The organism is Paenibacillus glucanolyticus (assembly GCF_037333485.1).
Taxonomy (GTDB): domain Bacteria; phylum Bacillota; class Bacilli; order Paenibacillales; family Paenibacillaceae; genus Paenibacillus_AQ; species Paenibacillus_AQ glucanolyticus.
In genome coordinates, this window is record NZ_CP147845.1 from 5,526,542 (window position 1) to 5,641,884 (window position 115,343).

71 protein-coding genes and 2 pseudogenes (1 of these 73 cut by a window edge) are annotated in these 115,343 nt (G+C 45.1%); 17 read left to right on the forward strand and 56 right to left on the reverse strand.

The features are described 5' to 3' along the window. Window positions 1–43: 43 nt before the first annotated feature. The 6 genes and pseudogenes from WDY75_RS25860 to WDY75_RS25885 all read right to left on the reverse strand — a co-directional run bounded on the left by WDY75_RS25860 (window position 44) and on the right by WDY75_RS25885 (window position 8,225). Complete coding sequence (locus WDY75_RS25860) at window positions 44–2,080, reverse strand: AIPR family protein (protein ID WP_063478642.1); 2,037 nt, start codon at window positions 2,078–2,080, stop codon at window positions 44–46. 5 nt (window positions 2,081–2,085) lie between these two features. Beyond that, window positions 2,086–3,045, reverse strand: coding sequence for a PD-(D/E)XK motif protein (locus WDY75_RS25865; RefSeq protein WP_197477092.1), 960 nt, complete (start codon window positions 3,043–3,045; stop codon window positions 2,086–2,088). Then, window positions 3,038–5,548 carry a Z1 domain-containing protein gene (locus tag WDY75_RS25870; protein WP_338841213.1) on the reverse strand — a complete coding sequence of 837 codons (2,511 nt, stop codon included), beginning with the start codon at window positions 5,546–5,548 and terminating at the stop codon, window positions 3,038–3,040. The genes WDY75_RS25865 and WDY75_RS25870 overlap by 8 nt, the downstream gene beginning before the upstream one ends. A 114-nt stretch (window positions 5,549–5,662) precedes the next feature. Then, entirely contained in the window at window positions 5,663–6,382 is a 720-nt protein-coding gene (locus tag WDY75_RS25875; protein WP_231888103.1) for an IS630 family transposase, read from the reverse strand. Continuing rightward, window positions 6,283–6,699: pseudogene (locus tag WDY75_RS25880) on the reverse strand (transposase); the annotation flags it as partial. The gene WDY75_RS25875 and the pseudogene WDY75_RS25880, both read right to left, overlap by 100 nt. A gap of 104 nt (window positions 6,700–6,803) precedes the next feature. Next, window positions 6,804–8,225, reverse strand: coding sequence for an ATP-binding protein (locus WDY75_RS25885; protein ID WP_063478639.1), 1,422 nt, complete (start codon window positions 8,223–8,225; stop codon window positions 6,804–6,806). A gap of 316 nt (window positions 8,226–8,541) precedes the next feature. Between WDY75_RS25885 and WDY75_RS25890 the strand changes: the two genes are divergently transcribed. Next, window positions 8,542–9,156, forward strand: coding sequence for a hypothetical protein (locus WDY75_RS25890; protein ID WP_197477091.1), 615 nt, complete (start codon window positions 8,542–8,544; stop codon window positions 9,154–9,156). A gap of 41 nt (window positions 9,157–9,197) precedes the next feature. Here the strand turns inward: WDY75_RS25890 and WDY75_RS25895 are convergent, their stop codons facing one another. The 5 genes from WDY75_RS25895 to WDY75_RS25915 all read right to left on the reverse strand — a co-directional run bounded on the left by WDY75_RS25895 (window position 9,198) and on the right by WDY75_RS25915 (window position 15,692). Then, window positions 9,198–10,907: a DNA cytosine methyltransferase gene (locus WDY75_RS25895; RefSeq protein WP_063478638.1), complete on the reverse strand. Its 1,710-nt coding sequence runs from the start codon at window positions 10,905–10,907 to the stop codon at window positions 9,198–9,200. A 167-nt stretch (window positions 10,908–11,074) separates the two neighbouring features. After that, window positions 11,075–11,812: a DUF6339 family protein gene (locus WDY75_RS25900; RefSeq protein WP_063478637.1), complete on the reverse strand. Its 738-nt coding sequence runs from the start codon at window positions 11,810–11,812 to the stop codon at window positions 11,075–11,077. Between the two features lie 11 nt (window positions 11,813–11,823). Then, window positions 11,824–12,687: a hypothetical protein gene (locus WDY75_RS25905; RefSeq protein ID WP_063478636.1), complete on the reverse strand. Its 864-nt coding sequence runs from the start codon at window positions 12,685–12,687 to the stop codon at window positions 11,824–11,826. After that, entirely contained in the window at window positions 12,677–14,629 is a 1,953-nt protein-coding gene (locus tag WDY75_RS25910) for a hypothetical protein (protein WP_063478635.1), read from the reverse strand. The genes WDY75_RS25905 and WDY75_RS25910 overlap by 11 nt, the downstream gene beginning before the upstream one ends. A gap of 10 nt (window positions 14,630–14,639) precedes the next feature. Beyond that, window positions 14,640–15,692: a DNA cytosine methyltransferase gene (locus tag WDY75_RS25915; protein WP_338841219.1), complete on the reverse strand. Its 1,053-nt coding sequence runs from the start codon at window positions 15,690–15,692 to the stop codon at window positions 14,640–14,642. Window positions 15,693–16,750: 1,058 nt separating this feature from the next. Here WDY75_RS25915 and WDY75_RS25920 point away from each other — a divergent pair. Further along, window positions 16,751–17,206 carry a helix-turn-helix domain-containing protein gene (locus tag WDY75_RS25920; protein ID WP_063478633.1) on the forward strand — a complete coding sequence of 152 codons (456 nt, stop codon included), beginning with the start codon at window positions 16,751–16,753 and terminating at the stop codon, window positions 17,204–17,206. 339 nt (window positions 17,207–17,545) lie between these two features. Here the strand turns inward: WDY75_RS25920 and WDY75_RS25925 are convergent, their stop codons facing one another. After that, entirely contained in the window at window positions 17,546–17,833 is a 288-nt protein-coding gene (locus WDY75_RS25925) for a hypothetical protein (RefSeq protein WP_063478632.1), read from the reverse strand. Continuing rightward, complete coding sequence (locus tag WDY75_RS25930; protein WP_063478631.1) at window positions 17,814–18,227, reverse strand: hypothetical protein; 414 nt, start codon at window positions 18,225–18,227, stop codon at window positions 17,814–17,816. Before WDY75_RS25930 ends, WDY75_RS25925 begins: the two co-directional genes overlap by 20 nt. 126 nt (window positions 18,228–18,353) lie before the next feature. Here WDY75_RS25930 and WDY75_RS25935 point away from each other — a divergent pair, with 126 nt between their 5' ends. Next, window positions 18,354–18,722 (forward strand): helix-turn-helix domain-containing protein, encoded by a 369-nt coding sequence (locus WDY75_RS25935; RefSeq protein WP_063478630.1) that lies wholly within the window; start codon window positions 18,354–18,356, stop codon window positions 18,720–18,722. A gap of 72 nt (window positions 18,723–18,794) precedes the next feature. Here WDY75_RS25935 and WDY75_RS25940 read toward each other — a convergent pair whose 3' ends face one another. Together WDY75_RS25940 and WDY75_RS25945 are read right to left on the reverse strand one after the other, a co-directional pair. Then, window positions 18,795–19,067, reverse strand: a complete 273-nt coding sequence (locus WDY75_RS25940; protein WP_063478629.1) for a hypothetical protein — start codon at window positions 19,065–19,067, stop codon at window positions 18,795–18,797. Between the two features lie 119 nt (window positions 19,068–19,186). After that, a complete protein-coding gene (locus WDY75_RS25945; protein ID WP_082834295.1) occupies window positions 19,187–20,050 on the reverse strand; it encodes a hypothetical protein in 864 nt (287 codons plus the stop codon). A gap of 356 nt (window positions 20,051–20,406) precedes the next feature. Here WDY75_RS25945 and WDY75_RS25950 point away from each other — a divergent pair, with 356 nt between their 5' ends. Both WDY75_RS25950 and WDY75_RS25955 read left to right on the forward strand, forming a co-directional pair. Further along, entirely contained in the window at window positions 20,407–20,667 is a 261-nt protein-coding gene (locus WDY75_RS25950; RefSeq protein WP_063478628.1) for a helix-turn-helix domain-containing protein, read from the forward strand. Window positions 20,668–20,686: 19 nt separating this feature from the next. Further along, the gene (locus WDY75_RS25955; RefSeq protein ID WP_063478627.1) at window positions 20,687–21,868 is read left to right on the forward strand and encodes a tyrosine-type recombinase/integrase; all 1,182 of its coding nucleotides are present in this window, start codon (window positions 20,687–20,689) and stop codon (window positions 21,866–21,868) included. 43 nt (window positions 21,869–21,911) lie between these two features. Here the strand turns inward: WDY75_RS25955 and WDY75_RS25960 are convergent. Continuing rightward, window positions 21,912–22,316, reverse strand: a pseudogene (locus WDY75_RS25960) (phosphorothioated DNA-binding restriction endonuclease); the annotation flags it as partial. 96 nt (window positions 22,317–22,412) lie between these two features. On the opposite strand from WDY75_RS25960, the gene WDY75_RS25965 reads away from it, so the two are divergent. Beyond that, a protein-coding gene (locus WDY75_RS25965; RefSeq protein ID WP_156515043.1) for an IS3 family transposase occupies window positions 22,413–23,557 on the forward strand; the annotation gives its coding sequence in 2 pieces (ribosomal slippage) (window positions 22,413–22,707 and window positions 22,707–23,557; 1,146 coding nt in all). An 812-nt stretch (window positions 23,558–24,369) separates the two neighbouring features. Here WDY75_RS25965 and WDY75_RS25970 read toward each other — a convergent pair. The 5 genes from WDY75_RS25970 to WDY75_RS25990 all read right to left on the reverse strand — a co-directional run bounded on the left by WDY75_RS25970 (window position 24,370) and on the right by WDY75_RS25990 (window position 32,666). Beyond that, the gene (locus WDY75_RS25970) at window positions 24,370–28,020 is read right to left on the reverse strand and encodes an ATP-dependent RecD-like DNA helicase (protein WP_063478624.1); all 3,651 of its coding nucleotides are present in this window, start codon (window positions 28,018–28,020) and stop codon (window positions 24,370–24,372) included. Between the two features lie 582 nt (window positions 28,021–28,602). Further along, window positions 28,603–30,186, reverse strand: coding sequence for a 23S rRNA (uracil(1939)-C(5))-methyltransferase RlmD (rlmD, locus tag WDY75_RS25975; RefSeq protein WP_063478623.1), 1,584 nt, complete (start codon window positions 30,184–30,186; stop codon window positions 28,603–28,605). Window positions 30,187–30,706: 520 nt separating this feature from the next. Continuing rightward, window positions 30,707–31,588 (reverse strand): diacylglycerol kinase, encoded by an 882-nt coding sequence (locus tag WDY75_RS25980; RefSeq protein ID WP_006208333.1) that lies wholly within the window; start codon window positions 31,586–31,588, stop codon window positions 30,707–30,709. 18 nt (window positions 31,589–31,606) lie between these two features. Then, on the reverse strand, window positions 31,607–32,371 hold the full coding sequence (locus tag WDY75_RS25985; protein WP_036640829.1) for a sirohydrochlorin chelatase: 765 nt from the start codon (window positions 32,369–32,371) through the stop codon (window positions 31,607–31,609). A 4-nt stretch (window positions 32,372–32,375) separates the two neighbouring features. Continuing rightward, on the reverse strand, window positions 32,376–32,666 hold the full coding sequence (locus WDY75_RS25990) for a YerC/YecD family TrpR-related protein (RefSeq protein WP_006208331.1): 291 nt from the start codon (window positions 32,664–32,666) through the stop codon (window positions 32,376–32,378). 290 nt (window positions 32,667–32,956) lie between these two features. Between WDY75_RS25990 and WDY75_RS25995 the strand changes: the two genes are divergently transcribed. Beyond that, window positions 32,957–33,577 carry a hypothetical protein gene (locus WDY75_RS25995; RefSeq protein WP_063478622.1) on the forward strand — a complete coding sequence of 207 codons (621 nt, stop codon included), beginning with the start codon at window positions 32,957–32,959 and terminating at the stop codon, window positions 33,575–33,577. Between the two features lie 214 nt (window positions 33,578–33,791). On the opposite strand, the gene WDY75_RS26000 is transcribed toward WDY75_RS25995, so the two are convergent. From WDY75_RS26000 to WDY75_RS26040, 9 genes are all read right to left on the reverse strand, one after another. Next, on the reverse strand, window positions 33,792–34,157 hold the full coding sequence (locus WDY75_RS26000; RefSeq protein ID WP_063478621.1) for a YrhK family protein: 366 nt from the start codon (window positions 34,155–34,157) through the stop codon (window positions 33,792–33,794). Window positions 34,158–34,355: 198 nt separating this feature from the next. Continuing rightward, window positions 34,356–35,312, reverse strand: a complete 957-nt coding sequence (gene corA / locus WDY75_RS26005) for a magnesium/cobalt transporter CorA (RefSeq protein ID WP_063478620.1) — start codon at window positions 35,310–35,312, stop codon at window positions 34,356–34,358. Between the two features lie 114 nt (window positions 35,313–35,426). Continuing rightward, the gene (locus WDY75_RS26010) at window positions 35,427–36,416 is read right to left on the reverse strand and encodes an inorganic phosphate transporter (protein WP_006208327.1); all 990 of its coding nucleotides are present in this window, start codon (window positions 36,414–36,416) and stop codon (window positions 35,427–35,429) included. Between the two features lie 14 nt (window positions 36,417–36,430). Then, a complete protein-coding gene (locus tag WDY75_RS26015; protein ID WP_006208326.1) occupies window positions 36,431–37,045 on the reverse strand; it encodes a DUF47 domain-containing protein in 615 nt (204 codons plus the stop codon). A 230-nt stretch (window positions 37,046–37,275) separates the two neighbouring features. Beyond that, complete coding sequence (locus WDY75_RS26020; RefSeq protein ID WP_063478619.1) at window positions 37,276–38,406, reverse strand: DUF3048 domain-containing protein; 1,131 nt, start codon at window positions 38,404–38,406, stop codon at window positions 37,276–37,278. A gap of 660 nt (window positions 38,407–39,066) precedes the next feature. Continuing rightward, entirely contained in the window at window positions 39,067–40,062 is a 996-nt protein-coding gene (locus WDY75_RS26025; protein ID WP_063478618.1) for an agmatinase family protein, read from the reverse strand. A gap of 77 nt (window positions 40,063–40,139) precedes the next feature. Beyond that, window positions 40,140–50,534, reverse strand: a complete 10,395-nt coding sequence (locus tag WDY75_RS26030) for a non-ribosomal peptide synthetase (protein ID WP_063478617.1) — start codon at window positions 50,532–50,534, stop codon at window positions 40,140–40,142. Between the two features lie 160 nt (window positions 50,535–50,694). Further along, window positions 50,695–58,272, reverse strand: coding sequence for a non-ribosomal peptide synthetase (locus tag WDY75_RS26035; RefSeq protein ID WP_082834293.1), 7,578 nt, complete (start codon window positions 58,270–58,272; stop codon window positions 50,695–50,697). 20 nt (window positions 58,273–58,292) lie between these two features. Further along, window positions 58,293–67,649, reverse strand: coding sequence for a non-ribosomal peptide synthetase (locus tag WDY75_RS26040; RefSeq protein WP_063478616.1), 9,357 nt, complete (start codon window positions 67,647–67,649; stop codon window positions 58,293–58,295). Window positions 67,650–68,047: 398 nt separating this feature from the next. On the opposite strand from WDY75_RS26040, the gene WDY75_RS26045 reads away from it, so the two are divergent. From WDY75_RS26045 to WDY75_RS26065, 5 genes are all read left to right on the forward strand, one after another. Then, window positions 68,048–68,872: a TlyA family RNA methyltransferase gene (locus WDY75_RS26045; protein ID WP_063478615.1), complete on the forward strand. Its 825-nt coding sequence runs from the start codon at window positions 68,048–68,050 to the stop codon at window positions 68,870–68,872. Window positions 68,873–68,924: 52 nt separating this feature from the next. Beyond that, window positions 68,925–70,190, forward strand: a complete 1,266-nt coding sequence (locus WDY75_RS26050) for an MFS transporter (protein WP_063478614.1) — start codon at window positions 68,925–68,927, stop codon at window positions 70,188–70,190. 1,347 nt (window positions 70,191–71,537) lie between these two features. Further along, the gene (locus WDY75_RS26055) at window positions 71,538–72,074 is read left to right on the forward strand and encodes a DoxX family protein (protein WP_063478613.1); all 537 of its coding nucleotides are present in this window, start codon (window positions 71,538–71,540) and stop codon (window positions 72,072–72,074) included. 260 nt (window positions 72,075–72,334) lie between these two features. Then, window positions 72,335–72,859: a DoxX family protein gene (locus WDY75_RS26060; protein WP_063479743.1), complete on the forward strand. Its 525-nt coding sequence runs from the start codon at window positions 72,335–72,337 to the stop codon at window positions 72,857–72,859. A gap of 1,314 nt (window positions 72,860–74,173) precedes the next feature. Then, window positions 74,174–74,713: a DoxX family protein gene (locus WDY75_RS26065; RefSeq protein ID WP_006208320.1), complete on the forward strand. Its 540-nt coding sequence runs from the start codon at window positions 74,174–74,176 to the stop codon at window positions 74,711–74,713. A gap of 948 nt (window positions 74,714–75,661) precedes the next feature. Here WDY75_RS26065 and WDY75_RS26070 read toward each other — a convergent pair. The 3 genes from WDY75_RS26070 to WDY75_RS26080 all read right to left on the reverse strand — a co-directional run bounded on the left by WDY75_RS26070 (window position 75,662) and on the right by WDY75_RS26080 (window position 77,823). Beyond that, window positions 75,662–76,438: a class III extradiol ring-cleavage dioxygenase gene (locus WDY75_RS26070; protein ID WP_063478612.1), complete on the reverse strand. Its 777-nt coding sequence runs from the start codon at window positions 76,436–76,438 to the stop codon at window positions 75,662–75,664. A gap of 77 nt (window positions 76,439–76,515) precedes the next feature. Next, on the reverse strand, window positions 76,516–77,343 hold the full coding sequence (locus tag WDY75_RS26075; RefSeq protein WP_063478611.1) for an alpha/beta hydrolase: 828 nt from the start codon (window positions 77,341–77,343) through the stop codon (window positions 76,516–76,518). Between the two features lie 228 nt (window positions 77,344–77,571). Then, on the reverse strand, window positions 77,572–77,823 hold the full coding sequence (locus WDY75_RS26080; protein ID WP_063478610.1) for a hypothetical protein: 252 nt from the start codon (window positions 77,821–77,823) through the stop codon (window positions 77,572–77,574). Between the two features lie 303 nt (window positions 77,824–78,126). Here WDY75_RS26080 and WDY75_RS26085 point away from each other — a divergent pair, with 303 nt between their 5' ends. The 3 genes from WDY75_RS26085 (at window position 78,127) to WDY75_RS26095 (ending at window position 80,195) form a co-directional block, all read left to right on the forward strand. Further along, a complete protein-coding gene (locus WDY75_RS26085) occupies window positions 78,127–78,462 on the forward strand; it encodes a PadR family transcriptional regulator (RefSeq protein ID WP_063478609.1) in 336 nt (111 codons plus the stop codon). Beyond that, entirely contained in the window at window positions 78,462–79,127 is a 666-nt protein-coding gene (locus WDY75_RS26090) for a DUF1129 family protein (protein WP_231888001.1), read from the forward strand. The genes WDY75_RS26085 and WDY75_RS26090 overlap by 1 nt, the downstream gene beginning before the upstream one ends. A 126-nt stretch (window positions 79,128–79,253) precedes the next feature. After that, window positions 79,254–80,195 (forward strand): hypothetical protein, encoded by a 942-nt coding sequence (locus WDY75_RS26095; protein ID WP_063478608.1) that lies wholly within the window; start codon window positions 79,254–79,256, stop codon window positions 80,193–80,195. A 153-nt stretch (window positions 80,196–80,348) separates the two neighbouring features. On the opposite strand, the gene ilvA is transcribed toward WDY75_RS26095, so the two are convergent. Next, complete coding sequence (gene ilvA, locus WDY75_RS26100) at window positions 80,349–81,617, reverse strand: threonine ammonia-lyase IlvA (RefSeq protein ID WP_006208312.1); 1,269 nt, start codon at window positions 81,615–81,617, stop codon at window positions 80,349–80,351. Between the two features lie 287 nt (window positions 81,618–81,904). Between ilvA and WDY75_RS26105 the strand changes: the two genes are divergently transcribed. Beyond that, window positions 81,905–82,612 (forward strand): hypothetical protein, encoded by a 708-nt coding sequence (locus tag WDY75_RS26105; RefSeq protein WP_006208311.1) that lies wholly within the window; start codon window positions 81,905–81,907, stop codon window positions 82,610–82,612. A gap of 147 nt (window positions 82,613–82,759) precedes the next feature. Here WDY75_RS26105 and WDY75_RS26110 read toward each other — a convergent pair whose 3' ends face one another. From WDY75_RS26110 to WDY75_RS26165, 12 genes are all read right to left on the reverse strand, one after another. Continuing rightward, window positions 82,760–84,682 carry a DUF2264 domain-containing protein gene (locus tag WDY75_RS26110; RefSeq protein ID WP_063478607.1) on the reverse strand — a complete coding sequence of 641 codons (1,923 nt, stop codon included), beginning with the start codon at window positions 84,680–84,682 and terminating at the stop codon, window positions 82,760–82,762. Between the two features lie 309 nt (window positions 84,683–84,991). Continuing rightward, window positions 84,992–86,128: a glycoside hydrolase family 88 protein gene (locus tag WDY75_RS26115; RefSeq protein ID WP_063478606.1), complete on the reverse strand. Its 1,137-nt coding sequence runs from the start codon at window positions 86,126–86,128 to the stop codon at window positions 84,992–84,994. A gap of 18 nt (window positions 86,129–86,146) precedes the next feature. Next, window positions 86,147–88,117, reverse strand: a complete 1,971-nt coding sequence (locus WDY75_RS26120) for a heparinase II/III family protein (protein ID WP_063478605.1) — start codon at window positions 88,115–88,117, stop codon at window positions 86,147–86,149. A gap of 78 nt (window positions 88,118–88,195) precedes the next feature. Then, on the reverse strand, window positions 88,196–89,818 hold the full coding sequence (locus WDY75_RS26125) for an AraC family transcriptional regulator (RefSeq protein WP_063478604.1): 1,623 nt from the start codon (window positions 89,816–89,818) through the stop codon (window positions 88,196–88,198). After that, complete coding sequence (locus WDY75_RS26130; RefSeq protein WP_006208306.1) at window positions 89,811–91,622, reverse strand: sensor histidine kinase; 1,812 nt, start codon at window positions 91,620–91,622, stop codon at window positions 89,811–89,813. Before WDY75_RS26130 ends, WDY75_RS26125 begins: the two co-directional genes overlap by 8 nt. Before the next feature lie 102 nt (window positions 91,623–91,724). Further along, window positions 91,725–93,104, reverse strand: a complete 1,380-nt coding sequence (locus tag WDY75_RS26135; protein WP_063478603.1) for an ABC transporter substrate-binding protein — start codon at window positions 93,102–93,104, stop codon at window positions 91,725–91,727. A 66-nt stretch (window positions 93,105–93,170) separates the two neighbouring features. Continuing rightward, window positions 93,171–94,010: a carbohydrate ABC transporter permease gene (locus tag WDY75_RS26140; RefSeq protein WP_006208304.1), complete on the reverse strand. Its 840-nt coding sequence runs from the start codon at window positions 94,008–94,010 to the stop codon at window positions 93,171–93,173. Window positions 94,011–94,024: 14 nt separating this feature from the next. After that, complete coding sequence (locus WDY75_RS26145) at window positions 94,025–94,972, reverse strand: carbohydrate ABC transporter permease (protein ID WP_006208303.1); 948 nt, start codon at window positions 94,970–94,972, stop codon at window positions 94,025–94,027. Window positions 94,973–95,118: 146 nt separating this feature from the next. Further along, entirely contained in the window at window positions 95,119–95,733 is a 615-nt protein-coding gene (locus WDY75_RS26150) for an alpha/beta hydrolase (RefSeq protein ID WP_036640861.1), read from the reverse strand. Window positions 95,734–96,118: 385 nt separating this feature from the next. Beyond that, window positions 96,119–96,826 carry a PIG-L deacetylase family protein gene (locus WDY75_RS26155; RefSeq protein WP_063478602.1) on the reverse strand — a complete coding sequence of 236 codons (708 nt, stop codon included), beginning with the start codon at window positions 96,824–96,826 and terminating at the stop codon, window positions 96,119–96,121. A gap of 39 nt (window positions 96,827–96,865) precedes the next feature. Then, window positions 96,866–97,822 carry a GNAT family N-acetyltransferase gene (locus tag WDY75_RS26160; protein WP_063478601.1) on the reverse strand — a complete coding sequence of 319 codons (957 nt, stop codon included), beginning with the start codon at window positions 97,820–97,822 and terminating at the stop codon, window positions 96,866–96,868. Between the two features lie 173 nt (window positions 97,823–97,995). Beyond that, entirely contained in the window at window positions 97,996–99,132 is a 1,137-nt protein-coding gene (locus WDY75_RS26165) for a serine hydrolase domain-containing protein (protein WP_006208299.1), read from the reverse strand. A 479-nt stretch (window positions 99,133–99,611) separates the two neighbouring features. Between WDY75_RS26165 and WDY75_RS26170 the strand changes: the two genes are divergently transcribed. Then, window positions 99,612–101,753, forward strand: a complete 2,142-nt coding sequence (locus WDY75_RS26170; RefSeq protein WP_063478600.1) for an alpha-amylase family glycosyl hydrolase — start codon at window positions 99,612–99,614, stop codon at window positions 101,751–101,753. A 417-nt stretch (window positions 101,754–102,170) separates the two neighbouring features. On the opposite strand, the gene WDY75_RS26175 is transcribed toward WDY75_RS26170, so the two are convergent. The 10 genes from WDY75_RS26175 to purL form a co-directional block, all read right to left on the reverse strand. Beyond that, a complete protein-coding gene (locus WDY75_RS26175; RefSeq protein WP_063478599.1) occupies window positions 102,171–104,207 on the reverse strand; it encodes a methyl-accepting chemotaxis protein in 2,037 nt (678 codons plus the stop codon). A gap of 117 nt (window positions 104,208–104,324) precedes the next feature. Continuing rightward, window positions 104,325–105,167 (reverse strand): sugar ABC transporter permease, encoded by an 843-nt coding sequence (locus WDY75_RS26180; RefSeq protein ID WP_006208296.1) that lies wholly within the window; start codon window positions 105,165–105,167, stop codon window positions 104,325–104,327. After that, entirely contained in the window at window positions 105,167–106,480 is a 1,314-nt protein-coding gene (locus tag WDY75_RS26185) for a sugar ABC transporter permease (protein WP_006208295.1), read from the reverse strand. Before WDY75_RS26185 ends, WDY75_RS26180 begins: the two co-directional genes overlap by 1 nt. A 97-nt stretch (window positions 106,481–106,577) precedes the next feature. Next, window positions 106,578–107,888 carry a maltose ABC transporter substrate-binding protein gene (locus tag WDY75_RS26190; RefSeq protein ID WP_006208294.1) on the reverse strand — a complete coding sequence of 437 codons (1,311 nt, stop codon included), beginning with the start codon at window positions 107,886–107,888 and terminating at the stop codon, window positions 106,578–106,580. 644 nt (window positions 107,889–108,532) lie between these two features. After that, on the reverse strand, window positions 108,533–109,801 hold the full coding sequence (gene purD, locus WDY75_RS26195) for a phosphoribosylamine--glycine ligase (protein ID WP_063478598.1): 1,269 nt from the start codon (window positions 109,799–109,801) through the stop codon (window positions 108,533–108,535). A gap of 340 nt (window positions 109,802–110,141) precedes the next feature. Further along, complete coding sequence (gene purH, locus WDY75_RS26200; RefSeq protein WP_036640874.1) at window positions 110,142–111,689, reverse strand: bifunctional phosphoribosylaminoimidazolecarboxamide formyltransferase/IMP cyclohydrolase; 1,548 nt, start codon at window positions 111,687–111,689, stop codon at window positions 110,142–110,144. 148 nt (window positions 111,690–111,837) lie between these two features. Beyond that, window positions 111,838–112,449, reverse strand: coding sequence for a phosphoribosylglycinamide formyltransferase (gene purN / locus WDY75_RS26205; protein ID WP_063478597.1), 612 nt, complete (start codon window positions 112,447–112,449; stop codon window positions 111,838–111,840). Beyond that, window positions 112,449–113,489: a phosphoribosylformylglycinamidine cyclo-ligase gene (gene purM / locus WDY75_RS26210; RefSeq protein WP_006208289.1), complete on the reverse strand. Its 1,041-nt coding sequence runs from the start codon at window positions 113,487–113,489 to the stop codon at window positions 112,449–112,451. The genes purN and purM overlap by 1 nt, the downstream gene beginning before the upstream one ends. Before the next feature lie 115 nt (window positions 113,490–113,604). Next, window positions 113,605–115,083, reverse strand: coding sequence for an amidophosphoribosyltransferase (gene purF / locus WDY75_RS26215; RefSeq protein WP_006208288.1), 1,479 nt, complete (start codon window positions 115,081–115,083; stop codon window positions 113,605–113,607). Next, window positions 115,068–115,343 carry the 3' portion of a phosphoribosylformylglycinamidine synthase subunit PurL gene (gene purL, locus WDY75_RS26220; RefSeq protein WP_006208287.1) on the reverse strand. The gene runs 1,968 nt beyond the window's last position, so only the last 276 of its 2,244 coding nucleotides appear in the window; the start codon falls outside the window, past its right edge; the stop codon is at window positions 115,068–115,070. The genes purF and purL overlap by 16 nt, the downstream gene beginning before the upstream one ends.

Here is a 115,343-nt window from a genome sequence, read left to right on the forward strand (position 1 = left end):
GAAAATAGACGCCTGTCAAAACAACTGACAGGCGTCTGTTTCATTAAGCTATCGCCCCCTCATCCGAGGCTTTTTGAAATAATTGATACAATATTTTGCTTTGTTTTTCTGATGGTGGTGTTAAATAGCCTTTGGCCATCTTTTCTAAGATATCTAACTGAGTAAAAGATATGCTTGATGTTGATTCATATTTTTTATAATAAAGGAAAAGGTTATGCCACACCTCTCTATCTATATTGACAACAATTATTTGTAGTTCTATACCACTGTCTAACTTTTTATCCTTTTTATCTTCTTTATTAATATACTTTTTCTCGTCTTTATCCATAAGTAATTTACTATCAATTACTACGCCCAACTCTAATTGTTTTATTGTTTCCCAACAGCTTGTCTTTTTACACCATTGTGCGACGTTAGCTGATCCTTCTGGCGGGTCAGTAATTTCGTCGTATATTGCCTTTGAAATAATATTTATTGGATCGATTAAATTAGTCGGTAACTTCTGTTCTTCCCAGATAAGGTTGAAATTTAAGAATTGACCTGTTTTTTCTATGAGAGAGGATAGATACGATACAGTGTATGCCACAGTTTGAGCTCTAAATCCATTATCATACCAGTTGGCTTGAGACACCAGTTTTTCTACAGACCTAAATAAAATAACACGAGCTACAGCATCTTTGAAATAGCTTTCAGTGATCGCAAGATTATCTTTTTCTAACCAATTTGTTATATAGTCGGCAAATGCAGAAAAACTATATTGAGCTCCTCTTGAAACAATTTCAGGTTTTTGCAACCATGCATTTTCACTCTTAGATAAGAAAGTTTTATCCAATAGTTGTTGTTTAGGATGTTCTAATTGAAACTTTGTTTTCTCAGCTTTTGAAAGATATGCTTGCTCGTTTAAATATTCCCCCCTTACCCTCTCATAAAACCAATGCGTACGGCGTTGAGAACCACCTACTGTTGATACCCAATTTCTCTTGGAATAGTTCTTCATCTCTTTATGAAATGGACTATTTGAGAAGAAATCCGATTTATTAACTTTATTTTGTGTATTTGCATACTCAGATATTTTTGATACAAAGTCATTTTGTTTATCTTTATCCTTAACAACAGATAATTTCATCTGCACTGAAACATTAAACACATCCAGCTTGGAATTTTTTTTAGCCGCGTAGATAGCTGATGTTGTTTGGCCACCGTTAACAATTTGGAAGTTAGTTATTTTCGTTATATGACCAGCGCCGTCCAATTCCACGTCGCTTGCAGTTGCTGTAATGCCGTTATTATATGCAAAAAACATCTCTGGTTTATATTCAATCGTATTTCTAATCCCCTTATTTACACCGCCCTTGAATTGCAAGAACGTTCTTACATTTTGCTCAAACAATTTTTGGCCGTACTGTTCATATATATCAACTAATTGATTGCCTGATACAACAGTTAAATACGATTGATATTCATCGGATGTAGTTTTAATTTCTAAACAAGGTAAATCGATTTCGACCTCAAGTTGGTTATTATTTTGCTCTGACAAATAAATTTTATATATATACTCTATGTCGATAACCCTAAATTCAGTGTGAACTTCTTCGAGCACTTCTGTTGGTATCTCTATTAAGTTTCTTGTGGCCTTTCCATCTGTTAAAATTACCAAGCGGAATTTATTTATTTCATTGTTAATCTTATATCTATAAATATTATAGGCCATAGAATATGCATCGGAGGTTTCTTCCATGTCTCTATACAGCCCTTGCGTACATTTTCTCAAAAATGATTTTAGTCGATTTATTTTTGTGTTAATCTGAGTTTTCGTAAGAGTTGTTATGTCATCTTCTTGGAAAAATTGATGCACTAATACGGACAAAATTTTACGCTCTTCATCAAAATCATATCCGTGCACTTCGATACCGGTCTTAATATATTCAGCTGCAGTATAATTATTAGTTAGGTCTCCCGTTCTGACTAATTCTTCACAAATATTTTCAAAGAATGCCTGTGGCTTCATTAATCCTCTGCTATCGGCATCAGACAAAACTGATTGTAAAAAATCTTGATGAAATTCCTGTAAAGTGATCATACTTCTTAATTGCCTCCTTCCTGCAAAAATGTCTCAACTTCAATTTCAAATTCAGAACATAACGATAGATCAATAGAATATTGAACATGTACAATTTGATTTTTAACATCCATGGGAACAATTTTAGGAAATGAATCTGAGATTTTAAACAATTTTGTTTTATCTAAAATAAATTGCTGTAGCGGTTCTTTAATTATTTCCGGAATATATCCATATTGCATTAATTTATTTTCAAATAAATCTAGAATCTCATTAGATCCTGCCATAAGCAGTGTTCTAATACTATGCGAAATATCTTCCACATTTAGGCCATTTTCCGAGACTGTTAAAGCATATGACATTAAATACAATGGTTCTTTTTCAGAATGTAGTTGTTGAAGTGAAGAAATATGAGCAATCTCTCCTTTAGATGTTCGATGAGACTTCACTTCTACCACAGCTCCATCCAATAAAAAATCTTGCTTATCAAATTCAGGACCGACCCATGAGACTATAGCTTGATTGAGACCAACTTTATGAGCTGCAACTTCCTTTAAGCATAACAATTCTGAAAATAATCCCATTTGTTTTTCAATGGTAAATACTTGATTAAGATCTTGCTTCAACAATTGCTGCCAGCGTTTTAGACGATTTTCTACGGCCGTTAACATTTTCTCACTGGTATCATACCGTTTTGTGACTGCTACTAAATCCTCACATAGTGATAAGAATATTTCCCACTCTTCCTTTTTATTTAATATTAAAAACAGTTCAATGGTATTTTTTTTAGCTTTTCTTTTTATAATTGAGATTCCTTTGAGTTTGATTTTATTATCAGTAAAAATTATCGTATCAGCTACTTGTATACAAAAACCGTAATTACCCTGTAAATCAGTTATCCAGAAGAGGTTATGTGATGAGTCAGAGTCTACACGCCTTTGAGAAGATTCATCCATATTTGCCCAAGGGCTTCCACTGTTAGTCATCGAACTCCTCCTCATTTAATAACTCCTGGATGTAAACAGTATTTATCTTTAGTTTTACCGTTTTGTTTTCGCTTCTGACACCACCAGGAAAGCTAATTCCAAATGCCGCTAACTCATTATCCTGATCAGTGTCTAATATATGCAGCATTAAAAGTGGTCTCTCCATTTTTTCTCTAATACTTTTACGATTACTTCCGAACTGTTCACGGTCCTCGTTAGAGAGGGCTATAGCCTCAGCGCTACCAGATGATACTTGTCTATTTAAAATTTCGGAATACATGCCCTTATTTGAAATTTGTCTTTTTTCCTTTTTTATGGAAATATCAGCTGTTTCATAAGAATCTTTACTTTCTCCACCATATAAGGCAACATCCCACTTCGTATCCACATCAACAAGATATTTTTTCACAAATTCAATTGGCATTCTGGATTTTAATCCAAACGGATCAGCCGAAAACACTTGGAATTTGTCTAAAAAATCGCCCACTATGTTTTTGTCGATTTTTTTCCATAGATAACTACCACCCACTTTTAGATGGCCGTTTTTATAAGAATTCAAAATTATTAAGAGTTCGGAAATAGCTTGTAGATTTGTGTTTCTTATATCTATATCATTGTGCAGCCAACTCGTTTCTTTTAAATGACCATCCAATTTCATCTCAAAGTAAATGTCCTGACTGCTTTTTTGCTTATTTCTAGCGGTCACTTGTAATCCACTATCTGGATGATGTTTTACAGATAATCCAAAATCGTTAGGCGTCATTTTAGCTTCAGACATTCTATTAAAATTATCAATTAAATCTTCAGTGGCCTCAATGATTAGAGCAAAATTATCAATCATTGTTGATGACATATAAATCCGACATAAATCTTCATAACCCGGACGATACCCAAACCACCTGCCCATTTGCATTAATGTATCATAAAACACTGTATTCCTTAAAAAATAGCTGACACTCAAGCCCTCTAAAGTAAATCCACGAGATAGACTTGTTCCTCCAATGACAATTGCATTTGTCACTCGGTCCTTGCGGTACTCCAATGCGATTTTAGTGTCCGTATGCACCTCTCTAATAATAATTGTGTCAATTAGATCAGAAATACTTTCTAACACCGCCTGCCATTCAAACTCCAAATCATGATGATTTACAAAGGTTTCTTTCATACTTCTGATAAGTGCACTATGATTTTCAGCAGCAGTTAACCTACCGAAAGCGTTAATTTCCTTCCTTATATCTATTAAATAATTGTCTATATGCGTACTTAATCTCTGATGCATCAAAGTAAAGCGGGTAACGTGAATCAACATACTATTGTGCTTATTCCCTTGCCCTCTTAAATTCCTTATACCTACATTTATAATAAATAACCGAACTGCATCATACAGAGTACCCGGAATAGAGGGTAAATCAAAGTCCTTCTTGTGATTGGTTGGTATATCATCTAAATAATCATCAATAGTAATCAAATGTCTCTTATTAGTATCTAAAAATATTTTTCTCGCACCGAAGTAATTCGTAGGAGCTTTTAGTGCATATATAAAATCTTTAGGAAACAGATCTTTACCTACATCTTCATTTCCTGCTTCATGATCAATGAAGATATTCGCATATGGTGTGGCAGTATATGCAACATATGCACTCTTACGGAATAAACTAAGCAATTTTCTCAGCCTTTTATTGATAATTGTTGGGTCGTCCTCATTTTTGGTATTAATCGACGCATAATCAGATTCATCGTCAATTAATAACATTGCATGTTTAGCTATTTGATGTTTATATTGTGCTTCAAGCCATGTAATTACGTTGCTTAGAGTGCTAGAGTTTTTCTTAATGACTAATATAATAGGACTACTAATATTGTCAAAATTCAATCCTTGCGCATTTTTATTAGCATCCTGCCTGTTAAAATCTTGTTCCGTTGTAGTCAAACTTATTGGCAATAATTCCTTTCTCATATCTCCAAGTTTCCCCACACCTACCGGGATCCCCTTATCCATACCAACAAAGGATTCATTTAATCTCTCTTGAGTTTGATTTCTTAAATTGTTGATCCCGCCTGCAATAACAACAATAAACTTATATCCTGAATCAGCAGCTTTACATACTAACGCGGAATAGTTTGCTGTTTTCCCCGATTGAACATGGCCTACCACCATTCCATACCTCGAAAAACTTTCAACTGTTGGATCTTCAATGTTATCCATGACTATATCAGTATCTTCATTAATTGCCTTAACTACATCTGGTGAAAGTGATTTTTTGATATATTCTCTGTATCTATTCCAATAATAATTTTCATTTTTCTGCTTTTCTTTACTTGTCCACCATGAATTATCCCTCTGCTGCTGCTCCTCACCTTGAACTAAAATGCCATTTTCCATTTCAACATTGAAATGAGTCTCAAGCTCTCTCTGCATTCTATTCCAGTCATTATCAGATATAGGAGATACCCCTTTAACTGATAGAATTTGAGCGAATATGTCCAGTCCAACCTTAGACATCAAATCTTGTGTATTTTTTATTTCTTCATCAATTTTATTTTGTGGTAAAACTCCCTCTATATCTTGTAGTTTTTTGAAGATAAAATCTTTTATTATATAGACTGAATTTTTGATTTACATGCGGACACACAGCCGATTGATGACCTCCATGGACTTGGCATTTACACGTTTCATGAAGGCGGCTACGTTGATGCGAATGTGATAAAACTTCTTGTAAAATACGTTATGAATTACATCGCTTTTCAGCCACTTCCATAAGCCTTCAATCAAGTTCAGATCCGGGGAGTATTTCGGCAGAAAAACGAACTGCAACCGTTTATGTTTTCGCAAGTAGGCTTGTACTTGAGCGGAACGATGAATTCGGCCATTATCCAGAACCATCACGATTTTGCCTTCAGGATATGCCTCCAGCACAGCATTAAGAAACTGGATAAAAGCAGGAGCATCATACCGCTCGCCGTCACGGTAAAGCACGTGTCCGGTCTCATAGTTCAATACGCCAAACAGCTTCGCACCTTCATGGCGGCCATAAGTCGGAACCTTTCGCTGCTGCCCCACAGGGAACCAGTTATATTGCAGCGACTGATACGCACGAATCATACATTCGTCTTCAAACAGCAAATGGTCGATCTCTTGGTTCATCAGCTTTTTTTTAGTGCGGGAAAGGTCACCGACTTGAACGCTTCCTGCTCCGCAGGATCGGCTAACTCCATCGTATAGGTCGCTTTGGTATGGCTGAATCCGAGCCGGTGCAGCAGGACGGACATTCCTTTTTCCGTGTAGCTTTCGCCGAACTCTCGTTCGACATAGAGCATGGCCAGTTTTAGAGTCCAGGTATACTTGGCCTCGATCCCTACGTCGACCGGGCGTTTGTTAGCAACTGTGTCTGCCAGAATCCCCTCTTGCTCGTCAGTAAGACGGCGAGGTTTGCCAGGTGAATGGCCCATCGCCAGACCTTTGATTCCATCACGCTCAAAACGATGAATGTATCCGGCGGTAGTTTTCTCTGTACGTTTGATCATCTTCGAAATGTCTTTAATTGTGTGGCCCTCAAGGCGGTGGAGAACTGCCAAATAACGTTCATACATCCGTTTGTCGGAAGTTTCACGCAACGCCAGTTCAACTCGATGCTTTTCATCAGTGATTGTCATAAGATCACGTCCTAAAATGGTTATTTTCCTTTTATTACCCCACTTAGGAACGCATGATTTGTCAAAATGCAGTTCATTAATTCAGTCTATATAGCTGATAATTATTATTCTCCATCCATTAACAACTCCTTACGATTTTTAAATATTTCTGTTTTAAGCAAACTTTCAATGTAGCTTTTATCTAAACCCGATGATTTTAGCCTCTTGGCAACAATCTCGATTTCTTCCTCAGTTAATGTGGCTTCCTGATCAATTTTATGTGGGCTCTGCTGTAATTGTGCTTGAATCGCTTCCAAAGGCAAATAAGCCTGTAATCCCTTCAAATATATATTCAACATTTCATAATTCTCATCTGATATTTCTGTAATAAGTCTTTCTAATACTGGGTGTTTAGGGTTTAATGCAAACCTAACTCCATCGTTCGAGGCCACCAATTCCCAAAACCTTGTTGTCGATTTATCTTCGATCTTCCTCCCTCTTCCAGTGAATGGCCTTGATCCTATCTCTGTAATCTGCTTGATAACTTTTTTCAAATCGACTTTTATTTCTGCAACAGGGTTTGCTGTAGATTTTTTTATATCAATTCCCCAATATTTATCTTGGTTGTTAGGAATATCGATCTTTACCCGGACTAGTTTATGGGCAACAATCGCTCTATGAAGCCCCCACCATGTGCCATGAATTAATAGCCTATTAGCACGGTACAGATAAAATCCTTGTGATTTTGTATAACCTTCCTCGGTAGCATATTGTTCGTATTCTTGTTGTGACACCTTCGAGTGATGCGGCAGAATAAACGGTTGAATGTTTATTGTTAAATCATTTATTTTTATTTTTTCACCTGAAATCTGTTGTGTTGCAGGGTGGTTAATGTTAAATGGGTTAAACGCTTTTAATTTGTTATTATTAATGGTAATTGTTAGCGATCTACCCACGATAGCCCCTTCGAGAAATCGATGAAAAACTAGGGATAGATGTTTTCTAAGTCTATCAATTTCACTAGAAAATGTCCCTTTATTAAATCCATCAACTTTTTCCCATATAACTAAAGTACCATGCTCTTGATTCTTGAGTTCATCTATCAATGGTAAAGTATCAACCCAAGTAACTTCAGGTGTAATCAGCAGCCATTTATCTGACTTCGCTATGAAATCCAAATCCCATTGTCTTGCTGAGATTAGACCATCCTTTTTAGATACAACTGTTAGTTTTTTGCATTGGGAGAATGATGCCGTCTTAAGTCCTAATCCAAATCTCCCTAAATCATATTTCTCTCTTTCAGATTCTGGATGTTTAGTTGCTAAACGCATAGCTTCGACAAGCTCTTTATTTGACATTCCAGTTCCATCATCCAACATAAAAAATATTGGTTCAGGCTCAGAAATCGTATATATACTTATATTAGATGCACTTGCAGCAATACTATTGTCTAAGATGTCCGCAACAGCAATTTCTAACGTATATCCTATATCTCTTAAAGATTTAACAAAATTTCTTACATTGGGATTAACAATTTCCGTATCCATTTGGAGTCCTCGCCTTTTTCTTCAACGATTTTTTTCAACATGGTTTAAACAACCTAAGTCAACTATCGTATTATGGTAGTGGATGACTTATTTTTTAAAAAAAGCAGCATTCTAAAATTATGTATTTTGCATTATTCGACATAATGCAAGCATATCCTGCGACCAAATACATTAAATTCAATCAATACCAGTAATTACTTAATACCAATACTTCAAATTTGAAGGTCTTTCTTCTACAATAAAAAAGTCAAACAAGATTTGATACTACAGTAAATAGGGTTGTGACCTGATAATCAAAAAAACAGTGTTTTTTTGGGTGCAATTAAAAAAATGGTTTGAAGATAGTAAAAGACATTATCCCTGGCGTATTACGAATGACCCCTATCATGTATTAATTGCCGCGTTTCTTCTACAGCAAACACATGTTAGAAAAGTTGAATCTGTCTATTATTCATTGCTGAGCACGTTCCCAACAATCGAAAAACTTTCTAATGCATCCGAAACTGAAGTTATCGATATTATTAGTCCTATTGGTTTAAATTACCATGCGGGACGTTTGAAGGCAGCTGCACAAATAATACAAAATAACTATATCGGAAAAGTTCCAGATAATTATGATGATTTGATACAGTTACCTGGGGTCGGAGAGTATATCGCAAACGCAGTGCTGTGCTATGCATATCGCCAAAACACAGTACCCATAGATACAAATGTCATTAGATTATTTTGTAGATATTTCGGTCTTATCTCAGATAAACCACGTCCTAGAACCGATAAGCTGCTAGCTTCTCGCATAAGAAACCTGTACTTAAATGACTTAAATTATAAAACTGCCAACCTCGCCGTTCTTGATTTCGCTGGATTAATTTGCACTGCAAATAATCCTAGCTGTACAGAATGTCCGTTAAATGCACATTGCTTTTTTTTATAATAAAGAGCCTCATACTCTTAACGAGTAGAGGCTCATATTATTTAAGAATTTGTAACTGTCGCAAGCGGCTTGATAATACTAGCTAATGGTTCCTCGATAGGTTTTTTTAAATATTTCAATACTTGCTCAGCTACTGCCCTACCTAACAGCGGAGGGACAGCATTTCCGATCTGCTGATACTGCGAATCTTTTGAGCCTTCAAAAATAAAATTATCAGGGAAAGTTTGTAACCGTGCAGCTTCTCTAATGCTGATAGCCCGTGTTTTTTGGGGGTGTATCCACATAGACTTTCTAACGTTCAGAACCGTTCCTGAAGGAGTATCATAATTAAGACGTAAATAAACGGTGTTTTGAGTTCTTCCTGGATCTGAATAAGTTTGTTTTAAAGACTCATCTAAATGATGAAAATTTTGCCCCGGTTCTAGCATCTTAAATCTATCTAAAGCTGTCTGCGTTGTATCAGTCATCACATGGTTGCTAACCGTTTTAACATCACCATGAAGATATTTTAATAGCGGATTAATGTCATTAGAAAAAGGCCTTTCTAACCGTAAACCTTTATCCATAATCGTAGAAGGATCTAGGTTCTCAAGATCTTCAATGGCATGTTTAACGGTGTAAAACTGATTTGAGTCATCTATGATCGGCTTAGGTAGCTCTACAGTTGCATCCTCCACAAGCTTACTCTTTACTCCAATCAAAAATAACCTCTCTCGCAGCTGGGGCGCGCCAAAATTAGCAGCATTTAAAAAAAGTGGATCCTCGTTGATTTTGTACCCCAGTTTGCTAAATTTAGCAGTTAAATAATCGAGAACGCCGTAAGTTTGTACCTCGATACAAATGTTCTTATTTTCTGAGACTATATCAATTATTTCGATATTGTTCAAAGCTATTTCATGCATCTTCATCAGAATCTTTTGAACTTGTATTATATCATTTAATAAGCTGTAAAGTTTATCATTGGACGACTCTGTAAAATTTTGTTTCTGAAGCCAATCTCCAAGAAGTATCCATTTTTCCTTATAGCCACTAGACCAATACTTATTGTGAAGATCAATCCAATTAGGAAATAATTTTTTTAATGCACTTTGGGTTTTAACTAGGTAAGTAGCGGATTCCTTCTCTTTTCTACCAAGATGACTAATCCTTGAGAAAAGGTCTTTATCTGTTAAAGTATATTCAGATAGGTCCAATTTTTCTCTAATCACCTTTTTTAAGAATGCCGTCAACTCGTCAGTAAATCCACATTCTTTTCCCAAAGCAATTATTTCATTTGTTGGATGTAATCCTAGTTCCTCTACGATTTCGACATTGTCCTTTGAAGAATAAAAGAACTTGTGCTTTGAAGATTTCATAGCTTTAACATTTTCCATTACAAACGCATCTGGCTTTAGCATCTCAATTGCTTTTACATATTCCTTGACCAGCTGGTTATTGGTTGAAATCAATTCTGACTTTTGTCGATTAGCATTTGAAAACCCCTGACACGGTGGTCCACCAAATACAATGTTAACACCATTTGCACCTAAATTTGTACATTCATCAATTATTTCATCATAGTTAAGTCCTTTAATATCATCGTAAAACTTCATACCCTCATGTTCATGATTTCTTCGATAGGTCTTTTGAGCCGACTTATTATTTTCTACCGCGGCTACAATTTGAACCTGCCCTGTCTGTAAAAACCCTAAACTCAGCCCGCCGGCTCCCGAAAACAAATCAACTGCTAAAAGCTTCTCATCATTTTTCATAAATCCGCCCCCCAAAACCGAACAGCCGTTCCTTATATAAGCAGCTTACCATCTCTTTAAATTATTTGCAAGTTTACGACTCATAAATTAATAGAGTACTACATAACAATAAAACATTCCATAGAAAAATAATAATCCCGCCCGTCTTTTTTCGGGCAGGATTATTACTAAGCAAGCATTTCTATTTTTTCTCGTACAAGTTCCTCTAAATCACTTCGATCCAAGGTATCTAAGATTGTAACCCCTCCAAGCTGATTAATGTACATCATTAAGCTTCTAAAATTTTCCCTATCGATAAATGAAGACTCCAGCTCTTTTTGCTTTAATACTGAGAGAACAGCTTTCGTTATATCAGGGTTTCTTGAAAAACTTCGTTCAAGAAGACTCTGGGCTATATCTAATTTAGAAAGAAGCACCTTGGTAAGTTCAAAAGGGTCTTCCCTATTCTCATCATAGGAAACATAGCCGTACCACCATAAACGAGCTATACCATTTCGTATTAAAGCTCTATCTCTATTTGCCATAAAAAAATAGCGCTCTCTAACTGCGTCCGCAGGTTTATCTTTATCCAAATACGATTCGACCGGCCATCGTTTTCTCATATAATTCCAAAAAATCGTATGAGTCAAGTACGCCCACAGCCTCTCGTCTGTTGCTTGGATAACTGAAATCCCTTTAAAGGCAGTATAAATCTTTTTCGTATTCTCGAAATCAAAGTGGAGCGTACTGCTCTGAGGCATATGTAAATCTACTTTATCAATTCTAACGGTAGATGGAAAACTCCATACAGCTCCTTCAAAGAATTGATTAACCCAAACCTCGTCCGATTTATATTTTTCAACATTACTGATGATATTTACTTTTAAGTCTTCAAGTGAACTATCGCTAATATAATTCAAATCCACAACTTAACACCTCAATCTTCATCTTCAAAATTCACCAGGGCTAAAAGTGACATATTTAACGGGTCGCCGATAAGTTTTTGAGCAACTGCTAAAGTCGAGTCGGAAAATGTATTTTTATTTCCAATATCAATTTCTAGCTCCTTTAGTCTGCTGTTAATTACTTGATACCATCTGCATTCTTCAAGGTCAAACTCCTGCTCATCCCCATTTTTCACCATTTCCAATATAGATACCAACGCCGGCATTATTATTAAAGAAGAAAGCAAAGGTTGTAAATTTTGGTTCAGTGAAACAGCTTTGTAATGTTCAAAATTATCTTCCGAAAGCTTGATAATGATTTTATGACCTGATGAATCCATATCAAGCGGCAAAGCATTTTCGCTTCGGTTAGGCTGAATAGAAAAAATAGAAGGTATTCTTTTTAAGGGATCAATCTCTTTTTCTGCAAAAAAGGTCCTCTCCGCATCTATCGCAAGTACATCACCCTTTTTTATATAAAAGGAGTGACCTTCATAATCGGAATGAAACTCAGGTACGGAGTAATCCTGAATATCTTCAGCAGCCAGAATAAAAGAACATATCTGAACCTTTCCTTCTAAATAATCAGTAGCCAGCTGAAAAGTGAAATTCGTTTCGAATGAAGCAAATACTTTTCGAAAACGAGTCGTTGGGCATTCTAAGTGGAAAGCAAAGCGGGCTTTTTTGTCGTCTATAAGCTGATTAATTCCCTCGCAGCTTGTCACACATGCAGCCTCGAAGATATAGGTATTCTGTGTTTTGCTGCTTTTAAGAGAGGCCTGAAAGTCACTATCTATGACATCATCAGAAAAATAAGAAAGTACCGGGTGTGGATACTGACGATAGTTAATTTGCATAAACTGAAACCTCCAAAGCACACCGAAGCGAATCTTTTAACGTCACTACTAAGTCGCATTTTTTATCTTTATAAAAAGAGATGGGGCCTATTTTTCCATTATTTTTAAGATCTACACTTTCTCCGGTTTGCTGGATTACAACAGATTTGACAGAAGCTGCTTCACCGCCAACTTCACCTACAACTTTGATACCAATATATCCTGCACCATCTTCATTTGTCTGCATCGATACTTTGTAAGTGCCAGAAGCGGGATTCATACAAAATATACGAGAATGTATTAAACGCAAGTTTTTATTTACTGCAGAGGAGATAGGATTAACTTTTCCATCAAGAGAGCCTCCTCTTTGGGAACTTCCTTGATCACTCTTATCATCTTCACCTGATGTTCTGCTGTTTCCTTCGCCCTCTCCCTGTTCAGAACCTTTAGTGTCACCAATGGAGCTCCTATTTTCACCGTTTTGTGAAAACTTCCCGTCTTCCGTTCCTGCGGCGGTTTCATCATTGCCAGCATAGCCTTCGTTTATACCATTAAACGTAGTTGGCTTCATTCTTCGATGGTTAAGTTCTATTTCTATATCTTTAGGTGTTGTCTTTTCTCCCTCAGAACCATGTTGAGAGTGTGGCTGGGCTTCAACTTCAGCATCGTAATTGTCGGGTAGATACTGACTTAATCCTTCAACGTCCAAATCCTCTAAGCTATTAGTGATTGAAATAGAACGAACCCGTTCATTAATCCAGGCATAAAGCTTTCTAATCATACCTTTGGCGTATTCAGGGTCCTCATGACGATCGGGTTCCCAAGCGTTGTGTGTGGGTGGCTCAATTTTTCTCAAGAATTCGTTTATCTTCTCACCCTTTGCAATCATTACCCCAGCAAACTTAAAAGGCGTGCGAAAACTACCCTTATCATATATTTTCATTCCGGTCCCTCTTACCATAGCCACACGTTTTGGAAGGTCTTTTCCAGGAAGCACAAATAGATCAATTTCACCAAGTCCAAAGAAATCATTTTCTGGAAAGTGGTGTCTGCTGGAAAGTGTATAAGCTTCATAGTATTGATACGAAAGGCAATCAGGATCATTTTTCGTATATTTATCTAAAAGGCCTGATAGTGAATTAGCATTAATAGTGGTTTCCCCAACTCTGACAATCAGCCTTTCGTTCAATATAGCAATAAAGAAATTTTCAAGAACCGATTTTATCACTTTCTCTTCCCAGCCGCTGTGTTCATTAAAACCAGCAATAAATATATCCGTACCAACATCCGATCTTGTAAAAAACTCATACATATCCTCGGCTGCCACAATCGGTTTGTTCTTTTCAACTTCCCCGAAATACCCCGTACCCTGCGTCGGATTCCCAGCTTCATTAAGATGAGTTACGAGCTTAGCAACCCCCTGAAAGGCCGCAGCACCGCTTTCAACTTCTTTTGTTCCGTAGAATACAGTCCTTAGATCGGAGCAAGCAAAAGGGGCGTGCTTCCCTATTCCAAAAGACCCTCCAGATTGAGAATCCTTATCTGATGAACCAACCGATTTTATAAGATTATGCCATCCACCTCTATACTCATCGTCTGCACCGGTTAATCCAGTTGTATTATAGTCACTGATTTTAAGAAAGGGTATCTTATCTAATTCCATAATCGAAAGTGCATTTTCAAAAAAGCGGGTGGTCTTAGTATTATCCTTCCAGTATTCTAAACAGGATTTAAGTATTTTTATAAATTCATCTTTTTGCGGGAAATACTCTAAAGGAATGTGAGATAAATTAAAGTGCACCTCAACAGGTCCAGGATTATTCTTATCTTTAGCATCACAGGAATTTTGATTAATTTCTCTTGCCAATGAATCCCAAGGATTACCGCGAAACGTCTCAATTCCCGCATCGTTTAAGCCTGTTATTTGACCATAGTTATTTGATGGAAAGTTCCAATTAATCATACCCTGCTCCTTACTTCTGCATACTGTTTAATTTATGTAGACATTCCGCCGCTAACTTTTGAACTAGATCAACAGTCACAGCATTGCCAATTTGTTTATATTGTTTGGCTTTTGCCATTCCTTTCGGAAATGAAAATTGATGATCTCTAAATCCCTGCAGACGTACGCATTCAGTGGGTGTCAGTTTTCTAATGCCCCAATCATCATGTATAACAGGAACATTGTGACCACCTTCTCCCATATTTGCCGTAAGCGTAAAAGTACAATCATTTTTGTTCTCTCTGACATATGCCCTCCGTAATAAATATACGGAATCTCTATTTCCTTCTGCCATTTTTTCAGCAAACATCCTACCATATTTTGAATTTTCATCGAAATAAAACTCGGGGTCGGCCTTGAAATCAAGATCTAGGAACTCCCTTACATCTTTTAAATTTGATTCAGTGCTGGGAAACTTAAAATTGTTGAACTTAAAGATATCCTGTGAAAAGGCAACCATATATAGCCGTTCTCGATTTTGAGGTATATCTGTATGTTCCTTTGTATTAAGTACCACTGCGTTGCTCTTGTCTGTTAATAAGTTCCCCTTGCTGTCCAAGGGAACACGGAACCAATAACCCGCCCTCTTAATTTCCTCTTCGATGATACTAATCGTCATCTTGTTATTGTGGTAAACTAAGTTCTTAACATTTTCAAGAACGAGTATTTTGGGTCTATCTCTACCGAACTCTTTTAACAATCTAATAATTTCAAAAAATAGTTTACCTCTTGGATCTTTAAATCCCAGCTTATTTCCCGCAAGTGAGAAAGATTGGCAGGGGAACCCAGCTGTAAGGACATCTACCGGTTCCAACCCATCAGTAATAACCGATAAATCTTCAATAGATTTCTCATAAAGTTTAGTACCCGGATGATTATTTCTATAAGTCTCACATGCATGAGGATCTAATTCATTTGCCCATTTCACATCAAATCCTTCGTTTTTAAAGGCTCTACAAAAACCACCAATACCAGCAAATAAACTTCCAACTTTATATGTGTGCTGCTTAATATCCTGTTCCAATTCATCCAACTCCGTAAGCATAAAATTTCAATTTATATTAAGTTTTTTTGTATATAATTCGACGAAATCTGACTGACTCCTTCATATTTCACTTCTAAGTAAGGAACAACATGGGGATGTAACATCAACATCATGGAAGTCGAATTTTTTGAGGTAATGGAATGTATAATTAGAGGTGAGCTTTATAATAGAGTGATAGAGTGACCTTTGGGTGACCTTTGGGTGACCTTTGCTGTTGTAAGTATTTAACTAAAAACTTATAAGGAGGCTATGATGAATGGTGTAATAATTTCTTTATGACGTTATCGTTCATTTCTATGCAAACATTATCCCATACTAAGCAATCACAAAAATAGCAACAAAGAGCATTGGTTTTCTCTTGATTCTGGTACATATATACTCACCTTTCCGAACTGTACTTCTGTCGCCTTAGCTTTAGGAGCCCAAAAACCTTACTGCTCAAGGCTTTTCGGGTAATAAATTTTAGTGAGTAGGAAGGTGAGTAGAGCAGTGAGTCACTCACTCCTCAACTCACCTTCCTACTCACTGCTCTACTCACCATACCAACCTACCACTTTGCATATATCATACTTCCAATCATATCAATTTTGTTAGGTTACTCTGAAGGTGTCCCAATTGCTCGATGCAAATGACATTAATGATTAGATATTTTTAATCAATTGTAGGAACGTCCGCTTCGTCATGTTATCAAATGATTTATAGTTGGTGGGTGGTTTTAGAGAAGAAGGTTTTCTACCTTACTGTGATTCCTAAACTCAAAGATAATTGACACCTCAAATTATAATAATCTATAATTAAAGTATACCTTGTATTTCATCCTCAAATCTTAGTCCTAGCCACACGGTAAGGGCCATTCTATCTTTTCAATCACCAGTCTCTGGTTTAATATTGCCAAAATTAGCTTATCGGACTAATATAATCATCTCATACGAGAGCTAAGAGTAGAAACTCCAACCTGGAGAACTTCTGCTCTTTTTTGTTTTTGGTTTATCCTGTTCCCATTAAAACAGGTTACATCTTGTTAAGGAGAAGATACTATGCAAAAAACTTTCAGCGTAGCGGAGTTAGCAAGAAATTTGGGCTTAGAAGTATCTACAGCTCATCGACGGATTCAATTGGCCGTCTCTCTGGGATTTATTGAAGTTGAAAAAAAGGGGGTTAGAGTAAAATATTCACAAAAGGACTTACTCGTATTAAAGATTCTGGACGAAGCTTATCGTGTTGTTTCTTCTGATGCTAGGTTGATTGACCTTCTGTCGCCCAAAAAGCCAGCCGATATCCCAGAAGACGGGGTAGGAAATTTGGTCGCTACCGTCGTCAATGTTACCAACGAAATGCTGCAGCAGTATGCAGCGGTTTCTTATGCTTTAGAAAAACTTGATGAAACCAATGGCGTGCTCTCCCGAAAATTATCTAATGTACAAGATAAACTTGATGCCCTTTGGCGGAAAATCGATCGATTAGAAAATCTCCCTGAGCGCAATTTTCAATAAATATTGTAAAAGCAAAATCCGGATGTACCACGAAATGGTCATCCGGATTATTATATACAACGAAGTTCCAACTCGCCTATTAATATGAAATCTATTCCTACAAGTATTTAAGTTACTTAAATGCCAGAAAAGTGTCAATTTGAGCGAGGGGCCTAACAATCATATCGAGTAAACCCACAGTATTGTCTTCTTTTAACTCAAATACCAAACCAAGTTTTAAGTAAAGATTGACTACATCAAGTATATTTCTGGGGTATTCATACCCATTTACCTCTAATCTACGTTTAACCTCAACTTCCCTCTCATACAGAAGTTCGTATTCCTCTTTATCTATTTCCGTTAAATCCAGAGTTTTTTTTTTGAAAAATCAATAAACGTAATTGACTTTGTCTTTTGCTCCAGAAATTTAATAGTATCATCTTTATTTAAGCCACAGGCAATACAGTGGCTTAAATATGGCAATGAGGTAATATTCGGCATTGGAAGCCACTTCCCCCAACCCATTTCATAAAACTGATTTGGAATAACACATTGTCCAGCAGGTATTAGACCTAACCGCACTAGTGTTTTGACCGTTACCTTTCCACCTGTTATATAGTTGATCGTGTCATTCTGAAAAGAAGACATGCTCGGCTCCTGTCTGTACAATGTACGGTAATATATCCAAAGGTCTCTCTATGCTTGCAATTTTAAATTCAACAAGCATACCGCCTTCATTTCCCTGTTTGTTAAAGGATATTCCTGTTACCATGAACTCACCAATTGACTCGTGGTCTCTTTCGGGCTGGTCAAAGTCGAGGAGACGAAGATCTCTCAATTGTTGAAATTCTTCATTACTGATTTCGATAAGTTTTAGGTGCTTAGCGTCATATCTTGTTTTTAGAATTTTATAACCCTCTTGCTGAAGAAGTAAAAGATACTGTGTGTCTTTATGAAAAATAACCTTCTTGAATTTATAAATTTCCTGCCCCGCGTTATCTGCCAAGATCAATAAGTCTACATTACTTACTTTAGGTATCAATATAATCACCCCTGGTAATAATAACTAAATAATATCACTTTAAAGTTATTTTATCAACATATATTAACTTATAGTGTTATTTAATTTTTGGAGTTAATCCTCTACTCTTAATAGGGGAGTGATCGAATGGGTGACTTAAAAAGAATTATCGGTGATAAAATACGTAATGTACGTAATGCCAGAGGAATGACCCTCCAACAGCTTAGTGAAACAACTGGACTGCAGACTTCTTATCTTGGGGATGTTGAAAGAGGCAAGAGAAATACATCTCTTGATTCATTAGAGAAGATTATGAACGCACTTGAAATAAGGCCCGGGGACTTATTTGACTTCCGTGAGGTTGATATTAATTCAAGCGAATTTGAGATAAGCTCTGTTCTTGAGGTGCATTATCAGTTTTTAAAAGCTAAGAAAACTGAGGACGTAAAAATGATTCATCGTATAACTAAGGATATTTTTAATTCAATCGAAGGATCTCGTCAGGAAAAGGAATAAGAATTTATTGTAATATAAAAGAGGAAGAGCAATTCCTGCATCTTCCCCTTGTTCATATACTCAATCCCTGCATTATTCACTTCTAATTTTACGCGTTGCTATGTACCTTTTCATTGTTTCATCCACCTGCTCATCCCTGAAAGGATTCACGTAGATTCCCCCTGTTTGCATTTCTACAATGTCATCAAGATCTAGTCCGGTAAGATTAGGATCTTCTATTTGCAACTGTAAAATATCAATCGCATAATTCAACGCGTCATGAATTTTCGCTGAATCTTGATTCAAAACGGTAGCGATTTCCGAGACCCGCTTCTCCGACCTCAAAAAATCAAGAATTGAAGCCACTGATATTTGAGTCCCCTATACATGGTCTTCCTCCTAAGCTTTTGCAAATTTCCAAAGTCGGATATTGTTCAAGCCTCTTTTTAAAATAATCAGAAACGTCCATTGATTATACCCCCTTGTTAATTTCCTAGATTAGCTCTCCGTAGCCACTGTGGAAGCTCGTCTATCCGACAGTGTATTTGTCCATGGCTTATCTCGGCAACAGTCATATATTCATTCCTAGAATTATCAATTAGAACCGATACATCGGCGAGTGATACAGCGGTTTCCAAATTACTTAGTGAAGAGTAATATCTCCTCCCAATGTCTTCCGACGAGATAAAATGGCCACCTTCAATGACACGGGTGTGTACACGATCAGTATGCAGTTGGACATCTGCTAATCCTATAAAGTATAGGTATATTTTGTATCCCAGCCTTTTAGCAATGTTCATCTGTTTAATTATGTGTTTTCCAGACAAGGTAGTTTCAACTGCAAACGTCTTGCATCCTTCCAGCGTTGTCCTTAGCTCTAATAATGCCTCTTTACCAGCAGATAAATCGACACTACGCGGATTCTCTGGATTCATTCTTTTGGCAATAAAATCCGCATTGATGATACTATGAAATTTATATTTAAAGTGATCAATTAAAGTCGTTTTTCCAGCCCCATTGCATCCGGCAAACACAAACATCTCTGGCTGGCTGCCGCCTGGTAGGGCTTCCACTTCTTTTACATTTCCAAAAGAATTCCCTATATAATCACTTATTTGAACATGCTCCTCACAATACCTTTTTCCATCTAAAATGTAGTACAGGGGCGCACCTGCAGCAGCAGCTCTTATTCTCACCGTCATTTTAGCATGGTTATAAATTTGTTTCAGATCACAATCCCTTATTATTGGCACGTTAGCCCCCCTCTTCCGCCTTTGTGTATTTTTATCCTTAATCTTGACATGTCTTATCGGAATCTCTATTATTAAATTATACCATTTAGTCTTCACCCTTTTACTTCTATTCCCTCCATACGGTTTGGGAATCATTCTAAGGTTAATTCTGTGCTTAACTCTAAATCGACGACTGTTTTCGTCATAAATAATAATGCCCTTTTCAGGTAGTAGGCCCTACTTCTAACTGAAAAGGGCTTTTTTGTGCTTTTTAGTTAGTCTAACTGAAATATTTCGCCGCGTTCCCCCCATCATTCGATCGGCCGGCTTATAAAAAAGGGAACACAATCATTTTTAACAGGAGGTCGGTAAAAAAGAAACAACAACAATATTTGGTCCACTAAAATTCCGGGTATTCGAAATTTGCTGATGTAAATTAGAAGCCTTAATCTCTTATTAAGGAGGTATTTCATATGTATGAATCTACTAGACAGCAATCCGTTGAATATATTCCAGCCGCTAAGCGCAATACCTTAACCGTTAATGAGGCCTGGGAAGAGGTTTTTGAATGCCAGATTTCAAAAGACAAGCTTTACGCAGAGGTAAGAGCAAAAAGGATACCGCACACCCGTGTTGGTTCAAAGATCCTCTTTCGAAGAGATACTTTGCTTAAGTGGTTCCATGAGCAAGAGGTTAAAAACTATTGTACAGCGGACATTGAATCACATTCGTAATGAGAGGTGTTAGATACTTATGGCAAGCTTGCAAAAACGCGGTAATGATTCGTGGCTTCTTGTTGTTGAAGCTGGGGTTAAGGCTGATGGAAAAAGGATTAGGCATACAAAGACGGTAAAGGCAAAAGGAATTCGTGAGGCAAGAAAGCTGCTTGCAGAATTTGAGACCGAGGTTGAATCAGGTCACTACATTGCCCCTGAAAAAATGACCTTTACAGCTTTTGTAGAAGAGTGGAAGGGAAAATACGCCAAGTATGAGTTGGGGATCAAGACCTTCGATATCTATTCGCGATTTATAAAAAATCGGATTCTTCCGATCTTTGGCCATATGCGGTTAGATAAGATTCAGCCATTTCATGTAGTCAACTTTATCTCTGACCTCAGTAAGGAGGGTAGCCGGCAAGACGGCAAAAATGGCCAGCTCTCCTCAGGCACCATACAGTATGCTCACAGAATTCTAAAAAATATATTTTCTCGTGCGGTGGAATGGAAACTAATCAAGAGCAATCCGGCCGCGGATATCAAAAAGCCCAAGGTTATTCGGAAAGAGATAGAAGTGTATGATGAAGAAGAAGTTGCTTTGCTATTTGAACACCTTGAAGAAGAACCCATAAAATGGCGCATGATTATCATGCTCGCAATAACTACTGCACTTCGCCGAGGGGAACTGGTTGGGTTGGAATGGAAGCATATCGACCTGAATCAAGGTATTCTTGAGGTCAAGCAAAGCATATCTCACTCCGTTAACGGTGAAAGAATCATATCCGAACCCAAAACGATTAAGTCTAAACGGAAGGTAAGCTTATCGGATACTGTAGTTGAGCATCTCAAGGAATACTATTTGGAATCTAGGAAAAAGCGCCTTGCTTTAGGTGATGCATGGAAAGGTGGAGATCATTTCTTCGTATTCAGTAATGATGAAGGAAATGCATATTACCCTGAGACACCTTATCTGTGGTTCCGTAATTTTCTAAAGAAAAATGGCTTAAAATATATCAGATTCCACGATCTCAGACATACAAGCGCCACTTTACTGATCAACAAAGGCGTTCACGCCAAACTCATTTCTGAACGCCTTGGTCATTCTAATATCTCTACTACGATGAACGTCTACGGTCATGCTCTACAGTCAGCTGATAAGGACGCGGCTAATAAACTCGATTCGTTAGTCCTGCCCAAGAAAGAAAGGAAAAATGGTTAGATATGACCGTACTGGATATTCCAGTGCGGCCTATTTTTTTCAATCACAAAATTCGGTATCTGGCGGGGCCTCTAAATACCTCCCTTATATGCCAGTTTATAAAGTTCTCTTTCGGCGTATATACCGGATGTATGGGAGAACGTACCTTTTTACCGTGAAAACACATCAGCCACTCCTCAAAACCATTGCTGCCGTGAGCCTGCTCAGCCACAAGCAGCTCCCGCTCCCCCGTTATCGTAAATACTCCTCGATCAAACAACTTATGATGCAAAGAGCAAAGTGCAATCCCATTTTCCTCCGTGTCGGGTCCGCCGGCTTGATGCCATTGAATGTGAGCGGCGTCAATGGCCACTAAATTATGTCCCAACCTGACATTAAAGCCGCAAACTGCACAGCTAAATTCATATGCTTTTAAAATTCTATCTCTAAAATTGGGGTCACGCTTCCGCGGGACTGACCCCATAGCGTGAGACAAATTAAAACACCTTCAAGAGAATGCAACCATGTCGTAAGATATGGAGACAACCTTGGAGGTGTTTTTGCGTTGGCAACAAGAGTTAGCTATCCGGTAGAAGTGAAGAAGAAAGCCATTGAAATGAGACGGGATGGCATTCCAGTGAAAGAAGTCATGGACCAACTGAACATACGAAATAAGACACAAGTAGAGACCTGGATGAGATGGTATCGCAGCGGCCAATGGAACCGGTTGGAGCAGCCTGTCGGTAAACAATACAGCTACGGTAAAGGGCCTGAATATACGTCAGAGCTGGAGAAGGTGCAGGCGGAAAATCGGTTTCTAAAGCAACAATTAGATCTGCTAAAAAAGTTCGCGGAAATGCAAAGGAGGTGTCGCCAAAGACTGTAGTAGAGTGGGTTGAGTCCGTTCGAGGGGAAGTCAGTGTGGCTCAAGCGTGTGCATGGATCGGGCTTTCTCGCTCCACTTACTATCGTTGGAAGGCCGCCTACGGGAGCCCATATAAAGATCACATGGTAGAGAAGATTCGTGAACTCTGTAGTCAGCATAAATTTCGTTACGAATATCGGAAGATCACGGCACTGCTTCGGATGGAGCACAAGATTAACCATAAACGCGTGCAGCGGATTATGCAGCGAGAGGGGCTCCAATGTCGTGTCAAAGTGAAGAAACGCAAACCTACAGGGCAGCCAACTTACATCGCAGAACACTTGTTAAAGCGTCAGTTTGAGGCCGATGCTCCCATGCAAAAACTCGTGACAGACATTACGTATTTGCCGTTTGGCGGAAAAACGTTATACCTGTCGAGCATCTTGGACTTGTTTAACGGAGAGATTGTGGCATACAGTATATCTGACAAGCAAGACACTGGGTTTGTCCTGGACACGCTGGATCAGCTGCCCACTCTGTCGGGCGCCATGCTCCATAGCAATCAGGGCAGCGTCTACACCTCTCAGGCCTATCAAGAAGCTGTAAAGGGAAAAGGCATTACCATGAGCATGTCCCGCAAGGGTACGCCCGCTGATAATGCCCCCATCGAATCGTTTCATTCCACGCTAAAGTCTGAAACGTTCTATCTCGAAGGTTTAACCTGTACGACGACGGCCATCGTCGAGCAGACCGTTCGAGACTACATAACATACTATAACTCAATTCGCATTCAAACAAAACTAAACAACCAGTCGCCGGTTCATTTCCGCCAACTGGCTGCTTAAACTTGCAAGGTGTTTTGATCCCTGTCTCACAAACGGGGGTCAGTCCCGACCGGTTGGACGACCTCTTTTTGCTTGCATCAAACACATTTCCCGTCCGATTGCGTTATCTCCAGCTTCTCCCCCGGCGCACGACAAACTGTTAGCTGCAACTTGGCTGCATGATCTCGACAAAAAATTTGTCTTATTGCCCGGCAAGTCCGTTTCAGAACATCGACGCTTCCTTTCACGCGCCGAATTCAGGTCGTTTTTAAGCTACAATTCGCCGTTTTAACTGTTGGCCTCAGAAAAGTTCTATAGAAGAAAATAAGCACGAGCGTCGGTCAGAGAAGCCCGTCCTCGTATCATCCATCCTCGCCTTCCAGTTGCGTTCAATGGGCCGCCTTCGATCATCAGCTCTTCCCATGCGTCATTGTATAGAAATTGAATCGTCTATATCATGTTAGACAGAAAAAACGAGGGGCATTCAGAAAAGAGCTGAAGGAGCGGTCCCCTATCCCTCATTCCTCTCCCCTGAGCCAAGAAAAGCCGAGGAAAGTTGTACCTTAGTTTCTCTCGGCTCATAGCACAACTATTTAGGCTTTGACACGACTTTTATTACTACATCATTTCCTACAAACGCTACGCACTCCACATGGCCCAAGAGGACAGTATTAATGTCTGAGGAACTGTCCGTTCTCGGAAACATATCCATGGCGTTTCATGCACTATCGGTATAAGGGAACATATAATAGTTTAATATCTTTAGAGTACGGGTTCTGAAACAATTTAGTTAGTATTGTGTTTAACCTGCATTAGTTGATGTGCACAAAGAACTATTTTTTTATCCATGTTTGAATTTTACTCTCTATTAACGTTGCATCCAAACTTCCGTCTAATCCATCCTTGGTAATTATCAAATTTCCAAGAGTCTCTGAAATTCCCACACTTTCATAATTTGCCTTTTTCTCGTCCCAACGCTCTTTGTATGATCTATCTCTTAGCATTCCAAGATGCTCTAAATAAGCAATTTTGCCTTGGTAGCGTAGAGTAAAATCAGGAATATAGGTTTTACCACTAACATTTAAAGGTTCTTCATAGAAATACTCAATTTTCATCTTATCGAGAATATTAGCCACAATTACTTCGGACTTTGATCTAACCATTTCACCACGTATCGTTTTATGGATCAATTTTTCTTCAAAGTACCGTTTTTGTTTACTAGACTCTATCTCAATGATGTTTGGAACTTCAAATAAGTCTGTATATCTTTGTTTGGTATCCGAATACCAGTCATTCGCATACTGAACTAATTCTTGAATTGACAAATCACTTAATACAATTAGTTTTTCTCTTTGACGAGAAAACGCTGTATACAAAAGTTCTTTTGTAACAAATGAACTTTTACCATTTATGACTACTATGGTTTTGCCAAAGCTAGAACCCTGTGATTTGTGAACTGTAAGAGCATAAGCAAGTTCTAACTTAGAGTCGCTATTATCACCACCAAAATCAGCTTTAGTATATGAAAAGACTTTTCCCTCAAATGAGCCAAAACGGAATCTATACCAACTAGTATTCTTATCATTCTTGCCATAGTGGCTTGGGTAATCCGTCATAATACCAATTTCACCATTTGCAATGTAGGCTTTCCCCGATGAACCATCCCAGTAATCCTTCTCACCATTTACATTAGATATGACTTTATCCCCGTAAACAATGTTTTGAACAGATTGAGGACTGTTTTTTGACCATGAATATGTACTCCATTGCTCGACAATGTCCTGACGATATTTTTGGTGAAGTTGATTATTCAAATAATAGCTTCCTGCACCAATAAATTTAGTTGGAGATAGAATTTGCCAGTCTTCTATATGTTCACTAGTTGGATAATTTGTATATTTGCCTACAGTAGCTCCCAAACTTTTATTGAAACCATCAATATCATTTTCATTTGTCATATTTGCAATTTCCACCAATTCTTCAAAGAACACTTTTTCTAACTCGTCTAAATCGGTGTATTGAATGTATTTAAGACGATTATCTGTTTGATTGTTTTGAATACGGTAAATTACATCTTTATCGACTGAATCCGAATTTGAGAATATTTGAGCAAATGATAAATCATCACCACCTGAGCCTTGTCTCATCTCAGTTTTCAATGTTGCGACCTTTTCAGGATAAGCACGCACTAAATAACTAATCAAATCGACAAATGGGCGTCCTGCTCCTATTGGAGGTAATTGATTTGGATCCCCTATAAAGATAATTCTTTCAGCATGAGAATCAACAAGCTTTAATATGCCAGCAAACATATCTTCAGTGAGCATTGAACTTTCATCGATAATAACTGTTTTGGCAATACTCGAACTAGGTTGGCTTGGCATCTTATAAGCCATTGTGTTCCAACTGAATCCTTTTGAACGAATTAAAAATTGTGCCACGGTCATAATCTCAGCTACAACACTATTCTTCTTAAATGAATTCTCAAGTTGAACTCTTGCTTTCCCAGTAGGGGTCAATGCTAATACTCCACCAGCTTTAATTTCTTTAGAAGAAGCAAAAATCCCCAATGCTGATGTTTTACCCGTCCCAGCTCTCCCTAATAAGACAGATATTCTAGACGATTCAAGTATTTTTAACGCTGTCGACTTTTCATCACGAGCCAATTGATCGTTTTCTTCATTATTTTCTTGAAGTTTTCCAAATTGGTTATCAATAATTTTTTTCCAGTTTTGTTCACTAGATAAACTAGTTTCTAAACGGCTATTTACTATATCGACTACCAATTGTTTATAATCTTGATATTCTTTCAGTTTGATGTAAGAATTTTCGACATCAACGTATAATTCACCTTCCTGCAAAAACTCTAAAACACCTTCAATTTTTTCAGTTTGAAAATCCGTTTTTTGATCTAATGGTAATTTATTAATTTCTTCAACAATTTGATCATAGCTGAGTAAAGTATGGCCTTGATTTGCGGCTTGAACTAAAACAAATATTACCATAGCTCTAAATCGGCGCTTATCACTTTCAGTTCTCATTTTAGTTGGTTTATTTAGAGGATATTTATTATCCACCAATGGATTCACAAACATTGCATTATCGATTTGGGAAATAGTAACTTGATGTTCGTCCTTTTCTTTTCGTGTAAGTTCGAATAATAGGTATGGGTTTTCAACAATTTCAGCTGCATAAATTTTCAGCTCACCCCAAGCATAAATTGCTTGTTCAACAGAAAGATTCAATCGAGACAAAAGTTCGAAATATCGAGTTTTGTTTTCATCTCTTAGTAAACCAGAAAACTCATCCTCTTTGTCAGCCAATCCGTCATCCAGTTTCTCATTGCCAGTTTCTTTCTCACCTGAAAAATATAACTTCAACTCAGAAATCAAGTCGTTTTCAGAAGTATCAATATGATGAGCAACATCGAAACCATATCGAACACCGAAAGCTGATAAAATTGAACCTACTCCTGGGAAAATACCACGTTGATTCCAAACGCTTTTTAATTGATTATCAACATACTCAAGTTGAACATTAACCCATTCATGATTGGCTTCTTTTAGCTTGAGGTTAGCTATATTTTTCAATGCACTTTTCGCTTGATTTAGAACATCAATAGCCGCATCGTAGCTGACCCATTCAGCTGCATATGAAAATTCCGATCTAAAACCTGCCGCTTCAAACAATGTGACACTCGACACATCAAAATCAGGATGCTTTTTTACATACTCTGAAATTTCATGATATGGCATTAAAAAGCCATCTTTACCATCAACTCTTATTGAATGAGCTGCATTTGTCTCCCAAATGTAGTTCTTTTCGTCACTGCTTCCATTAGACTCATACTCATGAATTTCTACATTTGATACTATATTTCCTATTCCAGCAATTACACGCCGATTATCTTCGATAAATGGAACTTGTTTGTAATATGGAAAGATCAATGAATTGTGCGGACTACTTCCGGAAAAGAAGTAATCGAAAATCCCTTTTTGAGATTCTCCATGCGATACCCACGCACTTGACCAGTTCAGCATTTGTTCTGTTTTTTCTAAGTCAAAATAAAAATTGTAATACTTTTGTTTCTCATTAGCATTATCCTTTAAAGTCCATGAAAAAGGGCGCAATAAGAATGAATAAGGGTCCATCCCAAAAGTTGTTTCTTCAAAATGCTTGAATTTAGCATTTCCTTTTTTATATGGATGGTTCATTTTAAGGTAAAGCTTGGTATCACTCATGAACGCAGCGTTCTCTGTAATCCAGTTTTGCATCCTTACTGGTCCTACTTGTTCGTAACTTTTACCTCTATTTGCTTCCTCAAACTCTAAGTCCCGTGATGATGCAATGTTAGGGATTACTTGAGCAGCTACATTATACCTAGGATTATTGTCAATTCGCCCAGTATAATCGTTATCCTTCCATGGAATTCTTGTTGAAAAGTGTTGTACATAGTTTGTTTGTGGTTTAACTTTCTTACACATAGCCCTCTCCTCCTAAACCCCTATTACGTAATACCTTCTACTATAATAAACTGGTCTCCAAGAAAACTCGTAATTACCTTATAACGTAATTAAGTCTTTGTTTTTCAGAGGCCCTGTTGTTTTGAAACCATTAGATTTTCCAATGCTGAAGCAAAGTTTATTAGCTTTGATAGAAGCATCAAGTAGGTTACTTCATATGTTTTATTTCTATTTTTCTTTTAGGTATGTCATTTTCTCTAATTAGTTCTATTATCCCAGATAATTCTCCTGCATGAAAAAAATTCTCCGTGATGCTGTTGAACCTTAGCTCGAATCGCTTATTTCATGATTTTGACCTTGCATTCTACACATCTCCTTCTAAGCGGAAGTGTCCTCATGATATTTGAAGTATACATGAAAAAGGTACACCCCTCATTTTTCCGAGGGATGTACCTTTTCTTTGGCAAAAGGACTTAACGTTCGATGTATTCAACTAACCTACCGAATTCGTCAACAATCAGTCAACTCTACTATTTTCAAGCCTCTGTTTCACTCTTTCATTTCATCTGCACTACTCCCGAAACCCTCTCCACCATTGCATTCTCAGCGATCTGTACCATCCCTCACCAACAAAGCCACCGATTCTACGTGAACGGTATGCGGGAACATATCCACCGGTGTTACCTCCACCATGCGATACCCGCCATCTTCGAGTATCCTTAAATCCCTTGCTAGCGTACTTGGATTACAACTCACATAGACCACCCGCTCCGGCTTCATCTCAAGAATCGTCTCTAGCAAGCGTGGGTCGCACCCTTTACGCGGAGGATCGACCACGATGACATCCGCCTCGATGCCCTGCTCTTTCCAGCGCGGAATCACATCCTCAGAAGCGCCGACTTCAAACTCCACATGATTCATACCGTTCAGTTCTGCATTGGCACGCGCATCCTCGATCGCTTCCTTCACGATCTCGACTCCATACACCTTCTTGGCATGTTGGGCCAAGAACAGGGATATCGTCCCGATGCCGCAATAGGCATCAATCACGGTCTCTTCCCCGGTTAATCCCGCATACTCCACCGTCTTGCCGTAAAGCACTTCTGTCTGGGCCGGGTTCACCTGATAGAAGGAACGCGCGGAAATGGCGAACTTCACATCGCCTATATAGTCATGGATGACCTCACGTCCCCACAGGACACGGGTTACATCTCCGAAAATCACGTTCGTTTTGCGTGTGTTCACGTTCTGGCAGATGCTCACTACAGCCGGGAGCTCTTCACGGATAGCAGAGATCCACTCGTTCACGCGCGGAATCCGCTCGCCGTTCGTGACGAGCACAATCATCATTTCCCGGGTAGCAAAACCGATCTTCACCACGACATGGCGAAGCAGACCCTGACCTGTCTCTTCATTATAGGCGGTGATGCCTAGCTTCCGCCCGATAGCTTTGACGCGGCTGACGACCTCGTCGTTCTGCTCATGCTGGATGAGGCATGTCTCCATGTCCACGATCCGGTGGCTGCCCCGGGCGTAGAAGCCGCCGACCAGGCCTCCTTCCGTTACGCCAATAGGCACCTGGGACTTGTTGCGGTAGCGCCAAGGCTCGCTCATACCGAGTGTCGGACGCACGAGGATCCCCTCTTGATCTGAATCAACGCCGGACACGGCAGGATTCGCGCCATTGGTTTTAGTATTTTCAATGTCCCCTCCACCATCTGAGCCACTCCGCTCATCGTCCACACGCGTCTCTCCAGCACCTGCCGCCTCACGCACCACCCGCAGCTTCCCGATCCGCTCCAGGTTGTCCACCACCAACTGGCGCTTCCACTCCAGCTGTCCGGCGTAACTCATATGCTGCAGCTGGCAGCCGCCGCATTGGTCGTAGATCGGGCACGGTGCCGCGATGCGGTTCGGGCTCTGCTCGACCAGTTCCAGCAGCTTGGCGTAGCCATACTGCTTCTTGGTCTTGAGCACCTTCACCCGGGCCTTCTCGCCCGGCAGGGCGCCCTGAACGAACAGGGTGTAGCCGTCGGCACGGCCGACCCCTTCCCCGTCATGGTTCATTCCTATAATATCGATCACGACCTCGTCGTTCTTGGCCACCGGCAGGTCGAGGAGGGCGGCCGAAGACACCGCCGGCTTGCCGCTGCGGCGCGTGTCGCTTCCCTTGCGGTTCTTCTTCATGATGTGCTGTTCACTTCTTTCCGTTCAACTTGTCTCTTGCTACTCTATATTCCCCATCGGATCATCATCCATTATAAAAGCGGATGCTCTCCGTTACTGTTCCTTCACTTAAACAACAAAAAGCTCCCCCAAGGGAGCTTATCGCACAAGCTCTCGTCCATCATTATACGGGAGCTTCCTATGTTATTCAATCCAAGAACCTGCAAATCCAATCATTTACTTACAACAGCCTGGAGTCTTAACGGCGACTCGCAGCCTGTTCCATCTCTTCCAATGGCCCATTGCCTCAATCGCCTGCCTATCCCTGATATCCTGGCTATTACACTGACTCAGACAAAACAACCATGGGTCATATACGCACTCGGCGCTATCTCTAGCCTTGGGTTATTGCTTAGTTAGCATTTCGGATCTGACTCCCAACTATCGGCCAGACCACCGTGTCTTATGCACTCGATGCTATCGCCCAACAGTCAGCTATCGCTCCCTACGCACACCAACGCCATTTCTCACAACCGCCATCTCACCCAAAAATCCTTAAATGCTGCGGCAGGACACGGAACGTGCCCGGCAGGACGCCACCGAACTCGCCGTCCAGGTTCAGCTGAACCGGTCCGGGAGAGACGACCTCCATATAGTCGGTGCGGAAATGCACGACCTTCTTGTCGTTGATATGCTCGCCGCGCAGGGCGAGGGTAGCGACGCGTACGAACTCCGCCAGATTGCACTTGCGCAGCGCAATGACGTCGAACAGACCGTCGTCAATGCTCGCGCCCGGCGCGATTTTGTCGAAGCCGCCGACCGAGTTGCTGTTGGCAATGAGGAATACCATGAATTCGTCATGGATCGCCTCATGACCGCTGGCGTTGATGATGAGCTCCTGCGGCGTAAGGCTGACCATTTTCTCGATCCCCTTCAAATAATACGCCAGCTGCCCGATCATCGTCTTCAGCTTGCTCGGCACCTCGTAAGTGAGCTCGGTCAGCGTACCGCCGCCCGCTATATTAATGAAGTAGCGATCATTGGCTTTGCCCACGTCAATCGGACGTGTCTCGCCTCGAATCACCAGATCGCAGTACTCTTCCCAGTTCTTCGAGATGCCGAGTGCTCTTGCAAAATCATTCGTGGTCCCCATAGGGAATATGCCGAGCGGCGGAAGGTTATCCCTGCCAGCCATCCCGTTGATGACTTCATTGATCGTTCCGTCTCCTCCGGCGGCAATCACAAGATCGTACCCCCGCTCTACAGCATCTGCAGCTTCACGGGTAGCATCTCCCTCCCCCTTGGTAGCATGACTGGAGGTTTCAATGCCAGCACTGTCCAGACGGTCCAAAATATCAGCAAGCCGACGCTTCATCTCCTCCCGGCCGGAGGTTGGATTATAGATTAACCTTGCACTTCTCATTAACGATACGCCACCTACTTATGATTTCAAGGATTGAAGAAGAAGTTTGGCCTGCGACTCCATCCACTGCGGAAGCAGCGGGTGTGGAAGCAAAGTCCTGCCGGTATACCGGCATTCAAGCCCCTCGAGCCGATTGGGTATAACCTTCTCCGTAAAATACCCCTCACTCAAAAAAAGCGGAGCTACGATCACATCGCAGCCGCGCTCCATCCATGCTGTCACTTTGTCCCGCACATCGCCGGGACTGAGTAAGGCATAATCCGCGCTTGTACCGCTTACTTCGCTAACTCGCCGTGCCAATGAGTTAATACCCTTTTCCCAGCGGCGGCGAAACAGATCATGCCTGCTGCCGTGTCCGACAAGAAGAATGACCTCCTTCGCCGGATTCACGGACAGCTCTCTTACTTTATCCCATACCATTGCGGCAATCTCGGGGTCGTCATCCATTGGCGCACCGAAGTGAATCCGGGATCGTACCCTGAACGGCGCAAGGTCGGTTTCCATGTCCGGAACAGCCTTCGCTCCTATAGCATAAGCTATTTCGTCAACATGTGTGCTGCCGGACGAGACAAATAACGGAATGACCACGATGTCAGTGACACCCTGATCCTCCAAGGCCGTAATGCCGTCCTGAATCAGACGGCCTTCTACCAATTCCAGATAGGAAGAAACGACCGGTATATCCATGCGGGACGCCAATTCGTGGACGGCTTCGTCCACCAGCGACACCCAGTTCTGTTCACGCGAACCATGACTAATGACCAGCACACCCGGCTTCGTCATGGTGTTAACGCCCTAAACGCTCCAGCGTCATTTTATAACCGTCATTGCCGTAATTCAGGCAACGCTTCACACGCGAGATGGTTGCGGTGCTTGCTCCCGTTTCTGCTTCAATCTGGTTGTATGTGCAACCCTTGCCAAGCATACGCGCTACTTCGAGCCGTTGTGACAAGGACTGGATTTCGTTCACGGTGCAGAGATCATCGAAGAATACATAGCATTCTTCCACACTGCTCAGGGTTAATACAGCTTCGAATAATTGATCGATGCTTTTATCATTTAACTTCTTTAATTGCACTGGATGATCATCCCCTATTGTTACTGTGTATAACACTCGCACTCCCATTGTACCCGAGCGGATATAGTCTTTTCAAGCATTAACGATTTCACGCACTGCAGGACAACCATTACGAGAGGTCATTCACCCTGATGTACTCTCTTATTTTAACCTAACGAAGGACACGCCAAAACCTTCCTAGGCCATCGCCCGATTCCGCTCCTATCCCGAAAATAGGGGTATTCGCCTAAACCCATCGCCCGCCCGTATCATACAGTATAGTATCTTAACTCACAAAGGAAAGTGATATCATGACTGGTCATTCTCACTATTATCATCGCCGACCTTCCTCTTCTAAGCGCTCGCTAAGCGAATATGATTCACTGCCGCAGGAGCCAACGTCATACCCCGGTATTTCTCCATACAGCGATTTTTCAGAAGTCGGCGAATCCAATCTGTATCCATACGCTGACGCTCTTTCAAACGATACGCTGCCTGTACCGGGCATGGAGGCTTCGGCTTCGGCTCTAACACCATCCAGCAACTCTGGCGGCGGGGGTCTGGCAAGTCTCCTCGGCGGAGGCGGCAGCGGGAGTGGAGGCGGAATAAGCAAACTCCTTGGCGGACTCGGGGTCAACAATCTGAGTGACGTCAAGGGCCTCATCGATCGGATGGGGGGCATCGACGGGCTGGTTAACAACATCGGCAAGGTACAGAAGGTCATGCAGGGCTTCCAGCAGCTTGCGCCCATGGTTTCCCTGCTTGCAGGCGCGTTCACGAAGAAGAAGGGCGGCCGCGGATCATCCACGGCATACACGGACCAGAACGACGACTACGAATACAGACCGCGGAAACGCCGGTCCTCGGGGGGCAGACGACATTCCGGCTCGCGCAAAAGCTCAGGATCACGCAAAGGCAGACGTCGTCGTTAATCTGAAGTGAAATCTCGGCATCAGCACCAGCACCGCGCATTTCAGCAAGACCACAGCCTCTGAACAGCTGAGACGATCTGCTCTGACCAACAGCGCAGCTGCGCCTTAGCGAACAACAGGCGGGATAAATAGCAAGCTCATACATGACGAAGTAGGCTCCGGTCTGTCAATTCCAGACTGGAGCCCTATCTTTTTTCCTAAAATATGATCCTATTCAGCGCGTCCAGTCCCCTTCGGGACCGGCTTCTTGCTGCTCGTCGCTCTCGAGTGACTTCAGGCGGAACCAATAAGAGCCGCGCAGACCGGAACGCAGCAGCATCGTAATGCTGCCCAGCAGATACAGCACCGTCGCAATCCGCTTCATCTGCGGATAGAACATCAGAATGCTGCCCGCGATGAATAGTATCCCTGTCATAATTTCGCTGATGACCATGCCAACCTCGTAACGGTTCGTAACGGCCAGCTTACGCTTTCGTTTCCAGGCCAAGCGGAACATCCGGCGCAGGAGCCGGTTACGAACAGGCTCATCTTGATGACGCGATGTACGCTTCTTGGGATGTGGTTTGAGCCCAGGCTTCATATGCAGTCCCCCCTCAGCAAGCTTATACCCCTTACGGAAGAACAAGAACCACAGCGATTCAGCATTCGCCTTTTTTATGTAGGACAACCCTTCCCGATGATCCGATCAACATTTACCTAACACTTGGAACGGCAGAGACACTGGAAGGAAGTCCGTCTGATTCAGAAGAGCTTAACGACTTCACATCCACGAACCCTCTTATTTAAACCAGCCTCGCCGAATAAACCACGTCACCATGCCTCCGCCGAGCACAAACATCAGCAGAAGCACAAGGAAATATCCATAATGCCACCCAAGCTCCGGCATATTCTCAAAATTCATCCCGTAAATCCCGGCGATCAGGGTGAGCGGCATGAATATGGTCGTGATGACCGTGAGTGTTTTCATAATCGTGTTCATCCGGTTCGAATTCACCGATATGTAACTGTCCCGAAGATCCGCCGTCATCTCGCGGTCCGCCTCAATCATGTCCGCCAGCTTCAGCAGGTGATCATAGATATCGGAAAAATAGGCATGGTGCGCGTGATGCTCCATATGCTGCGAGTTCACGATCCGGTACAGCAGATCCCGCATCGGCACGACCGTCCGCCGCAGGCGCAGCAGTCTGGAACGAAGCGCAAACACCTGATTCATCAGGTCCTCAACGGAATCCTTCTCCCCTTGGCTTTCGAGCTCGGCCAGCTCGTCCTCGATGGCGAACAGGCTCGGGAAATACTGATCCACCAGCTTATCCATAATAGTATATGCCGTAAAGCTTGGACCATCCTGACCGAGCGGTCCCTTGCCGGCGACCGAGGTCACCCGTTCCCAGGCATCATCCATTTCGGATAGCTCCTGCTGGTGGAAGGAGACCACAAACGCAGGGCCCAGAAACAGATCCACCTCCACCGCCTGCAGCGTATCCGGCTGAAGTGCATGCAGGACAAAAAACTTCGTTTGTTCGTAATAATCCAGCTTGGGCCGCTGCAGAATGTGCAGACAGTCCTCCACCGCCAGCGGATGAAAATGAAAATAACTCTCCAGCATCCGCGCTTCCTCCGGCGTAGGATTGCTGAAATCCGCCCAGATCCAGGCGTAGTCCTCCATCCGGATATCTTCGAGTGAAAGCCCGGTGACCGTTTCATAGCTTGGCGTAATGGCTAATGTGCGAATCATGATAGCATTCTCCCCTTCCCTGCACCTGCTGTTTCTTTAAACAAAAAAAGCCAATCGATTCCTGATTGGCCCCACAACTATCCATAATCTATGTGTAATGTAGCGTTAATTGGTTTAGAAAAGAATTTTAAATATGATGCCTGCCAGCACGGCCGTAATCGGAATGGTAATAAACCAGGTTACAATAATACGTCCTGCCAGCGACCATTTTACAGCGGAGAAGCGTTTTGCTGAACCTACCCCGAGTATGGCCGATGTGATCGCATGCGTCGTACTGATTGGCAAGTGAAGCAGCGTAGCTGAAAAGATAACGGAAGCTCCCGTGAAATCAGCAGCGAATCCGTTGATCGGCTCGATTTTGAAAATCTTCGTGCCCATGGTTTTGATGATCTTCCAGCCACCTACCGAGGTCCCAAGGGCCATCGCCGTAGCTGCAGAGAGTTTAACCCAGAATGGAACTTCCATCTCGGACAGCTGACCTGACGTAACCAGGGCAAAGGTGATAATCCCCATCGCCTTCTGTGCATCGTTGGTACCGTGCGTGAAGGATTGCAGTGCCGCGGTAAAAATCTGCATAGTACGGAAGCCTTTGTTCACCGTATGCGGACTGCGCTTCGCAAAGATGACTTTTAGCAGCTGCATCACCAGATAACCGATAACAAACGCGATAATGGGTGACAGGATGAGCGCAAGCACAATATCGGTAAATCCGCCATAATTCAGCTTATCACTACCCGCTCCAACGAATACCGCCCCTGCCAAAGCTCCGATCAGAGCATGGGAAGAAGATGACGGCAAACCAAACCACCAGGTGACCAGGTTCCAGATAATCGCTGACAGCAGGGTTGCAATCACAACCTGCAGACCGTTATCCAGTGCTGCGGGATCCGCCACGCTGCCCCCTATCGTCTTGGCAACGCCGGTAAACATCATCGCACCGACAAAGTTCATGCCGGCTGCAAGTAAAATTGCCGCACGCGGCTTCAAGGCCCGGGTTGATACCGATGTTGCTATGGCGTTCGCCGTATCGTGGAACCCGTTAATGAAGTCAAATGCAAGCGCCAAAAAAACAACAATTACTAGTACTACCATCGTTGTATCCATAGTTCAGGACTCCCTTACGAGTTGCGCATAATGATGGATTCCAGCATATTAGCCACGTCTTCGCAGGTGTCCGTGGTTGTCTCAAGTCGTTCGTAAATCTCTTTTTTCTTGATCAGCAGAATCGGGTCAGATACCGTAGCGAACAGATCCTTGATGCTGATACGCAGCAGTTCGTCGCCTTGGTTCTCCAGATCGTTCAGGCGAATCGTGTACTCACGAATAGCCAGAAGTTTTTTCTGGGAGAGCAAATGAATGGCTTTCTGGATTTCATAAGCCGATTGACGCAGAATTTCCGCAAACTGCACCATGTATTCATCAGGTTTACCCAACTGATACATATAGAATCGGGATGCCGTAGCCTCCAGTCCGTCCATCACATCGTCCAAGCTGGTTGTCAGGTCCATAATATCGTCGCGTTCGATTGGCGTGATAAACGTTTTGTTGAGCTCGGTGATAATTGTATGTGTATAGGTATCACACTGCGACTCATATCTCTTCATTTCGTTGGCGAATTCAAGCACATCCTGAAGATTGGAAACGTGCTGCGAAAAATAATCTGCGGCTTGTACCACCGTATCGGCCATATTCTCCAGCGTTTGGAAGAATATATCCTTCTTCTTCAATTTCATACTCTTAACCCCTTTTTTCGATAAATTGCCGCGAACGTCCTTAAAGATAAGACAACCTTGAATATCTTATCACATCCATGGCAGGGTGTGTATAGAAAAGTAACACTCAAAAATGTGAGAAAACAACAGCTGAGTTAATGTATGGATATCATTCCATTTCCCTTGCCTATTAACATCTCCGTAAGCGTGCAAATTATCCCAGAACCGTGTCGATTATCCGAACTTAGAACCTAAGGATTCGAGATCGTGACATGGCTTTCAAAAGAAGGCGCATTCGGCACAATGTTGAAATAAGTCGTTCCCGGAACCAGCGGCACTTCCTTGCCGTCCTTCACAAAACGGATCGCATCACCCGCAGCTCTTGCCCACTGGCCCGTAATGACCTCTCCACGCTGGAACAGCATCGCTTCCCCGCCAGCTTCCACGTTCACGGCAAGTCTGCCCACATCATCCAGCACCTTATGATCTGCCCCGAGGACAATTACATTCGCAGCCTCAAGCTGAACGTTATCGTTGAGATCCACGTGCGGAGATCCATTGACCGACCGTTTGTACGTATTCGAGGAGCCGTCATACTGATAATCCACCACATAGCTGTCCAGTAAAAATTTGATTTCGACCTTCTCTGCGGGTTCGCCGGAAACCCCCTCCACGGGTTCAGTGCCCTCTGCCCCGTCGCCGCTTGCAGCGATTGTCTCCGGATAGAACGTATACTGCGGCACCTGCACATCGTTGCCGTAATTGAGCTTGGCCGCTCCTTCGCGGAGCTTCTCGTCGCTGGAATACAAATTATGCGGAGCTTTGCGGTCGTTGGCCCTCCAGAAATAGGCCCCTGCATTTCCGATCTCATCCATGTCCTGCTTGCGCTGCTGTTGAATGATCGTATAAGCTTCAGGGCTGCCTCCTGCATGCACAAGAACGCCGCCATAGCTCTCGCCCAGATTAATCAGATAAGGGCGGATACTGCGAATCGGTCCGATCTCCTCGATCCCAGACTGGCTTTGAAAGATGCCGATCAGTCTCGTGATTCCTCCCTCCGCCAGAACTTCATATACCATGTCCGCTTGTCCCAGACCCGACTGCGGCCTTGCGGCTGGTGCGTTATTGATCATAACGGCCAGCGGCCTCTGCGTCAGTGACGCATCTAACGGCAATCCCGTCAGAGGTGCGTGATAAGGAGAAGACGTATTCTCCTGCGTTTCTTCTACCGGCTGCTCCATTGGAGCCTCCACCTCCGGTGTCGGAGCAGGCTCCGCCTTCTTATCCCCATTGCATGCTGACAGCAGCAGTACAGCCGCAATCGACAACAAGCTTGTCCTCCATGCGAACCTCTTGAAAGACAAAGACCCTTTGCTAAACATATTGTTTCCCCCTATGAACGCTCCCGTTACTTATTACCCTAATATTCCAACCCTTTTACCCGAAATTTCCAACCGGCGTTTCAACTTTAATTTACATTTAATCACAAAATCCGTGCTTTGTCTGTATAAAGAAGGGATACCATCGGCTAAAAAATACCCTTGATGCCATTGACTGATATTCAGAAGGAATATCGAACCTATTATCTTTGAAAAACTAATAAGTATCTTCAACTAGTAGCAATTTTACGTGCTCTCAACTCCTATTGATTGGATTCTCACATTGCCACCAGAGTAAATATATCTTCTATCCCAAAGGTATTTGGCAATTGCTCAAAAGCTTTACTTCCTCTTTCGGATACAATATTATCCAGTGGGTATGGTGAAGAAGAGCAAAAAGATACTAATAACTCAGTATTTGCAGACTTAATCTTTGATTCGGTTTCTGTATGCCAAAACAAAAATCCAATTGCAGTAAATACTAGCAATTGGATTTGCATTGAGAGTTAAATAGGAGGGAGTGCTTTTAAACTCAAAAAAGCTAAGATTATTACATTTCTTTACATAGATCATATAAGTGCAGTAACAAAGTTACGTTGCAATTTGATACTAAACCATTTTAAGAATACAAAATGATCAAAGAGTTGCATTAATTTGTAACTATTATCTCGTATAAGTAAACATATCGGTAGGATAATTTTTTTGATCATTTGCATCTTTTTCTCTATTACAAATCAAACCAGCAAAAGCATATAAAAGTACACTGGTTACTAAATGTGACGAATAATTGGTATTGTCTTGATTAGGATAGACTTCTACAAAATCCATCCCAACTACACCAAGCTTACATATCTCATAAACTACGGTAAGTAACTCATGTGGTGTTAAACCATTACAATCAACTGGACCTCCTGGATTAAATGCATGGTCCAAAATATCACTACAAATAGATAAATAAACATAATCGTTTTGACTTTTAGCTATGTCATAAACTTCTTTGACTAGTTTAGGCAATTCATTAACCCTCAAACGTATATCATTTATAGTTACAGTAGTAGCTCCTACTTTGTGGGCTAACCTTCCATTCTCTGCTTTATTTCTTGGTCCGTGTATTCCAAAGTGAACTATGCTTTTATTGTCTACTCCATCAAGTTCATAAATACGAGCAAATGGGGAACTTCTTCCATACAAATCTCCATTGTAATCCTGATTGTTATCATAATGCGCATCTATATGAATTACTCCTACACTACCCTTTATATTTTCTGTTAAAGCTTTTAGAATTGGGTAGGTAATACTGTGATCGCCACCAAGCGCAACAGGGAATTTATTCAATCCCCATACTTTATTAGCAAATGAAGATATTCTATCCATCGTTTGTTTCACATTTGATGGCACTACGTCTACATCGCCCATATCGCCCAACTTAATATAATCCAATACATTTAAGTGATTTAATTCAGGCAGATACCCACTATACCTTGCCGAGCTTAAGCGGATCATTTTAGGGCCTAACTCACAACTTGTTAGATCCCCCCAGGTAACTGCGCCTTCCCACGGTATACCGTAAACAATAACATCTATATCGTCAACATCCGGATTAGTAACCATGTTCTTTGCTCCTAAGTAACAGGGTGTATTACCATAAATATAGTTCATATGTTCATCTCCTACCTAATGTATACTTTTGTTAGTAGCCTTTTAATCGAATCAAGATTAAAAGGCTACAGCATTCTTCAATGCCTAATGCCTACAATTTCAGCTTTTAAATACTGAATTTGTATCCAGTTTATAATATCCATAATTACATACTCAGGAACGTTTCCGGGGACTGCATATTCCTCCAAAGTAGGATTTCCATATCCCTCCACAAAACAATGATTTAGTTTTTCGTAAAGTTTATAGTTTACATTAGCTCTTTCTTGCAGAGCCATTCCCCATTTATCCAAATCACTTACAGGAATATTTAAATCTCTACCTGCTTGCATAATCAATAAAGGTTGGTCCTGATCCGATACGAGTTTAGCAGGAATATAATCTTTTAAACTATGCCACCATTTCGCGCTAGGAACTAAATTAAAATCTTTAAGCGGGGTGCTTGGATCAAACCTAGTATTCAATAAGATGTTAAGTTGTTCTCGATGTTCAAGCATTTCCTCTTCACTAAGCAAATACATTCTTTCAGTCTCAAAATATGATTGTATTTCAGTTCTAAGTGGATTTGGTGCAGATAACAGGATAGCTCCTCTAACTTTTGTAGAACGCTTATCTTGTAATATTTTCGGTATCATCCAGCCACCACGACAATGCCCTAACAAAAAGATATTATTAGAATCAATATCTCTTCTCTTTTCGAGTACTTCAATGGATGCCAAAACGTCCACAACGAACTCTTCATCGATTGTATAATCCTTATTGGTATAAAAATCTCCTTGTACACTTTTCTCATAACGCAGAACTGCAGTATTGTTACTTGATAAACCAGCGGCTAAATCTTTAAATGGTTTTAAAGAAAAAATTGACATGTCTCTATCTAATTCCCCATCACCTGGAACCAAAATAACTGCTGCAAATGGACCAGGTCCTTTAGGAATCGATAAAGTTCCCCTTGTTGCATAGTCACCTTGTCCTATTTCCAGATCATGCTCAATATAGAGTTCGGGTTTATCATATTCAGATCTAGTATAAAGATACTCAATATCTACTCCGTAATTTCCGGTGTTTTTTCCATTCAATCGGCATTCAGAATAATTCTTATTCAATCTGCTTAATTTTTCAGCCATTGTTTTAATCGTTGACCATTTAAGCACATCGGCTACATTAATATCCACACCTAACTCTCTTCTAATTCTCGCTGCTAGACCTACTGCTTTTAAAGAGTGTCCACCAATATCAAAGAAATCATCATAGATTGACAATCTTTCAAGCCCAAGTACTTCCATCCAAATTTGTTTCAATGCACTTTCAAGTGGATGTTCTTGTCGATCATCTTCTACATTCATTTCGATGTTAATTGTTGGTTCAGGTAAGGACTTTCTATCAATTTTTCCGTTGGTATTGACAGGTATGTTGTTTATAGGGACAAAGTAAGAAGGAACCATGAATTCCGGCAATTTATCCAACAGATATTGACGTAAGTCTTTAGTTGATATGTTGGTTGATGAGACAAAGTACGCACACAGATATACTTCATCATCATGATCTTTTCGAGATATAACAATTGCTTCATTTATTAGAGGGTGTGCTGACAGCAATACTTGAATTTCTCCAATCTCAATCCTGTTCCCTCTTATTTTGACTTGATCGTCAAGTCGTCCTAGATATTCGATATTACCATCTTGTAACCACCTAGCAACATCTCCAGTTTTGTAGAGCCGTTCTCCTGTATAGCTATTTTGAATAAATTTATCTTTGTTCAGTTGTTCCTTATTAAGATATCCCCGAGTTAAACAAATGCCACCAATATGCAACTCTCCTGGGATTCCGATCGGTTGCACTTTTCCATGACGATTGAAAATGTATAGTCGCACATTATCGATCGGTTTTCCAATCGGTACAAGTTTAACTTGTTGATTAACGATACATTTATAATGTGATACTTCTACCGTTCCTTCAGTAGGTCCATACAAATTATGCAAGTCGACGTTTTTATTTTGACTGAAAACTGAATTAAAGCGATGTACCTGTTTAGGAAGTAAAGCTTCTCCACTAGTAAAAACTTTACGTACGCTAGATATCCTTTCAAAACAGGTATTACTACCGAGCTCATTTAAAAATACATTTAACATTGAGGGAACAAAGTGAATTAATGTCACTTTAGCTTTGTATATACTGTCAATGATAACCTCAGGGTGTTTCTCGCCCTCTGGGGATAATAAGACCAGATGAGCGCCTACCAAAAACCAAGAAAATAACTCCCAAACTGAAACATCAAAAACAAAAGGCGTTTTTTGCAAAATAACATCTGATGAGCTTATTTTCATTTCATCAATCATCCAATTCAATCTATTATGAACTGAACGATGCTCTATCATTACTCCTTTTGGTGCACCTGTAGACCCTGAAGTATACATTAAATACACTAAGTCGCTGGAAGAGTTTATACTTGGCAAATTAGTAATTGATTCGTCGTTCATGTTCAATTGTTCGATGTTAATAGTTTCTATCGATTCAAACCCATTTCCACTAACGCTGTTACTATTGAGTATAATTTTCACATTACTATCCTTTAGCATATATTTAATACGCTCTTCTGGATAGCTAGGTAAAATAGGGAGATACGCCCCTCCTGCTTTTAGAATGGCTAAAATTCCGATCATCATATCAATGGAACGCTCCATCATAATGCCAACAATCTGTTCTCGAGTAACTCCTTTTTTCTTTAGAAACCATGCTAATCGATTCGCCCGAGTATTAACCTCTTCATACGTTAACTTTTGATCTTGGAATATGATAGCGATATGATTTGGTGTTCGCTCTACTTGCTCTTCAAACAGCTGATGAATTGTTTTGTCTTCATCATAATCCTTTGCAGTATGGTTAAAGTCATTCAGAAGTTGTTGTGTTTCAGATGCGGTGGCTAATTCCATATCCAAAATTCGTATTTCGGAATTAAACAACACTTGTGACACAATATGCTTGAAGTGCCCCGCCATTCGTTCAATACTTAACCGTTTAAATAAGTGTGTACTGTATTCTATTGATATGTGCAAACTATTGTCTTCTGTCAAAAACCAACTCAAGTCAAATTTAGAACTTTTCAAAGACTCGTCTTTAGGTGTTATTACAGTGTTAGGAATTGAAAACTCATTGATGTTAATATTTTGCAAGGTAAACAGAGTGTCCACAAGTGGGTGACGACTCATATCTCGGCGAAGCTGCAACTGTTCTATCAACTCTTCGAACGGATACTCCGCATGCTCATATGAGGCATACACTTGGTCTTTTACTTGCGTTAAAAACGTCCGGAAGGAGAGCGCTGCTTGTGGCGCATTCCGGAAAGTTATGGTATTGATGAACACCCCAACGATTTTCTCCAATTCCATCTGTGGTCGTCCCACAATGGCTGTCCCAACAATAATATCCTCTTGGCCTGTATATTTTGCGAGCAGAATGTTATAACAAGCGAGTAAGACAGCGTACAAGGTGCTTCCTTCTTGAACTGCCAAAGCTTTTAGTCCGTGTAACATCTGGGCATCCAGTTCAAATTCGTATGTTTCCCCCTCAAAACGTTGCACCGGCGGACGCGGATAGTCTGTCGGCAGTTCCAATACAGGGAGTTCCCCTTCATATTGGTCCAACCAATACTGTTTATGCCTTACCAAACGCTCTTTCTGTTCTCGACTTTGTTGCCATACAGCATAATCTTTGTATTGAATTCGTAACGGTTCTAATGTTTGCCCTTCATAGAGTGCACCTAGCTCCCGCAACAAGATATCCCAAGACATGCCATCGGAGATAATATGGTGCATATCCATTAGTAGCAGATATTCTTCCGCACCCAACCGGAGGAGCTGGATCCGAAATAATGGCGCTTGACTGAGATCAAAGAGTCGCACAAACTGTTGGATATGTTGCTCCGCCTCTTCAGCTCCCACATCCAAGATGTCCATGTTTATCCTGACGCGCGGATGGATAATTTGCATTAATGCATCATCTATCAGTTCAAAGGATGTCCGCAATGCCTCATGTCTTTCAATCAGTGCATGCACAGCTTGCTTCCAGCGTTCTTCATCCAGTGGACCCTGAACATGATACACAGCCGGCATGTTATAACTCGTATCTGCTCCTTCCAACTGCTGCACCACATACATTCGGCGTTGCGCAGATGATGTGATGTAGTAAGGTTGCTCCTCAGCCACCGCAATGTCTTCGTACACACGCTCGTTCCCGTGTTGTTTAATGTATTCAGTTAATTCTCTGATGTTCTTACGGGCAAATACTTCTCTCAAAGGGATCTCCACATCCAGCCCTTTATGCATGCGGGATACAAGCATCATTGCTTTAAGCGAGTGACCGCCCAGTTCAAAGAAATTGTCCAGCACCCCAATCCGTTCGCTACCCAGCACCTCTTGCCAAATCTGTACCAGAATCTCTTCCGTTGGCGTTGCAGGCGCTTCATACGGTGCACTCGTCTGAAGCTGTCCCTCGGGTTTGGGCAGCCCTTTCTTATCCACCTTCCCGTTGGGCGTGAGTGGCAGTTGCTCCATCTCCACAAAGTAGGACGGAATCATGTACTCCGGCAACGTACTGCCCACATGCTGGCGCAACTCTCCGACGCTCCAGCTTGCTGAAGTAACAAGGTAGGCACACAGATAGGCACTGTCCTGTTCCTCTTGGCGCGTAATCACCACCGTTTCCTTCACCTTTGGATGCTCTAGCAAGGCCGCTTCGATTTCACCTAGTTCTACGCGGTTCCCTCGGATTTTCACCTGCTCATCGATGCGTCCCACATATTCGATGCTTCCGTCAGGTAACCACCGGACCAGATCGCCGGTGCGGTACAACCGCTCGCCGGGTTCAAAGGGGTTGTCGATGAATTTCTCCGCCGTCAACTCCGGCCGTTGCCAATATCCTCGGGCAATTCCTACGCCTCCGACACAGAGTTCGCCTGGAACCCCTATAGGCATGACCTGTAAGGCTGGGTTTAATATGTATACCTTTTTGTTCGATATCGGTGTACCAATCGGTGCCTTAGCCATTCCGCTTACGCATTGAGCAAGGGTTGCGCAAACGGTAGTTTCTGTTGGTCCATATGCGTTAATAAATATTCGTTCGTGGCTCCATACTTCCACAAGATCCACCGGTAACACTTCACCTGCCGTCACAATCGTTTTCAGATCAGGCAATTGAACTGAAGGCAACGTCCTTAGCAATGACGGGGAGATGAACGGGATACACGTGATTCGGTGATTATCTAACCATTGGGCAAATTGCTCTCCTGAATGCTGTATCATTTTTGGAACAATGTACAATGTTGCTCCATGGAAAAGACCAAGGAAGATTTCCCACACCGAAGCATCAAAGCTCATTGAAGCTACTTGAAGTACCCGACTATGTGGATCAATCTGTAGTTTGGAAGCAATTTCCGAGAGATTACAAACTCCATCATGATCGACCATGACTCCTTTGGGATTCCCGGTTGATCCAGATGTATAAATTAAGTAGGCTAAATCGTGCGAACCATTGACCACATCCAGGTTGGAGACATCCTCTCCGTCAAACGACATGCGGTCGATTTCCAAAATTTCTCCCGCATAATTTTCTGGGATCGTCAGGTCACTATGGGTCAGTAACAATCGGGTCCCACTGTCCGCCAACATGTACGACAGACGTTGCGCTGGATAATCCGGATCCAGCGGCACATAAGCACCACCCGCTTTGAGCACAGCCAGCATACCAATGATGAACTCTGAAGAACGTTTCATCATTACGCCAACAAACTTATCTGTAACTACACCTTTACTTCTAATTACTCGGGCTAGTTGGTTAGCTCGGGCATTAATTTCTTTATACGTCAGTTGCTGTTCTTCATAAACGACAGCAATGTGATCTGGCGTGTTGGCTACCTGCTTCTCAAACATTTCATGAATAGTTTGAGAAGTATAAGGGGTTGAGGTGTCATTAAATTCTGTGATTATCTTTCTTTTTTCTTCAGTTGTCACTAGCTCAATATCCTTAATTTGAATGTCATTGTTAGAAATAATTTGTTGTAGAATACTTGAAAAGTGTTTAATCATCCTTTCAATGGTTATTTTACTGTATAATTGCAAATTAAATTCTATAGTGACAAAAAGTGAATCAGCTATAAATTCCAAATCCCAACTAACATCGAACTTAGTATTTACAGTCTTAGAATCTAATGAAGAAACCTTGAATTCGGGAAAAAACTCATTATTAGGCTGAACGTAGTTGAGAGTAAACAAAGTTTCAACTAAAGGGCTTCTGTTATGTTCACGGGCTATGTTTAACCTCTCTATCAGTTGGTCAAAAGGATAGTCTGCATTTTCGTATCCGTCGAGTACACTTTCCTTAACATTTGATAGAAATTCCGTGAATCTCTCTAAGTTGTTTATTTTGTTTCGAAATGCCAATGTATTAATAAGCGGTCCAGATACTTTATCTAAATCACCATGAGAACGTCCCGTGATAGCTGAGCCTATAATAATATCATCTTGTCCAGTATATTTAGATAGTAGAATATAATAACAAGAAAGCAGGGTCATATAAATTGTTGTACCATATCTATACGAGATCTTCCTTAAATCTACAATTAAATCATCATCGAGTGAGAATGTAATATGACCCCCATGAGAATTTGTCACTTTTTTTCGATCAGTGTCGGTTGACAAATTTAGGGTAGGTGTATTATGAGAAAGATGTTTTAACCAATACCTTTCTTGATCACTAATCATATCCATGTACTCTTGACTTTCTTGCCAAACAGAATAATCTTTAAATTGAATCCCTACAGGCTGTAAAGAGGCTCCCTGATAAAGTAGACTAAGTTCATTTAAAAATACTTCTGTAGTTATGTTATCCGAAATAATATGGTGCATGTCTATCATTAAAATATATTTCTTGTCATTCACTCGCAATACTTCAATCCGGAATAATGGAGCATGGTCCAAATTAAAGGGGCGAATAAAATTCTGTATATAAACTTCTTGTTCATTCTCATGTAAGTCATGAGTTTCAAAATCCAACACTACGTCTGTTAGCACTTTCTGTACCAATTCATCTTCTTTTAATAAAAAGGTTGTACGTAATATTTCATGCCTTTCTAAAAGCTTAAGAAAGGCTACTTTTAATGTGTTTATATTAAGAGCACCATCAATTTCAAAAATCACTGGCATATTGTATGCAATGCTATCCTTGTTCATCTTTTGCAGAAAATAAAATCTTTTTTGAGTGGAGGTTGTAGGGTAAAATTCTCTTTGTCCTGATATCTTAATCGAATTAAAAATCTTACTTTTATTGGTGTTTGAAACCAATTTAGCCAAATCGTGAATAGTTGGATTTGAAAATAATTCCTTTAAGGAAAGCTCTATATTAAATAATTTATGGATTCGAGATAAAAGCATCATCGCTTTTAGTGAATGTCCACCGATTTCAAAGAAACTCTGATCCATTCCAACCTTATTCGTGCCTAAAACATCTGACCATATATCTAATAGCAATTGTTCAACTTGATTGTTAGGCACCGTATTGCTATTAACTGAAACAATATCAGATGGCCGAGGTAATGCTTTTTTGTCTATTTTTCCATTATGCGTTAGAGGCAACTTAGTAAGCTCAACAAAAAATGTTGGAACCATGTAATCTGGTAAATACTTTTTTAAATATTCACGATATTCTTTGGCAGAACTATTAGACGTGACTACTAAATATGCGCATAAATAAGCACTTTCATCTTGTTCTGCTATAGCAATTACAACCACTTCGTCTATATTAGGATGCATTAATAGAACATTCTCAATTTCACCTGGTTCGATCCTATAGCCCCGAATTTTAACTTGATCATCGATTCTTCCTATATACTCAATTTCACCATTTGGCAACCATCTAGCTAGATCACCAGTTTTGTACATGGAATTACCTTTTCTAAAAGGATCATCGATAAATCTCTCTTCGGTTAACTCAGATCGATTTATATAACCTCGAGCCACCCCTGCTCCACCTATATAAAGTTCACCAATTACACCAACTGGAACTACTTGAGCACTTTGATTCAAGATATATGTGCTTAGTGTTGAAATGGGATTCCCTATATTACTGATTCCCTCACTAATCTCTACATCTGTTATTTCTTTATATGTTGCGTGTACAGTTATTTCAGTTATTCCATACATATTTACCAACTGAGTTTCAGGATACTTTCTTACCCATGTCGCAAGTTTCCTAGGTGATAAAGCTTCTCCACCGAAAATAACCTTTCTAATACAATTTAGTTCTCCTTTTTTATCCCTCGATTCAACTTCATGAATTAGCTGATAGAATGAAGAAGGGGTTTGATTTAGTATGGTGACTCGTTGTTGTTTTAAAACCCCTATAAATTCCTTCATATCTTTACTTATTTGTGAGGGTATGATTACAGCTGTACCACCTATTAAAATTGCCCCGTATAATTCCCAGACTGAAAAATCAAAACAGAACGAATGAAATACTGTCCACACATCATTTTCATTAAAATCGAACTGATTATTTGAATGAAAGAGTAGACTAGCCACATTCTTGTGCTCAATTAATACCCCTTTTGGTTTTCCGGTTGAGCCAGATGTGTAAATAATGTAAGCAAGATTGCTTGAGGGAATCACTAAATTCAAATTCGCTTTGGCTTCCTCCCAAGAAACTTCTTCTAATATAATCATATTGTTTTTCAAAGTTTCTGGAACATACATCTCTTTTCTCTGTACTATTATGCTCTTTGTGCAACTATCCGTAAGCATAAAATTAATACGATCCTCAGTATATTCCGAATCGACTGGTAAATATGCAGCTCCAGCTTTTAGTACTCCTAACATGGATATTACCATTTGTATTGATCGATCAGCTAGGATTGCTACGATGTCTTCGTCCCCAATTCCTTTTTCTTTAAGCATCCATGCTATGTGATTTGCCTTGTTATTTAGATCCTTATAATTTATCGTTTCTTCATCACAAACAATTGCCACTTTATATGGTGTATTAACAGCTTGTTCTTCAAATATCTGATGTATACTTTGTTCAAAAGGGTAAACTACTTCAAGGTTTAGTGCCCTTTGTAATATAATGTTTTTTTCCTCTTCGCTAACAATATCTATTTCTGAAATTGAGATGTACGGATTAGTAACTACTGAATGTAAAATTTGATTAAAATGATCAAAGAGACTTGTTATTAACGAAGTTGAATATAATTCAGGATTGTAATTTACATTTATAATTAGTTCAGTGTCTTCTACAATTTGCATTGAGAAATTGTAATGATTTTCTTCAAGTGCTTCCATATCAACAATTTTGAAACCTAACTCAGTATCATCTTCACCAACAATACTCTCTAGATCTACTGGAAAGTTCTCATAGGCAATGATATGTTCAAACAAATCAGTTGTCACATTAGAAGCAGCCTTGATATCAGCCAAAGACAAATAATTAAAATTCTGAGAATCCAACTCTTGTTCTTGAATTCTTTTCAAAAGACTTACAAACGATTCCTCATTGTTGCTCTTTATTCGTACAGGCACTGTATTTATAAACAGTCCGACTATCTGTTCAACATTATTCAAATGTGGGGGACGTCCCGAAACTACTGAACCAAATACAACATCATTTGTATTATTGTATTTCTGTAATAGTATTCCCCAGATCGTTTGAAACATATTATTCATAGTTACATGATGATTATTACATATATTCTTTAATTTGTTTGTTAAATCAACAGGTATCATGTGAGTATAATGCTTTTTTGATTTACCTGTATTTCTTTTTGATGCTTCAAGATTAACAGGAATTTGAGATAAGGAATCATACTCAACTAAATAATCAGACCAATATTTAATTCCTGATTCCAAATCTTGATCAAGTAACCAGTCGATATATGTTCTATAATTTCCGTATTTTGGATATGAGATAGAATCTCCCTTAAGCACGGTTTTGTATAGGTCCAACAAATCATTTAAAATAATTCCCATGCACCAGCCATCGATTAATATGTGGTGACTACTAATGATTATTTGATATTCATCACTACTTATTTTTAATAACGACACACGAATCATAATATCACTGGTAAGATCGAAGCCTTTTTTTCGATCTTCACTCATAAACTGTTGTAAAGCGGCCTTTATATCAATAGCTTTTGTTAAGTCCACATAATTTATCTTGGACTCTACTTCTTTAAGTACAATCTGCATTGGTTTCTTTACTTTGTCATAAAGCATTATAGTCCTCAACGCAGGATGCTTTTTTAATAACGCATTGAAACTCTTCTCTAAAACACTTACATCAATATCACCTTGTACAGTAAGAATCATTTGATCAAAATATGCTTCGCTACTTGTGTCCTTTAGATAGTGAAATAGTAGTCCTTCTTGCATTGGAGAAAGTGAATAAATCTCCTCTACTTGATCTCGTTTAAAACTCATTACACTCATATGTCCACTCCTTTTCTTTTGAATTAAGTAGATAAAAACCGGAGGAGGAGTTCCTATAAAAAGAACAGATTAGAGTACTTTATGACCAATACTCTATAGTCTTTATTGAACTTCCCAACACTTCCCCCTCCAGTAATCACCTCTATGGTTAGAATAAATCCTAACTTCTGTTTTCTAAGAAGGTGAAGGCTTCTTCCAAATCCTCAATAGAAAGTTCCTTCATTCCGAAATCACTTGGTGTTCGCTGAGTCTCTTTCTTTTCCTTACAATGAGCTATAATAGCCTTCAGATACGCTTTATAATTATCCACTAGGGATTGCATTGTACTAGAACGGAATACATAGCTATTGTATGTGAAAGACAGCTTTAGCTTTCCTTCCTCTACCAGTCCATTAATATCTAAAATGTGCTGACTGTGATTTTCAGGAGCGATCTCCATACCACCTAGGTTCTCATTGGAAGGTTCATCAAACTGACCTAAATAGTTAAAGCTTATCTCTGGTTCGGTTTCCCATAGATGATCATCCGAAAGGTATTTGATAATGCCATATCCGATCCCTTTGGCGGGAACTCTTCTCAAGGTTTCCTTTACCGTTTGAATGACGGTTTCAATATCACTTTTCTGAACCTCAAACAACACCGGGTAAACGGTTGTAAACCATCCTACTGTTCTATTCACGTCAACTCCAGCAATCACTTCTTCCCGGCCGTGTCCCTCCATGCTCACTAACACTTTGCTCCCTTGCGTCCATGTCTTAATGGCCAGAACAAGGGCCGTCAATAACAAATCATTGATCTCCGTTTGATACGCACGATGGACCACAGTAAGTAGTTCCCGGGTTTGTTCCTGCTCCAAGGTTAACGTTTTCGTCTCCCCATCTTCCATTGGGTACACATTCGGTCCATTGTTATCCTTAGGAAGTTCATGTCCTCTGTTTGTTTCAATGTGTTGCCAATACGCGATTTCTTGTTTTAGCTTCTTGCTCTGTGCATAGTTTTGAAGTTCATTTGCCCAAGCCTGATATGAGCTTGTTTTTATCGGCAATTGAGCACAACCATTCTCATACAGCGTGTGGAAATCTTCCAGTAGAATCCGCCACGACACTCCATCAATCACCAGATGGTGGATGATGATACACAGATAGTCTTCTTTGGTTGTGTGTATCACTCCAAGTCGAATCAGCTTTCCTTCTTCCAAACTTAAACTCCCTTGCATGCGATCCCACTGTTTTTTCATTCGCCAATCTGTATCGGATTCTTGGCAAAAATCATGTTCTTCGACTGCGAATAGTTCTCCCTCAATACCTCGATTCATTTGTACAATGCCTTGCTCCTGCTGACTATAGATCATCCGCAGCGCATCATGATGGTTCACCAAAATCTGAAATGCTTTAACTACGCGGTCGATATCCCAATGTTGGTGTGGCAAGATAACCGATTGATTCCAATGATCAGGTTTTACAAATTGTTCTTTGAAAAACCACTGTTGAATCGGTGTAAGTGGTACTTGACCTGTGACTGTACCTTGATCAAATGAGCACAACTCGTTTTTTACTTTATCTGCTACTCCTGAGATAGAGGGGTGACGGAATAAATCTTTCATCTCCAGTTTGAGATGATATTTACTTAAGCGAGCTGCAATTTGAATCGCTTTTATCGAATCCCCGCCCAGTTCAAAGAAATTGTCCAGCACCCCAATCCGTTCGCTACCCAGCACCTCTTGCCAAATCTGTACCAGAATCTCTTCCGTTGGCGTTGCGGGCCCTTCATACGGTGCACTCGTCTGAAGTTGTCCCTCGGGTTTGGGCAGCCCTTTCTTATCCACCTTCCCGTTGGGCGTGAGTGGCAGTTGCTCCATCTCCACAAAGTAGGACGGAATCATGTACTCCGGCAACGTACTGCCCACATGCTGGCGCAACTCTCCGACGCTCCAGCTTGCTGAAGTAACAAGGTAGGCACACAGATAGGCACTGTCCTGTTCCTCTTGGCGCGCAATCACCACCGCTTCCTTCACCTTTGGATGCTCTAGCAAGGCCGCTTCGATTTCACCTAGTTCTACGCGGTTCCCTCGGATTTTCACCTGCTCATCGATGCGTCCCACATATTCGATGCTTCCGTCAGGTAACCACCGGACCAGATCGCCGGTGCGGTACAACCGCTCGCCGGGTTCAAAGGGGTTGTCGATGAATTTCTCCGCCGTCAACTCTGGCCGCTGCCAATATCCTCGGGCAATTCCTACGCCTCCGACACAGAGTTCGCCTGGAACCCCTATAGGCATGACCTGTAAGGCTGGGTTTAATATGTATACCTTTTTGTTCGATATCGGTGTACCAATCGGTGCCTTAGCCATATCTGGCGTACATAGGGCAATCGTTGTATCTACCGTGGCCTCGGTTGGACCATAGGCGTTTAAAAATCTTCGACCTTCTCCCCACTTTCGCACCAGTTCGATGGGTAACGACTCCCCTCCCGTGCTTATACTGGTTAGATTTTCCAGTCTCCTATATGGTAAGCCTGTAAGGAAAGAAGGAGGTATGAAAGGGATAGTTGATATTTGATTATCATCCAACCAATCAATAAATTGGTCACTTGACAGAATTAACTCTTTAGGTGGGATATAAATAGTTGCTCCATGTAACAAACTATGGAATACATCACCCACAGCAGCGTCAAAACTAAAAGAACCAAATTGCAATACATGACTTCCTTCGTGAATATTGTATGTTTCTGCCATTAAAGAAAGATTGCATACACCTTGGTGTTCCACCATAACCCCTTTAGGATTTCCGGTTGAACCAGATGTATAGATTAAGTAGGCCAAATCATGCGGACCATTAACTATGTCTAGATTGGAGACATCCTCCCCGTTAAGTGGTATACGGTCTACTTCCAAGGTTTCTCCTGTATAACTCTCTGGGATCGACAAGCTATGGTGTGTCAGCAACAGCTGCGTTCCACTGTCTGCCAACATGTACGATAGACGCTGCACCGGATAATCCGGGTCCAGTGGCACATACGCCCCTCCCGCTTTGAGCACACCCAAAATGGCTACCACCATATCCATGGAGCGTTCCATCATCACGCCAACATATTCGTCTCTTGCCACACCTTTATTCCTTAGTACTCGGGCCAAATGGTTTGCCCGTGCATTAACTTCCCTATACGTTAATTGCTCATCTTCAAAAACGACTGCGATGTAATTCGGTGTTCTCTTCACCTGGGCTTCAAACAGTTCCTGAATGGTTTTGTCATGCGCGTAGTCTTTAGTTGTTTGGTTAAAGTCGTATAGGATCTGCCACTGCTCTGCTACAGTGGTCACTTCGACCTCCGAAATTCGCATTTTAGGGTTAGCAACTACCTGCGCCACAATATGTTTAAAATGCTCGGCCATTCGCTCAATACTTGCGCGTTGGAACAAGTGCGTGCTATATTCCACTAGGATTTGTAAGTTCTCTCCGTTATTAAAGGCATCCCAGCTGAGATCGAACTGTGTATTGTTCCACTCCGTAGCTCGCGGGGTAATCTCCAGATTCTTCAGGTTCATCCGTGCGTTGGCCTGACTATTTTGCAAGGTAAACAGAGTGTCCACAAGTGGGTGACGACTCATATCTCGGCGAAGCTGCAACTGTTCTATCAACTCTTCGAACGGATACTCCGCATGCTCATATGAGGCATACACTTGGTCTTTTACTTGCGTTAAAAACGTCCGGAAGGAGAGCGCTGCTTGTGGCGCATTCCGGAAAGTTATGGTATTGATGAACACCCCAACGATTTTCTCCAATTCCATCTGTGGTCGTCCCACAATGGCTGTCCCAACAATAATATCCTCTTGGCCTGTATATTTTGCGAGCAGAATGTTATAACAAGCGAGTAAGACAGCGTACAAGGTGCTTCCTTCTTGAACTGCCAAAGCTTTTAGTCCGTGTAACATCTGGGCATCCAGTTCAAATTCGTACGTTTCCCCCTCAAAACGTTGCACCGGCGGACGCGGATAGTCTGTCGGCAGTTCCAATACAGGGAGTTCCCCTTCATATTGGTCCAACCAATACTGTTTATGCCTTACCAAACGCTCTTTCTGTTCTCGACTTTGTTGCCATACAGCATAATCTTTGTATTGAATTCGTAACGGTTCTAATGTTTGCCCTTCATAGAGTGCACCTAGCTCCCGCAACAAGATATCCCAAGACATGCCATCGGAGATAATATGGTGCATATCCATTAGTAGCAGATATTCTTCCGCACCCAACCGGAGGAGCTGGATCCGAAATAATGGCGCTTGACTGAGATCAAAGAGTCGCACAAACTGTTGGATATGTTGCTCCGCCTCTTCAGCTCCCACATCCAAGATGTCCATGTTTATCCTGACGCGCGGATGGATAATTTGCATTAATGCATCATCTATCAGTTCAAAGGATGTCCGCAATGCCTCATGTCTTTCAATCAGTGCATGCACAGCCTGCTTCCAGCGTTCTTCATCCAGTGGACCCTGAACATGATACACAACCGGCATGTTATAACTCGTATCTGCTCCTTCCAACTGCTGCACCACATACATTCGGCGTTGCGCAGATGATGTGATGTAATAAGGTTGCTCCTCAGCCACCGCAATGTCTTCGTACACACGCTCGTTCCCGTGTTGTTTAATGTATTCAGTTAATTCTCTGATGTTCTTACGGGCAAATACTTCTCTCAAAGGGATCTCCACATCCAGCCCTTTATGCATGCGGGATACAAGCATCATTGCTTTAAGCGAGTGACCGCCCAGTTCAAAGAAATTGTCCAGCACCCCAATCCGTTCGCTACCCAGCACCTCTTGCCAAATCTGTACCAGAATCTCTTCCGTTGGCGTTGCAGGCGCTTCATACGGTGCACTCATCTGAAGCTGTCCCTCGGGTTTGGGCAGCCCTTTCTTATCCACCTTCCCGTTGGGCGTGAGTGGCAGTTGCTCCATCTCCACAAAGTAGGACGGAATCATGTACTCCGGCAACGTACTGCCCACATGCTGGCGCAACTCTCCGACGCTCCAGCTTGCTGAAGTAACAAGGTAGGCACACAGATAGGCACTGTCCTGTTCCTCTTGGCGCGTAATCACCACCGTTTCCTTCACCTTTGGATGCTCTAGCAAGGCCGCTTCGATTTCACCTAGTTCTACGCGGTTCCCTCGGATTTTCACCTGCTCATCGATGCGTCCCACATATTCGATGCTTCCGTCAGGTAACCACCGGACCAGATCGCCGGTGCGGTACAACCGCTCGCCGGGTTCAAAGGGGTTGTCGATGAATTTCTCCGCCGTCAACTCTGGCCGCTGCCAATATCCTCGGGCAATTCCTACGCCTCCGACACAGAGTTCGCCTGGAACCCCTATAGGCATGACCTGTAAGGCTGGGTTTAATATGTATACCTTTTTGTTCGATATCGGTGTACCAATCGGTGCCTTAGCCATTCCGCTTACGCATTGAGCAAGGGTTGCGCAAACGGTAGTTTCTGTTGGTCCATATGCGTTAATAAATATTCGTTCGTGGCTCCATACTTCCACAAGATCCACCGGTAACACTTCACCTGCCGTCACAATCGTTTTCAGATCAGGCAATTGAACTGAAGGCAACGTCCTTAGCAATGACGGGGAGATGAACGGGATACACGTGATTCGGTGATTATCTAACCATTGGGCAAATTGCTCTCCTGAATGCTGTATCATTTTTGGAACAATGTACAATGTTGCTCCATGGAAAAGACCAAGGAAGATTTCCCACACCGAAGCATCAAAGCTCATTGAAGCTACTTGAAGTACCCGACTATGTGGATCAATCTGTAGTTTGGAAGCAATTTCCGAGAGATTACAAACTCCATCATGATCGACCATGACTCCTTTGGGATTCCCGGTTGATCCAGATGTATAAATTAAGTAGGCTAAATCGTGCGAACCATTGACCACATCCAGGTTGGAGACATCCTCTCCGTCAAACGACATGCGGTCGATTTCCAAAATTTCTCCCGCATAATTTTCTGGGATCGTCAGGTCACTATGGGTCAGTAACAATCGGGTCCCACTGTCCGCCAACATGTACGACAGACGTTGCGCTGGATAATCCGGATCCAGCGGCACATAAGCACCACCCGCTTTGAGCACAGCCAGCATACCAATGATGAACTCTGAAGAACGTTTCATCATTACGCCAACAAACTTATCTGTAACTACACCTTTACTTCTAATTACTCGGGCTAGTTGGTTAGCTCGGGCATTAATTTCTTTATACGTCAGTTGCTGTTCTTCATAAACGACAGCAATGTGATCTGGCGTGTTGGCTACCTGCTTCTCAAACATTTCATGAATAGTTTGAGAAGTATAAGGGGTTGAGGTGTCATTAAATTCTGTGATTATCTTTCTTTTTTCTTCAGTTGTAATAAAGTCAAAGTTAGAGAAAGAGTCATAAGGGCTATCAATAAGCTTGCACGCAAGATGTTCAAAATTATTTAGCAAGTTCACAATCCATTCTGTCGAGTATAATTCTGGATCATAATGTAAATCTATAAGGAGTTCTTCTTTCTCGATAACCTCAAGAACAAAGGGATAGTCACTCTGCTCAAAACCATCTATTAAGTTAATTTCAAATAGTCCTTCCCTTTCAGCTACCGATCGCTCTATATCTATCGGATAATTCTCAAACACAATAATATGATCGATTATAGGGATGTTTTTATTTTCATTTCTCAGAGTTGATTGTATATCAGCTAAGGAAAGGTATTGATAGTTTAAGGACTCCAAGAATTTGGATTGACTACTTGAGAGTAAGTCAGAAAAACTCTCAGCATTTTTACTGTTAATCCTTGTAGGTATTGTATTCACAAATAATCCTACGATATCCTCGACCCCTTCAATTTCAGAAGGTCGTCCTGATACTACAGAACCATAAACGACGTCATCTGTATTATTGTATTTCTGTAAAAGGACTCCCCAGATACTCTGAAATAAAACACTCAGCGTTACATTGTGGCTGATTGCCATTTTTTTCATGTTTTCTGTGAGTGGTTTACTAAGTGAATATGAAGTAGTGAAACGTTCTCTAGATGATCTGTCTTTTGAGATGAAATTTGTGATTTGTGGTGCAAAACTATAACCTCCTAAGTAATGTTTCCAGTAAGCCAATCCTTCATCGGCATCCTGCTGTTGTATCCAATCAATATATAACCGATACGGTGGAACTTTCTCTTTTATCAAAGGTTTCCTATAAACGATGTTGTGATAATTGTTTAACAGCTCGTCCATAACTACTCCCATGCACCATCCATCCATTAAGATATGATGGCTGGTCAATATTAAAAGGTACTCCTCCTCACCAATTTTCAGGAGTGAAAGGCGAATCATAATGTCTTTGTTCAGATTGAATCTTTTTTGGCGGTCTTTTTCAACAAATTGATTAATGGAGTCCTCTACTTCGTCTCTTTTTTGAATATGAGAGATATCTAGAAAATTCAATTCTACATTTTTTTCTTTTAAAATTACTTGGACAGGTTTCCTTACCTTTTCATATACAAAGACAGTTCTTAGGACGTCATACTTTTCAACTAGAAAATTAAAGCTATTATGCAAAATATTCTGGTCTACGGCCCCTATTACTTTAAAAATTGACTGTCCTAAATAAATGTTCGAATCACTTTCATCAATATAATGATAGAGCATCCCCATTTGCATGGGTGACAGTCCATAAATATCCTTTACTTCATTTGGTTTAAACAACTATTCACACCTCCAAAAGGTTATTTACTTAGTGCAGAAAAAATATCATTTAAATCCTCGATAGAAAGTTCCTTCATTCCGAAATCACTTGGTGTTCGCTGAGTCTCTTTCTTTTCCTTACAATGAGCTATAATAGCCTTCAGATACGCTTTATAATTATCCACTAGGGATTGCATTGTACTAGAACGGAATACATAGCTATTGTATGTGAAAGACAGCTTTAGCTTTCCTTCCTCTACCAGTCCATTAATATCTAAAATGTGCTGACTGTGATTTTCAGGAGCGATCTCCATACCACCTAGGTTCTCATTGGAAGGTTCATCAAACTGACCTAAATAGTTAAAGCTTATCTCTGGTTCGGTTTCCCATAGATGATCATCCGAAAGGTATTTGATAATGCCATATCCGATCCCTTTGGCGGGAACTCTTCTCAAGGTTTCCTTTACCGTTTGAATGACGGTTTCAATATCACTTTTCTGAACCTCAAACAACACCGGGTAAACGGTTGTAAACCATCCTACTGTTCTATTCACGTCAACTCCAGCAATCACTTCTTCCCGGCCGTGTCCCTCCATGCTCACTAACACTTTGCTCCCTTGCGTCCATGTCTTAATGGCCAGAACAAGGGCCGCCAATAACAAATCATTGATCTCCGTTTGATACGCACGATGGACCACAGTAAGTAGTTCCCGGGTTTGTTCCTGCTCCAAGGTTAACGTTTTCGTCTCCCCATCTTCCATTGGGTACACATTCGGTCCATTGTTATCCTTAGGAAGTTCATGTCCTCTGTTTGTTTCAATGTGTTGCCAATACGCGATTTCTTGTTTTAGCTTCTTGCTCTGTGCATAGTTTTGAAGTTCATTTGCCCAAGCCTGATATGAGCTTGTTTTTATCGGCAATTGAGCACAACCATTCTCATACAGCGTGTGGAAATCTTCCAGTAGAATCCGCCACGACACTCCATCAATCACCAGATGGTGGATGATGATACACAGATAGTCTTCTTTGGTTGTGTGTATCACTCCAAGTCGAATCAGCTTTCCTTCTTCCAAACTTAAACTCCCTTGCATGCGATCCCACTGTTTTTTCATTCGCCAATCTGTATCGGATTCTTGGCAAAAATCATGTTCTTCGACTGCGAATAGTTCTCCCTCAATACCTCGATTCATTTGTACAATGCCTTGCTCCTGCTGACTATAGATCATCCGCAGCGCATCATGATGGTTCACCAAAATCTGAAATGCTTTAACTACGCGGTCGATATCCCAATGTTGGTGTGGCAAGATAACCGATTGATTCCAATGATCAGGTTTTACAAATTGTTCTTTGAAAAACCACTGTTGAATCGGTGTAAGTGGTACTTGACCTGTGACTGTACCTTGATCAAATGAGCACAACTCGTTTTTTACTTTATCTGCTACTCCTGAGATAGAGGGGTGACGGAATAAATCTTTCATCTCCAGTTTGAGATGATATTTACTTAAGCGAGCTGCAATTTGAATCGCTTTTATCGAATCCCCGCCCAGTTCAAAGAAATTGTCCAGCACCCCAATCCGTTCGCTACCCAGCACCTCTTGCCAAATCTGTACCAGAATCTCTTCCGTTGGCGTTGCGGGCCCTTCATACGGTGCACTCGTCTGAAGTTGTCCCTCGGGTTTGGGCAGCCCTTTCTTATCCACCTTCCCGTTGGGCGTGAGTGGCAGTTGCTCCATCTCCACAAAGTAGGACGGAATCATGTACTCCGGCAACGTACTGCCCACATGCTGGCGCAACTCTCCGACGCTCCAGCTTGCTGAAGTAACAAGGTAGGCACACAGATAGGCACTGTCCTGTTCCTCTTGGCGCGTAATCACCACCGCTTCCTTCACCTTTGAATGCTCTAGCAAGGCCGCTTCGATTTCACCTAGTTCTACGCGGTTCCCTCGGATTTTCACCTGCTCATCGATGCGTCCCACATATTCGATGCTTCCGTCAGGTAACCACCGGACCAGATCGCCGGTGCGGTACAACCGCTCGCCGGGTTCAAAGGGGTTGTCGATGAATTTCTCCGCCGTCAACTCTGGCCGCTGCCAATATCCTCGGGCAATTCCTACGCCTCCGACACAGAGTTCGCCTGGAACCCCTATAGGCATGACCTGTAAGGCTGGGTTTAATATGTATACCTTTTTGTTCGATATCGGTGTACCAATCGGTGCCTTAGCCATATCTGGCGTACATAGGGCAATCGTTGTATCTACCGTGGCCTCGGTTGGACCATAGGCGTTTAAAAATTTTCGACCTTCTCCCCACTTTCGCACCAGTTCGATGGGTAACGACTCCCCTCCCGTGCATATCGTCTTTAATTCAGGTAAATTTACAAGTGGAAGATTTTGCAACAGTACCGGAGAGAACCCAGGAATGCATTCAACTTTCTCTTCTCGTAGCCAAGTGAGTAATTCGGATCCTGAAAGTAAGCGTTCTCTACTCGCTATAAATAAGGCCCCTCCATTCAACAACGTGTAGAAAATTTCACCTACGGATACATCAAAACTAAATGAAGAACACTGTAAAACATGAGTACCAGGCTGTACTTGGAAATTTTGGCCCACCACTTGTAAATTGCATACACCTTGGTGTTCCACCATAACCCCTTTAGGATTTCCGGTTGAACCAGATGTATAGATTAAGTAGGCCAAATCATGCGGACCATTAACTATGTCTAGATTGGAGACATCCTCCCCGTTAAGTGGTATACGGTCTACTTCCAAGGTTTCTCCTGTATAACTCTCTGGGATCGACAAGCTATGGTGTGTCAGCAACAGCTGCGTTCCACTGTCTGCCAACATGTACGATAGACGCTGCACCGGATAATCCGGGTCCAGTGGCACATACGCCCCTCCCGCTTTGAGCACACCCAAAATGGCTACCACCATATCCATGGAGCGTTCCATCATCACGCCAACATATTCGTCTCTTGCCACACCTTTATTCCTTAGTACTCGGGCCAAATGGTTTGCCCGTGCATTAACTTCCCTATACGTTAATTGCTCATCTTCAAAAACGACTGCGATGTAATTCGGTGTTCTCTTCACCTGGGCTTCAAACAGTTCCTGAATGGTTTTGTCATGCGCGTAGTCTTTAATTGTTTGGTTAAAGTCGTATAGGATCTGCCACTGCTCTGCTACAGTGGTCACTTCGACCTCCGAAATTCGCATTTTAGGGTTAGCAACTACCTGCGCCACAATATGTTTAAAATGCTCGGCCATTCGCTCAATACTTGCGCGTTGGAACAAGTGCGTGCTATATTCCACTAGGATTTGTAAGTTCTCTCCGTTATTAAAGGCATCCCAGCTGAGATCGAACTGTGTATTGTTCCACTCCGTAGCTCGCGGGGTAATCTCCAGATTCTTCAGGTTCATCCATGCGTTGGCCTGACTATTTTGCAAGGTAAACAGAGTGTCCACAAGTGGGTGACGACTCATATCTCGGCGAAGCTGCAACTGTTCTATCAACTCTTCGAACGGATACTCCGCATACTCATATGAGGCATACACTTGGTCTTTTACTTGCGTTAAAAACGTCCGGAAGGAGAGCGCTGCTTGTGGCGCATTCCGGAAAGTTATGGTATTGATGAACACCCCAACGATTTTCTCCAATTCCATCTGTGGTCGTCCCACAATGGCTGTCCCAACAATAATATCCTCTTGGCCTGTATATTTTGCGAGCAGAATGTTATAACAAGCGAGTAAGACAGCGTACAAGGTGCTTCCTTCTTGAACTGCCAAAGCTTTTAGTCCGTGTAACATCTGGGCATCCAGTTCAAATTCGTATGTTTCCCCCTCAAAACGTTGCACCGGCGGACGCGGATAGTCTGTCGGCAGTTCCAATACAGGGAGTTCCCCTTCATATTGGTCCAACCAATACTGTTTATGCCTTACCAAACGCTCTTTCTGTTCTCGACTTTGTTGCCATACAGCATAATCTTTGTATTGAATTCGTAACGGTTCTAATGTTTGCCCTTCATAGAGTGCACCTAGCTCCCGCAACAAGATATCCCAAGACATGCCATCGGAGATAATATGGTGCATATCCATTAGTAGCAGATATTCTTCCGCACCCAACCGGAGGAGCTGGATCCGAAATAATGGCGCTTGACTGAGATCAAAGAGTCGCACAAACTGTTGGATATGTTGCTCCGCCTCTTCAGCTCCCACATCCAAGATGTCCATGTTTATCCTGACGCGCGGATGGATAATTTGCATTAATGCATCATCTATCAGTTCAAAGGATGTCCGCAATGCCTCATGTCTTTCAATCAGTGCATGCACAGCCTGCTTCCAGCGTTCTTCATCCAGTGGACCCTGAACATGATACACAGCCGGCATGTTATAACTCGTATCTGCTCCTTCCAACTGCTGCACCACATACATTCGGCGTTGCGCAGATGATGTGATGTAATAAGGTTGCTCCTCAGCCACCGCAATGTCTTCGTACACACGCTCGTTCCCGTGTTGTTTAATGTATTCAGTTAATTCTCTGATGTTCTTACGGGCAAATACTTCTCTCAAAGGGATCTCCACATCCAGCCCTTTATGCATGCGGGATACAAGCATCATTGCTTTAAGCGAGTGACCGCCCAGTTCAAAGAAATTGTCCAGCACCCCAATCCGTTCGCTACCCAGCACCTCTTGCCAAATCTGTACCAGAATCTCTTCCGTTGGCGTTGCAGGCGCTTCATACGGTGCACTCGTCTGAAGCTGTCCCTCGGGTTTGGGCAGCCCTTTCTTATCCACCTTCCCGTTGGGCGTGAGTGGCAGTTGCTCCATCTCCACAAAGTAGGACGGAATCATGTACTCCGGCAACGTACTGCCCACATGCTGGCGCAACTCTCCGACGCTCCAGCTTGCTGAAGTAACAAGGTAGGCACACAGATAGGCACTGTCCTGTTCCTCTTGGCGCGTAATCACCACCGCTTCCTTCACCTTTGAATGCTCTAGCAAGGCCGCTTCGATTTCACCTAGTTCTACGCGGTTCCCTCGGATTTTCACCTGCTCATCGATGCGTCCCACATATTCGATGCTTCCGTCAGGTAACCACCGGACCAGATCGCCGGTGCGGTACAACCGCTCGCCGGGTTCAAAGGGGTTGTCGATGAATTTCTCCGCCGTCAACTCCGGCCGTTGCCAATATCCTCGGGCAATTCCTACGCCTCCGACACAGAGTTCGCCTGGAACCCCTATAGGCATGACCTGTAAGGCTGGGTTTAATATGTATACCTTTTTGTTCGATATCGGTGTACCAATCGGTGCCTTAGCCATATCTGGCGTACATAGGGCAATCGTTGTATCTACCGTGGCCTCGGTTGGACCATAGGCGTTTAAAAATCTTCGACCTTCTCCCCACTTTCGCACCAGTTCGATGGGTAACGACTCCCCTCCCGTGCATATCGTCTTTAATTCAGGTAAATTTACAAGTGGAAGATTTTGCAACAGTACCGGAGAGAACCCAGGAATGCATTCAACTTTCTCTTCTCGTAGCCAAGTGAGTAATTCGGATCCTGAAAGTAAGCGTTCTCTACTCGCTATAAATAAGGCCCCTCCATTCAACAACGTGTAGAAAATTTCACCTACGGATACATCAAAACTAAATGAAGAACACTGTAAAACATGAGTACCAGGCTGTACTTGGAAATTTTGGCCCACCACTTGTAAATTGCATACACCTTGGTGTTCCACCATAACCCCTTTAGGATTTCCGGTTGAACCAGATGTATAGATTAAGTAGGCCAAATCATGCGGACCATTAACTATGTCTAGATTGGAGACATCCTCCCCGTTAAGTGGTATACGGTCTACTTCCAAGGTTTCTCCTGTATAACTCTCTGGGATCGACAAGCTATGGTGTGTCAGCAACAGCTGCGTTCCACTGTCTGCCAACATGTACGATAGACGCTGCACCGGATAATCCGGGTCCAGTGGCACATACGCCCCTCCCGCTTTGAGCACACCCAAAATGGCTACCACCATATCCATGGAGCGTTCCATCATCACGCCAACATATTCGTCTCTTGCCACACCTTTATTCCTTAGTACTCGGGCCAAATGGTTTGCCCGTGCATTAACTTCCCTATACGTTAATTGCTCATCTTCAAAAACGACTGCGATGTAATTCGGTGTTCTCTTCACCTGGGCTTCAAACAGTTCCTGAATGGTTTTGTCATGCGCGTAGTCTTTAATTGTTTGGTTAAAGTCGTATAGGATCTGCCACTGCTCTGCTACAGTGGTCACTTCGACCTCCGAAATTCGCATTTTAGGGTTAGCAACTACCTGCGCCACAATATGTTTAAAATGCTCGGCCATTCGCTCAATACTTGCGCGTTGGAACAAGTGCGTGCTATATTCCACTAGGATTTGTAAGTTCTCTCCGTTATTAAAGGCATCCCAGCTGAGATCGAACTGTGTATTGTTCCACTCCGTAGCTCGCGGGGTAATCTCCAGATTCTTCAGGTTCATCCATGCGTTGGCCTGACTATTTTGCAAGGTAAACAGAGTGTCCACAAGTGGGTGACGACTCATATCTCGGCGAAGCTGCAACTGTTCTATCAACTCTTCGAACGGATACTCCGCATACTCATATGAGGCATACACTTGGTCTTTTACTTGCGTTAAAAACGTCCGGAAGGAGAGCGCTGCTTGTGGCGCATTCCGGAAAGTTATGGTATTGATGAACACCCCAACGATTTTCTCCAATTCCATCTGTGGTCGTCCCACAATGGCTGTCCCAACAATAATATCCTCTTGGCCTGTATATTTTGCGAGCAGAATGTTATAACAAGCGAGTAAGACAGCGTACAAGGTGCTTCCTTCTTGAACTGCCAAAGCTTTTAGTCCGTGTAACATCTGGGCATCCAGTTCAAATTCGTATGTTTCCCCCTCAAAACGTTGCACCGGCGGACGCGGATAGTCTGTCGGCAGTTCCAATACAGGGAGTTCCCCTTCATATTGGTCCAACCAATACTGTTTATGCCTTACCAAACGCTCTTTCTGTTCTCGACTTTGTTGCCATACAGCATAATCTTTGTATTGAATTCGTAACGGTTCTAATGTTTGCCCTTCATAGAGTGCACCTAGCTCCCGCAACAAGATATCCCAAGACATGCCATCGGAGATAATATGGTGCATATCCATTAGTAGCAGATATTCTTCCGCACCCAACCGGAGGAGCTGGATCCGAAATAATGGCGCTTGACTGAGATCAAAGAGTCGCACAAACTGTTGGATATGTTGCTCCGCCTCTTCAGCTCCCACATCCAAGATGTCCATGTTTATCCTGACGCGCGGATGGATAATTTGCATTAATGCATCATCTATCAGTTCAAAGGATGTCCGCAATGCCTCATGTCTTTCAATCAGTGCATGCACAGCCTGCTTCCAGCGTTCTTCATCCAGTGGACCCTGAACATGATACACAGCCGGCATGTTATAACTCGTATCTGCTCCTTCCAACTGCTGCACCACATACATTCGGCGTTGCGCAGATGATGTGATGTAATAAGGTTGCTCCTCAGCCACCGCAATGTCTTCGTACACACGCTCGTTCCCGTGTTGTTTAATGTATTCAGTTAATTCTCTGATGTTCTTACGGGCAAATACTTCTCTCAAAGGGATCTCCACATCCAGCCCTTTATGCATGCGGGATACAAGCATCATTGCTTTAAGCGAGTGACCGCCCAGTTCAAAGAAATTGTCCAGCACCCCAATCCGTTCGCTACCCAGCACCTCTTGCCAAATCTGTACCAGAATCTCTTCCGTTGGCGTTGCAGGCGCTTCATACGGTGCACTCGTCTGAAGCTGTCCCTCGGGTTTGGGCAGCCCTTTCTTATCCACCTTCCCGTTGGGCGTGAGTGGCAGTTGCTCCATCTCCACAAAGTAGGACGGAATCATGTACTCCGGCAACGTACTGCCCACATGCTGGCGCAACTCTCCGACGCTCCAGCTTGCTGAAGTAACAAGGTAGGCACACAGATAGGCACTGTCCTGTTCCTCTTGGCGCGTAATCACCACCGCTTCCTTCACCTTTGAATGCTCTAGCAAGGCCGCTTCGATTTCACCTAGTTCTACGCGGTTCCCTCGGATTTTCACCTGCTCATCGATGCGTCCCACATATTCGATGCTTCCGTCAGGTAACCACCGGACCAGATCGCCGGTGCGGTACAACCGCTCGCCGGGTTCAAAGGGGTTGTCGATGAATTTCTCCGCCGTCAACTCCGGTCGCTGCCAATATCCTCGGGCGACGCACGGGCCCGAAACACATAATTCACCTGGCACAAGTACTTCTCGTTCATCCAAATCAGTGTCTAATATGTACCACTTCATATTTGTAATTGGACGCCCAAGTGGAGGAGACGATATTGCATTATTCTTCATATAGCAATCATAATACGAAATTTCAGCAACTTCAGTTGAGCCATAAATATTGCTTAACATTGTGCCATATTTATCAAAAATAAGATGTTTAAACCGATTTATATGAGCTGATTGCAATATTTCTCCGCTAGTTAACACAAGCCTTAAACTATGTATTTTTTTGGTATTTGCATGTTGCATAAGTTCATCAAAAAATAGATTGAGCATAGATGGAACAAAGTGGATACTCGTCACATTGTACCGTTCTACACAATCAATAACTTGCTTTGGAGACCTATCATATTCGTTGTTAAGAACTGCAACACATGAACCAACAAAAAACCATGTAAACAATTCCCAAACTGAAACATCAAATGTAAAGGGTGTTTTAAATAACAAAACTTCATTCTCATTAAATTGATAATGCTGCACCATCCATTCGATTCTCTGTACAACAGAACCATGTTCTACCATTACTCCTTTGGGTTTCCCTGTTGTTCCTGAGGTATAAATCAAGTACGCTAAGTTAGAGGAAGTGTGGTATTTGGTTAAATTAGTTTTGGCAAATAAATCATATATATCACTATTTATATCGTAATAGCTTATATGGTCAAATTGTTCAAGGTTAACATCAAAATGTAACACTTTTTTTATATTACTGTCTTGAATAATGCTCATCAGCCTCTGATTCGGCAGAGATGCATCCAGAGGAACATACCCCCCCCCAATTTTCAATATTGCAAGTATGCCAATAATCATTTCTAAGGAACGGACAGCTGATATTCCAATCAGTTCTTCCTTTTCAACCCCCTTACTCTCTAAAAAATGAGCAATTTGGTTTGATCTCTCATTTATAAACTGATAATTAAATTCGCCTCTATCTGTTAAAATTGCTGATTTTAAAGGAGTTAGCAACGCTTGCTTTTCAAAAATGGAATCGATAGTTCTTACTCTTATGTCTTGTATGCTTGATGCGTTTTGAATGGAATGCATACTAGTCACCTCACAAGTGAATTTGATTTCAAATTCCAAATTATGATATTTCAGGGAGGGTATTTATACAAATATTTCAATTCTACTCAACTTGGTATATAGAAAATTAGAACTTTAGTGAAAATATATCAGCCTCACTAAAAAATGTCAAACTTTGTGATATTATCATATTATATATGAAAATATATATATATTGATTATTTTTTTAAAAAAAATATAAACTAATATGTTATATTGTAAATAGATATATTTTTGTATATATTTCAATATATTGGCTTCTCATGGGTTGAGCATACGTTTTTGTGTTGTCATGTATTTAGATCTATTTCTTTTTAATTTTCATAAAATATTAATTTAATGAACAGGTTTCCAAATTTCTTTAGTAAGGAGATTAAAACATGAAAACAAAAAAGCTTCATTTATGGGAACTTCTCGTAGATCGTGGAATATTTGAGGACAAGAAAACCGCAACCACATGGGTTATGGCTGGGAAAGTACTGGTTAGTGATGAATTAGCAGTAAGTTCAGCAGAAAAATTCCCTGAGAATGTATCTATTAGAATTAAAGGTAATGAACATGGTTTTGTGGGTAAAGGTGGCCTTAAGCTCAAGCAGGCCATTGAAGACTTTTCAATTGATGTGAGTGGAAAGACAACTTTAGATACTGGTGCATCTACAGGAGGATTTACTGATTGCCTTCTTCAACATAATGCAAGTAAAGTTTATGCAATAGATGTTGGATATGGTCAACTAGCTGGGAAATTAAGACTTGACCCTCGGGTTGTAAACATGGAAAAGAGAAATATAGGAGAGATTCAAAAGAGTGATCTCTTGCCATTACCAGACCTAGCCACAGTTGATCTTTCATATTTATCTTTAAAAAAGAGCATTCCTATTATTAAAAATTTACTAGCACCCGATGGTGAACTTGTTTGTCTAGTTAAACCATTATTTGAAGTTACCGAAACTTCAATTCGCAGAACTGGAGAAATAAAGAATTCAAACACTTATAAAGATGTCCTACTTGATCTAGTTTCTTTTGTTCACTCTCTCAACCTGACATGTGTAGGTGTTACAAATAGTCCTATCACCGGGAATAAAGGTACCAGAGAATTCTTCCTTCATATAACTTCCCAAAATGTTCATAAAAGAGAATTTGATATTTTAAAACAAGTTGATCTTTCGATTGAACGTGCACTCCAGCTAGTTAACTATAGAAAATAAGATGTTGTGTTATTTTGAAATTCATATGTATAAGAAAATTTGGAGGCGCTAGATGCTCAACAAAAACATTTTAACATTGTTAGTTGCTCGTATTTTTTCAAATATCAGCGACAGTCTTTATGCTATCGCAAGTATATGGTACATAAAAGAAGCAACAGGTTCACCCCTGTGGGTGGGGGTGGCAGGAGGAGTTTTATTAATTCCACGCGCGTTACAATTTTTATTCGGGCCTGTTATAGATGGTTTTCCAAAAAAAAGAATACTGCTTGTATGCGAAGCGACACAAGCTATCATTTTCATTTTAATTTCGATAAGTTTTTTCACGAATACTCTTGATTGGCGCCTACTACTACTATTTATTTTTATTGGAGAAGTATTCGCTCAACTAAGCTATCCAACAGAAGAAGCGTTAGTCCCTAGTCTTGTTAGCGAGAAGGAACTGACAAAAGTCAATTCAATATTCACATTTACGTATAATGGATTAGACATGATTGGTAATGCATTGTCCGGCTTAATTATTCTGTTCTTGGGTATTGGATTAATTTTCACTCTAAATGCCTTGAGCTTTATTGCAATCTTTTTAATCGTCTTTTTCTTTCTTAAGCTCCCTAAAACACTTTCAAACTATAGACTAGTCGATTCCGAGGAAAATCATCAGCATCTTTCAAATTATAAACGAGAATTAAGAGACGGTATTGTTTATTTGTATGGAAGAAAGAGATTAATGAAACTCTTGTATTCATTCATATTCATAAACTTCATTGTTACTATCTCGATTTCAATATTACCAATAATTGAAACGTCAGTAGCTAGGTATGGTTATTGGATGGGGGCAATGTCTATTGGTATGGTAATAGGAAGTTTAATTGTTAACTATGTAGCCAGATATAACTTAAGAAAAGTACTCATTTGGCTCTCCTTTTTATGTGGAATATCATGGTTAGGAACCTTAACTTTTCTCAATAACAATTTCATAGTGGCATTGTTTTTCTTTACAATTGTCTGGTCCATGATTGGTACAACTCAGGTGTTATTGGAAACCATCATTCAAATAAATGTCGAACTAGATTACCTTGGAAGAAGCAATACTGTTATCGGGACATTTCTGAGTATATTTACACCATTAGGTTATTTTCTAGGAGGAATTCTTGCCACATTAGTGTCACCTCAATTTTTATTTTTGCTATCTGCTATTGCATACTTCTGTGTTACTCTATACTATCTATTCGAACCAAATTTTAAGAGATATGTGTCTGTTGATGAAGCCTTCGAGGAAATTGACTCTCCTATTCAGCAAACAGACTCAATTCAAATATAATTAACTCAATTTTCGCAGCTCGGATCTCTAAATAAACCCTTGATGTAGCTGGGGAAACCAGAGTTCCATTCTTGTGATTGACAAAAAACGCCCGTTTGGTTCTTTTGCGTTTGTACTTTTCATTTAGATATTCTTGTCCATTCCGGCAATCGGTACAAGAACTTGTACCGATAATATATGCAATCCTGGTTGTCGTAATGAATCAATTCTGATCGATATCATTCATTTTTTGATCGCAATCGCACTCAATGATAATTCCATATTATGTAATTTTATTTTTGAATGTATTCGAAATGTTGAAGCATCTGGATGTCAAGGCCAAGGGGAACCGATCTGAGATTATCTTCGCTCTTTGGTGGAGCTAGATCGTTCCAAGGAACCTGAATGGTAGTAACAATGCATGCTTGGGATATGCTATCCTCGAAGCGCAACAACTGTTACAGTGAGGAGAAAACTAAAGCGCTCGTCAAAGCGATCTACAGGCAATTCGATCTTGTCTCGGTTCCAGAAGCACGGAAAGCTTATGAAGACTCAGATTACTAATTTCTAAACAGTAGCAAAATGCTACTGCCACTATAACGGAATACATTGAGAGGTCGCCTGCCCTCTAGTTGGGCAGGCGACCTCTCACACTACAATACGGTATACGGTGGTTTAACCGTTTAAGTGCATTTGACTTAAGCCTCGTACTCTCGTACTGGGCTGGGCAGTTATAATACCCTGCCTGTGCGAGGCTTGCGTTTGTTACAGAGCTATTCAACACCGCGCTCCAGCTATTCGCCAGTAGCCCTGCCTTGTATTTCCCCATGGATCTGCCTGCCAATCGAATACTCTAGTTTCGCATGGGTGATGGGCGATCGAGCAATCATTCAAGCAGGCACGGACATGTACTAAGTGTGCGGGTTGCGGTGTTCGTGAAACATGGAGCTGGTGGCATGCATAAGGTAGAGCTGCATTGACATAAGAAGCATTGAGTGTGCGCTTTTTCGCGATGTGAAGATTGCAGTGCTGCGAAACATAGAGTGCAGTAAACGTGATGCATAAAGTGCAGTGATGTACAGGATCCAGTACACAAGATGCACAGAATCCACTTGCACGTGATGTACTGAGTGAAGCGCTATAGATGCTCAGAGACAGTGCTCATACAGTACCAAACATCCGCTGCGAGCGGCTCATTCTGGAACGTTCACAACTTTGTGATATTTATCACATATAATGTGAATATTTTCACTTATAATAAAGACATAGAGAAGGTGATCACTTCTAGACAACAAGAACCCACAACATCGACATCGAAAACACAGCAATTATCCAAAAATCAAAACCTCATTTTAAGGAGTGGTTTATATGTTTAACAACTGGCTGAGAACAAACAAATTTGCAATGTGGCTGCTGACCATCATTCGGGTCTACCTCGGATACGAGTGGATGACGGCAGGCTGGGGTAAACTAACCGGCGGCTTTGATGCCGGCGGCTTCCTGCAAGGTGCGATTGCCAACGCAAGCGGTGATCACCCGGCTGTACAAGGCTGGTGGGCAGCGTTCCTCGAACATGCGGCACTGCCGGGCGTGAACCTGTTTAACTTCATCATCCCACTCGGTGAATTCCTGGTCGGTCTCGGACTGATCCTCGGTACCTTCACCACCTTCGCCGCACTGATGGGACTAGTCATGAACGCCGCGTTCCTCTTCTCGGGTACGGTAAGCACCAACGCCCAGATGCTGCTGCTTGAAGTACTGGTCATCGTCGCCGCTGCTAATGCCGGTAAAATCGGGTTTGACCGTTGGGTCCTCCCTTACCTCCGTGGTGTGTGGGGCCGGATTACGCACCGCGCCAGCGAGCCTGAAACAACGACAACAAATTTTAAAAAGCGCACAGCTTAACATAGTCTGATTCAACAGAAAAGATGATGGGGACTTCGGTTCCCGTCATCTTTTTTTCATGCCAAGAACCCAGGCCAAATCGCACCTTACGCGAATACTGTATTTAAATACAGTTTTTTGCAAATATGAATAATTTGATTAGAGACGACATTAAATAGATCGTTGCTGTTTTTTTCAGAGATCATCGCTTTAACGAATTTCAAATTTGCAAAAATCTGAAAACAAAAAAGAGAATGATTATTCATGGAGGAGTGGTGCTGGTGTTTATTCAATGGTTGCAATCAAGCAAAATCGCAATGTGGCTGCTGACGGTCATCCGGGTGTATGTCGGGTATAAGTGGTTGACGGCAGGCTGGGGCAAGTTAACAGGAGGGTTTGATGCAAGCGGATTTATGCAAGGGGCGATTGCCAAATCTACAGGAGAACAACCCGCGGTTCAAGATTGGTGGGCCGTATTCCTGAAGCATGCCGCACTGCCTGGCGTCAAATGGTTCAACATTATCGTTCCCCTGGGTGAATTTCTCGTTGGGCTCGGTCTGATCCTCGGCACGTTTACCGCGTTCGCGGCACTTATGGGGCTTGTGATGAACTCTGCGTTCCTGTTCTCGGGCTCCATCAGCATCAATGGTCAGCTCCTGCTGCTTGAATTCCTCATTATTCTCGCTGCTGCCAATGGCGGCAAGATCGGTATTGACCGCTGGCTTATGCCATACCTCCAGGAGAAATTCAGACGCCGGGTCAAAATCAGCAGCGATCCCTCCACTCTTCAGAAGCAAACAGTCTGAGTAGAAGGAGTCCCTATGGAGCACCAATGTCATACAGCAGAACAAAATCAATAGGTTCCGTAATACCAGCTTAACTCCAGCTTTAATGTGGTTATCTTTTTCCTCGATCAGGTGGCGTTTGGCTTCCTCTGCTATCTGAGTCGACTCATTCGCTTGATTTTAAGTATATTATCCGGGCTTTTCCCCTCTGTCGCTTACAGCAGTGAACCACTTCTTTGCCAGCTTAAAACATGAATGTACTGCTCCTGCTAGGCTGGAAAATGCAGTCGTTCTGATCATTACGCCTACTCCTTAGCTTGATACCTGCTTATTCTCTTGGTTGGAGCATTCAGAGCTTGCTCCTGTGTGTTCATACGCAATTGCTCTGCTCATTAGTTTCAGGCACAGTACGGACAGCTTTGTGCTCCACTCACACCAACGGGTGACTGCGGCATTCCATCCCGGTCATCCGTATCTTATCAGGCAATCCTTGCTCTCCGTACGACCCTTGATCTATATTTATACCGCATTCACATGTTAGACTAATTCTGCACATATGCACCCACAACTTACGACTTCCTGCCTGCTCCTACTAATGAGCGCTTTCCTGTCACTGGCAAACACACCAACTTCCTGCTCCATTACCTTGCACATCACCTTCAAATACTTTCTACATCTAACTTCATCCTACATACTGCATACAACTCCCCTAAACCTCTTCCTGTACACTACTGCTTTACTCATCTGCACTCCTGCCACTGCCTTGCACATTAACTCCCTGCGCTTTCACCTACCGCTCCATACTGCATACAACTCCCTAAACCTCTTCCTCTACACTACTGCCCTGTTCGCTCACATGTACAATTCCTGACACTGCCCTAAACACATCAACTCCCTGCTCCTTGGACTAGTTTTTTACATTTGAACTTCATTCTGCCTACGGTTGTCCCTAATCGATTCATCTACATTACTGCTCCTGCTAATGCGCACTCCTGTCACAGTCCTTGCGCACCAACTTCCTAAGCCTGTACCTACTTCTACATCTGCGCTTCATCCTGCACAGGACTGCTCTCCTACTCCTGTATCCTACTGCTCTTGAGTTCTCATGCTCTTGCTCCTGCTCATGCTTGCATTTCCCCAAGATGATTATTTTTTATGATATAAATCACAAATGTGATTTTTATCACATATATTGTGATTTATTTCACTTATAATAAAGACATGAAAGAGATGATCATCTTCCTAAATCAACACCATCGCACAACTTCAACACATCTGAGAATCAGCAAGGAAGCTTTCATAAAAAAGAAAACATACTTTTAAGGAGTGGTTTATATGTTTAACAACTGGCTGAGAACAAACAAAATTGCAATGTGGCTTCTGACCTTCATTCGGGTCTACATCGGTTATGAGTGGATGGTCGCAGGCTGGGGGAAATTGACGGGCGGTTTTGAAGCAGGCGGGTTCCTGCAAGGCGCGATTGCCAAGGCAACCGGAGATCATCCAGCCGTGCAAGGCTGGTGGGCAGCATTCCTGGAACATGCAGCACTGCCAGGCGTGAAAATCTTCAACTTCATCATACCGATGGGCGAGTTCCTCGTAGGGGTCGGGCTGATCCTTGGTACCTTCACTACCTTCGCCGCACTGATGGGACTTGTCATGAATGCCGCGTTCCTCTTCTCGGGCACGGTGAGCACCAACGCCCAAATGTTACTGCTAGAGGTACTGATCATCGTCGCAGCAGCCAATGCCGGTAAAATCGGTCTCGATCGTTGGGTACTCCCTTACCTTCGCGGCCTGTGGAACAAAGTAACGCACAAAACAACCAAAGGCGACGGCAACAACCCTACACCGCTAAAAAAACAAACGGCTTAATATAGTAACCAACTAAAACTTAAAAGATCTAACCTATTGATTAACAGCCCGACTTGAGCAATCAAGCCGGGCTGTTTTTGTTCTGGCATGCGTTGGGGCATACATTTGAGCATTTGCATACGTTCGAGGTTTAGCATACGTTCGAGGTTTAGCATACGTTCGGGTTTAGCATACGTTCGAGTTTTGCATACATTCGAGGTTTAGCATACGAGCTTGTACTTTCTTTCGAGCGTTACTTTATAAGGCACTGACTAGTTACTTCAATTTTAGCGGACTCAGCGGACCTTATTTTGACCAAAACCACCTTTTCTTTAACACTAACGGACCAGAGATCCGTTATTCATCAAATTAGCCTCTCATTTTACGTGATATCCGCAATTTAACGGATCGTGTGTCCGATAGGTCCCCCAATTGCGAGCAAAAAGTAAAAATAGCGGATCTGAGGTCCGATACAACCCGGCCCGACCCTATCGTGTGTCCGATAGGTCCCCCAATTGCGAGCAAAAAGTAAAAATAGCGGATCTGAGGTCCGGTACAGCCCGGCCCGATCCTATCGTGTGTCCGATAGATCACCCAATTGCGAGCAAAAAGTAAAAATAGCGGATCTGAGGTCTGATACAGCCCGACCCGACCCTATCGTGTGTCCGATAGATCCCCAATTGCGAGCAAAAAGTAAAAATAGCGGATCTGAGGTCCGATACAGCCCGGCCCGATCCTATCGTGTGTCTGATAGATCCCCCAATTGCGAGCAAAAAGTAAAAATAGCGGATCTGAGGTCCGATACAGCCCGGCCCTGCCCGGCCGACCCTACCGAACGCTGCGTCCGGTGCAACATGAGAGGTTCTCCCCACGACATCTACCCGACTCGCACACATAGACATCTCCCAGCTCAGGCATCCCGCCAATACACAACAAAAGCCGAGCCTGTCATCCAGGCCCGGCTTCTCATTATTCGAATGACCAGCAGTTCAGACTCAAACTGCCATATTGGTAAGATTGAAACAATCGCTTCGCCTTGCGGCCATTATCCGCAGCCCCCATCGCATAGAACAGAGGAACAAAATGCTCCCGTCCATAGGAGGGTACCGCGTCGCTCGCGTGAGGCGCTTTTTTGTCGTACGCAAACAGATTGTGCAGATTCCATTCCGACAGCTGCTCTGCGATCCATTCATCGAACGCAGCCGCCCATGCATCCGGCTCATCACTCTTGTGCACCATCCGCAGATTATGCACCAAGCCGCCGCTGCCGATAATCAGTATGCCTTCCTCCCGCAGATCGGACAGCATCCTACCGATGGAATATTGTTCGCGTGGCGAGCGCTTGGAGTCCACGGACAAGGCCACCACAGGAATATTCGCATCGGGATACATTTTGCGCAGAATGACCCATATGCCATGGTCCAGTCCACGGCCGGTTACGGCTTTGGCATGCAGATTGTTTGCCGAAAACCGTTCACGGATTTGAGCCGCCAGCTCCACGCTTCCTTTAGCAGGATACGTGATCTGGTACATCTCCTCCGGAAATCCATAAAAATCATGCATCGTGCCATGCTCGGCGTCTTCAGTCAGCCGTTGATCCGGATCATCCCAATGAGCAGAAAATACCGCTATGCCTCTAGGTGTCGGCAGCTCCCGTCCCAATTGCTCCAGGAAGCGGGTGTACTCGTTGTCCTCCAGGGCCATCATCGGCGAACCGTGGGCAATAAATAAAGCAGGTAACGTCATCGATGCCACCTCCAGCTTCAAAATCAAGGGACAACTCTATTGTAACGTTAAACCGCCCAATATGCCAAATAACTCCCTTAAATACTCCAGTTCTGCCATTCTTGCTGAATATGCTCCTGCTCGTTCAGCCAATCCCGTGTCCGCTGGAGAAGCAGCTCCCGCTGTGGTCCCGCAGAGTAGGTGTGATCCGCCTGGAACACGATTTCCTTATCGCAGCGCCCTTCCGGACGCATCCAGAACACCTTCTGATACAGGAAAGCATAATCCACCGGGATGACTTCGTCCGAGGTGCCATGCACCACCAGCACATTGCCCGTAAACTTGATCGCTTCCTGGAATGGCTGCCCTTGAGCCAAGGAATCGAAAAATACCGGTGTAAACGAGTATCCCAAATAATCAGCGGAACCTGTCTTAACGGAGGTATCATAGACGCCGCGCCCGGTGATTTTGACGATGTCATTGAATGGATAACCTACCGCCGACCACAGAATCAAATTCTTCACCCGCCGGTCCCGAACGGCGGTTTGCAAGGCCACCGCGCCGCCCAAGCTGTGTCCGATGAGCGTGATGCGCGTAGGATCGACATCGGCACAGCTGAGGCCATAATCCAAGACGGAACGTGTTTGGGCAATCATTGAATCGAGGCCCTCGCTGCCATAATTCCCAGAGCTTTCACCACATCCGATATAATCAAACCGGATGACCATATATCCGTCCTCGGCAAACTCGCGTGCCGTTTTGACAAACAACCGATCCACGCCGATCCGGCTTCCGACAAACCCATGGCAGATAACGACGAGCGGAACCCGCTGGCATCTGCCACCTTCTGCCGCTTCTTTTAACGGATAATGTATCGTAGCTGTAAGCTCCTCTTGGTTATGACGAATTGTAATTTGCCGCTCCATGCCGACTCCTCCTTGCGATAACGCGCCTTTATCATTAATATTAATAATTCCGATAAGATTAATATGAATTAATTAAACTTATCTTAGCATCGTGATCAGGGATTTGTCAACGCAATGGGAACGAGGCCGTTTACATCTATTGGATATGGAGCTTTAGCTCAGAAACATGGATTCAGCGATTCCGTTACCTGCTTGACTAAAGCCTACGCCAGAAGACGTAAATCCGCACTACTCATAGCTCTGACGAAACATCGCATGCGTCTCCTCACGTCCGCTCCAACCATTCATCCAGGTTTCCTCGCTCCGTTCATTCCCCCATAAGGAAGAAGCCGAAGAATCCTGCTCATCGCTGCCGGAAGTGTATCCTTCTTCTAACTCGCCTACCGTCTTTTCAACTGAACTGCCGTCGACAACCCATTGCCCGTTAGCCGGTATAGATTCTCCCCCGCTTAATTCATCATCATATAAGTTAGCGCTCATCTGTGATTTCCTCCTTCTTATCCCTGCACCTGCAGGGAGTCGTGTATAGATTCAGAATGCTTATTATTGTGAAATAGGAGGCGTGGAATTATACCCTCTTTATGAATAACGACATGGATTGTTCATGCTACCTTGCAATGCAAGCATGCTGCTGATATGATATATTGCATAACAAGGTAGTTGGCAGATAGCACTTCTTATACAGGGTGCATAGGGTTTTGAGGTCTATCACATTCAGAATATAATCTTATTTCGACCCAGTACCTTGCATAACAACATACCCAGAGGAGGATCATCGGATTCATGACCACCCAAAGTCAAATGCTCAAAGGCATTCTCGAAGGCTGCATTCTCTCGCTTATGGAGCATCGGGAGGTGTATGGATATGAGCTTGGTACATTACTGGAAGACAGCGGGCTTACGTTTGTAAGTGAAGGCAGCATCTATCCTTTGCTCCTTCGCATGCAGAAAGAACAGCTTATTGAAGGAACCATCCGACCTGCGCCCGGAGCCGGCGGGCCACCCCGCAAATATTACAATCTCACCGACAAAGGCCGGAATATTCTACAACAATTCAAGGAACATTGGGGAACGCTTAAAGATAGCGTGGACCATATTTTAACCCGTGGAGGACAATAATGATGAATACCAAACAGATGATCAAGGAAAACAACAGGCTCCAGGATGCCATGAAACCAGACAATCTAAGTTACTATCAGGACATGGTTGTATATATTCGCAGCAGCTCCGTCGAGGAATCAAAAGGCGAGGAATTGCTGCTTGAGATCGCCCAGCATCTGCTGGATGCCCAGGCCAAAGGCAAAACAGCCGAGGAGGTATTCGGCAGCGATCCTGAATCCTACTGCAAGGAACTGGTAGAGCAGCTGCCCAAAATGAAAGGCTTAAACCGTCTGCAATACCATCTCATGATTCCGTGGATCGCCTTAACGTGGTTTTTCTTCGTTCAGGCCCTGGTCGGATTTATAACAACGTGGACAGGCGGCCCGGTAGAACGCATGACGCAGGTGCGAATTTCTACCCTGGTGCTGATTGCCGGGGGCTCTTACGTGTTAATCCACGCATTGATGAGATGGATGAAGAATGATACCTTTCAGCCCGATGAAGCTCGGCGCAAGATCAACGTGCGCAGCATGGGGATTTATATGGCCATCACGGTGTTGATTCTTATAGCCGGTGTGTGGCTGGGACGGCTGCTGCCGGTACTCACGATTGCGCCATGGGTCAGTCTCGTGCTGTTCCTGGTCGGGATCGCAGGGACAAAATTTCTTTTTTCGAGCAAATGATACAAACTCGTCATGAATTCGATACGGAAGCATAACAAAATCTTTAATATTTTTTAGTACATTGTAAACTACGGCTCTGAAGAAGATGATAGGATAAGGGTAATGTGTGGTAAGGGAGGAATATATATGTCAAAATCCAAAAAATCCGCGATTGCTGCCATCCTTGCACTTATTCTGTCCATCCAGACCGGTGTCATCGCAAGCGCAGCACCCGCTTCTGAACCTCTAGCTGATTCCAGCGCAGCTTCAAGTAAACCCACGGCCTTCGGCAATGCGGTGTACAACAAAGCCAATAAACTGCTGAAGGATTCAGACGTGGCTTACGCCAAGTCTTATATCACCAAGCATATCGGAAGTGTGACCAAGTATCAGGCCACCATGCTGATACTCAAGCTGGAGAACGCAATGAACGACGCGCTCCCTGCAAAAACCGATAAAGTGTACACAATCGGCATTCAGGATAAGCTGATGAATCTCTACAAGTACGGGGAGCCGATTAACACCACCATCAGCAAAGCCAAAGACGAAACGCTGCGGAAGGTGCTCATTAACCTGCGCGACAGCGGCTACCGACTGTACACAACCGAAGGCGTGATATTCCCGATTATAGATTATAAAACGCTGGAGCCTTACAAACCCTACATCAACAAGGATGTTCAGGCATACATCGATATTATGGTCGTAGAATCCGAGAAGCCTGCGGTCAGTGATGCGGCATTGGTTATCTCTTGGTCCGAAGTGATCGACCGGGGGCTTTCACTGGAAGCCTTTCTCACGGCTTATCCCAAATCCAACCGGGCTGCTGACATGAAGCTGAAGCTTCGTTTTACCGAACTAAGTCTGTTTTATGGGTATAACAATACACCGCTTATTAAATACGAGGACAACCTCTTGGATCCGGAAGTGCGGCAAGCCTTCGATAAAGCCCTGAAGAACAGCGACGCCGTATCCAAAAGCGCCCTTCTCAAAAAACTGAAAGCCTGGTCCGATGTGCTTGAGAGCAACAAGGACAAGCTGACACAGGAAGTGGAACAATACCGTGCCAAGGCGGTTCCGGTCGTTGACTAGAAACAGTTGATGGTGAGCATGCAAATGCAGTGACCTCTATTCACCAGGGCAAGCATCCAATTAAATGTTAACTATGTTAAAAAAGCCGGACTCCCGATGGTAACAGGGGTTCCGGCCTTTTTTTATCACCTGGTTGCTGCCTGACTCTGAAGTTTAAATCAGCAGATTAAACAGGTTCATGTTCTTGTTCAGCTCTGTATAATCCAATCCCTTGCGCTGCATTCGCTCAACTAGCGGACCGTAATCCTCCGGTCTCAGAAGCTCGATGCCCACGAGGGCTGGCCCATCTTCCTTGTTATGCTTCTTGGTATATTCAAAGCGGGCGATATCGTCATCCGGACCAAGCACTTCTTCCAGAAACTCGCGGAGCGCACCTGCACGCTGCGGGAAGTTAATCATGAAGTAATGCTTCAATCCTTCGTATATCAAGGAACGCTCCTTGATTTCCTGCATCCGGTCAATATCGTTATTGCCCCCGCTGATGATGCATACCACCGTTTTTCCCTTAATGCGGTCCCGGTTCATATCCAGCGCAGCAACGGCCAGCGAGCCCGCAGGCTCAACAACGATGGCATTCTCGTTATACAGCTCAAGGATGGTAGTACAGGCTTTTCCTTCCGGGACAGTCACAATGTCATCAACCAGCTCGTTGCAGATATCGTAGGTCAGCTGCCCGACACGCTTCACCGCAGCGCCATCCACAAACTTGTCGATCTCGTTCATGGTGACGACCTCGCCCTGCTTCTTGGACTCGATCATGGATGCTGCGCCGAGCGGTTCAACGCCAATGACTTGCGTCGTTGGGCTTACGGTTTTGACATAAGTTGCAACCCCTGCAGCAAGACCGCCGCCGCCAATCGTTACAAATATATAATCCGCTGGCGTATCGAGCTCCTCCATTACCTCCATGCCGATCGTACCGTTGCCCGCGATAATCTTCGCTTCATCAAACGGATGGATGAAGGTCATGCCGAATTCATCGCAAGCCTTGATCGCTTCGGCATAAGCATCGTCAAAGGTATCGCCTGTCAGGATGACCTCCACGCTGCCCCCGCCAAAACGCTTCACCTGCTTCACCTTCTGATTCGGGGTCGTGCTTGGCATATAAATCTTGCCTTTAATATTCAGCGCATTACAGGAAAAAGCCACCCCTTGCGCGTGGTTTCCAGCACTCGCACACACGATGCCCTCGCTTCGTTCCTCTTCGGTCAAGCTGCGAATCATGTTGTAAGCGCCTCGGATCTTGAAGGATCGAACTACCTGCAAGTCTTCGCGCTTCAAGTACACTTCGCAGTCATATTTGGCTGACAGCACAGCATCCCGCTGCAGCGGTGTCCGCACGATCACTTCGCGAAGCACATGGTGTGCGCGTACGATGTCCTCCATGCTGACTGTTCGTTTTGTCGTATACGTCTCTTCCATTCTCTAAGATCACACTCCCACTTCGCTGCCAGGTTTGCGTATATCCCTCCGCTACCCTTCGTTACGTATTTCTATCATTGTATCACTTTTCATGAAAATATCCCGCCCTTTTCTGACATGCTTTCGGAAAAAAGGGCATTTTCACAACAAGTATAAGCCGGTGCACAGCCGATACCCTGGATAGGTCCATGAAGGATCGGACCTTCCCTTTCAAGAGGTTGACTTCCTTCTGACACTTTACTACTATAAAGTATGAAAGTTAACCTAAATTTTGGGAGGGGCTTTAAATGAGGAAGAAAGTATTGTATGGGTTATTGGCGGGTACGCTCACTCTGGGGATCGGTACAGGCGCTATGGCGTCGTCAGCTTTGGAGCCAATCAAAGCCTATTTGAACAGCAAGATTTCCCTGAAGTTAAACGGTACGGTGGTAACGCCAAAAGACGCAAACGGCAAAACCGTGCTGCCGATCACCTATAACGGCACGACGTACTTGCCTGTGCGAGCTGTAGGCGATCTGATGGATATCGACATTCGCTATGATAGTGCAACTTCTTCAGTACTGATTGGCGGCAATCAGGGATCCCCATCCGAAACCTCCAGTCCGTTATCATTAAGCTCACTCGGAGCCTCCGTATTGGGGACATCGGCCTGGCACACCAAAGATTCCAGCGATACGGTCTACAAAGGCAAGGATTATAAAGACGTTTATTTACATACCAATTCGGCCAAACAAGGCAACAGCTTCCAGATCATGACGGGTAAAAAATATGCCAAACTGCATCTCGAGCTGGCCGTGACTGGCGGTGCGCAAGAAATCGTAATTATGGACCACAACAACTCAACGCTCAAAAAGGTGTCCCTGACTGCTGAAGATGGCCTGGTCGGCGTAGACGTCGATGTATCGGCTGCCGATTTTATTTTTGTGGAGATCGTTGATGAAGGTCCGGGCACTTCCCTGTTTGTTCCTCTGACCAGTTCCTATTTGACAAAATAAGTCCTTGCGATGATTCGTGCGGGCGGAAGGCCATGATATTGAAAGCCGGGGGTTAATGCCCCCGGCTTTCGCGTGTCTATCTGTATGATCTATATTAATTCTGACAAACCACTGCTTCACACCTGTTCGGGTGAGACCACCTGCTTGTTAGTCCATCGGAATCACGATCACATTCCCCGTCTGTGTGGTGATTGTAATCTGACGCTGCAAGATCTCGACGCCCAGCCTTTCTTTCACGTCTTCCATGGAAGGCTCCTCAATGGCGGGAGTGCCGGGACCGCTCGGATCACCATATACGGCAGAAATCAGCCAATGCGTCCCGGGGTCCATCGCCGCCCTTAACGTAGGAATGACGGTCCGGGGATGCAAAAGATTCGTATTCGACTGCGGATAGATGAGCTCTGCCATATCGTAACCGAGCATGCCGTAGATGGCGCTGGTGCCGAAAGTACCGGAAGCCGAAGCTGCTCCATCTCCCGCACGGGAGCTGCTCAGAGATCCTAAACCTAACGCAAACCCACCTTCCGCAGCATCCAGTGTCCTGCCCGTGCTGATCCGGTGAATACGGATATGCCAGGGCAGGCCTGCAGCAATCCACGTCTGAACCTCCACGTCTCTCCACGGCTTCCACTTCGCATATAATACATGCTCCTGTATCCGCGTCTCCTTGCACAAGCGTTTCACCCTGAACAGATGATCACCCTCGCTAAGGGCCAGCATGGAATCAAAAGCCCCTTGGGATAGTCCCCATTCGGCTCTTGGCACACTGAACGCAAAGGCGGTAGAGTAAACAAACTTCTCATATTTGGCGGATGTATGTGTATGCTCGTTCGTAGAGGGATGACCCGTATTAAAAGCTGCCACGTGACCAGCCTTCTCCTCACGGCAAATGACCAGATGTGCCGGCTCCTGCACCGACATGCTTCCTGTGCCTGTCCTTGTTCCTGTCCCTATCCCCGTCTCTGTCTTCGTCATCTCCAGCTCCTCGGCCAACCAGAAAGGATGCTCCTCTGGCAAGGCCAGAATTAGAAACGTCTTCAATGACCAATACACGGAGCCTGGCGAATTATAATTCTCGGACATGATCTGATTCGGGTAGGCATAACCCACCGTTAATACACCGTCCCGGTCAAAAATAGGCTGCTGAAACCACCATCTGAGATTTCGCAGGACAAGTCCCTTCAGCGCTCCCGGACTCAGCCCTTCCAGTCCGGCATAGGCAGCAGCCGACCAGAAGGCCGACTGGGCGAATCGGTAAGTCAGGCTGCGTCCGTATGGAATAGCCGCCCCATCGGGGGTAAACCAGTGGACAAAATCACGGGCAAACACCGCCGCCCGCTCCCGATAACTCTGGGCACGTTCAGAATCCTCATCCCCCATCAGCTCTGCATATACTAGGCCGTAGAAATGAAAGGCATACGGCACGTAATAATCGCAGTGTCCGCCAACTCCATCGCTATACCAGCCAGCACCCAGATAGAAATCCTCAATCCGTTGAAGGTTTTTCTCCAACAGAACTGCATCGTAAGGCAGTCCAGTCTTATGGAAGCCAACGTTCACCAGCACATGGAAGAACAGCCAATTGCAATCATGACAAGGATGATGGTTGATCTGATCCAGCCACTGATAGAGATTCGACTTCTCTCTATCGCTCAGCGGCTGCCAAATCCGGTCCGGAACTAGGGCAAAGGCTAATCCGAATACCGCCATCTCCACCAGACGCTGATCATAGTCGCGTACCTCCCCCCAATACTCCGCATGTCCCGGATCGGTTCCCGAACGTATCCCTTGAAGACAGAGCTCCCATAGTTCTTCGTGTGAGCCGCCCGCGATGGCCGGAACGAGTCCCCACAGTATCCGCGAGAAGCCTTCCATCTCTGCGATATTGGCGTAGGCATCCTTACTTGAGCTGCCAAGGATTAATCTGGAATGCCCCGCACTATAACACCCTTTCAAAGGCTCCAATAGCTGCGAGAGCGCCTCCTGCACATCCAGTCTTGTCTTCAGCGGATTCTGGGAAACCGGTTGTGTAAAGCCACCCCCGGGATTTCCAACAGCCTCTATGCTCATCTTAAATACTCACTCCATTTCCGGGGGTTCTCTGCTCTTATCTTCCGGGCCGGCCTATATCTGAAACGTCTGCTTTCCCTATCTCCTCATCTCGATCCTCTCTCTGATCTGCCTGCTTTCCCTATCTCTTCTTCTCAATCCTCTCTCTGATCTGCCTGCTTCATATCCTTTTCCCGTCAATCCAATATCTTCTCGGTTTTCTCTATCTCTTCTGATCTTCCTCGGTTTCTTCATGTTTCCGTAAATCTGGTATTTCCTCTATAACTTCCTTCATCTGTTCTTAATACCGAGACTGCCCCCTCATTCTCCTTACTCCCAATAAAAGGGCCCCTTCTCTCGCAACCGCGCGAGACCTTCCACAAAGAAGAAGTCACCATAAATGAGAGGCACGTCGACATTCTGAGCTTGCGGGTAGTGGCTTGTGCCGTGCAGAATCAAGCCCTCCTCTTCATCATTGTCCCAAGTGCCGTAATTCCGGTACAGCGATTCCAGAATCCGGATCGCAGGCTTCCGGTATAAGGCAGCTTGCCCTTGATCTACCTTGTCGGCCAGAAGCAGCAGTCCGCTTGCCGCACAGGCACCGGCGGAAGAATCCCGGTATATGCGGGCCTCGTCCGGTGCGCGGAAATCCCAGAACGGCACATGATCTTCCGGCAGGTTCGCAAGAAAGAAATGCGCGACCGTTTTGGCTGTATCGAGGTAAACCTGCTTACCTGTATGATGGTAGGCAAGCGTCAAGCCGTAAATCGCCCATGCCGTCCCTCTGGACCAGGCGGATTCCGGCGCATAGCCCTGACCTCCGATGCCTTCGATGCGCTCACCGGATACCGGATCGTAACGAACGATATGATACACGGACCCGTCAGGACGGACAAAGTCCCTGACTACCGTATCCATATGTGCTTCGGCAATATGACGATAGCGCGGATCGCCGCTGATCTCGGATGCCTGGAACAGCAGCGCCGTATTCATGGAGCAGTCGATAATGGCAAGACCTGCATTGTCCTCTCCTTCCGACCACGGATTCCAGGCTCGAATATACCGACCGTTCAGATTGAAGCGTGCAGCCAGGTAGTTGGCTGCCTTCAGCGCCCGAATCTTCGACTCTTCATTGCCGGTAAGCTTGTAAGAGGCCATGCTGGTCAGCATCCACATAAAGCCGAGATCGTGATCCAGACGCACATACTCGTTCAGCACATCGTCCAGACGGAGCTCGCATTGCTCGGCTAAACTTCGTAATGCCGCATCGCCGCTGTCATTGTACAGAAGCCACAGCATCCCCGGCCAGAAGCCGGCCGTCCACCAATGCGGCGCCTCCAGTTGATAAACCCCGTTCTGGCTGGCATGCGGAAAGCCCGCCCCGATCCGAACTGCATTTCGCTGTGTTTTTACAAGCGCCTTCTCCCAGGCCTCCGTCAACCAATCTAATGCCGTTTCTGTTCCCATGCCTCTTCACTCCTCGATTCATATGAATTGAAATCCAAGCCCTATATTCACGCACAAGCCCGGGTCCTTCACGTTAAAATCAATGGCATACCAAGCTGCATCCTTGCCATCATGATCACGGAACGTATAAGCTTTCAGCTCAGGCTCCATCAGCCCGGGATCGTAATGGATCGCCAGACCCAGTCTGTCGTCCATGGAAGGATCCGGCACCTGGGTACATTCCGAATCTTGAACGGCTGTCCGCTTCCAGGTTCGTTCATCTGCTGCTAGCTCTTCCGCAGCCTCTTCTTTCCTCTGAACCTGTTCCTGCTCCCTAATCTCCCCCTGCTCATCAGCACCCGCTGCCCGCAGCACAACCATCCAGCAGTCATCCAGCTGCTTCAGTTCAGGCTGTACCCTTGTCACAATTCGCTCTACCAGGCTGCCCGGCGGCGAATGAAAATTAAAACGGTCACGCAGCGTTAATACCGGTCTCACCTCCTGCTTGTTCCACTCCAAGGACCTAACGAATTCCCGAAGCACCGGAGCGCGGTAGGCCGAGGTCAGCTCGACCGTGAGCATATCCTTTTCTTGCCCGGTCGCAGCTTCCAATACAACCGCTTCGCTGTCCGCGCCCTCGCGCTGGACATGCCCATCAATAATTGGCACGGAATGGCCCTGTGAGCCGTTGCAATCATAATCGTATCGTCCATCGCCGAAATAATCCGCCGTGTACTCGCCGCAACCGAGATCCGAGCACCACACCTCTCCCGCACCATACAGAATAAAATGACCAAGATCATTATGGTTGTGAGGCTCGTCATTCCTGCCGCCCTTAGCCGCAAATGCATAGAGCTCCTCTCCATCCGAGACTCTGGAGATCAGCCACCGGGCATCCGGCAAGTAATAGCTTGCCTCCCCCCATTCGCTTCCCGGCTTCCCGGGGTCCCTCCAGATCAGATTGCGCAGAGTCGGAGCCCAGCGGCTGCAATGATCGTCACCGTACGCGGACCGAAGGGAAGGAGGCGGTGTCTCGAAGTCTTCATATAATCCAGCCAAATAATGAGACAAGCCGATATGTACCGCGCTTTCCGGCTGCGAGTCGGAGAAGTTGACAACCGCCCTCCCGCCCAAAAAAGACCGTTGTTGGAACAAGGCGATACGGCTCACCTTCTCATCACGGAACCAATCCATTGCACCTTGGCTGCGCTTAAGCAGCAAATCGGCATAATACACAAAATAACCGAACCCATAGTTCCAGTATCCCAGCCCCTCCAGACAAGCTCCATCAGCACCAAAGCCTTGCAGATAATAAACCATGCAGCGCTCCGTCTTCAACAAAATCTCCTCCAGCTTACCCGTATCTTCCATCATCAGGAGGGCAGCAGAGCCGATGGAGCCCGCACAGACGGCAGACCAATTGTGCGTTGCGGTCTCCCATCCAAACTCATCGCTGAGAAATGGGGTGAACAGGCGCCTTGCAACCTCGTCCTCCATCCGCGAGATCAGCAGCGGCGGCAAGCGATCCTGCAGCAGCAAGCGGATTTCGCTGAGGGTAAACCCTGTCTCTGCACTGAACAGATCGATCGTGCTTCGGATGTTGGCGGACGACTCACCGTTCAGATGGGCCGGCAAACACCAGGTATACTCATCGCAGATTGTCCAGATCATCTCCTGAAGTGCCAGCAGATACTCCTCCTTGCCTGGCTCAAGCAGGGTCAGAAGAGCACACGTATTCAGCCGCCGCCTTCGCTCGAAGTAGACCTTCTCGTATTCCAGTCTCGTTCCCTGCCGGGCGAACCGCGCGAATAAATCATAGGTCAGCTGCGGGATCGGTTCCGCCAGCACCCGTACCCCTTCCCGCCGAATCTGGGCAATGTCCTCCTCGTAAGCCCCGCTGCTCTGGATATCTTCCCAGAATGACCTCTGGTCTCCATTCGGATAATACAATCGTAGATCCACCGAAGCCCAGCGGGTCACGGCCGGTTTCAGCTCCTGCTCCCTGCTCATCAAGTAAACCCCCATTGCTCTTTTCTTGTTAAAATATTGGCTTCGCGTAAGATGTTAATCTGATTACTATCTAAACCATCAACCACTCCGGTACTCTATGGGCGTTACGCCCGCATACGCCTTAAATATTTTGCTGAAATAACTTACATTGTCATAGGCCAGGCTTTCGCAGATCTCCCCAACCGTGCGGTCCGTCTGTCTCAGCTGATCCTTGGCGCGCTCCATCTTCATCCGGGTTACGTATTCGATAAAGGTAATGCCGGTTTCTTTCTTGAACAAACGGCTGAAATAACTCGGGTTCAGATGCAGACTGCCCGCTACCTCATCCAGCGTGATCCTCCGGTCCAGCCGGAGGGACACATATTTGCAGGCATCCGCTACCTCGGATCTTCTGCTGCCTCCAAATCCTCCGCCCAGTGCCTGTGCCGTGGATTCCAAATGCGCGTATAACCACGACCGCAGCTCGTTCAAGGAATCCATGTCCATAATCTCCTTATGCAGCGCATCTGCCGTATAAGCGGGGGAAAGCGATTGCAGAAGATGAAGCCGTAGCTTCATATCCAGCAGGAGCTTCAAGATCCAGTCCTTCACCAATTCCGGCGCAAACCGGTTTTCTTGAATCCAGGCAATCCATCGAGCCGCCGTATCGCGGACTGCATCGAACGCATCCTTGCTAAGCAGCGATTCCCGCAGCTCCGAGCTGGCCTGTTCATAATGGACAAAGGGATCGGATGCTCGGCCAAGTCCCGGCTTTTCCCGGCTTCCCAGAGATCTGGATACCTCCCCCGGTTCCAGATAAAATCGCTGATGCTCGCAAGCCAGCAGTTCGTTCAGCCCAAGCTTTAGCCCCTCCGGACTTGCGCATCCACTGCCAACCAGAAACGACATTCGAATTCGAAGCACGCGCGTGAGTGTAGCCCGGACTCCTTGAAGGCATGCGGCGACTTCATCATATATGTTGTTTTTCAATCCGGGAGCATAGGAGAACAAGAGCAATGAAGTCTTTGCATCATATCCGACATGCACCGCATCCGGATTCAGGTCGTCCAGCACCTCGCGCAGCACGTTGGAGAGAGCAAAATGCAGCGTCTGGTTGGAGGCGAAGCGATGCTTGATATCCCGTGCGTCCTCCAGGTATCCGATAACGGGAAGACAATGATGGCCAGGCCGCAGCACGCCGTACTCCGACAGCTCATGCTGCCATTTTTCCGGAGACAGCAGGGGCTGGTGGATGAAATTTTTAAAACTCTGCTCCTTGCGCAGCTCCCGGGATTCGTCCACAAGATGAATCATGCGAGACCGCTCCCAGCCCTTCTGGACCTCCTCGTCCATCGCCTGCTTGAATCTTCTCAGCAGCTGTGCCAGCTCCTCGGGGTCCAGCGTGTCCTTAAGCAGATAATCCTGCACGTTCAGGCGCATGGCCTGCTGGGCATATTGGAACTCATTATGACAAGAGAGAATGGCAATTCGGACATCGGCCTTGACCTCTTTTATGCGTGCAGACAGCTCAAGTCCGTTCATCTTGGGCATACCGATATCGGTGATCAGAATGTCCGGGGGTTGAGTCCTGGCATGCTCCCAGGCACTCATTCCATTCTCATAACTTCCCATCAGGTTCAGACCCAGCTCATTCCATGATATCGTCTCGGATAATAACTCGATGACCGGATAATCATCGTCTACCAGCATCACGTTATACATCGGCATTCCCTCTTTCCGGTATATGCATTTCGATCACCGTTCCCTGACCCGGCTCGCTGTAAACATGGCACTGAAAAGCCTCGCCAAACACCATTCTCATCCGCTCCATCACATTTTGCAGACCTATCCGGGAGAAACTCCCGCTGCCTGCTTCATCTTGTATCGAGGCGTTTGCTGCTCCTTGTCTTATTTTCCGGATGATGGACTCCCTTGTCGCGACCTCCATGCCGATCCCGTTATCCTTCACCTTCAATATAATATGCCTGCCTTCCATAACCGCTGTTATGGCAATCGTTCCCGCATGCTGATTAAACCCATGGATCAGCGCATTCTCCACAATCGGCTGCAGGAAGAGGCGCGGTACCTTAAACAGGAACGCTTCTGCGGCAATATCCAATTCCAGCCGGACGTCCTCCTTCTGCCTGAGATTCATCAGGGCCACGTAATGCGAGATCAGATCGATCTCCTCGTGAAGATAAATTTCATCCTCTTCCCGGCTGATTGTCATGCGCAGCAGCATCGATAAGGAGCCTATCATCTTGGCGCTGTCCGGGTCTCCCCGCTTCATAACCTTCATCCGGATGGAGTTGAGGACGTTGAACAGGAAATGGGGGTGAATCTGGGCCTGGAGCATCCTCAGCTCCGCCTTTCTTTTGCGGGTCTGGTTATCCGATATTTCGGCAATCATCAGCTTGAACCGGTCCAGCATGTCATCGAATAGATGCCCCAAACGGCCGATCTCATCATTGCCTTCGATGTTCGACCGCACCTCCAAATTGCCGCGCTGCACACTCGTCACTACCTTGCCGAGCCGAACAAGCGGCTTCGTGAAGGTCCGGACCAGTGCAATCAGCAGCAGCAAGAAGACCAGGAAAGAGCCCATCTGAAACAGAAACACCCTGCTGAAAATGGCATTGATGTTCACGATTGCCGATTTGTACGGCTGCATCATTACAAGCCGCCATCCGGCAGATGGAATGTCCTGCTGCACCATCAAATATTTCTCTCCGTCCATCGTAACGATGGAGTATGGCTCAGCCGTTCCGGTCTCGCTCAGGTAGGCAAATGGGGTGCCGATGCTGTCCGGATGAGTGCTCGACACAATGTTCCCCTGCCCATCAATCATCAGCACATCGCTGCCTTCGGACAGAGAGTTAAAGATCCTGCTGATTTGATCCTCGGTAAATGTCACGATAACATAACCGTAAACCTCCGAATCCAGAAGCCGAAGGGTGCGCACCACGGACAGCTGATTCGGATGATCGATCCGATCGGAACGGAACACCGTGGGCTCCGGCCCTGTCCACAGCGACTCCAGTCCCCGCAGCTGCTCGACCTGCCTGAACCAGGACTGCCGCCTGTAATCCAGCGGATTGTAATCGCTTACGGAATAATTCATATAATAAGCTCCGTTTGTCAGCAGCACGGTAACATAGCTGTGCTCGCCCACCACCGTCAAGCTGTCCAGAAGCTCCAGCACGCGATGCGATTCAACGAATCGGCGGTACGGATCTTCATCCTCATTGCCGGAAGCCACCTGCTTGAAATAGGAATTCAAGGTGGAATTCACCTGGATGTAGTTGGCGATATTGAGCTTGCTCAGGAGCAGGTTCGTGACGGACCCGCGAACCAGCTGCAGCGCATCATTGGCATTGGATACTGCCTGCTGCCGCAGAGCTTCCTTCGTTAAGGAATTGTACAGAATCAAGCTGACAATTGCCGGAACGATAATGCACATGACGGACGCCAGAATCAGCTTATGACGAATGGAGCTGGGCACATATCTTTTGAGCCGTTCAAGCATATCCTTCACCTCAGCCCGGAGTGTTCCTTACCTATACGCTTCGAGATACGATGGCAAAAAAGGGACGAAGGCTCGCCCCTTTTTTTCGTTTATTATACCAGATCATTTTTTGTTGGAATCGATAATTTTGTTCACACGCTCCTGGGTGCTCTTAAGGGTCTGATCTATATCCTGATTGCCGAGGATCAGCTTCTCATACTCCTCATTCACCGCCTCGTACACTTCGGCCTGATAGGAGGAAGGCGGAGCGATGGCCGAGGCTTTCGATATAACAAGTGTGTCGACAAGCGATTTTTTGTCTACCTTTTCCGGACTTTTGGTGCCTGCCAGGATGGTGTCGATGATTCCCTCCACCTGCTCGCTCTTCACCTGCTGCCAGGCAGGAATGTTCTTGCCCTGTACGATCTGACCTTCCGTTGTGTACCAGCGGACAAACTTGTAAGCCTCTTCCTTGTGCTTCGATTTGGCAGCAACGGCCACATAGTCCGTAGAGACTGATGTCAGTCCGATCGGGTCACTCTCTTTGTTTTTGGGATACGGGGCGACAGCCACTTGGAAATCCAGCGGCACCTTGTCGGTTCCGCCGATCTCGGTATTCATCCAGCTTCCAATCGTGATCATGCTTGCCGACTGGTTAAAGAACTGTGTCCGGTAATTCAGCTTCTGAGAGATAATGTCGGTATAGGGAACAGAGGACTGATCCTCCTTCTCCATCCTCACTCTCAGCTCCAGCGTCTCCCGAAATGTAGGGTTATCCAGATTGGAAGACCCATCCGCCTTCAGGAAGTCGGCATCCTGCGGCTGGTTAGCCATCTTCAGCTTCAGGAATTCCATCCAGCCACCCCCTTGCGGGCCGTGAAAATATGTGCCATAGCGCTTGCTTGCCCCTTCGCCCTGAGTCAGCTGCTTCGCATAGTCCGCATAGTCGTCCCAGGTCCAATCGGTCGGAACGGGAAGGCCCGCCTCCTCCAGGTGGTCCTTATTCAGCAGCACATACCAGGGGTTGAATTTTCCGGGAAGCGCATACACTTTTCCATCCAGATGGGTATCCACTTTATAGTCAGTCTCCACGGTGTAGCCGTCCTTGGCGATGTATTCGTCCAGCGGTTCGGCCATGCCGAGCGCAACCCGCTGGGCATACCCTGCCGGATCGCTGAACATGAGAATATCCATTTGCGCCGAGGACGCGGCTTCAAGGTCCATCTTCTTCATCGCTTCCTGGCTGTCTCCCTTCTCGCTTAACTGAACCAGCTCAATGGTCACACCGGGTGTTGCATCCTCGTAAGCTTGAATCGTTTTGCTCCAATTGTAGGCTTCCTCCGTACCGTGCGTATACAACCTCAGATTGACCGTCTCTCCACCCTCGGCGGCGCCTTCTCCTGCCGTACCGCTCGGTTCCTTCGTGCCTCCGCCGCAGCCGGACAGCAGACTGAATGCCATCGTCCCTGCAAGTATCCCTGCCCACCATTTCTTGTTCATCATCGTTATCGAGCCCTCCCCAATCATATCATTCTAATAGAAGCGCGATTCTCCGGGATGTCCTTGTGCCTATCCCTTGACCCCGCCCAGTGCAATTCCTTCGATGACACTCTTCTGACCTATGATAAAAACAATCAGCAGCGGGAATATGGCCGACACGGCCGCCGCCATAATCAGCGAATAAAACTCACCGCTTAAAGACGTAAATTTCTGCATCGCCAGCGGAATCGTAAACAGCCGATCCGTTCGAAGAAAGATGAGCGGATTCTGATAGTCATTCCATGTCCAGATAAAACGCAGAATCGCATAGGTAGCCACAGCGGGCTTTACCAGCGGCAGCGCAATGGACCAGAATATCCGCGGATGGCTCGCACCGTCGATTTTGGCGGATTCGATGAATTCCTGGTGCACCCCCATGAAGAATTGCCGCAGCATAAACGTCCCTAGCACGCTGAAACTCCCAAGCATAATGAGGCCGAGATGATTATCAAACAGCCCGATGTTGCGGTACAGGATAAACTGCGGGATCAGAATGGCCTGACCCGGGATCATGTAGGTCACAAGCACAATGATGAACAGCCAATTCCCGGCGGCAAACTGGATTTTGGAGAACCCATAGGCTGCCAGCGCGGATACCATTGCCGAGATGAGGGTTGTGAGCATGCTGACCTTGATCGAGTTCCAATAGTAGAGATAGAAGGGATAATCACCGAACCATACCTCCCTGTAATTCTGGATCGCGTTCCATTCCCGCGGAATCCATTGAATCGGATACACGAACACATCTCTTTCCACCTTAAAGGATGTGACCAGCATCCATATGAACGGAAGGAGGAACAGCATACTCACAACGAACATCACGATGGTTACGAAGAGCTTGCGCCAGTCAACGCCAGCTTGTGTCTGCATATAACGCCCTCCTCCTAGTAGTTGACCCACTTCTTCTGAGCTGCCCACTGCCCCAGTGTAATCAGCATGACGAACCCGAACAGTACCGCGGCAATGGATGATGCATAACCTACCTTCAGGTTAACAAACGCCGTATCGTACAAATACCAGACCATCATCGTCGTAGAACCGATCGGTCCGCCTTGTGTCATGACGGCGATGATGTCGAACACCTTGAATGTAGAGATAACCCCCGTGACCAGCAGAAAAAAAGACGTCGGTGACAGCAAGGGAAGCGTAATGCGCCTGAACTTGGTCCAGCCGTTCGCTCCATCGATATCCGCTGCTTCGTACAGATCCTTCGGTATAGACTGCAGCCCGGCAATATAGATGATCAGATTGAAGCCGATGGATATCCAAATCGATATCAGCATAATGGAGATCAGGGCAAAATTCGGATCTGCAATCCATTTGGGCGGATTGGAAATTCCGATTGTCCGGAGGATTTCGTTAATAGGCCCGTAGGACGGCTGGAACAGTACCTGCCATACGACAGCAACCGCAACGATGTTGGATATGTAGGGCATGAAGTAGGCTACTTTAAAGTATCCCTTCATATAAACAAACCGGTCGATCAATATAGCCAGCAGCATCGATATCATCATGTAGATCGGAACCGTCAGAAGAAAAATCAGGTTGTTCCGCACGGACTTGAGAAAGATGTCGTCCTCCAGCAAATGTCGGAAATTCTGAAACCCGACCCACTGGATTCCGTCCCAGCCCTGCACAAAGTTCCAATCGGCGAATCCCAGCACAAGCGTAGCCAATATCGGAAACAGCACCAAAATGATGACGCCAAACAGCATCGGGCTTACAAATAAAATCCCCCATAGATTCTCCCCCCGCCGCAAGGAGCCCCGGGGCTTGGGCCTGCCGGTCATCTGCCGACCAGGCTTCTTCACTGTCTCCATCGTCTGTGACATGTCTGACCACCTCGTTTATCTTGGATGGCTTAAGTATAAAAAAAATACCGTCAAGTCGTTGACGGTATTTTGATCATATTCACTTTCATTTTTACCTTCTATAGGTAAGAAATGTTTAGCACTTGCACATCATGGCATCCAAGGTATTACTGGAACTTCTCCTTAAACCAGGAAGCTGCCATGCCAACCTCTGCACGGCTGAGCTGATGCCCTCCGTTCTCCCAGTGCAGCTTGACATCCGCGCCAGCCTCGCTCAGGAGTGCATTCAGATCCTCGCTCTCCTGCGGAGTGCACATCGGATCGCGCCGGCCAGCCGCGATGAAGACCGGAACGCCAGTCAGATCAGGCAGGGCCTTATCCCGCAACGGAACCATCGGATGGTGGAGTACAGCTCCTTGCAGCGCATCTCCTTCGTGAAACAGCAGGCTCGCGGCGATATTGGCCCCGTTCGAATAACCAACCGCTACGATGCGGCTGCGGTCAAAACCGTACTCGGCTGCTGCCCAGTTTAAGAACTCATTCAGATCCTGCGTACGCTTCACCAGATCCTCTACATCAAACACGCCTTCGGCCAGACGTCGGAAGAACCGGGGCATGCCGTTCTCCAGCACGTTCCCGCGGACGCCTAGCACATTCGAAGCTGGCGAGATCATCTCGGCCAGCGGCAGCAAATCCTCCTCATTGCCTCCGGTGCCGTGCAGCAGTAGCAAGGTCGGTGCCTCGGAAGATGTTCCCTGGCGATAAATATGTGTATGTTCCATATGGATTCCGTCTCCTTTTCGTTAATTTAAATAATCTAATCAGAAAACAGTCTGCAATTCCATCAAAGTCTGCCCTGATATCCAGCTTATATATCTTTAATTTAAGATTCTTCAAATACATCATACCATGGAATTCAAAAAATGCAACATCGCTTCTTCTGCATCCCGCCCGGTTTCTACGCGCATGAAAAGAGAGGAAGCCTCCAATATGGAAGTCTTCCTCTCTCATGTATATTCTCTATATGATTCCGTACGTGTTCCCCCGTAACATCACTCATTATATCAAAAGATGTTTATAATGTCAGTGTATGTTTTGGGATTTCTCACAATTTTTTTGCGATTTCATTAGGTATTATTCCAGATGACTGGATGTGAAACCATATATTTAGAAAAACTGTAATCGTTTGGTCATTGCGCCTCTCGGAACCGCAAAAGCCTGTGCCCGCTTGAAGTTCATCGGCGCTCCCCGTACAATCGTGAGTGCCTTATAATATTCGATGAACGGGAAGCCGTAGGTTTCCCCGCGTGCGTAAGCATATACATTCATGGCTCTTACCCAAGTTTCATAGGCTTCTTCCGGAATATCGATAAATACCTCGGGATGAAAATCATACGGATCCTCCCAATTGTCCGCATAGTATAAATGCTGGGCATAATGGGATGGAAGCTCGCGCTCAATGGTCTTCAGCCCCGCATAGAATCGCGCATCCTCCACGATATAGTGTGTATTGGCATGATCCTTATGAATGCTCTCCTTCCAGTGGGTGATTATTATGTCCGGCTTCACTTCCCGTATGACATCGGCTACCTGATACTTCACTTCCTCGTCCAGCGGAAGCTCCGCGTCCTTATAAGCAAGAAATCGGACATCCGCGCCAACAATTTCGGCGAATTGATGAGCTTCGTCAATCTTCTGCTTCGCGTAATCCTCCGGCGTCATCCGAGGATGCCCCTTCTCCCCCGGCGTTAAATGAAGAAACGTTGCTCGGTGCCCGGCCTGCGTGTATTTTGCTATGACCGCTCCTGCCGTAAGATCCATATCCCCCGCATGTCCGCCAATCGCCAAAATGTGATGCTGCTTTGCTTCCGTCAATTTGATCTCTCCTTTGTAGAAAAAGTCGTAGAATCTATTTTATTGAAGCGGCTTGCTCATAATATCTAACCGGCGCGTCACGTGAAACCCGGCTTTTCGGTACAAATGTCCTGCGGGGCTTTGCTCGCCCGTCCAGAGGAACCACGCACCATGCAGCCCCTGAGCCCGCATAAGGGCGAGACAGTCATACAGCAGAATTTTTCCCAAGCCCTTCCCTTGCATCGACGGGTCCACTCCAAACGGGCCGAATCGTTCAGCAACGCCCTCGTATCCGCCATGCAGGCAAAATCCAACCAGCTTCCCCTGCTCGCGCGCAATCAAGATCTGATCCGTTCTTAATTGCTGCAGCAATCCCTCACGAATCGCCCGGCCCCAATCAGGGTTAAACACGTCCGTTGCAAAATCAATCAGCTCCACCAGATCGCCGTCCTGAGCCAGCTGAAAGGTAAAGCCCTCCTGCTCGCGCTGCTGCTTCAGCTCCGCAACTTCAAGCGGCATATGGAAATCAACCAGGGAGCGATCCATTGCAACCGCCGTGTAATTCCGGGTAAAACCGCTGGCTTGCAGCCATCCAAGGCCCTCAGGATACCGCTCGCCATCGATACCCGGGACCATATAATTCGGGGCGTAAGAGGAGAAAAAAACTGTACGGCGTCCATGGCATCGAAGGAAATCCTCACCTTCCTGAAGCAGCCGCGCCCCAACGCCCTGTCTTCGCATCGACGGATCGGTATAAAAGAAGGTAATCCAGCCCCGATCCGGCTCCAGCTCGGTTCCGATCATCGGGAGTCTCCGGCGCACCGCATACAGGACGCCTACAATCCGATGTTCCAGCTCGGCAACCCGCAGGCCCTGCGGATCAAAGTTCGGGTCCAGCAGCACCAAGTTTCGAAAGCGAAGGCGGGTGATGGGATCTCCCGGCACACAGGCATTCCATAAGGTTGTGATGCCTTCTTCATCTCCAGGCCGATAAGACCTGTAGGTTAGGGTCGTCATAGCGTGTTCCCTCCTCAATTTCTCGTTATAGGTCCCGTTCCGGTTAACGTGAAGCGAAACGGGACCGGATAATCCAATCTTTTGTTCGCGGAATTTGGATATATATTCCCCAGGCTAATCAAACTTTGGCAGCTGTCCATAAGGTGTCATTATTATCCTTCATTTACCGCTGATTACTTAGCCACGGCTCCTGTCAAGGCATTGTGGACCTGGGCACGCAGCTGAGCCACGCTTGTGCTCCTTCCCCCGTATACACGGTTGGTGAGCAGAACGACCGCGAGATCAAACTCGGGATCGATCCACAGGCTGGTACCGGTAAATCCGGTGTGTCCATAACAGCCCGTACTCATCCAATCCCCGGAAGCATCCATCTTATCCCCTTTCAGAACCCAGCCCAAACCGCGGTTCGATCCTTGAATATGCCCTGTATGGGTACGTACAGCGGTACCAGCCGCAGCTTGAGATAAAATCCGTGATACATGGCCTGTCACCTCCGTATGCGGGGCTGCCGGGATTGTCCCCTGTCCAAGCCACATACGGGCGTACAACAGCAGATCGCCTGCGGTCGCAAACAATCCGGCATGGCCGCATATGCCGCCCAAGGCCCGGGCCTTCTCATCATGTACGATTCCGCATAGATGACCTTGTACGGTCTCATCATATTCCGTTGCAGCATAGCCGGTCTGTTCCGGATCAGGCGTCAATGTCGCATGACGCATATTCAGCGGATCGAAAACCCGCTGTTTTGCCGCCTGATCTAGTGGCATACCCAGCACCTTCTCAATGATGCGGCCCAGGGTGAGATATCCCAGATCACTGTAAATCACTTCAATATTCGGTTTGGCAGCGAGCGGCGATGCAAGAACAGCATCCCACATCTGCTCTCTGCTCCAGCCCTGGGCATGCAGGTTCATATCGGCCTGAAGCCCGGAAGTATGTGTCAGCAGCTGCCCTACCGTAATCCCTTCTTTACCGGTCGAACCGAATGAAGGCAGAATATCACTCACTTTTGTGGTCAAGGTCAGAACGCCATCATCGATCAGTTGCAGAATTAACGGGAGTGTGACTACCACCTTGGTCAAGGATGCGCAATCATATAACGTCTCCTCACGGGTAGATACAGGCTGACCCTGAATCCGCTTCGGATTGGCATAACCTGCTGCGTAGTACCAGTCCCTCTCTTGGTGGAGAACGCCGAGCACCGCGCCGGGTGTCGTACTTGCAGCAATCTCACGCTCTACGGCAGCGCATGCCGCTCTCAATCCTCTAATGCCCAATCTTAGCTTCGCTGCGCCAGCTTCCACATTCATCACCGAGTCCTCCCCTCCATTACAACAAAATCCATTGAACAACGAGCTATAATCAAAACAACCGAACGAAAGATATCCAACTATAAAATCTATACTAATGACATACAAACAGAAGCGGAGAAGCCTTTATAAATGTAAACGTTTCCTAAATCTTATTATAGAGCCTGTAAAATTTTGTTTCAATATTAAATATAAATTATAAAATTTAATTTCATGGTGGATCATTAAATATTTCCATTGAATTGGATATTAAATATTGACACTTGAATCCGCTTTCAATTACAATAATTTTGAAATCAAACACTCGCATAATTTAAGGGCCATGCATTCCGTAACCGCACACCGGTATGGAACAACCCCGGTTTCTCTTCAGGAGATTCCGGGGTTTTTTGTTGCCCGATTTTGTTGGAGGTGATGCTGAAGCAGCCAGTTAGCAAGATGAACCAAGATTTCATTCTCAATTACATAGGAGGTATACAATGAAGAAGTTTTACAAACTGACCACCGCGTTAGCCCTTAGCTTATCCCTTACCTTGAGCCTGTTTGGCCCAGCATACGCGGCCCCGGATACCTCGGTATCCAACAAGCAGAATTTCAGTACGGATGTCATCTATCAGATTTTTACAGACCGTTTCTCCGACGGCAATGCTTCCAACAACCCGACCGGGTCTGCCTTTGACGGTACCTGCACCAACCTTAGACTGTACTGCGGCGGTGACTGGCAAGGAATCATCAACAAGATCAACGACGGCTATCTTACCGGAATGGGCGTTACCGCCATCTGGATCTCCCAGCCGGTTGAGAATATCTACAGCGTCATCAATTATTCCGGTGTTAACAACACCGCTTATCACGGCTATTGGGCCCGAGATTTCAAGAAGACCAACCCGGCTTACGGCACGATTGCCGATTTCCAGAATCTTATCGCTGCCGCTCATGCCAAGAACATTAAAGTCATCATTGACTTTGCTCCTAACCATACATCTCCCGCCTCCTCTGACCAGCCTTCATTCGCAGAAAACGGCAAGCTGTACAACAATGGCACCCTGCTCGGGGGATACACAGGCGATACGCAAAATCTGTTCCACCATAACGGAGGCACCGATTTTTCCACGACAGAGAACGGGATTTACAAAAACCTGTATGACCTTGCTGACCTGAACCATAACAACAGCACGGTGGACACCTATCTGAAGGACGCCGTCAAAATGTGGCTCGATCTTGGCATTGACGGCATTCGGATGGACGCCGTGAAGCACATGCCGTTTGGCTGGCAGAAGAGTTTCATGGCCACCGTCAACAACTACAAGCCGGTCTTCACCTTCGGGGAATGGTTCCTGGGCGTGAATGAAGTAAGCGCCGAAAACCACAAATTCGCTAACGAATCCGGCATGAGCCTGCTTGATTTCCGATTCGCCCAGAAGGTTCGTCAGGTATTCAGAGACAACACGGACAATATGTACGGTCTGAAGTCCATGCTGGAGGGTTCAGCGACCGATTATGCCCAAGTGGAGGATCAGGTAACGTTCATCGACAACCATGACATGGAGCGTTTCCACGACAGCAATGCCAACCGACGGAAGCTGGAGCAAGCCCTGGCCTTCACACTCACTTCCCGTGGCGTGCCAGCCATCTATTACGGAACTGAACAATATATGGCCGGCGGGAACGATCCCAACAACCGGGCACGGATCCCTTCTTTCTCCACAACGACTACAGCTTACCAAGTGATTCAAAAGCTTGCGCCTCTGCGTAAATCAAACCCGGCTATCGCTTACGGAACGACGCAGGAGCGTTGGATCAACAACGATGTGCTGATCTATGAACGCAAATTCGGCAACAGCGTAGCTGTCATCGCTGTGAACCGTAACGTGAACACGCCAGCCTCGATTACAGGATTGGCCACCTCGCTTCCTGCCGGGAACTACGCGGATGTATTGGGCGGACTCCTGAACGGTAATTCACTTACCGTCAGCTCCGGCGGGGCTGCTTCCAACTTCACGCTGGCAGCAGGCGGCACGGCAGTATGGCAGTACACTACAGCGACTACCGCTCCAACCATAGGACATGTAGGACCGATGATGGCAAAACCGGGCGCAACCGTCACCATTGACGGCCGCGGCTTCGGCGCAAGCAAGGGTACCGTGTACTTCGGAACGACAGCCGTTACAGGCGCCAACATTACAGCTTGGGAAGATACGCAGATCAAAGTGAAAATCCCAGCGGTTGCCGGTGGCGTATATAACATCAAAATCGCAAACAGCGGTGGCGCTTCAAGTAATGTGTATGACAACTTCGAAGTACTGACCGGAGATCAGGTCAGCGTCCGCTTTGTGATCAACAATGCAACAACCGCTCTCGGGCAGAACGTGTACCTCTCAGGCAGCGTAAGCGAGCTCGGCAACTGGGACCCAGCCAAGGCCATCGGCCCGCTGTACAACCAGGTCATCTACCAGTACCCAACCTGGTATTATGACGTCAGCGTGCCTGCCGGCAAAACCATTGAATTCAAATTCTTGAAGAAACAAGGCTCAACGGTAACATGGGAGGGCGGAAGCAATCACAGCTTCACCGCTCCAGCCAGCGGCACGGCAACGGTCAACGTGAACTGGCAGCCGTAAGCCCCTAATGGGCTAGGCTATTTTCGCAGACTCCATATCAAGCCCACCGGCTCCGGGATTATTCCCGGAGCCGGTCTTCGTGCAGCTAACGACGCGCACCGCGGACAACAAAAACGAGCCGATGAGGGTGTTTCCCTTCATCGGCTCGATATTATTTTACCCTCTATATCCACACCCCGAGAGTAAATTGCTTTTATTGCAATGAGGGTGCAGCGAAATGCATACACAGAGGCGAGGCTTCGACGGAGCAGGCGGAATCATGCTGGAGAAACGAAGTGGTCCCCTTTATCCCCGGAATTCATCATTAGATATGATTTCAATAGAATTCCGGGGATAACAGGGATCGGAAGCATGATCCGTATGCGAAGTGCTGCACGGCCTTCACATTATGCAATGCACATGGTTAACCAAAGCTATTTACGTCCTGAACTTCACCAATGACTGCCGCAAGCTCTCCGACAGCTCCTCCAATCGCGAGGACAGAACAACCAGCTTCTCGCTTACCTTGAACTGCTCGGATGACATCGAAGCGACCTCCTCTGTGGCGGCACTGGTCTCTTGTACGATCGAGCTTGCCTCCGAGATGGAGTCGGTCAAGGTGAGCTGGGATTCGATCAGGCCCTCTATGGCATGAGTCGATTCGCTAATCTCGGTTAAGAGGGTATCCATCTCGTGCCGCACATTATCGAATACCCCCTGCGCTTCCTGTACCGAATGCAGCTGTTCGTCAAAGAGCGGCGATGCCGACGTTAACGCGTCGACGGAGCCCTGCACTTCGGTCCGTATATCCAGGATCATGGCGCCCACCGTCTGGATCGATTCCTTGGAACGGTCCGCCAAGCTTCTCACCTCATTAGCTACGACCATGAAGCCGCTGCCTGCTGCCCCGGCCCGGGCTGCTTCAATGGTAGCGTTAATGGACAACACGTTGGTCTGGTGCGTAATCTCCGACATCAGTTCCAATATTCTGTGAATCGACGAGGTATTATCCTTCAGCTTCTCCGCATTCTGAACGATTGCCCGGTTCACCTGATTGATCCGCGTGGATTTCTCTACCAGACTGTCCATATGCAGTGCACCTTCTCCCGTCACCCGAAGTACGCGATCCGCTGCGGCCTCGATCACTTGATTGGAATCTGAAACCTTGCTCATCTGGACCCCGATGTTCTCGGCCAGCTGATTCTCCCGTTCGGCTTCCATGGCGAGACTTCCGCTGCCCTGCGCAATCTGCTCCATCGCTGCCGCAATTTCGCCAGCTGTGAGTGAGGTTCCTCTTGACGCTTCTGCCAGTTCCTCCGCGGTAGCCAGCACTTCCTTCGCGGAAGCATTCGTCTGGTCAACCAGGGCTGAGATTTGCCCCATCATCTGGTTGAAGCTGTGGCCGAGGCGGCCAATCTCATCCACACGCTGAAAATCTGTCCGAACCCTCAGATTTCCCTGCTCCCCCTCTTCCATCAAACTGCACATCTGATTCAGTGGACGGCCGATAGTGCGCATCATATAGTATCCGATCAGCACTGCAACCAGAATCGCAGCTGCAATGACAACAAGCGTTACGGTCAGCAGCTTATCTGTAGCTTTCACGAAATCACTGACAGGAGCAAAGCCAACCATGTACCAAGGAGCCGTCTTCAGAGGCGTATACACGACCATCTGCTCATTCGCAGTATAATAGGTCCCTCCTTCTGCAGCACCTTCAGGAACCGTAATGGTGGACGGCTGCATTAGTTGCGCCGGATCCATATCGTGTACGATTCGGTTATCTGCGGCAACAATTCGCATTTGCCCGTTATGCCCTATTTTTAAATTAGCCAACACCTCTCCCACGGCCTGATCCTTAATATCCATCAGGAGGATGTACTGCGCATTTGGATTTTTGAGGTTTTTCAGCAATCTCCCCATTGTCATGGTGGGGCTTTTCTCATTCTCCATAAATCCTTTGGTTTCCGTAGGGAACCATACCGGCTCGCCATCAGCTTGAATGATCTGGTCGATTTTGGACTTGATGCTGTCCGCAGAAGACAATCCCAACAAACCTGTAGAATTATAGGAGCCTTGTGCACTTAGACTGGGTGCCACCAGGCGCATGCCCTGCATACGACCATCCGAAGAGGCCGTCCCGTTAAGTTTCTCACGGATACGGTTCTCAGCCTCTGTTTTCTCCCGAATACCGATGTCTGAAGAACTGACCGTAACCAGATCCTCACGAAGCACCGTATCCAGCGCCCATTGACGGGAAGTGGCTTCGTACTGGGACAGCAGGAAATCCAGCTTGTCCGCCGCCTGCATCATCTGACCCGATGTCGCTTCAGACACCTGATCCATAACTGTATCCTTGGATATGAAATACGATAACAACCCCAAGGCCGAAGATAACAGCACAATTGTTGCAAAAAAGATAACAAACAGCTTCATTCCGACTGCCCTAAATTGAAAGCGCCTTGCCATGTTCATATGTATGTACCCCCTGCGTAGCATTCATAAAATACGAAAAGACACAGCAAGCGGTTACCGGCTGTGTCTCTTCGCTGTTCTGTCTATCTTTAGGTCTGATGATGAGTCCGTTGCATGTTACCCTTTGCTTGCACCTGCCGTCATACCGTCCACCAGCAAACGCTGCAGGAAGATAAACAGAATGGTGATCGGCAGCGCGATAAGCACTGAGGCTGCTGCGAACAGAGTAAAGTTACTGTCCTGGGTGGAGTTGACGAGATCCCACAGACCAACGGCAAGCGTCCAGTTTTCTTTAGTCCGGAGCACAAGTCTGGCAAAGATAAAGTCTACCCACGGTCCAACAAACATCGTCAAGCCCATATACGTAATCATTGGCTTCGACAACGGCAGAATGATTCTGCGGAAAATCTGGAAGTTGGTTGCTCCGTCGATTTTCGCCGCTTCATCCAAGCTTCGCGGTATCGTATCCAGGAAGCCCTTCATGATCAGCGTTCCGCCCAGAGGCGCCCCTGCGGCATACACAATAATCATAGCTGCATGTGTATTCAGCAGATCCAGAGAGTTCAGCAAAATGTACAGTGCGATCATACTCATGAAGCCGGGGAACATCCCCAGCACAAGAATGGTCGATAGTGCATTTTGCCGACCCTTAAACCGGAAGCGGGATACGGCATAACTTGTAAGCAATACAAGAATGGTCCCGATAATCATGGAGAATACCGCTATTTTCAATGTGTTCATATACCATGTACCAAACAGGAAGCTTTGGGATGTGAACAACTCTTTATAGTGACTAAGTGTAAATGATTCTGGAATCAGAGTCTTGCTGTACAATGACTTTCCGGGACGGAAAGAAGCCAGAACAATCCAGAGCGCCGGGTAAATACAGCCGATCGCGATGATAACAAGTGTAATATAACTTGCCGTCAGGCGAATTGCATTTCTCGTTTTAATTCCCATTATTGGATCATATCCTCCTCTTTAAATGATCTGGTTCGGCGATAATTGTAAATCGAGAAGGACGCAATAATCATGAAGATGATAATACCGATTGCCGATGCCATACTGTATCTCTGCTGATCCAAAGTCAGCTTGTAGAGCCAGGTAACCAGCAGGTCCGTAGCTCCCGCGTACTGATAATCTCCCACAACCGGGTTACCGTTCGTCAGGAGGAAGATCAGGTTGAAGTTGTTGATATTACCGGCGAATTGCGTAATCAGAACCGGTGCGGTTGAGAACATGATCATCGGCAGGGTGATGATTTTAAACTTCTGAAACCCGGTTGCCCCATCCACGTCCGCGGCTTCGTAGAGATCCTTCGGAATCGTAGTCAGGACACTCATGACCAGGAGCATGGATACAGGTATACCTACCCACATGTTTACGATAATAACGGTGAATTTTGCCCAGATCGGATCTGTCAGCCAAGGCAGGCCTTCCAAACCGAAATATCTTAAGTATTGGTTGATCGGTCCGAACTGCCCGTTAAACATATTACGCATAACGAGCAATGAAATCAGCTGCGGAATTGCATATGGAATGATCAGAATAACGCGCCATACGCCTTTGAAGCGAATTCCTTTTTGCTGAATAAGCAGTGCAACGAGCACCCCGCCAAAATACGTGGTTACCGTTGCAAGCACCGCCCAAATGATCGTCCAGGTTAGAACGCCGAAAAAGGTATGGCTCCACGATTTCAATGCAATCAGATTCGTAAAGGTTTGGAAACCAACCCAGTCTACCAGATTTGCCGGTGGCAGGTTGTTCGGAGCAGAATAGTTCGTGAACGCCAGCAAGACCATGAAGATAATCGGCATGACAGTAAAGAATAAAATACCGATGGCAGGCAGGGTCAGGAATGATTGGGCGAATTTCCACTCAAAAATATAATAAAGGGTCTGTCTGAAATTGTTGGGTTTCACACCCTTTTCCCTTTGTTTTCCAGCATTATATGCGTTTCTGATATTGGCATAGTAGCCAAGCAGAAAAATCGCAAACAAAATCAAAGTGATAAGACCTTCAATCAACAGGTTGATGGAATGGTCTCCGGCAACCATCTGGGTTAAGCCGTTCACCTTCTCTAAATGACTTCCCTGTTCCCCTAACGATATCATTCCCCAGATAGCATCACCCAGGTTGTTTATGAAGTAGTACAGACTGAATACACCTACGATAAGTAAAAGAACGCCTTTGATCCATTGCCGGTTGTAAAGCTGACCCAGACCCATACAGATGGCTGATAATATGGCCGCTGTCATACGATGTTGACGCATGCTCCCTCCATTCTCCTCTCCATATAATCGAGGAATCACCCGCCGGTTGTTCGGCGGGTGAACTTCTTCATCTTTCTCGTATTATATAAGAACGCTATTACTTAGCAGCTCCACCACTGTTAAGATCTTTAACTTGACTCACAGCTTTATCCAGTGTTTCTTTAACGTCTTTGTTGTTATCCCAAATCTCAGCCAGTGCAGCGCCTACAGGAGACCATACGTTAGCCATTTCAGGAACGGATGGCATCGGCTGGGAAGATTTGAACTGCTCCGTGAATGCCGATACATACTCGTCATTCTTGATTTGATCGTCTTCTTGAGCTTCATTGTTTGTTGGAACCGATCCAACCAATGCACTCAGCTGCAATTGAGCTTCCTTGGAAGTTGCAAAGTCAGCGAACAGACGAGCCGCTTGCGGATATTTCGAGAATGAGCTTACGTACCATGCTTTGATACCGGAGAACGATACGGCAGGCTGTCCGCCAATCGTTGGGATTGGAGCAACGCCGAGTTTGTCGCCAAGCGCTTCTTTGTATCCGCCAAGTTCCCAAGGTCCGTTGATGTCCATAGCCAGGTCGCCGGCTGTGAACAATCCGCGCTTGATATCCGGTGTAATGTCGCCAGATTTAACGGGAAGAATTTCTTTCAGGCTAGCGTATACTTCCATACTCTTAACCGCGCCGTCATTGTTAAGACCGATATCGTTGACATCTGCACCGCCGTTACCGAAGATGTATCCGCCGTTGGAAGCAAGGAACGGATATGCAAAGTACAGGTTGCCCGTTTCGAACATAAATCCGTATTTGTTCTTGGATTTGTCGGTGAACGTTTTGCTGAATTCGATAACTTCTTCCATCGATGTTGGAACTTCTTTTACCAAGTCCTTGTTGTAGTACATCAGGTAAGTTTCAGCAGCGCGCGGGTATCCGTACAGAACGCCGTCATAGCTTACACCTTGGATGGCAGCTTCCGTGTTGCTGCTCTTTGTTTTTTCTTCGTAAAAGTCATTTGGCAGAACCAGGTTTGTAGCTACTGCTTTACCCAGGTTATCGTGAGGGAACAATACTACGTCAGCGCCCAATCCGGATGGACCGTCTTGTGCAAGCTTGGTTACTTGATCGGTTGGAGACAATTCTTCGATGGTCACTTCAACGCCGTATTTCTCGGTAAATTCTTTAGCCACCGCGTCCGTGTAGGCTCTTTCGTCCCGGCTTTCCCATACGATCAATTTAGCGCCTTCTTCTGGCTTAAGTTCCTGTGCTTCTGTATTTTCAGCCGGCGTTTCCTGTGCTGGTGGATTCTCAGCAGGTGCCTCTGTAGCAGGAGCAGCTGTGTTTCCTCCACATGCTGTAATGGAGAACGCCAACGTGAAGGTTGCAGCTAGCGTGAGTAACTTCTTCATCTTCATTCCATGATTACCCCTCTCAAATAAATGATCAGAAAATGTTGGAAATCTGCGCAAACGATTTCAGAAAATTTTCAGTGTCTCTTTTTTTATGTAGCATCTGGCGAGATACTTTGGAAAAATTCCGTTGAGAAAGCGCTTCATTCACTGAAAACATCATACAACATTTAATATCGAATGTAAAAACGTTTGCACAGATCATTTTTCCTCGAAATAGGCATTTAATCCTATATTATCTTCCATTATCGCTGTGTTTCGTAAGTTATCATAAAAATAGTTGTGCATTCGCTGTGCAATCCTGTAGTTATGCTCGCTAATTAAGACAAGAATTCGCAATAAATGATGATCAATTGAACAAACGTTTGCACACTAATGCGATAGGCGTTAATGAGGCTCCACGTACATCTATTGCTTGCGAAAAAGACCGTTCCTCCAGCATTTATGCTCTCACAGTTACGGAACGGAAGGAGCGCCGATCGTGATCTAAAAAAGATCCAAGGCAGTTCTTCGGTTTCCTCTAAATGATCACACAAAACAGAAGGACTACCGATCCCGATCTAAAAAAAGATCTGCGGCAGCCCTTCAAATTTTTCTGATAGCTGTTCTTGTTCGTTAATGAATACTTCTGCTATTTAGCATTTCCGTTATCATCTGAGTGCCTTGAGTGCAATATCCGTCCGGTTAAACTTGCCTTCAAACGTGATGCCTTCTGCCCGTTCATATGCCTTTGCCCGTGCAGAAGCGATATCTGTGCCTAGACCGACAACGCCGAGTACGCGTCCGCCGTTCGTTCTCCACGTTCCTTCCGCGTCGCGTGCGGTTCCCGCATGGAATACTATGGTGCTGTCCTGCTCGTCCTCCAGACCCGTGATAGCAATCCCTTTCGGATACGATGCCGGATAGCCGCCAGAGGCCAGGATAACGCATACTGCCGCTTCATCGCTCCACTCCAGCTCCAGATCAGCCAAGGTGCCATTTACAGCAGAAAGGAACACCTCCAGAAGATCCGTTTTCAGGCGCGGTAATACCACCTGCGTCTCTGGATCACCAAATCTGGCGTTAAATTCAATCGTCTTCGGCCTGCCGTCCGGTGAGATCATCAATCCGGCAAACAGAACCCCGCGGAACGGTCGCCCTTCAGCTACCATCGCCTTTGCTGTCGGCTTGATAATCGTTTCAATGGCCTCTTCAATAATGGATGGCTGAATATGAGGCAATGGCGAATAGGTTCCCATTCCTCCTGTATTCGGTCCCCGATCATCATCGTAGGCCGGCTTGTGATCCTGGGCTGCCGACATCGGCTTCACGGTCTCACCGTCGACAAAAGCCAGAATCGACATTTCCTGGCCTTCCAGAAACTCCTCAATGACGACCCGGCTTCCGGCATCGCCGAATACCTTCGATTGCATGATGTCGCTGAGCGCCTGCTCTGCTTCTTCCAGCGTGCGTGCAACGGTAACACCCTTGCCTGCTGCCAGCCCGTCCGCTTTCACAACGATTGGCGCGCCTTGCTGGCGCAAATAAGCAAGTGCAGATTCGTAATCGTCAAACTTCGCATAAGCCGCTGTCGGAATGCTGTACTTGTGGAGCAAATCCTTCATGAAGGTTTTGCTTCCTTCAATCTCGGCAGCATTTTTACGTGGACCAAAGACAGGAATGCCTGTCTCATCGAACGCATCGACAATGCCGTCAGCCAGCGGATCATCCGGACCAACGACGATAAGTCCCACCTGCTTCTCTACCGCAAATGCAGCCAGCTTCTCAAACTCCGATACCGCGATGGGCACGCACTCAGCCAGCTGCCCGATTCCGGCATTGCCAGGTGCACAGTATATCGTGCCAGCCTTCGGACTCTTCGACAGTGCCCATACGATGGCATGCTCTCTGCCACCGCCTCCGATCACCAATATATCCATGGATCTTCCCTCCCGGTTCATCTCAGGTATTCACATCGTTTCATTGCATGAATGATTCATAGTGCAAAATCAAATGTACCATGACGGCCGCCTTCTCGGGCTCCAAGTCCCGAAAAGGGCTTGCACTGCCACCTTGGCTGCCTTCTCGGGCTCCAAGTCCCGAAAAGGGACTTGTGCTACCTCTTCGGGAGCCTGGCTCAACGCCCAACGTCCACTTCATCCCCTAAACTTAAAGGCGGCGCCCGCTAAGCGCAGCGTCGCCTCAGTCTGTGTTGGGATTAAGGGGTCCCTTGAACTGCACCGGATGGCTGCAACAAGAGAGACTTTGTTGCCATCCTCATTAGTGTTTGAAATGTCTCACGCCGGTGAAGACCATGGCGATGCCGTGTTCATTGGCTGCCTTGATGGATTCCTCATCCTTAATGGAGCCGCCCGGCTGGATGATCGCCGTAATGCCGGCTTTCGCTGCAAGCTCAACCGTATCTCCCATCGGGAAGAATGCATCGGAGGCCAGTATAGCCCCCTTCGCTTTCTCGCCGGCTTGCTCAACCGCAATGCGTGCCGAGCCGACGCGGTTCATCTGACCTGCGCCAACGCCAACGGTCATGTTGTCCGCAGCCAATACAATCGCATTGGATTTCACATGCTTGACAACCTTCCATCCGAAGAGCAGCTGCTTCAGCTCCTCTTCAGTAGGCTCACGGTCCGTCACGACCTTCAGATCGGCAACATCCAGAGAATGCACGTCGCTTTCCTGGACGATCATGCCGCCTTCAATCGTCGTTACGGCAAGCGTGCTCTGACGCTCCTTGGCAGAACCGAACTCGCCCATCTTCAGCAGACGGATGTTCTTCTTCTTTGTCAGAATTTCCAGCGCCTCCGGCGTGAAGTCCGGTGCAAGGATGATTTCGAGGAAGATCTCCTTCAGCAGATCGGCTGTCGGGGCGTCAATTGTCCGGTTCGCTGCCACAATCCCGCCGAAGATGGAGGTTGGATCGGCGTTATACGCTTTTTGATAAGCCTCCAATACGTTGGTGCCAATGCCAACACCGCAAGGATTCATATGCTTCACGGCCACTACCGTCGGCTCGTCAAACTCCTTCACGATCTGCAAAGCCGCATTCGCGTCGTTAATATTGTTATAGGACAGCTCCTTGCCGTGCAGCTGTTCCGCTGTCGTCAAGGTACCCGCCGGAGCCAGCGGTTTACGATAGAAGGCCGCCTTCTGATGCGGGTTCTCGCCGTAACGAAGATCCTGGATTTTCTCATATGTCACGCTGAAGCGCTCAGGAAGCGGATCGCCCATCACATTCGACAAATAGTCGGAAATGAGTGTATCGTAAGCCGCTGTATGGCGGAATACCTTGGCTGCCAGACGTTTGCGGGTTTCCAACGTGGTGTCGCCACCACCGCGGATTTCCTCGATCACACTGCCATAATCCGCCGCATCGACAACCACGCTTACAAAAGCATGGTTTTTTGCCGCAGAACGCAGCATGGTTGGACCGCCAATGTCGATATTTTCGATGGCATCTTCATACTCGACATCCGGCTTCGCAATCGTTTCCTGGAATGGATACAGATTAACGACAACCATATCGATATAATCGAGACCGAGCTCCTGCATTTGGCGCTGATGCTCCTCGCTGTCGCGAATAGCAAGCAAACCGCTGTGTACCGCAGGATGAAGGGTTTTTACACGTCCGTCCAGAATCTCCGGGAATCCCGTCACATCCGAAATACCGATAACAGGTACTCCTTCCTGTGCAAGAAGATTCTTGGTTCCCCCAGTCGAGATGATCTCTACACCCAATGAAGACAACTCACGGCAAAATTCCACGATGCCGGTTTTATCCGAAACGCTGACCAAAGCTCTTTTGATACCCACGTCCATACCCCCTATATTGAATGAAAATCATAATAGCCTGTCTTGATTCCTTAGATGCTGTCGAACATCCATAATTGCAAATTATTTCCCGAGAAATATCGAACATGTCGATTCGCCACAAGACCTTGTCCGCTATTATTACAAGAGGCTATTCGGCAATCGTCACATTCCGCCCATTCAGCGAAATCCGCCTCTGAGCAAACCAGGATACGACCTCCGAGTACAGCTTCTGCTCCACATGATGAATGCGCTCCGCCAACACTTCCGCGGTATCGCCTTTCTTGATCTCAACGGCCTTCTGGGCAATAACGGGCCCGGTATCCATGCCGCCATCCACGAAATGAACGGTAACTCCGGTCATTTTCACACCATAGGCAAGCGCTTGTCCAATCGCGTCTTTACCGGGAAAAGCAGGCAGCAGGGAAGGGTGAATGTTGATGATTCGGCCGCTGTAAAACTCCACAAAAGACGGACTTAATAATCGCATATATCCTGCAAGTACAATCAATTCGACACCGCGCTGCTGAAGCTCTGCTGCAATATTCCGTTCATACTCTTCCTTTGAGGCATACTCCTTCGGCTCGAATACAAAGGTATCCACATTCGCCGCTGCCGCCAGCTCCACCACGGGAGCCTGCGGCTTGTCGCATACCAGAAGGCAGATATCGCCACCCAAGGCACCGCTTAACTGCGCATCCACCAATGCCTGAAAATTGCTGCCCTTTCCGGAAGCAAAAACGGCTATGCGAAACGGACTCATTACACCTCAGCTCCCGTGAAGGTTACGATACGCTCGCCTTCCGTCACTCGGCCGATCACGTAAGCCTCTTCGCCAGCGGAACGAAGGAATTGAAGCGTCGCGTCAGCATCCTGTTCCTTAACGACAAGAACCATGCCGATTCCCATATTAAATGTCGTAAACATATCCTTGTTCGAAATCTTGCCTTTCTCCTGCATCAGCTTAAAGATCGGCAGAATCGGCCAAGCACCGTATTCGATGTCGACATTGACGCCATCCGGCAGCATGCGCGGAATATTCTCGATGAATCCGCCGCCCGTAATGTGCGCCATGCCCTTCACTTCAATCTCCTTCAACAAACCAAGCAGCGGCTTCACATATATCTTGGTTGGCACCAGCAGCACGTCGCCAAGACGTCCTCCCAATTCGTGAATCTCTTGCTGCAGCGAATAGCCCGCATCCTCCAGAAGCAACTTGCGTACAAGCGAGAAGCCGTTGCTGTGCACGCCGCTAGAAGCCAGTCCAATCACCGTGTCGCCCGCTGCGATATTCGACCCGTTGATCATTTTGCTTTTGTCGACAATCCCGACGGTAAAGCCTGCAATGTCATACTCGCCTTCACTGTACATCCCCGGCATTTCCGCGGTTTCGCCGCCGATCAGCGAACAGCCGGCCTGGTTGCAGCCGTCCGCAATTCCTTTGACAATGGATTCAATCTTGGATGGAATGACCTTGTCACACGCCAAATAGTCGAGAAAAAAGAGCGGTTCTGCGCCTTGCACCACAATATCGTTCACACACATCGCCACCGCATCGATACCGATGGTATCGTGTTGATCCATCGCAAATGCGAGCTTCAGCTTTGTGCCGACGCCATCCGTGCCTGAGACGAGTACCGGCTCTTCATATTGGTCTTTATTCAGCTTGAACAGTGCGCCAAAACCACCCAGATCTGTCATGACCTCCGGTCGGAAAGTCGTTTTGACATGCTTTTTCATCCGCTCTACCGCTTCGTTGCCTGCTGCGATATCCACGCCTGCTTGTTTGTAAGTATCAGACACGCGCTCAACACTCCTTTTTCGTTATGACGAAAGTATCCGTTCACACAACATTTATGGCCTTAATCAATAATCAGCTTAAAGGGTATTCCCAAGAAAACGGCTGTCCACCGCAAATCTAGCAGCTGCAGCCCATTTTCTCTTCCCCGTTAAAATCAATCTGCGTCGGGTAATCATTGTCAAAACACGCCATACACAAGCCGCCCTTATGGCTGTGTTCATCATAACCGCCAATAGCAGATATGAGTCCATCCGGGCTCAAGAACGACAGGGAGTCCGCATTGATCTCACGGCAAATCTCCTCGACGCTTTTTTCAGATGCAATCAGTTCTCTGCGATCCGGTGTATCAATGCCATAGAAGCAAGGATTCTTGAATGGCGGCGACGTAATTCGCACATGCACTTCGGTAGCGCCTGCCTCGCGAAGCAGGTTGACGATCCGGCGGGACGTCGTACCGCGCACGATGGAGTCATCAATCATCACTACGCGTTTGCCTTCCACCACGCGCCGTACAGCGCTCAGCTTCATCTTCACGCCCTGTTCGCGCAGCTCCTGGCTCGGCTGGATGAACGTACGTCCGGTGTACTTATTCTTGATCAATCCGAGCTCATACGGAATGCCCGTCTGTTCGGCATAACCAATCGCAGCTGAAATGCTGGAGTCTGGCACGCCTGTGACCACATCCGCATCCACGAACGATTCCAACGCCATCTTGCTGCCCATCCGTTTACGGGCCGAATGCAGATTTGAACCGTTCAGATCGCTGTCCGGACGGGAGAAATAGATGTATTCCATTGCGCATAGCGCTTTGCGGCCGGCTTCCGTGTAACGCTCTTCACGCAGACCGTTTCTATCCAGAATAAGAAGCTCCCCTGGAGCGACATCACGTATCGCTTCCGCCCCGATCACTTCAAGCGCGCACGTCTCGGACGTGAAGATATACGCATCGCCAAGACGTCCCATCGTCAGCGGACGGAGTCCGTTCGGGTCCGAAGCGACAAGCAGCTTGTCGTTTGTCATGAGCAGGAAGGCGAATCCGCCGACCAGTCGCTTCAATGCATCCTTGGCTGCCTCGACAAAATCCTTGGGCGATCGTGCAATCAGATGCGCAATAACTTCCGTGTCACTCGTAGTCTGGAAAATAGAGCCCTCCATCTCCAGCTCACGCCGAAGCTTCGGCTCATTCACGATGTTGCCGTTCGTGGCAATCGCCAGATTGCCCTCGCGGTATTTGAAGACAAGCGGCTGCGCATTCGTCAGCCGACTGTCGCCGCTGGTCGAATAACGGACATGCCCGATCGACATCCCGCCCTTCAGCGATTCCAGCTTATCCTTGTCGAACACTTCCTTCACAAGCCCCATGCCGCGGTGATAATTGAAGTTCTCACCATCGGCCACGCAGATCCCTGCGCTTTCCTCCCCTCGATGCTGGAGGGCATGAAGCCCGTAATAGGAAAGGGAGGCGGCATCGGGATGCCCAAACACCCCGAATACGCCGCACTCTTCTTTTAATGTATCAAATATATCGCTCTGACCTGTTCCCTCATTGTAGTAATCCCCTGTCCACAGTCCTTCGGGCATCAGTTCATGAGACATGGAATGGCATCCTCCCAGACGGATTTCAAAGCCTCCACGGATTCTTCCAGCGCAGAAGCACCGTTAATGTTAATGCTAAGCTTGCTTCCGCCAACGAAACCAAGTGCCGTAAATGGTACGCCGGCTTCTTGCAGAAGCTTCTCAAGCGCGTTCTTATGATCAGCGGATACCGACAGCACGATCCGGGATTGGCTCTCGCTAAACAGCGCCACATCGCTGCGAAGCTCGGTCGACCATTCGACCGTTGCACCGACATTGCC

What these genes read in the sequence shown, in the direction of transcription:
- WDY75_RS25860 (WP_063478642.1), bottom strand. Translation starts at nt 2,080, where the DNA reads ATGATCACTTTACAGGAATTTCATCAAGATTTTTTACAATCAGTTTTG.
- WDY75_RS25865 (WP_197477092.1), bottom strand. Translation starts at nt 3,045, where the DNA reads ATGACTAACAGTGGAAGCCCTTGGGCAAATATGGATGAATCTTCTCAA.
- WDY75_RS25870 (WP_338841213.1), bottom strand. Translation starts at nt 5,548, where the DNA reads ATGTCTAAGGTTGGACTGGACATATTCGCTCAAATTCTATCAGTTAAA.
- WDY75_RS25885 (WP_063478639.1), bottom strand. Translation starts at nt 8,225, where the DNA reads ATGGATACGGAAATTGTTAATCCCAATGTAAGAAATTTTGTTAAATCT.
- WDY75_RS25895 (WP_063478638.1), bottom strand. Translation starts at nt 10,907, where the DNA reads ATGAAAAATGATGAGAAGCTTTTAGCAGTTGATTTGTTTTCGGGAGCC.
- WDY75_RS25905 (WP_063478636.1), bottom strand. Translation starts at nt 12,687, where the DNA reads ATGCAAATTAACTATCGTCAGTATCCACACCCGGTACTTTCTTATTTT.
- WDY75_RS25910 (WP_063478635.1), bottom strand. Translation starts at nt 14,629, where the DNA reads ATGATTAATTGGAACTTTCCATCAAATAACTATGGTCAAATAACAGGC.
- WDY75_RS25920 (WP_063478633.1), top strand. Translation starts at nt 16,751, where the DNA reads ATGCAAAAAACTTTCAGCGTAGCGGAGTTAGCAAGAAATTTGGGCTTA.
- WDY75_RS25925 (WP_063478632.1), bottom strand. Translation starts at nt 17,833, where the DNA reads ATGTCTTCTTTTCAGAATGACACGATCAACTATATAACAGGTGGAAAG.
- WDY75_RS25935 (WP_063478630.1), top strand. Translation starts at nt 18,354, where the DNA reads ATGGGTGACTTAAAAAGAATTATCGGTGATAAAATACGTAATGTACGT.
- WDY75_RS25950 (WP_063478628.1), top strand. Translation starts at nt 20,407, where the DNA reads ATGTATGAATCTACTAGACAGCAATCCGTTGAATATATTCCAGCCGCT.
- WDY75_RS25955 (WP_063478627.1), top strand. Translation starts at nt 20,687, where the DNA reads ATGGCAAGCTTGCAAAAACGCGGTAATGATTCGTGGCTTCTTGTTGTT.
- WDY75_RS25970 (WP_063478624.1), bottom strand. Translation starts at nt 28,020, where the DNA reads ATGTGTAAGAAAGTTAAACCACAAACAAACTATGTACAACACTTTTCA.
- rlmD (WP_063478623.1), bottom strand. Translation starts at nt 30,186, where the DNA reads ATGAAGAAGAACCGCAAGGGAAGCGACACGCGCCGCAGCGGCAAGCCG.
- WDY75_RS25980 (WP_006208333.1), bottom strand. Translation starts at nt 31,588, where the DNA reads ATGAGAAGTGCAAGGTTAATCTATAATCCAACCTCCGGCCGGGAGGAG.
- WDY75_RS25985 (WP_036640829.1), bottom strand. Translation starts at nt 32,371, where the DNA reads ATGACGAAGCCGGGTGTGCTGGTCATTAGTCATGGTTCGCGTGAACAG.
- WDY75_RS25995 (WP_063478622.1), top strand. Translation starts at nt 32,957, where the DNA reads ATGACTGGTCATTCTCACTATTATCATCGCCGACCTTCCTCTTCTAAG.
- WDY75_RS26000 (WP_063478621.1), bottom strand. Translation starts at nt 34,157, where the DNA reads ATGAAGCCTGGGCTCAAACCACATCCCAAGAAGCGTACATCGCGTCAT.
- corA (WP_063478620.1), bottom strand. Translation starts at nt 35,312, where the DNA reads ATGATTCGCACATTAGCCATTACGCCAAGCTATGAAACGGTCACCGGG.
- WDY75_RS26010 (WP_006208327.1), bottom strand. Translation starts at nt 36,416, where the DNA reads ATGGATACAACGATGGTAGTACTAGTAATTGTTGTTTTTTTGGCGCTT.
- WDY75_RS26015 (WP_006208326.1), bottom strand. Translation starts at nt 37,045, where the DNA reads ATGAAATTGAAGAAGAAGGATATATTCTTCCAAACGCTGGAGAATATG.
- WDY75_RS26020 (WP_063478619.1), bottom strand. Translation starts at nt 38,406, where the DNA reads ATGTTTAGCAAAGGGTCTTTGTCTTTCAAGAGGTTCGCATGGAGGACA.
- WDY75_RS26025 (WP_063478618.1), bottom strand. Translation starts at nt 40,062, where the DNA reads ATGAACTATATTTATGGTAATACACCCTGTTACTTAGGAGCAAAGAAC.
- WDY75_RS26030 (WP_063478617.1), bottom strand. Translation starts at nt 50,534, where the DNA reads ATGAGTGTAATGAGTTTTAAACGAGATCAAGTAGAGGAGATTTATTCA.
- WDY75_RS26040 (WP_063478616.1), bottom strand. Translation starts at nt 67,649, where the DNA reads ATGCATTCCATTCAAAACGCATCAAGCATACAAGACATAAGAGTAAGA.
- WDY75_RS26045 (WP_063478615.1), top strand. Translation starts at nt 68,048, where the DNA reads ATGAAAACAAAAAAGCTTCATTTATGGGAACTTCTCGTAGATCGTGGA.
- WDY75_RS26050 (WP_063478614.1), top strand. Translation starts at nt 68,925, where the DNA reads ATGCTCAACAAAAACATTTTAACATTGTTAGTTGCTCGTATTTTTTCA.
- WDY75_RS26055 (WP_063478613.1), top strand. Translation starts at nt 71,538, where the DNA reads ATGTTTAACAACTGGCTGAGAACAAACAAATTTGCAATGTGGCTGCTG.
- WDY75_RS26065 (WP_006208320.1), top strand. Translation starts at nt 74,174, where the DNA reads ATGTTTAACAACTGGCTGAGAACAAACAAAATTGCAATGTGGCTTCTG.
- WDY75_RS26070 (WP_063478612.1), bottom strand. Translation starts at nt 76,438, where the DNA reads ATGACGTTACCTGCTTTATTTATTGCCCACGGTTCGCCGATGATGGCC.
- WDY75_RS26075 (WP_063478611.1), bottom strand. Translation starts at nt 77,343, where the DNA reads ATGGAGCGGCAAATTACAATTCGTCATAACCAAGAGGAGCTTACAGCT.
- WDY75_RS26080 (WP_063478610.1), bottom strand. Translation starts at nt 77,823, where the DNA reads ATGAGCGCTAACTTATATGATGATGAATTAAGCGGGGGAGAATCTATA.
- WDY75_RS26085 (WP_063478609.1), top strand. Translation starts at nt 78,127, where the DNA reads ATGACCACCCAAAGTCAAATGCTCAAAGGCATTCTCGAAGGCTGCATT.
- WDY75_RS26090 (WP_231888001.1), top strand. Translation starts at nt 78,462, where the DNA reads ATGATGAATACCAAACAGATGATCAAGGAAAACAACAGGCTCCAGGAT.
- WDY75_RS26095 (WP_063478608.1), top strand. Translation starts at nt 79,254, where the DNA reads ATGTCAAAATCCAAAAAATCCGCGATTGCTGCCATCCTTGCACTTATT.
- ilvA (WP_006208312.1), bottom strand. Translation starts at nt 81,617, where the DNA reads ATGGAAGAGACGTATACGACAAAACGAACAGTCAGCATGGAGGACATC.
- WDY75_RS26105 (WP_006208311.1), top strand. Translation starts at nt 81,905, where the DNA reads ATGAGGAAGAAAGTATTGTATGGGTTATTGGCGGGTACGCTCACTCTG.
- WDY75_RS26110 (WP_063478607.1), bottom strand. Translation starts at nt 84,682, where the DNA reads ATGAGCATAGAGGCTGTTGGAAATCCCGGGGGTGGCTTTACACAACCG.
- WDY75_RS26115 (WP_063478606.1), bottom strand. Translation starts at nt 86,128, where the DNA reads ATGGGAACAGAAACGGCATTAGATTGGTTGACGGAGGCCTGGGAGAAG.
- WDY75_RS26120 (WP_063478605.1), bottom strand. Translation starts at nt 88,117, where the DNA reads ATGAGCAGGGAGCAGGAGCTGAAACCGGCCGTGACCCGCTGGGCTTCG.
- WDY75_RS26125 (WP_063478604.1), bottom strand. Translation starts at nt 89,818, where the DNA reads ATGTATAACGTGATGCTGGTAGACGATGATTATCCGGTCATCGAGTTA.
- WDY75_RS26130 (WP_006208306.1), bottom strand. Translation starts at nt 91,622, where the DNA reads ATGCTTGAACGGCTCAAAAGATATGTGCCCAGCTCCATTCGTCATAAG.
- WDY75_RS26135 (WP_063478603.1), bottom strand. Translation starts at nt 93,104, where the DNA reads ATGATGAACAAGAAATGGTGGGCAGGGATACTTGCAGGGACGATGGCA.
- WDY75_RS26140 (WP_006208304.1), bottom strand. Translation starts at nt 94,010, where the DNA reads ATGCAGACACAAGCTGGCGTTGACTGGCGCAAGCTCTTCGTAACCATC.
- WDY75_RS26145 (WP_006208303.1), bottom strand. Translation starts at nt 94,972, where the DNA reads ATGTCACAGACGATGGAGACAGTGAAGAAGCCTGGTCGGCAGATGACC.
- WDY75_RS26150 (WP_036640861.1), bottom strand. Translation starts at nt 95,733, where the DNA reads ATGGAACATACACATATTTATCGCCAGGGAACATCTTCCGAGGCACCG.
- WDY75_RS26160 (WP_063478601.1), bottom strand. Translation starts at nt 97,822, where the DNA reads ATGACGACCCTAACCTACAGGTCTTATCGGCCTGGAGATGAAGAAGGC.
- WDY75_RS26165 (WP_006208299.1), bottom strand. Translation starts at nt 99,132, where the DNA reads ATGAATGTGGAAGCTGGCGCAGCGAAGCTAAGATTGGGCATTAGAGGA.
- WDY75_RS26170 (WP_063478600.1), top strand. Translation starts at nt 99,612, where the DNA reads ATGAAGAAGTTTTACAAACTGACCACCGCGTTAGCCCTTAGCTTATCC.
- WDY75_RS26175 (WP_063478599.1), bottom strand. Translation starts at nt 104,207, where the DNA reads ATGAACATGGCAAGGCGCTTTCAATTTAGGGCAGTCGGAATGAAGCTG.
- WDY75_RS26180 (WP_006208296.1), bottom strand. Translation starts at nt 105,167, where the DNA reads ATGGGAATTAAAACGAGAAATGCAATTCGCCTGACGGCAAGTTATATT.
- WDY75_RS26185 (WP_006208295.1), bottom strand. Translation starts at nt 106,480, where the DNA reads ATGCGTCAACATCGTATGACAGCGGCCATATTATCAGCCATCTGTATG.
- WDY75_RS26190 (WP_006208294.1), bottom strand. Translation starts at nt 107,888, where the DNA reads ATGAAGATGAAGAAGTTACTCACGCTAGCTGCAACCTTCACGTTGGCG.
- purD (WP_063478598.1), bottom strand. Translation starts at nt 109,801, where the DNA reads ATGGATATATTGGTGATCGGAGGCGGTGGCAGAGAGCATGCCATCGTA.
- purN (WP_063478597.1), bottom strand. Translation starts at nt 112,449, where the DNA reads ATGAGTCCGTTTCGCATAGCCGTTTTTGCTTCCGGAAAGGGCAGCAAT.
- purF (WP_006208288.1), bottom strand. Translation starts at nt 115,083, where the DNA reads ATGTCTCATGAACTGATGCCCGAAGGACTGTGGACAGGGGATTACTAC.